The sequence below is a fragment of the Bartonella sp. TT121SHDZB genome (genome assembly GCF_042193415.1).
In the GTDB taxonomy this organism is placed as follows: domain Bacteria; phylum Pseudomonadota; class Alphaproteobacteria; order Rhizobiales; family Rhizobiaceae; genus Bartonella.
Window position 1 is genome coordinate 115,343 of the sequence record NZ_JBHILR010000004.1, and the last position, 83,133, is coordinate 198,475.

The 83,133-nt window shown below is 36.9% G+C and carries 59 protein-coding genes, 2 tRNA genes and 5 pseudogenes (1 of these 66 running past the window's edge); 32 read left to right on the forward strand and 34 right to left on the reverse strand.

All coding sequences use genetic code 11. From position 1 onward, the window contains the following. Positions 1 to 1,845, reverse strand: partial view of a DNA primase gene (gene dnaG, locus ACFIKI_RS03875; protein ID WP_375665755.1) — the 5' portion only. 93 nt of this gene lie to the left of the window's left edge; the window shows 1,845 of its 1,938 coding nt (coding positions 1–1,845); the start codon lies at positions 1,843 to 1,845; its stop codon lies beyond the left edge, outside the window. 134 nt (positions 1,846 to 1,979) lie between these two features. Between dnaG and ACFIKI_RS03880 the strand changes: the two genes are divergently transcribed. From ACFIKI_RS03880 to ubiC, 4 genes are all read left to right on the forward strand, one after another. Further along, positions 1,980 to 3,197, forward strand: coding sequence for a mechanosensitive ion channel family protein (locus ACFIKI_RS03880; RefSeq protein WP_375665756.1), 1,218 nt, complete (start codon positions 1,980 to 1,982; stop codon positions 3,195 to 3,197). Positions 3,198 to 3,266: 69 nt separating this feature from the next. After that, positions 3,267 to 4,958, forward strand: coding sequence for a Na/Pi cotransporter family protein (locus tag ACFIKI_RS03885; RefSeq protein WP_375665757.1), 1,692 nt, complete (start codon positions 3,267 to 3,269; stop codon positions 4,956 to 4,958). Between the two features lie 674 nt (positions 4,959 to 5,632). Then, positions 5,633 to 5,884: a GlsB/YeaQ/YmgE family stress response membrane protein gene (locus tag ACFIKI_RS03890; protein WP_375665758.1), complete on the forward strand. Its 252-nt coding sequence runs from the start codon at positions 5,633 to 5,635 to the stop codon at positions 5,882 to 5,884. Positions 5,885 to 6,829: 945 nt separating this feature from the next. Continuing rightward, a complete protein-coding gene (gene ubiC, locus ACFIKI_RS03895; protein ID WP_375665759.1) occupies positions 6,830 to 7,336 on the forward strand; it encodes a chorismate lyase in 507 nt (168 codons plus the stop codon). A 748-nt stretch (positions 7,337 to 8,084) separates the two neighbouring features. Here ubiC and ACFIKI_RS03900 read toward each other — a convergent pair. After that, complete coding sequence (locus ACFIKI_RS03900; protein ID WP_375665807.1) at positions 8,085 to 8,921, reverse strand: DUF1460 domain-containing protein; 837 nt, start codon at positions 8,919 to 8,921, stop codon at positions 8,085 to 8,087. Between the two features lie 746 nt (positions 8,922 to 9,667). Here ACFIKI_RS03900 and ACFIKI_RS03905 point away from each other — a divergent pair. After that, positions 9,668 to 10,883, forward strand: a pseudogene (locus ACFIKI_RS03905) (MFS transporter). A gap of 1,032 nt (positions 10,884 to 11,915) precedes the next feature. Here ACFIKI_RS03905 and carA read toward each other — a convergent pair. After that, entirely contained in the window at positions 11,916 to 13,112 is a 1,197-nt protein-coding gene (carA, locus tag ACFIKI_RS03910) for a glutamine-hydrolyzing carbamoyl-phosphate synthase small subunit (RefSeq protein WP_375665760.1), read from the reverse strand. A gap of 466 nt (positions 13,113 to 13,578) precedes the next feature. Between carA and ACFIKI_RS03915 the strand changes: the two genes are divergently transcribed. Then, positions 13,579 to 13,749: a GatB/YqeY domain-containing protein gene (locus ACFIKI_RS03915; RefSeq protein ID WP_375665761.1), complete on the forward strand. Its 171-nt coding sequence runs from the start codon at positions 13,579 to 13,581 to the stop codon at positions 13,747 to 13,749. A 312-nt stretch (positions 13,750 to 14,061) separates the two neighbouring features. On the opposite strand, the gene ACFIKI_RS03920 is transcribed toward ACFIKI_RS03915, so the two are convergent. Next, positions 14,062 to 14,970 carry a cation diffusion facilitator family transporter gene (locus ACFIKI_RS03920; RefSeq protein WP_375665762.1) on the reverse strand — a complete coding sequence of 303 codons (909 nt, stop codon included), beginning with the start codon at positions 14,968 to 14,970 and terminating at the stop codon, positions 14,062 to 14,064. Positions 14,971 to 15,718: 748 nt separating this feature from the next. Here ACFIKI_RS03920 and ACFIKI_RS03925 point away from each other — a divergent pair. Then, positions 15,719 to 16,505 (forward strand): annotated as a pseudogene (locus tag ACFIKI_RS03925) (TrmH family RNA methyltransferase). 277 nt (positions 16,506 to 16,782) lie between these two features. Here the strand turns inward: ACFIKI_RS03925 and mnmA are convergent. Continuing rightward, entirely contained in the window at positions 16,783 to 18,003 is a 1,221-nt protein-coding gene (gene mnmA, locus ACFIKI_RS03930; protein ID WP_375665763.1) for a tRNA 2-thiouridine(34) synthase MnmA, read from the reverse strand. A gap of 214 nt (positions 18,004 to 18,217) precedes the next feature. Further along, complete coding sequence (locus ACFIKI_RS03935) at positions 18,218 to 18,364, reverse strand: hypothetical protein (RefSeq protein ID WP_375665764.1); 147 nt, start codon at positions 18,362 to 18,364, stop codon at positions 18,218 to 18,220. Between the two features lie 45 nt (positions 18,365 to 18,409). On the opposite strand from ACFIKI_RS03935, the gene ACFIKI_RS03940 reads away from it, so the two are divergent. After that, the gene (locus ACFIKI_RS03940; protein ID WP_375665765.1) at positions 18,410 to 18,685 is read left to right on the forward strand and encodes a DUF1153 domain-containing protein; all 276 of its coding nucleotides are present in this window, start codon (positions 18,410 to 18,412) and stop codon (positions 18,683 to 18,685) included. Between the two features lie 129 nt (positions 18,686 to 18,814). On the opposite strand, the gene ACFIKI_RS03945 is transcribed toward ACFIKI_RS03940, so the two are convergent. Next, on the reverse strand, positions 18,815 to 19,201 hold the full coding sequence (locus tag ACFIKI_RS03945; RefSeq protein ID WP_375665766.1) for a flagellar export protein FliJ: 387 nt from the start codon (positions 19,199 to 19,201) through the stop codon (positions 18,815 to 18,817). Between the two features lie 569 nt (positions 19,202 to 19,770). On the opposite strand from ACFIKI_RS03945, the gene ctrA reads away from it, so the two are divergent. Continuing rightward, entirely contained in the window at positions 19,771 to 20,472 is a 702-nt protein-coding gene (gene ctrA / locus ACFIKI_RS03950) for a response regulator transcription factor CtrA (RefSeq protein WP_375665767.1), read from the forward strand. 218 nt (positions 20,473 to 20,690) lie between these two features. On the opposite strand, the gene chpT is transcribed toward ctrA, so the two are convergent. Then, positions 20,691 to 21,329 carry a histidine phosphotransferase ChpT gene (gene chpT / locus ACFIKI_RS03955; RefSeq protein WP_375665768.1) on the reverse strand — a complete coding sequence of 213 codons (639 nt, stop codon included), beginning with the start codon at positions 21,327 to 21,329 and terminating at the stop codon, positions 20,691 to 20,693. A 215-nt stretch (positions 21,330 to 21,544) separates the two neighbouring features. On the opposite strand from chpT, the gene ACFIKI_RS03960 reads away from it, so the two are divergent. From ACFIKI_RS03960 to ACFIKI_RS03970, 3 genes are read left to right on the forward strand one after another with little or no spacing between them, the layout of a single operon-like run. Next, positions 21,545 to 22,141, forward strand: a complete 597-nt coding sequence (locus ACFIKI_RS03960) for a DUF1134 domain-containing protein (RefSeq protein ID WP_375665769.1) — start codon at positions 21,545 to 21,547, stop codon at positions 22,139 to 22,141. Positions 22,142 to 22,168: 27 nt separating this feature from the next. Then, entirely contained in the window at positions 22,169 to 22,555 is a 387-nt protein-coding gene (locus tag ACFIKI_RS03965; RefSeq protein WP_375623452.1) for a hypothetical protein, read from the forward strand. Further along, entirely contained in the window at positions 22,545 to 22,811 is a 267-nt protein-coding gene (locus ACFIKI_RS03970) for a hypothetical protein (protein ID WP_375665770.1), read from the forward strand. Before ACFIKI_RS03965 ends, ACFIKI_RS03970 begins: the two co-directional genes overlap by 11 nt. A gap of 324 nt (positions 22,812 to 23,135) precedes the next feature. Here ACFIKI_RS03970 and ACFIKI_RS03975 read toward each other — a convergent pair whose 3' ends face one another. Continuing rightward, a complete protein-coding gene (locus ACFIKI_RS03975; RefSeq protein WP_375665771.1) occupies positions 23,136 to 24,254 on the reverse strand; it encodes a DegT/DnrJ/EryC1/StrS family aminotransferase in 1,119 nt (372 codons plus the stop codon). Positions 24,255 to 24,303: 49 nt separating this feature from the next. Next, positions 24,304 to 25,260: a Gfo/Idh/MocA family protein gene (locus ACFIKI_RS03980; RefSeq protein ID WP_375665808.1), complete on the reverse strand. Its 957-nt coding sequence runs from the start codon at positions 25,258 to 25,260 to the stop codon at positions 24,304 to 24,306. Positions 25,261 to 25,424: 164 nt separating this feature from the next. Here ACFIKI_RS03980 and ACFIKI_RS03985 point away from each other — a divergent pair. Then, positions 25,425 to 25,501, forward strand: a tRNA-Met gene (locus ACFIKI_RS03985). Between the two features lie 627 nt (positions 25,502 to 26,128). Here the strand turns inward: ACFIKI_RS03985 and ACFIKI_RS03990 are convergent. From ACFIKI_RS03990 to ACFIKI_RS04010, 5 genes and pseudogenes are all read right to left on the reverse strand, one after another. Next, complete coding sequence (locus tag ACFIKI_RS03990; RefSeq protein ID WP_375665809.1) at positions 26,129 to 27,118, reverse strand: phage late control D family protein; 990 nt, start codon at positions 27,116 to 27,118, stop codon at positions 26,129 to 26,131. Beyond that, the gene (locus ACFIKI_RS03995; RefSeq protein WP_375665772.1) at positions 27,118 to 27,372 is read right to left on the reverse strand and encodes a tail protein X; all 255 of its coding nucleotides are present in this window, start codon (positions 27,370 to 27,372) and stop codon (positions 27,118 to 27,120) included. Before ACFIKI_RS03995 ends, ACFIKI_RS03990 begins: the two co-directional genes overlap by 1 nt. 5 nt (positions 27,373 to 27,377) lie before the next feature. Next, positions 27,378 to 27,830, reverse strand: a pseudogene (locus ACFIKI_RS04000) (phage tail protein). A 13-nt stretch (positions 27,831 to 27,843) separates the two neighbouring features. Continuing rightward, positions 27,844 to 28,131: a hypothetical protein gene (locus ACFIKI_RS04005; RefSeq protein ID WP_375665773.1), complete on the reverse strand. Its 288-nt coding sequence runs from the start codon at positions 28,129 to 28,131 to the stop codon at positions 27,844 to 27,846. A gap of 841 nt (positions 28,132 to 28,972) precedes the next feature. Continuing rightward, a complete protein-coding gene (locus ACFIKI_RS04010; protein ID WP_375665774.1) occupies positions 28,973 to 30,103 on the reverse strand; it encodes a metallophosphoesterase in 1,131 nt (376 codons plus the stop codon). Between the two features lie 1,478 nt (positions 30,104 to 31,581). On the opposite strand from ACFIKI_RS04010, the gene ACFIKI_RS04015 reads away from it, so the two are divergent. Further along, positions 31,582 to 35,031 (forward strand): autotransporter outer membrane beta-barrel domain-containing protein, encoded by a 3,450-nt coding sequence (locus tag ACFIKI_RS04015; protein ID WP_375665810.1) that lies wholly within the window; start codon positions 31,582 to 31,584, stop codon positions 35,029 to 35,031. Positions 35,032 to 35,649: 618 nt separating this feature from the next. On the opposite strand, the gene ACFIKI_RS04020 is transcribed toward ACFIKI_RS04015, so the two are convergent. From ACFIKI_RS04020 to ACFIKI_RS04045, 6 genes are all read right to left on the reverse strand, one after another. Next, the gene (locus ACFIKI_RS04020) at positions 35,650 to 36,432 is read right to left on the reverse strand and encodes an ABC transporter ATP-binding protein (RefSeq protein WP_375665775.1); all 783 of its coding nucleotides are present in this window, start codon (positions 36,430 to 36,432) and stop codon (positions 35,650 to 35,652) included. Continuing rightward, positions 36,419 to 37,303 (reverse strand): ABC transporter ATP-binding protein, encoded by an 885-nt coding sequence (locus ACFIKI_RS04025; RefSeq protein ID WP_375665776.1) that lies wholly within the window; start codon positions 37,301 to 37,303, stop codon positions 36,419 to 36,421. The genes ACFIKI_RS04020 and ACFIKI_RS04025 overlap by 14 nt, the downstream gene beginning before the upstream one ends. Then, positions 37,296 to 38,225, reverse strand: coding sequence for an ABC transporter permease (locus tag ACFIKI_RS04030; protein WP_375665777.1), 930 nt, complete (start codon positions 38,223 to 38,225; stop codon positions 37,296 to 37,298). Before ACFIKI_RS04030 ends, ACFIKI_RS04025 begins: the two co-directional genes overlap by 8 nt. Before the next feature lie 2 nt (positions 38,226 to 38,227). After that, a complete protein-coding gene (locus tag ACFIKI_RS04035) occupies positions 38,228 to 39,301 on the reverse strand; it encodes an ABC transporter permease (protein ID WP_375665778.1) in 1,074 nt (357 codons plus the stop codon). A 112-nt stretch (positions 39,302 to 39,413) separates the two neighbouring features. Beyond that, positions 39,414 to 41,015 (reverse strand): ABC transporter substrate-binding protein, encoded by a 1,602-nt coding sequence (locus ACFIKI_RS04040; RefSeq protein ID WP_375665779.1) that lies wholly within the window; start codon positions 41,013 to 41,015, stop codon positions 39,414 to 39,416. Between the two features lie 375 nt (positions 41,016 to 41,390). Then, positions 41,391 to 43,016, reverse strand: a complete 1,626-nt coding sequence (locus ACFIKI_RS04045; protein ID WP_375665780.1) for an ABC transporter substrate-binding protein — start codon at positions 43,014 to 43,016, stop codon at positions 41,391 to 41,393. Positions 43,017 to 44,261: 1,245 nt separating this feature from the next. On the opposite strand from ACFIKI_RS04045, the gene ACFIKI_RS04050 reads away from it, so the two are divergent. After that, positions 44,262 to 44,426: a DUF4102 domain-containing protein gene (locus ACFIKI_RS04050; protein ID WP_375665781.1), complete on the forward strand. Its 165-nt coding sequence runs from the start codon at positions 44,262 to 44,264 to the stop codon at positions 44,424 to 44,426. A gap of 216 nt (positions 44,427 to 44,642) precedes the next feature. Here ACFIKI_RS04050 and ACFIKI_RS04055 read toward each other — a convergent pair whose 3' ends face one another. The 5 genes from ACFIKI_RS04055 to ACFIKI_RS04075 form a co-directional block, all read right to left on the reverse strand. Next, a complete protein-coding gene (locus ACFIKI_RS04055) occupies positions 44,643 to 45,269 on the reverse strand; it encodes a DNA-3-methyladenine glycosylase I (RefSeq protein ID WP_375665782.1) in 627 nt (208 codons plus the stop codon). Beyond that, entirely contained in the window at positions 45,247 to 46,677 is a 1,431-nt protein-coding gene (gene xseA / locus ACFIKI_RS04060; RefSeq protein ID WP_375665783.1) for an exodeoxyribonuclease VII large subunit, read from the reverse strand. Before xseA ends, ACFIKI_RS04055 begins: the two co-directional genes overlap by 23 nt. A 462-nt stretch (positions 46,678 to 47,139) precedes the next feature. Next, the gene (locus ACFIKI_RS04065) at positions 47,140 to 48,771 is read right to left on the reverse strand and encodes an ABC transporter substrate-binding protein (RefSeq protein ID WP_375665784.1); all 1,632 of its coding nucleotides are present in this window, start codon (positions 48,769 to 48,771) and stop codon (positions 47,140 to 47,142) included. Positions 48,772 to 49,133: 362 nt separating this feature from the next. After that, a complete protein-coding gene (locus ACFIKI_RS04070; protein WP_375665785.1) occupies positions 49,134 to 49,322 on the reverse strand; it encodes a hypothetical protein in 189 nt (62 codons plus the stop codon). Between the two features lie 372 nt (positions 49,323 to 49,694). Then, entirely contained in the window at positions 49,695 to 51,320 is a 1,626-nt protein-coding gene (locus ACFIKI_RS04075) for an ABC transporter substrate-binding protein (RefSeq protein ID WP_375665786.1), read from the reverse strand. Between the two features lie 1,079 nt (positions 51,321 to 52,399). Here ACFIKI_RS04075 and ACFIKI_RS04080 point away from each other — a divergent pair. Further along, entirely contained in the window at positions 52,400 to 52,681 is a 282-nt protein-coding gene (locus ACFIKI_RS04080; RefSeq protein WP_375665787.1) for a DUF6460 domain-containing protein, read from the forward strand. Between the two features lie 22 nt (positions 52,682 to 52,703). Here ACFIKI_RS04080 and ACFIKI_RS04085 read toward each other — a convergent pair whose 3' ends face one another. The 3 genes from ACFIKI_RS04085 to ACFIKI_RS04095 form a co-directional block, all read right to left on the reverse strand. Beyond that, a complete protein-coding gene (locus tag ACFIKI_RS04085; RefSeq protein WP_375665789.1) occupies positions 52,704 to 53,513 on the reverse strand; it encodes a TIGR02186 family protein in 810 nt (269 codons plus the stop codon). Between the two features lie 2 nt (positions 53,514 to 53,515). After that, positions 53,516 to 54,436, reverse strand: coding sequence for a sulfite exporter TauE/SafE family protein (locus tag ACFIKI_RS04090; RefSeq protein WP_375665790.1), 921 nt, complete (start codon positions 54,434 to 54,436; stop codon positions 53,516 to 53,518). Positions 54,437 to 54,618: 182 nt separating this feature from the next. Next, positions 54,619 to 55,434, reverse strand: a complete 816-nt coding sequence (locus ACFIKI_RS04095; RefSeq protein WP_375665791.1) for a hypothetical protein — start codon at positions 55,432 to 55,434, stop codon at positions 54,619 to 54,621. A gap of 512 nt (positions 55,435 to 55,946) precedes the next feature. Between ACFIKI_RS04095 and ACFIKI_RS04100 the strand changes: the two genes are divergently transcribed. From ACFIKI_RS04100 to ACFIKI_RS04130, 7 genes are all read left to right on the forward strand, one after another. Further along, entirely contained in the window at positions 55,947 to 56,693 is a 747-nt protein-coding gene (locus ACFIKI_RS04100; protein ID WP_375665792.1) for an electron transfer flavoprotein subunit beta/FixA family protein, read from the forward strand. A gap of 51 nt (positions 56,694 to 56,744) precedes the next feature. Beyond that, a complete protein-coding gene (locus ACFIKI_RS04105; RefSeq protein WP_375665793.1) occupies positions 56,745 to 57,665 on the forward strand; it encodes an electron transfer flavoprotein subunit alpha/FixB family protein in 921 nt (306 codons plus the stop codon). A 3-nt stretch (positions 57,666 to 57,668) separates the two neighbouring features. Continuing rightward, entirely contained in the window at positions 57,669 to 59,330 is a 1,662-nt protein-coding gene (locus ACFIKI_RS04110; protein WP_375623828.1) for a 4Fe-4S dicluster domain-containing protein, read from the forward strand. Positions 59,331 to 61,367: 2,037 nt separating this feature from the next. Next, positions 61,368 to 62,255 (forward strand): 16S rRNA (cytidine(1402)-2'-O)-methyltransferase, encoded by an 888-nt coding sequence (gene rsmI, locus ACFIKI_RS04115; protein WP_375623826.1) that lies wholly within the window; start codon positions 61,368 to 61,370, stop codon positions 62,253 to 62,255. Positions 62,256 to 62,265: 10 nt separating this feature from the next. Further along, a complete protein-coding gene (locus ACFIKI_RS04120) occupies positions 62,266 to 62,634 on the forward strand; it encodes a YraN family protein (protein WP_375623865.1) in 369 nt (122 codons plus the stop codon). 103 nt (positions 62,635 to 62,737) lie between these two features. Continuing rightward, the gene (locus ACFIKI_RS04125) at positions 62,738 to 62,983 is read left to right on the forward strand and encodes a hypothetical protein (RefSeq protein ID WP_375607294.1); all 246 of its coding nucleotides are present in this window, start codon (positions 62,738 to 62,740) and stop codon (positions 62,981 to 62,983) included. 55 nt (positions 62,984 to 63,038) lie between these two features. Beyond that, positions 63,039 to 63,830 carry a pyrroline-5-carboxylate reductase gene (locus tag ACFIKI_RS04130; RefSeq protein ID WP_375623824.1) on the forward strand — a complete coding sequence of 264 codons (792 nt, stop codon included), beginning with the start codon at positions 63,039 to 63,041 and terminating at the stop codon, positions 63,828 to 63,830. A gap of 486 nt (positions 63,831 to 64,316) precedes the next feature. Here the strand turns inward: ACFIKI_RS04130 and ACFIKI_RS04135 are convergent, their stop codons facing one another. Then, positions 64,317 to 65,378, reverse strand: a complete 1,062-nt coding sequence (locus ACFIKI_RS04135; RefSeq protein ID WP_375665794.1) for an Mrp/NBP35 family ATP-binding protein — start codon at positions 65,376 to 65,378, stop codon at positions 64,317 to 64,319. Positions 65,379 to 65,952: 574 nt separating this feature from the next. Between ACFIKI_RS04135 and rpmH the strand changes: the two genes are divergently transcribed. From rpmH to ACFIKI_RS04175, 8 genes are all read left to right on the forward strand, one after another. Continuing rightward, positions 65,953 to 66,087, forward strand: coding sequence for a 50S ribosomal protein L34 (rpmH, locus tag ACFIKI_RS04140; protein ID WP_005864709.1), 135 nt, complete (start codon positions 65,953 to 65,955; stop codon positions 66,085 to 66,087). Positions 66,088 to 66,203: 116 nt separating this feature from the next. After that, positions 66,204 to 66,593 carry a ribonuclease P protein component gene (gene rnpA / locus ACFIKI_RS04145; protein WP_375665795.1) on the forward strand — a complete coding sequence of 130 codons (390 nt, stop codon included), beginning with the start codon at positions 66,204 to 66,206 and terminating at the stop codon, positions 66,591 to 66,593. After that, entirely contained in the window at positions 66,583 to 68,421 is a 1,839-nt protein-coding gene (gene yidC / locus ACFIKI_RS04150; protein WP_375665797.1) for a membrane protein insertase YidC, read from the forward strand. The genes rnpA and yidC overlap by 11 nt, the downstream gene beginning before the upstream one ends. Beyond that, complete coding sequence (gene yihA, locus ACFIKI_RS04155; RefSeq protein WP_375608503.1) at positions 68,418 to 69,062, forward strand: ribosome biogenesis GTP-binding protein YihA/YsxC; 645 nt, start codon at positions 68,418 to 68,420, stop codon at positions 69,060 to 69,062. The genes yidC and yihA overlap by 4 nt, the downstream gene beginning before the upstream one ends. 139 nt (positions 69,063 to 69,201) lie before the next feature. Further along, positions 69,202 to 69,894, forward strand: coding sequence for a glutathione S-transferase family protein (locus ACFIKI_RS04160; RefSeq protein ID WP_375665798.1), 693 nt, complete (start codon positions 69,202 to 69,204; stop codon positions 69,892 to 69,894). A gap of 1,100 nt (positions 69,895 to 70,994) precedes the next feature. Then, entirely contained in the window at positions 70,995 to 71,807 is an 813-nt protein-coding gene (gene dapB, locus ACFIKI_RS04165; protein WP_375665800.1) for a 4-hydroxy-tetrahydrodipicolinate reductase, read from the forward strand. A 28-nt stretch (positions 71,808 to 71,835) separates the two neighbouring features. Next, positions 71,836 to 72,456 carry a 2,3-bisphosphoglycerate-dependent phosphoglycerate mutase gene (locus ACFIKI_RS04170; RefSeq protein WP_375665801.1) on the forward strand — a complete coding sequence of 207 codons (621 nt, stop codon included), beginning with the start codon at positions 71,836 to 71,838 and terminating at the stop codon, positions 72,454 to 72,456. A gap of 128 nt (positions 72,457 to 72,584) precedes the next feature. Further along, positions 72,585 to 72,669: transfer RNA gene (locus ACFIKI_RS04175), tRNA-Leu, on the forward strand. Between the two features lie 100 nt (positions 72,670 to 72,769). Here the strand turns inward: ACFIKI_RS04175 and ACFIKI_RS04180 are convergent. The 4 genes and pseudogenes from ACFIKI_RS04180 to ACFIKI_RS04195 all read right to left on the reverse strand — a co-directional run. Beyond that, positions 72,770 to 73,053 (reverse strand): annotated as a pseudogene (locus ACFIKI_RS04180) (XRE family transcriptional regulator); the annotation flags it as partial. A gap of 885 nt (positions 73,054 to 73,938) precedes the next feature. Then, the gene (locus ACFIKI_RS04185; RefSeq protein ID WP_375665802.1) at positions 73,939 to 74,409 is read right to left on the reverse strand and encodes a hypothetical protein; all 471 of its coding nucleotides are present in this window, start codon (positions 74,407 to 74,409) and stop codon (positions 73,939 to 73,941) included. A 190-nt stretch (positions 74,410 to 74,599) separates the two neighbouring features. After that, the gene (locus tag ACFIKI_RS04190; protein ID WP_375665803.1) at positions 74,600 to 75,097 is read right to left on the reverse strand and encodes a hypothetical protein; all 498 of its coding nucleotides are present in this window, start codon (positions 75,095 to 75,097) and stop codon (positions 74,600 to 74,602) included. A gap of 576 nt (positions 75,098 to 75,673) precedes the next feature. Continuing rightward, a pseudogene (locus ACFIKI_RS04195) lies at positions 75,674 to 79,000 on the reverse strand (hemagglutinin repeat-containing protein); the annotation flags it as partial. A gap of 915 nt (positions 79,001 to 79,915) precedes the next feature. Between ACFIKI_RS04195 and ACFIKI_RS04200 the strand changes: the two are divergent. Next, on the forward strand, positions 79,916 to 81,085 hold the full coding sequence (locus ACFIKI_RS04200; protein WP_375665804.1) for an MFS transporter: 1,170 nt from the start codon (positions 79,916 to 79,918) through the stop codon (positions 81,083 to 81,085). The last annotated feature ends 2,048 nt before the right edge of the window (positions 81,086 to 83,133 follow it).

An 83,133-nucleotide genomic window follows, 5' to 3' on the forward strand; every position in this document is an offset into this window, starting at 1 on the left:
CAACTCATTTTTTACCTCACGAAGCAGATCAAAAACCTCACTCTTAGGATTTTCTATAAGTTGCTCTTCAATATCCTGTAACCTCTTATGTAGGTGGTGTTCTTGAAGATGCAAGTAGACAGCTTGTTTTAATATAGCACGTGCATCTTCTATAGGGGCTCCACCAAAGATAATACGCATACCAATATTTTGCACAAGATGTTTCATACGCTCTAACAGAGCCTTTTGCCCTCTTTTTTCTAAGAACGCAACCATCGTCTCTTTATCATGAAGCTGCTGATTGCCAAGAATTTCCAACATAGCTTGATGAAAACTCATCAATTGAGTATTTTTTAATTCTAACTCAGAAAGAATCTCAAAATTTTCATACCATAACTCAGGATAGTAAGCTAAAGTGAGTAAAATCACTGCTTCACGCAAAGGAATAGATTGCGAAGAATTTCGTACTATTTCAGAATTTTCTAACAGAGAAAAGGATTGATCTTTAAAGATCCTATTTGGCGAAGATTGATCATATCGCCCTCCTCCTTTTTTTTTCGAAAAAGAGGGACGAAAAAAATCAAAAAGACGTTTTTTTACATCTTGTAAATAATAACGACGGACATCTTCATCTTTAATCATAAAAATTTGTTGTTTTAGTTGTTTTTCCAGCGCTGCTCGTGTCTCTGGAGTTTCAAAATGCTTTCCATAGGTAGCACGCCACCATAAAAGTTCAACCAAAGGAATTGCTTTTTGCAAAAAAGAAGAAAAAAGTTGTGCACCACCAGCACAAACAATTTCATCAGGATCTTTTCCTTGCGGCAACAAAACAAAGCGCACACAAACCCCAGCCTTTAAAAGAGGCAACACACGATCAGCAACACGAAAAGCAGCTTTTAAACCAGCCTCATCACCATCAAAACATAAAATGGGCTCCTTCCCCATCTGCCATAAAAGCTCAATTTGCGCTTCCGTTAATGCTGTCCCTAAGGGCGCTACGACTCCTTCAAAACCAGCTTTAGTCAATGCAATGACATCCATATACCCCTCAACAACAAGAAGTGAATGAATTTTTTCATCGCCAACAAAGCGACTATTTTTGCGAGCTGCTGCCGCGTTATAAAGTATATTTCCTTTATGAAACAGCACTGTTTCAGGACTATTGAGATATTTTGCACGTGTCTCTTTCTCTAATGTACGTCCTCCGAAAGCCACCACACGTCCGCGCAAATCTTCGATAGGAAACATAATACGATTTCTAAATCGATCATAAGAATCCATACTCTCTTCATGCGATGTGAGAAGTCCACATTCTTCCATTTGCTTTATTGAAATTCCCCGTGCACTCAAAGCTTCTTTCAAAGCTGTACGCCTTACCGGTGCAAAACCAATTCGGAAACGCTCTATAAGCTCTGATGTAACACCACGTGCATCCAGATAACAACGTGCTTGCACACCTCCTTTATCACGTAAATTATATTGAAAAAAATCTGTAGCAATTTTCATCACATCATAAAGATCAGCTTTTTCCATTTGACGTTGATGACTTTGTAGATCGCCAATAGGGATTTTCATTCCCGCAAAATCAGCCAAACGCTCTACACTTTCTGAAAAGTGCAATCCATCAAGCTCACACAAAAAGGTAAAAATATCTCCACTTACACCACAACCGAAACAATAATAGCGCCCTTTATGATCATCACAATGAAAACTTGGCGTTTTTTCACCGTGAAATGGACAACAACACCAAAAATCCCCCCGTGAAGGCTTACTTTTTCGAAGATCAAAATCCACCCGTTGTCCAATCACAGTTGAAATTGGAAGTCTGGTACGTAGTTCATTAAGGAAATCGGGCGGGAAACGCATTATCTCTCACAGAGTTTGAAAATTCTTTTTTGCATATTTAACGACTTTAGAGCATAATTCCAATACTTCCTCTTAAGCAGTTGTAAAATTTTAAATTCTCAACTGCATATATTTTTAGAAATGGAGAGTAAAAAGTGATCGAATTTATTGTTCAATATCCGTGGTTAGAGGCTATTTCTTGGCTTACTATTCTTACTATAGCTGCCCTTTTAATCAACTTTCTAGGACAAAAAACACTCATTCACGGAGCAAAAAAACTCTCTTCTCTCCTCCCCCAAAATACAACGACCGATATTAAAAATGCTACTCAATACATAGCAAATATCATTTCAGCTTTTATTCTTTCAATTGGCGTTAATTTTATAGAAACATTACCCGATGCATTCAGCACTGTCATCGGTAATGTTGCCAATGCCTTCATGATCTTTTTTGTTGTCCTGACAATTTCTGCTTGTCTCAATGTCATTAACATCCTTTACGAACAACGTCCAACAGCACGACTAAAACCAATAAAAGGTTATATTCAAATTGCTAAAATTGCACTTTTTACTGTTGCGGTAATTTTAATGGTCGCCACATTGATTGATCGCTCCCCTCTTATTCTTCTCTCCGGTCTTGGTGCAATGGCCGCAGTTCTCATGTTAATTTTTCAAGATACACTTCTTTCTCTCGTTGCCGGTATTCAAATTTCATCCACTGATATGGTTCGTGTTGGGGATTGGATTGAAATCCCCAATCTCGGTGCTGATGGTGATGTTATTGAAATTGCTTTGCATACTGTTAAAGTTCAAAATTTCGATAACACCATCACTTCAGTTCCTATCCGTAAACTTGTAACCGACCCTTTTAAAAATTGGCGTGGCATGCAAGAATCGGGTGGAAGACGCATCAAACGCTCCCTTTTTATTGATCAATCAAGTATCCATTTTCTCACAAAAGAAGAACAAAAATATCTTTCCCGATTTAATTTATTAGAAAATTATTTCACGCAAAAAGTAGCAGAAATTGATGAATGGAATGCTCAATTAGATAAAAATCATGATGTCTTAGCCAATACGCGCCGTTTAACCAACATTGGCACTTTTCGTGCTTATGTTTTTGCTTATCTGAAACAGCATCTAAACATCAATCCTAATATGACCCTCATGGCACGACAATTACCTCCTACAGAAAATGGTTTACCCTTAGAAATCTATTGCTTTACGAATACCACCGTTTGGATAGACTATGAACAAATTCAAGGCGATATCTTTGATCACCTTTATTCTATTCTGCCCTGTTTCGGTCTAAAGGTTTTTCAAAATCCAAGCGGTTATGATTTTAATCAAGTATTAAAAGAAAAAGTGAAATAAAAACAATAAACTTCAATTTATTAATTTGAGGCAACAACATTCACAACAACAAAGAAAGAATAAAGTATCATGAATGGTTCGTTGGTATTCCTTCATCTTGCCGGCGCTATTTCTTTACTTCTCTGGGCCACACGCATGGTGCGCACAGGAATTGAACGCGCCTATGGTGACAGACTTAAATATAAAATGTGCCACGTCATTTCAAAACCATTGTTTGCTGTAAGTTTTGGGCTTTTTACAGCGATGATTTTACAAAGCTCTACAGCAATAACACTCCTGGTTGGCTCTTTCGTTGAAGCTGGTTTTGTCTCTGGAGTAGCAGGACTTATGGCTGTACGCGGAGGAGAATTAGGATCAGCAATCGTTGTAAAAATTCTCACCTACGACCTCACTCTTGTTGTACCCCTGTGTCTTTTAATTGGCACTTGTATCTTCATGACAACAGAAAAACGTGAATGGCGTCAAATAGGACGTATTATCATCGGTATTGGTCTTTTAATTTTGTCTTTAGAAATGATAAGTACAGCGACAGAACCTTTACGTGAAAGCGAAATTTTGCCTAGCATCATTCGTTATCTTTCAACCGATCCTGTTTCCACTTTTTTGTTGGCTGCTGGCTTAACCTACCTCTTACATTCATCTATTGCAGGAATTATTTTGCTGGTCAATTTTGCCAATTACGACCTTATCCATACGCAACTCTGTGTTGTCATGGTTCTTGGTGTCAACTTTGGCTCTTCTCTTATAGCACCACTTTTAACGCGCAACGCCTCTCCCAATACTCGCCTCGTTCCCTTAGGAAATTTACTCATGCGTGGGGCCGGTTCAATCCTTATACTTATCTTATTTCTCTCCTTTCATCCTCCCATCACATGGCTTGGCAATAATGCCCCCACTCAAGTGATCAACGCCCATATCATTTTTAATGTTTTCATTCTCCTTGCTGGAATACCGCTTTCAAAATGGATTTTAAAATTAACCACTCAGATTGTGAATATAAGTGCAAAAAAAACGCAAGCCTATAAAATGCTCAATTTATCTGATCAAACAGCTCTTGATGATAGTGTTCTTGAACGCCCAACGCTCGCCCTCTCGAATGTCATGCGTGAAGTCATTCATATTTGTGATCTTGTAGACATCATGCTAGAAAAAATCATGGGACTTTATGAAAATCCTGATCCCAATATTATTCGTGAACTCAACCAACTCAACACCATATTGGACAAAAAACATATCGCCATCAAACTTTATCTTGCACGATTAGCGGGACAAAAATTATCTGACGAAGAAGCTTTTCAAACACAAGAACTTCTAGGCGCCTGTATAAAATTAGACCAAGCAGGCGATGTCATTATTCATAATATGCTGATGCTGGTTAAAAAGAAACAACAGAAAGGTTTACAGTTCAGCAGCGAGGGCTGGAGTGATCTCCTTCGTTTCCACGCCATTGTACTAGCCAACGCGCATATAGCATTTAACGTTCTCGTCTCACGTGATACACACACTGCACACCTATTGGTACAAAAAAAAGATCAACTACGAAACTTAGAAAAAGAGATGAGTTTAAAACATTTTAAACGTCTGCGTGAAGGGGATCTCAAAAATGTAGAATCATCCAGTCTTCATCTTGACACTGTGCGCGACCTCAAACAAATCAACTCTCTTTTGACCTCAATGATCTACCCCATTTTAGAAGAACAGGGACTTCTTCAAAGTTCTCGCTTACGCCCCCCTGCTGAAGAACAAACAGAAAGACTTTAAACTTTTAAAACAACTTGAACAAGAAAAGCATCACATCAATTATTCAATTTTGAATATGGTCAAGAGTATGACGGTTGCAGTCTAAATCCACCTTGTAAAAGGAAACCACTTCCCAGCAGCGCAAAATGCAAAAACAGAAATATTCTATTAAGAAATGCCACCACCCCCAAATTGCAACGCTTATATCAATAAGTGTTTATGTCAATATTGATAAAGATTCAACCTACACAGCATTTTATAACGCGTTAACAAAACAGTTTTAATCTCATTTCAAACGTTATTACTATCAATTGGCAAGCTCCCAAAATTTAAACACTCCTTTTATTTATTGCTTTAATCACAATTGTTTCTTTAACTTGTTTTATAAAAATGAGTAAACAGCCTTTTTATCAACACAATTTATATAATATTAATTAATAGATATTTTTCCTTTAAATATTCATATTTATTACTTTAATACTTTTTTATAAAGTAAATTGTGTTATATGTATTTACAGTTATATAACTATAATATTACATGTATAAAATATATAAATGAGTTAAAAAACAAAAAATAATAATTGTAATAGAACTTCCAACAATAACATCCTTCCTAATGAGAGAAAAAAGAATAAACCTTGATCTTTACAATACTAACCCTAGTTACAGTTTAAATTCAGGCAAAGGAGAGTATAATGGAAAATGCAAACATCGGTTGGATTGCAGCTATTATTATCGGCGGGATTGCAGGTTGGGCTGCACAGTATATTATGAAAAGCCAAACAGGAATATTGTTAAATACTATCTTAGGGATTATCGGCGCTGCACTAGCAAGCTTTCTTTTTAGTCTTCTAGGTGTAAGTTTTGCTGGTTGGCTTGGCTATCTTATCTCAGGTTTTATAGGAGCCTGCATTCTTATATGGATAGGACAAAAAATTCGATCATAGAATATTTATTTTTTTCATACCTTTTGGAGTTCAATAAAACAACTTGGCAGCAACGGGAATATCTTAAAATATTTCCACCGTAGTGCTTTACTACCAGTTTTTGTATGATGGTGAGATGCTTAAACGGCAATTTTTGCCATACATCGTCATTCGTATCTTAAAACGAAACGTAGAAAAAAACTTTATAACGCACCATTCCATACCTATATAAGCTTACGCATATCAGGAAGAATGTATGCGTTATTTTTATGAAATATGAACTTATTTTCGTACTGCGCGCACAAATCTGGCTCATCTCACGGTAATAACAATCCATAAGATTACAAAATCAATAACGATGATTAAAGATCCTACCCCGTAATACTTAACGCCTACACACTTCATCAACACTAGCATTTTTATCGAAAAAACAATGAAATGATATTAATCATATATTAGTATTATTATATAGATTTTATTTTTTTCTAAAATGCATCAAAATTCTGGATTATAAAGAATACGATCAACTTTACATCTAAATTCAAAAGTTTTGAGTATTCCTTTACTTTCTAAAGTGTAGAATAAATATTTAATATTCTTAAATTTCCTCTTTATATCGTCTTACATAGATGAATTTTTTATCTCTTTATTTATAGGTATTACAAACGAATTTTAAAGCACAGAGTATCTTATCCCATTCCCCTATAGGTTATCAAGAAAATTCTCTAACACATTGTGTGAAAACGCGTTAGATAAATCATAATACATTATTTTGCCTCTTCAAATGAAAATGACCCTATAATTACATTTTCGGTATATCTTCTTTTAAAGACCTTTGCTTTAGATTTTCTCTTTAATATCTTCCTGTTAAAATCTTGCTGCTTTTACACTCCTTGTATTACAATAGAGCGATCTATTTAACCCAACATAACATATGGAATAAGACTTTAGCTGTAGAGTAAACCGATGTCTGATCTTGAAGTTTCCATCTTACCACCTCTAAAGTGGTTCTCTGATCAAAATCCTCCAATACCAGAAAACGTTCGCGATTGGCTCATGGAATCGGGCTCAATGACGCTGCGATTAAAGAAATATTGTACCTGCATCCAAGTTCAACCACAACGCGAATGTTTTATTACACGAGATAAATTAAAAGAAGAAGCAGAACATCTACCCGAAAGTACACGTTATTGGCTACGCGAAGTCATATTGAGAGGAGATAATAAACCTTGGATCCTTGGGCGCACTGTAATCCCACAAGAAACCCTCCTACACAATCAAGCCTTGATGCATTTGGGAACTGTACCCCTAGGAAACTATTTATTTAACAATGAAAACTTAACCCGCGATTACATTCATATTGGTCAACAAGGTGCGTTATGGGCACGTCGTTCTCGTTTGCGGCTAACAGGTAAACCATTATTGCTAACCGAACTGTTTTTAGCAGATTCACCACTCTACCCTGATAAATAGAGGAGGCTCATTTAAGAATAAAAAACAAAAGTGTGAGATACTCATATCTCTGCTCTTAAGGATATCACTATGGTTGCTTTAGAAAAGCGCAAAGCTGAACTAAAAAATGATGGTAAAAATGAAAACCAGTTTTTGATTTATACCTTCATATTTTCATTCTATCTGGCATAAAAATTTTACCACCACTCGTACAGTGTTGGTGCATCTGAGTCTTAATCACAAATATGCCTGCAACGTGAGGACGATTTTAATTGATAGACAACAAGAAAAAGCAAAGACTTTATGAGGCATAACAACGCTATAAATCGAAAATTACACACAATAAATTGGAGAGATAAATCAAATTTTTATAAGAGACTTTGTAAGACAATACCCATAACATATCTGGTTTTACGTTTACTTATTTTTACAAACATTCGTATATGTCTTTTGAATTATATTTGTAAAGATCAGATTGGTGGTAATCTATAGATAAATCGTGGTTGAGAATATGAAAAAAAGCGTTATACTACAGTAAAGTTTTTTTGTTTTTATTTTTCAATCAGTAAAAGTGATTATAAATCCGTAATTTCTTTAAAAACAATTTCATTATACCGGTAAACAAAATTAGATTAAAATGATTTTTTTCTCTTAAAACTATAAACAAATATATTGTATCCGTATAGCTTAAACGAAGTTAAATGTTTATCTGAATAACTTCAATATAATTTTAAGAATAGAGAAGATATTTCATATTGCTATGATGGTATTATAGAGCTCTTAAAACGATGATTCCTGGTGTTTTTGCAACATAATCCATAAAGGGAGAATCAATAACTTTTTCATTTTCTTTTCGTGAAGAAGCATTTCGTAACATTGGCCCTTTATCTGTCATGATAAAGAAACCTACATGTGTTACATCTAATCCAGCAAGTTTCGTATAAATACCAATGAAATCACCTGATTGTAAACGACCTATAACCTCCTCATTAATAAAGTTACTTGGAATATACGTTATCGTGCGTTTCACAACTGGCAACCCAGGTAGATAGCTTCCACCATCAGCTTTTTTGTTGAGATATTTTTCTATTTTTACCGCATGGGGACTTATTTCAGCGGTAATATCAGTAGCGAGTTTATATTCTCTATAAGCCCAATCCGTAAAAAAATGTTTCCGATTTAAAAAATGAATATTACCATTAATATAACGCGTTTTTATGACGTTATTTATGAATTCTGTTTGGGATGTTGATTGGCGCAATGCTTCAACATAATCTAGGTAAGTGAAGCAATCTAAGCCTCTAAAATCAATAATCAGTTTTTCTGGTGTATTTTCTGAGCCATGTAACATATTTGCTTGGTAAGGTGTCCCTAAAAAAGCTTCAGAAAGAAAGTCAATTAGTACCCCTTTTTCCTGATAATTTGTTTCTGAACGTTTTTTGAGAAGAGTATTTAATTTATTTAGAGTATAGGTATCTAGGTTTAAGTTGTTTGTTTGTTGTATTTTTATTTTATTTTCTAAAATACTCTCTTGTGAATCAGAATCCTGAACATCACATCCTATAACCAATATTAAAATGAGAATTAATAGGGATCTTTTTCGCATTTTATACACCATTTTTGAACTCATAGTTTATGGACAACTTTTACTAAAATGCCCTTTTCTCATGTCATCAGATCGTTACTGGACTTAATAATATATATAATCATTAATAGCATCAATAGCTATGATCATGTATTTAAAGGGGATACAAAGTGCAAATTATATGAATATTTTTAAAGCTTACAGAATAAAAAATGTTTTTCTATAATATTATTCTATAATATATTTAGTTTTTAAATAAAAATTGATTATGAAATAAATATTTATGTATACAATTTCTAATTATATTTAAAATATGAGAAGTTTTTACTTTTTTAAGCCATTCTGGGGATGAGAAGAATTTTTAAGAACTTATTTTTTAAAAGGTTTCAATTATTATAGGGTATCTAATGTATCAAATAGAATTGAGATTTTTGAAAGCGGTAATATGGGAAAGGGAAATGATATCTGATAAATCAATTACAATAGCTTTAAAACTATTGGAAATATTCTCTATTCATTGAGATTTTGTTCATAATTTATTTGCATAGATATTTGTTCGTATAATGTAAAAAAATAATGTTTATGCTTTGACAAAAGCTATACCAAGTAAAATGGAATTTTATAGTGTTACCTTGACTATTTTTTTGGATTTTTACTTTATTACTCGTTTATATGTGAAAAGTATACGGTATAGAATACTTTTAAAAGGGAAATGGAATTAAAAGAGAGCAGGGGAATAATTGTATGTGTAAAACAATGTGTATGTTATGCAAAATTACATGCTCAATCCGAAATTTGTTCAGCGTGGGCTCATTTTAGTGCTCATCACTTTATTGTTAGATATTCTTGGCATTGTGATCATTTGTCCTGTTTTGCCTGAATATTTTTCTCAGTTAACTGGAAAAGATGTCAATACAGCTTTTGTAGAAAGAGGAAAATTACTTGCTGCTTATTCAGTGATGCAGTTTTTGTTTGCTCCTGTTATTGGCAATCTTTCTGATCGTTATAGACGTCGTCCTATTTTGCTTGTCTCTATTATCTGCTTTGCTTTTGATAATCTCATATGTGCTATAGCATGGAGCTATTCTTATTTATCGGACGTCTTTTGTCAGGGATATGTGGCGCTAGTTTTGCAACTTGTATAGCTTATCTTGCTGATCTATCCGATGATAAAACCCGTACACGCAATTTTGGTCTGTTAGGCGTAGCATCCGCATTAGGATTTATTTTAGGTTCGTTCATTGGTGGTTTTTTAGGTCAGTTTGGTTTGCATGTTCCGTTTTATTTTGCAACTGGTTTTTCACTCATTAACTTTATTTTTGCTTGGGTTATCCTCCCAGAAACTCTTTCTCTTTGGAATAGGCGCTTTTTGATATTAAGCGGGTAAATCCCTTAGACATTTTTGGGCAACTGAAGCAATATCCGATGGTTCTTTGGATACTGTTGGTTTTTTTCTTTATTGGTTTGCGGAATCTCTATGGTTAAGCATTTGGGCATTCATTGCAAAAGAACGCTATGATTGGAGTTCGTTTTCTATTGGGCTATCCTATAGTGTTTTTGGGATAGGCCAATTTATTGTCGTTGCTCTCATTTTATCTTATTTTTCTAAGCAATGGAGTGATTGGCATATTGTTATCGTGGGGCTTTTGTTTGCATCCATTGCTATGCTGGGCTATACATTCGCGACACAGGGGTGGATAGTTTATATGGTTTGTGCGTGTACAATGCTTGAATATCTTGTTCATGCACCTATACGTGCTATTGCTTCAGCGCAGGCGCCGATAAATATACAAGGAGAACTGCACGGAGCAATGACATCTGTTGTTTCGTTAGGTTTAATGTTTGGTTCTGTTTTTTTATGTGTTTCTCTTTGAATGTTTTGCAGATAAAAATGCACTGTTTTATTTTTCTGGCGCTCCTTTTATAGGAGGCTTTTTTCTTCTTGTCGTTGCAACAGTCATTTTTGCCTTACGGGTACATTAATTGGTTGGGAGGTGCTGATAAGAATATTTTACTAGAGAATGCATAAGATAAACAAAATTTATCATTATTATAGGCGGAAAGTTCTTTATGCTGTTTGTTTTGCAAAGTGTTGTATAAATTATTGATCTCTTTCTCATTCATTCTGAATAATTTTTTCGTTTTGTGATACTGTTTGTATAATAAAGTCTTTGCTTTTTCCTGTTGTCTATCAATTAAAATCGCCCTCATATCGTAGGCATATTGGTGATTAAGACTCAGATGCACCAACACTGTACGAGTGGTTGTAAAATTTTTATGCCAGATAGAATGAAAACATTGCATAATCTATTTGAATAATCTTCAAAATAATAAAACAGCCTAATTGAAAGAAAATAAAGGCATCAATTAAAAACTGATTTCCATCTTTACCATTATCTTTAGTTCAGCTTTGCGTTTTTCTAAAGCAACCACAGCAATATCCTTTAAAGAGTAGAGATATGAGAATTATCGCACACTTTTGTTTTTTTATTCTTTAATAAGGAATCCCCCCTTCAAGCAAAACAGAATGCTCAAAACAGAGCACATTGTATTATGAATCCAGCGTTTATTTTGAAGAGATAGTTTTCAATGTGTTCACACCAATTTTATGATAGTGTCGATGAAGAATATAAGGTAAAAATCACTGTAAATGGTATAAGATCCAGTGTACACTGCTATCTTTATTTCTATCAAAGATGCCCATTATTCACTTTGCCAGCTTCCAATGTTACAACAGCTCTTGGTCCTTAATATAGTGAGGCACTTTACTCTTTTTAAAAATAGTTTTTATCGACACACTCATCTTGCTGGGGTGGATATGCTAATGATTTTGATCCATATGAGCTTAAGAGGAGGGGAATGAGAAAAATTGATGCTATTCAGCACTCTCATTTAAGGGGTGAAATGAGGAATAATACTTATGATTAAATAAGCTGTAGGTATAAAAATAATATAGTTGCGCGTAGGAAGACGATATAATTTGAAGAAGAGAAATCAGAAGGTGAAACATTTATTTTAAGATATTTTTTTGTAATTCATAATGCGATCAGAGAAATGCTGAAAGAGGTAGTGACTATCTTGTGGTCCAGGAGAAGCTTCGGGGTGATATTGAACAGAAAAAACTGGCTTTCCAATGATTCGAATACCACAGTTTGAACCATCAAAGAGAGAAATGTGTGTTTCTTGAACATGTTGTGGTAAAGAGGCCGCATCTACAGCGAAACCATGATTCATCGATACAATCTCAACTTTTCCGGTATTAAGGTCTTTAACTGGATGGTTGGCACCATGATGTCCTTGGTGCATTTTTATGGTTTTGGCGCCAACCGTAAGAGCAAGAAGTTGATGACCAAGACATATTCCAAAAATCGGTAAATTATGATCAATTAATGTTTTGATTGTTGGAATGGCATATTGAGCCGTAGCGGCAGGATCGCCTGGTCCATTAGAAAGAAAAACGCCATCAGGCTTCATTGCCAGAATTTCTTTTGCAGTTGTGTGGGCTGGCACAACAGTAATGCGTGCTTTTTGTGTTGCCATAAGGCGAAGAATGTTGCGTTTAACACCATAGTCAATTGCAATAATATGAAGATTGTGCACATTGTTTGTACCGTATCCTTTATTCCATCTCCATGGTTTTTCATCCCATTGCATTGATGATTGAGATGTCACGTCTTTCGTAAGGTCAAGATTGACGAGACCGTGCCATTTTTGCGCACGCTTCTTTAAAGAAGGAATATCAAAATTTCCATTAGCATCATGTGCAATGACAGCATTTTGCGCACCTTTTTCACGAATAAGAATTGTGAGTGCACGTGTATCAATACCACAAAGTGCAATAATTTTACGCGTTTTAAGCCATTGATCAAGGTTTTCATGAGCACGATAATTTGAGGGATGTGTAATGTCTGCCTTAAAAATAGCACCAACAGCACCATGACAGTTGAGAGACGTGAGAGCCTCTATGTCTTCACTATTTGCTCCTACATTTCCTATATGAGGAAATGTGAAATTAATGATTTGTTGTGTGTATGATGGATCTGTAAGGATTTCTTCATAACCTGTGATGGCGGTGTTAAAACACACTTCAGCTTCAGCAATACCTGTAGCACCTGCTCCTTTGCCTTCAATAACAGTTCCATCAGCTAATACTAAGAGGGCTGTAGGTTTGTTGATACTCCAAGGACTGCTAGATGAAATCGTTTGTATCATAGTGTGTATCCACAAGTTATTCTCTAAAAGAGATAATGATCAACTTTACACAAAAATCATACCAAAAACATACTTCTAACAAATGTTGTATATATTATTCTGGTAATGTTTCGCTTGAAACGGAGAGTATAAGTACATTCCATGAAGAGGTAAAGTCTTGTTTTGTCTTTTCTAAGATCGAGTCCTTAATTATTTTTTTATCCTCCATTGCAAGATGGATAAAGATTGGTCAAAAGGCATTTTCTGTTTGAACAAAATTGAATCAATTTATGTTGCGTGACTAGATTGAAGCAGCTCCTAGGGTTACTTTGAAAGTGCGAGATCGTGCGCATTTTGCTGCCCTTCATTTAATGAATGCTGCAGTTAGGAAGCGTGATATTCTTTATTATGATGAAGGGAGGATTGAAGTGGATGATTAGCAGATGCAGTCTGGTTTCACTAGCATGTTTCTAAAGAGTTTGGTTGCTTGGAATCGGTAGAAAGAGAACACGCAGAAATAAAAATTATTCGTGAATTTCTCTCCTATCAGTTTGAGGAGATGGAAGGAGAACAGGCTATTTTTGAAGCTTTAGCACAAACAAAAGCTAAAAAATTGCGCGATATCGGTAAGGTGATGTCATGGTTTAAGGGAAGCTAAGCGGGGCAAATGAATTTTTATAAAGTGTGCAATAATCTTTGTAAAAGATTGAAATAAATCTTACCAATTTAAGGATATGAGAAAATATTTTTTATTATACGTAGCCTTTGTAAGTCAGTAGAATGTTGGTAAATGGCATTTATCTTATACATACATGGCTCTTATAAAAAATAATTCTTTGAAATGGATGAATATGTTTTTAGGACTCATGGAGCAATAAAATATCTTTTCTGCATTATATTTTTCTATTCTTCAAAGTCATTACATCATAAAAAAAACAGTCTAACATAACAGACAATTTGAAAAATCTTTTTATATAAAAGGTATCATCGTTGTACCGGGAGGTAATTTTGCCTCATCTTCAGGTTCAACATGAATAGAAATACGCACATTATCAAATTCTTTTTGAAGAACTCCTTCGATTTTATCACAAATTTTATGTGCTTCCCCTACCCGCATTACAGCTGGCACAACCAAATGAAACTCTATAAAAGTAACCCTCCCAGCAACACGCGTCCGCAAATCATGGATCTCAAGCGCACCCGATGCATTTGCAGAAATTAGCTCCCGAATCCGCATGCTTTCATTCAATTCAACGCCAACATCCATTAATCCCTGAACAGCATTTCTAATCACCTTCCAGCCCTGTAAGAGAATATTAACGGCAACGATTATCGCTAAAATTGGATCTAAAGCTCCCCATCCTCCGACAAAACCGGCAATCAAACCAATTAAAATTGCAAGCGACGTAAAAACATCTGTTATAAAATGCACTCCATCAGCTTTAAGAGCCGGTGAGCGATGGAGTTTTCCCTGCCAAATAAGAACCATTCCCCACATACAATTTATGACAGTTGCAACAAGATGAATAACAAGCCATATTCCAGGTTTCTGCAATAATTTAACAGTGGAAAGAGCTATCCATGCTTCTCTTAAAACAACAATTGCCGCAATAATAATGAGTACCCCTTCTAGAACTGCGGAAAAATATTCCGCTTTATGATGCCCAAAGGGATGATCATGATCCGCTGGCTTCATACTCACTTTAACAGCCCACCATGCTGCTAATGACGCAAGAATATTAACGATTGCTTCCAATGCATCAGAATAAAGTGCAACCGAACCTGTGATGTGATATGTCCAATATTTCAAAGCAAAAACAATACACGCAATAAAAATAGAGTATAAAGTTAAGCTTTGTATATTGATTTTTACATCCATGAACCTCATCCTTTTCTTCACGAAATAAGGAATTAATATTTTCAACCATATCATGATACTTTTGGCATAACGACGATCTTTCCTCAATATTACAGAAGCTTCATCATACAATAAATGACTCAATACACCATTGTTATTGCAAAACTACCCAGTTACATGAACTTCACCAACAAAAGCTGAAGAGTAAAAAAGAGCTCTCCAAGAGCAATCAAACACATCACCTTCATTATCAATAGTTTTCTGAATAACTTAAAGCCACCTATGTTTCATGAACGAAAAATTTTTTTCTCAAATGTATCATGATTATGCATTATTTTTCAGTCTTATGATATGCATCATAATCAATCTACAAGCATCCATGCACCTTAGAAAAAAAATGATTGAGCACTTTGCTGTAATCTTACAGCTCAGCTGGATTTTAAAATATGATTTGCTAAAAAAATTTAGAAACAAAAAAGAAGAGCAATGATTACCCCCAAAAAGAATCTGGGCATTGGGGACCCAGATTCTTTTGCCTTAAAAATAAGGGTATACAGGACTTGGGAAATAGCGGGGACCCAAGACACTGCAGCCGATACAAGAAAAATATATTATCCTGCATCGGTATTTTTACAATACACTTATTACTATATGCTGTCAATAAAAATTCTACTGTAAGTTTAAAATAATATTTTTTTATCTCCCTTTTTAAAAATAAAACAAATTCTAACAGCTAGAAATTGTAAGAAAAAAGCATTAAAAATCTCGCATGCGTTTGAATATCACAACAATCGAAAAAACGGATGCCCCACACCTTAAAAGCCTATCATAATATCTGTGAAAAAGATCTTGTCGTCCAACAAGATCAATTTATTGCTGAAGGTAAAATAACATTGTCCGCATTCCTGCATTCGAAAGAATTTTCTGTCCTCTCACTATTTATCATAGCAAAACATTTCCCTGGACTTCTATCGTTTTTGGAAAAAACACTACCTCTATGTCCCATTTATTACGTTCCACAAAAAGACACATGAATAATATCACCGATTTCATGTTCATCATGATATTCTCGGTATTGGTAAACACAAAACGCCACCATCATTACAGAATTTTTTACAAAATCTTCCAGAAAAAGCTTTGATTCTGGTTTTAGGGGATATCTCGAATCACGATAATATGGGATTAATTTTTCGGAATGCAGCGATCTTTGCCAGTAACAGCATTATTGTCGACAAAACCTTATGCGATACACTTTATCGCAAATCCGTCAGAATTTCTGCCGATAGCTCCCTATACACAAAACGCTGATATGAATGACATTATATCTATTCTAAACGATGAAAGCTTTCATCTTTATGCACGCTCACCTTCTGCCTCGTCATACTCTCAAGCAAACAAACAAAACCAAGAAAATGGCACTTATTTCTAAAACAAAAGGCAATAGCTTGCCGCCCTATATACGACAATCATCAAAAAACTTACGTATTTCTATGACTAACGGTGTTGCCACAAACTCAGATATTGCACGCACCCATTTTACTGCCTTTGACTACTAAATATGGTAACACTTTAAGGTAAAAAATATCTGATAATGTGTGTTATCCTACCCAGCCCCTAATGTTGCTGTCCCCTAACCTTTGAGAACATTGATAAGAAACATTTTACATTTTTCTTATCAATGCTTTCCCCCCTACAATACTTATGATGTGCAAAAGACATGATTTTTATGGATTCAATCATAAAGCAAATTTACAATGAAAAAAACTTACGAAAGTCTCTCATTCACGTTGAAGGATAGAAATTATCATTATAAATCAATTTACTATCTTTTTATCAAGCCGTTGTTTTAAATTCAGAGGAAACAGAAGCTTTTGTTTCAAAATCGCACAAAACGCGCTTCAACATCATTTCAGTATCGGCTGCACGTTCTGAATGCGTTACAAATCCTCCCCCCAGAATACGTGCCTCATGACTATTTCCATCATAAAGAACGCAAGCTTGCCCTGGTGCCACACCACTTTCACATTCCAACAGATCAACAGAAAAAATACCTTCTTTATAATGCAAGCGCGCAAGATGAGGAGGACGCGTTGAACGCACCTTTACAGCCACCTCAATACCTTGAGAAGGGAATTTATCCAACGGCTCATCACCAAGCCAATTCACATCACGTAAAAAAAGCTTATGCGTTTCGAGCATTTCACGCGGACCAACAATAACACGAGCATTTTCCACATCGAGATAAACCACATAAAGCGCTTCACCAGTTGACACTCCAATACCACGACGTTGCCCCACAGTATAATTAACAATTCCCGAATGTTTGCCTAAAATCTTTCCATCGATATGGACAATAACGCCAGGATTAGCTGCTTCTGGACGCAATTTTGCGATAACATCTGAATACTTTCCTTGTGGAACAAAACAAATATCCTGACTATCATGCTTATTGGCAACCACAAACCCCATTTCTGCTGCCATTTCACGAACGCGCGCTTTTGGAAGGTCACCAAGTGGAAAACGCAAATAATCAATCTGTTCTTGTGTCGTTGCAAAGAGAAAATAACTCTGATCACGATCGTTATCAAGAGGACGAAAGAGTGCTCGATGCGATCCATGGGAACGCGAACGAATATAATGTCCGGTAGCCAAAGCATCTGCCCCCAATTCACGTGCAGTTGCTAATAAATCAGCAAACTTGACCGTCTGATTGCACGCAATACATGGCACAGGTGTCTCTCCATGAGCATAGCTTTCTGCAAAAGGATCAATAACAGCTTCGCGAAAGCGCTTTTCATAATCAAGAACATAATGCGGTATTCCTAATGTTTCTGCAACACGGCGTGCATCTTCAATATCTTGTCCCGCACAACATGCCCCCACCCGATGCGTTGCAGCCCCATGATCATAAAGCTGCAACGTAATGCCAATAACATTATACCCTTCCTTTTTCAAAAGACCTGCAACAACCGATGAATCAACTCCTCCCGACATTGCAACAACAATGCGAGAATCCTTAGGTTGCCCTGGTAAATCAAGACTATTTAAAAGCATGTATTCATTCTCTATTTAATGCTCTGTTTAATAGATACCCATAATGTTATTAACATTTTGATGCGCGCTCTTCACCATTTTTACATTATTGATTATTCTTTATATTGTTTTTTTATTCTTTTCACAACTATAGCATCACTTTCTTAAAAGCTGCTGCAAACAAAAAAAGAGTGATAAAAATAAGGCACTGTAAAAATCATTTTGAAGAAATTCTTTATAGAAAGCCTTTTTTGCTCTTTTTAAAAATCTGGCAAAATGCTGCAAGCAGCTCTTCTACACACTTTACTTTAACTTCTTTTTTATGCTCAATCACTTTATTAATTTTTTCTTTCAGCGCGTTTAGCTCTTTTTTAAATTTCATGCTCTATAAACGAATCAAGTCCTTGACTAAAGGTAGAGGATACGAATGACCAATTTGACAAAAACACAAATGAAATATGTTATTGGACCAGATGGCAGTCCACTTACAATTGCCGACCTACCGCCGCAAACAACACGGCGCTGGGTGATTCGTCGCAAAGCTGAAGTTGTTGCGGCTGTCAGAGGTGGATTGTTAAGTCTTGACGAAGCGTGTCAACGTTATACTTTGACTGTAGAAGAATTTCTTTCATGGCAAAGTTTGATCGATGAACACGGTTTAGCAGGATTACGAACAACGAGGACTCAACACTACAGGCATTAAGTTGCCATTGTTCATGATTCGATAACAGCTTAAAAAGACTCCATAAAACAGCCAAACTTTTACCAAGTTTAGCTGTTTTATATTATTTTCAAAAAATAAATCTGAAAGAATGGATCTTAATTGCTTTTATTATCCGGCCAGTGAATTAGATTGCATTAAAATATCCTCATCACCAGCGGCAGTCTTCTTTTCTCGTGCTTCCAAAAGCTGTGCGCGTTGTAGCTCTGTATCGGCTTCATGGAGCGCAATTTCAGCATTTGTTTTTTGAAGTTCTAAATCACGAATTGAATTGACCAGATTATCACGTCTTTGCCGCGCTGCACGCGCAAAAGCAGAATAAGCAAAATGGTGAACATCATTGTTTCCAGATTTACGTTCTTCATGAGTAATCTGTGCTTCCAACTCTAACACCATTCGTTCAAATTCTGCGATCATCATCCCAAGCTGTGCAATTTCACGGCGCTTTCCACGCACTTGAAACATCCTCAATCGCACCATATTTTCTCGTGGCTTCATACTCACTACTCCTTGATTGCGCAACTCAAAACTCGCATTCACACCCAATAAATATCTTTTAGTTATATGTCTATCCGACAAAAACAGTCTATTAACTTGAAACTATAATAATTTTGCCTTTCCTTAAAGCATCTGCAAACACACCTTGCTTTAAAGAGCAATAACTATTTTTTTACTTTTTCCCTCCACTATAAAACGAAGAGGTTTAAAGCTCAGTAAACAAACACTGAAATGGTAAAAAAGTAATTTACAGTGCGTTCTTACAAGATTTTTTTTAGATTTTAGATTAAAATTTATAGAAAAAGCCCTTTATTTTTTTATGTTAAAAAATATACGATTTTTCTAAAATAATTTTGTAGCCTCTTTTAAAAATAAAAATATTTTGTTAACCACTATCATGGATAGTGGGGAATTTAGTAGTGATTGTTACGCGTACTACTGAAATATTCATTAACGCTTTATTATAAGTGTTTGATTTCATGAATTTTTTTATAACAGTGTTTTTACTAACTGTTATAAAATAGAGATGCTCCTTGTGATTCGTGAAGGAGCGAAATGAGGGATTAAAAATGCGCGTATTATTAATTGAAGATGATAGAGCCGTTACTCAAAGTATTGAGTTAATGCTAAAATCAGCCAATTTTAATGTTTATATCACTGATCTAGGTGAAGAAGGTGTCGATTTAGGCAAACTCTATGATTATGATATCATTTTACTTGATCTAAATCTCCCTGACATGTCAGGGTACGATGTTTTGCGAACCCTAAGGTTGGCAAAAATAAAAACTCCTGTTCTTATCCTTTCCGGTATGAATGCTATTGAAGACAAAGTCCGTGGTTTTGGCTTTGGAGCAGACGATTATATGACAAAGCCTTTTCATAAGGATGAGCTCATTGCACGTATCCATGCAGTTGTTCGTCGTTCTAAAGGACATGCACAATCGGTTATTGTTACCGGTGATCTCACCGTTAACCTTGACGCGAAAACCGTTGAAGTTGCAGGACGCCCCGTTCATTTAACCGGTAAAGAGTACCAAATGCTAGAGCTTCTCTCTTTACGCAAAGGTACAACACTTACCAAGGAAATGTTTCTCAATCATCTCTATGGTGGAATGGATGAACCAGAACTAAAAATTATTGATGTTTTTATCTGTAAATTGCGGAAAAAATTGGAAGCGGTCTCTGCTAGTGTAAATTACATTGATACAGTTTGGGGACGTGGTTATGTATTGCGTGATCCAGTTGAAGAAAATGTACGAAAAACCGCTTAAGCAGTGAAAATGCACATTGTAAAATCTCGGAGTGTAGCGGGCCGAGATTTTGTCTTTGTCAAAAATAAAAAAACTCGCATACAAAAATCTCATATAGATAGGAAGCGTTTAAAGCTTAAGAAGTAACCACACCCTATTTACAAATATGATCTTATCGCTCGTAAGTTCAATCGAAGTCGCTTTTCCCCCCTAACGCGGCTTAAGCGCTTCTCTCTTATTCAAAGCTTTTTTAAACTTTCTAAAACAATACAACAATCTTTTTCATCAATATTTATTTTCATCTCAGTCATCTGGGCAAGTAACATTGTGTAATAAAATTGGATGACATGTGCATCAATAAGCTCTTTTTGAACTTCTCCATGATATAACGCAAGAAAATGAGGAGGAATACGGAGAGTTTTACCGAAAATCTCAAAACGAAAAGAACGTTTATTTTCCTCTTGCAGAATCATAACAACAATTTCACCGCCACGAGAAACTGTTGCATTTGCAATCAATAACAAATTAAGCAAAAGTTTAATTTCATCTTTTTGTAACAAAAAAGAAGGAGCCTGCCATTTTAAAGTTGCTTTTTCTTGCCGCATATATTGTTGAGCAACCTGCTCTGCAGCCCGTGTATCTATCTGTCCTCCACTTGCACCAGCAAAACCAAAAGCCAATCGCGCAAATTGTAGACGTGCAGAAGCACTCGCAACGGATAAACGCACTAATTGTAAAGCATCTTCTTCAGCTCCTCCTTCATCATAAAGCTCCATTGCATTTTGAATAGCCCCCACAGGTGAAATCAAATCATGGCAAATACGACTACAAAGCAAAGCAGCAAGATCCGTAGACTTCAAAGAGATATTTAATATCATAATGATTGAAAACTCCTAGATTCAAAAAAACAAACTTTATTTTAAAGAAAAACTCTTAACATCTGATGCATAATAGGAAACATTAACAATTATGCTAAAAAATTTTCAGAAATAAATTCAAGAATTTAAATAAGCTTACATCTTATTTTTTATTTGAATAGAATGAAAATTCTAATATTATCCTTTGTTGATCACTAATAAAAGGAGAAAACTCCATGGCTCACTCTCTTCTAAGATACTGGTACAAAAATATTATATCTTTAATCTTCCTTTTATTCGTCACTATAAACACTGCACATGCTCAACTAAAACCAATAAGGCAAAATGAACCTCATTATTCACTCCAAGAAATTATTGATTCCGGTCATATTTTTTTTGGAAAAACAGCGAGTGGTCTGGCTGTTGCAATTCAAAATATTTTTTCACAATACGGTTATCCCAATGCCTATATTTTAGGAGAAGAAGCTTCTGGAGCCTTTTTTGCTGGATTAACCTATGGCGAAGGAATGGTTTTTACCAAAAGCTATGGTCAACATAAAGTTTTTTGGCAAGGCCCCTCAGTAGGATGGGATTTTGGCGGCCAAGGCTCCCGTTTAATGATCTTAGTTTACAATCTTAATGGCATAAATAATTTATGGAAACGCTATGGTGGTATTTCAGGTTCGGCCTATTTAATTGCAGGTGTTGGTTTTCATGTCCTCAAATACCATGATACCTTATTGATCCCAATACGTACAGGAATCGGTGCACGCCTTGGTATAAATATAGGATATTTAAAATTAACACCTAGACCAACTTGGAATCCGTTTTAAACGGTTTCTTATTTGAAAAGGGGTATTATGCTTATTCAATCATTTCTTTTTTTTATACTTGGTGTTGCTTTCACTTCCTGGTTACTGGTGCTTTTATCTCCTTTTATTTGGCGTAAAGCCGTTCATTTTGCGTATAAAGATGTTTGTGCGCAAATGCCATTATCACTCGCGGAAATAGAAGCAAACCAGGATTTTCTTCGTGCACAACATGCTGTAGAATTAGCAAACAACCAACAAAAGTACGAATTTTTGCAAAAAAAATATGCCCAACAAAAAATACAACTGAGCCAAGTAACAGAACAATTTTATCGGCTATGCCTCCCTACAAAAGATACTCTCACCAAAGAAGCAATAGCAATCAAACAAAATATCGCCACACTATACACTTCCAAAGGAAAGACAAATGATTCGTGAAAAAATTGCACACTATCAGCAACGTTTACGAAAAATCCAAACTCATGAGCTTGACACGACTACTAACCACCAATTGCTGGAAGAACTCCGTGAAGAAACAAAAGAACTTGCAGCAATATTAGCAGCTCAAATAGCGCTACAAGAGGAGGATACATCACCCATCAACACATTGATTCAAAAATCCAAAAGCAAAAATGACCTAGCATCACGTATTCGCAAAAAAATAACGTTTCTCTCCAAAAGCCCCGTTAAATAAGTTATCTTTTAAAACACCTTAAATGGAGAGTAAAATCAACAAAGGTTCATTGTAACTTTCATAACCCAAATCCTTTTTATTAAACGTGACTTTCTAGCTAAGCTAAAGGACAATGTTTTTTAACCCATAGCGTTCTGTAAAAAAACATCTTCTTGTCTAACAGATTCACTTTCTAATCATATCACCGCCCTAAAGGATAACATTTCATAGTCCCTAGAAAGGAAATAACACCAAAATATTGGTCACACACTCTAACAAAAAATACCATCTAAGATGGATCACCAATAGAGCTTTGACCATAATTTAAAGGATAAAAACATGCTCTCAAGAGTGATAAAAATCTCTTATTTTTTTGATAATCATATCCTGATCCGTTTGTGTCAAGTAAGGATGCATTGGTAAACTTAAAACACACTCTCCCAAAGACTCTGAAACAGCAAGGGAATCTTTTACATAAGGGAAGTGTTTATAAGCAGGCTGTTGATGTAAAGGAATTTTATAATAAATCATTGTAGGGATAGAATTTTTTTGTAAAAAATCTTTTAATTTATCCCGTTCTTTTACCTTAATCGTATATTGTGCATAAGCAGAACGAATATTTTCTCCTATTTCTGGAACTGTAACAATATCTCTTAAGCCATTGGAATAACGTTGAGCAATTTCTACACGCTTTTCCATTTCATCTTCAAAGATCACAAACTTTTCTAGTAAAATTGCAGCCTGAATACTATCTAGGCGCGAATTCATACCAATACGTACATTGTCATATTGCGTTTCACCTTTACCATGAAACAAAATAGAACGTAAAAGTTCTGCCAAATGATCATCATTGGTCATCATAGCGCCTCCATCGCCATAACATCCTAATGGTTTTGCAGGATAAAAACTTGTGGCAGCCACATCACCAAAAGCACCGCACATAATATTACCGCTTCTTCCGCCCATAGATTGAGCAGCATCTTCAATCACAAAAAGGTTTTCCTTTACTGCCACTTGAGCAATTTGCACATAATCAGCAGGCAGCCCAAACAAATCAACAGCAATAATAGCCTTTGGCTTTAAACGTCCCTCTTTTTTTACCATTTTGATTGCGTGAGAAAGTTTTTCAACATCAATATTGAAGGTATCAGGTAAAACATCAACAAAAACAGGTTCAGCCCCCACCAAAGCAACCACTTCAGCCGTTGCTGAAAATGTAAAACTAGGACAAAAAACAGCATCTCCTGGACCAATATTTTTAGCCATAAGAGGCATCTTCAAAGCATCTGTTCCATTAGCACATGCAATCACATGTTTAACGCCAAGATATTCTGCCAATTTCTCTTCAAATTCTGTTACTTTTGGCCCCAAAATATACTTACCACTAGCGACTACATGCGCAATTGCAGAATTAATTTTATCTTCAATACGCGCACGCTGCGCCCCAAGGTCTATGAATTGCATATTAACTCCATTGATCATCACAAGAATGCAAAAGCGCTACCTATCTCTTTTATCTATTATAATTGACATCAGCAGCTGTTAAAATCCGTAAAACCGCAATAGCATCATCACCATTTGTACGAGGTGATTGACGCGTTTCAATACATTGAAGGAAATGCCGTAATTCGCAAGTAAGCGGCAAATCTTCACAAACATCAATGTAATTCAGCTCATCCATGCTAAAAGCCCACTCTTGATTTTCTTTCCAAACAGCAAAATGGTGTATTGCCAATTTACGACTCCACGGTTCCATATCATTAAAAACGAGCATAGCCTTTGTTCCAACAACAGTTAAACGCCTCTCACGATAAGAACTCAAGCGTGAAGTAAAAAGATGACTACGCACACCATTTGGAAAAATCATATGAATATGAGAAAAATCAGAAATCTGATCAACGACAGCAGCCCCCTCACCGCGAATTTCGGAAGGTTCACATCCTGTCAAGGCCAAAATCATTGAAAGATCATGAGGGGCAAGATCCCATAAAGCATCACTGTGTGTGTGAAATTTTCCAAAGCCTAATCTATGAGAATAAATATATCGCACATCTCCCACATCTCCATTTTTCACCAATTCACACATTTTTTCAAAAGCCGGATGAAAACGCAAAATATGGCCCACCATAAAAACTCGCTCATAGGCCTCAGCCTCCTGAACTTGGCGTTTAGCATCAGAAACATTTAGAGCTATTGGTTTTTCCACCAAAACATCTTTACCGCTTTTAACAGCACGAAGCACATTTTGCGTATGAAATTGTGGAGGCAGCGCTAACACCAGTGCATCAATATCTCGCTGAGTAAAAAGATCATCTGGTTTAACAACCTCTACACCATACAGTGTTGCAAAACTGGCAGCACGATCACTATCAATATCAGAAACTGCTGCTAAAGCCCCAAGAGAGTGAAGTGTCCGTATATGATTTCCACCCCAATGACCGCATCCTAAAACCGCTACACGTGGCACCATTTTCATGCCTTACCTTACTTTATCATATGAAAATTACACTTTTACATATCGAGGATAAAATAGAATGACAAGAGAAAAGCTTAAAAACGATGCTTGACATCTTACTATTCTACCCCTTATATCCGCAAAAGATGTAATTATTGACAATTATGATTGCTTATTTTGGCGGAGTAGCTCAGTAGGTTAGAGCAGAGGAATCATAATCCTTGTGTCGGGGGTTCAAATCCCTCCTCCGCTACCATTACTTTTTGTTGTGTATGTAGCTTGCCAGTGTAGCTGTTGTAGCTTTGTAGCTGTAGCTTGCCAGCAGATTTTGTATATTTTGCCACTAGGTTTTGTACCAATTTATTTTTTTTCAAAGAGTTTTAAAGGTGTTCTCAAAGGGTCTTCAAAGACCTTTCAAAGATCATTTAAAGCCTCTTTTTCTTTTCTGCTCAAAATCGCAATTTGAGATGATCAATCATTGAGTTGGAATCGTATTATTTGAAAAGCAGTGTGCATAAAATGGTATGACTTCTTTTAGCATAAATTGACTGATGATTTTTCTGTATCCTAAGCACATTATTCAGGACATTATTAAAAAGGGAAGCGTTTAAGGAATTCGGTCAACTTGACCAAATTGCTCTTCAGTATGCAATTGTGCAATGTTTGCACCATTGCTCCTTTTAGGAATTGGGTAAACAATACCTTATTGCTGTACTCATGCAATTGGATCAACTTGATCCTATTTCTCGTTTTAGCAATTGGTGCAAGTTGCACCTATTCCTTACCTCCACACCAAAATGCGAACTTTTGATTTTGGTCTCAATACTCTTCAACACCGATCAAAGGGTCAAGTTGTCCCTTTGATTTTCTGTCTCTCCAAGGTTTATTTTTCTCCTGCCTCTTTTCCCTTGTTTGGTGCCTCGAGTGTGATTTCTGTGGTGTATCCGCTTTGTTTTTCATAGCGGTGGGTGACGGTTGCAGCTTTCCATGGCCCATTGATTTGCCCACGAAACCCTTGCAATAAAAGAGGTTGATCCGCCATGATTTCGGGACGCCCCTCAAGGGTCAAAGAACCACTGCCTACAGCACGACACAACCTGTCCGACTCGGAAGCAGCAGCAGCTCGTGCTTCCTCCTCACAAGTGTAACAAGTGCGAAGACGCCGCACGGGACCGCTAAACCCTGTCTGATGCTTGACTTGGCATTGCTGCCCTTTTGAGCGATCAAAATAAGAAGCTTCAATAGTGCCATATTGCGTACGTGGCTCTAACGTGAATTCCCAGTTAGAACAGTCATGCTTATGAAGTTCGAGTGCTGGTAAATTGTCCCCGCTTAAAAATAAAAACTTATTGTCCTTGATCAAAAAACGTGCCCGCATGCGATCGGCAAGGCGGGTTAAAAAATCAACAGCCGATTGATCTGTGCGAATCACATAAGGCAAAGGTTTTTTAGTGAACTGGGGACTGACCTTTGCTTGATAGCCATGGCGTTTGGCGAGTGTCTCAACAATCTCACCAACAGTTTTGTGATCAAAATGCTCACTCACCTGTTCTTTGAGCTCTTTACGCATCGAGGCACTTTTGCCACAAAGGCGCAAGATCTCTCCATCACTGCCCCCACAACTTACAACCGATTCGACAACAAAACATCCCATAAATGCACTGATGCTGTTCTCATAACCAAAGATCACCTGTAGCGCACTGTTGCTTGAGGGAACCTCTAAATCATTGCCACTATCGTCAAACTCTGCTTCAAATGTATCGGCTTCATTCCCGGCATGGTCCGTAATGGTTGCGGTTAAAAGACGCTGGTAAAAAACCTCATGAACAGGTTTGTCTCCCACCTTGACCATAATAAAAGGGTGTGTACGCATTAATCCCATAACCGCTTCACCATGCTTTGGGGATTAGACAACACAAATTCAGGCAGAATGACCTTTAAGCCCCGTGGTAAAAACACACCATATTTGGCAATCTCTGGATTAGCTTCCAGTGTGGCTTCTAAATAGCCTTTGAGTAAACCAGCTTTCCTCCGGTCTCTGAACACTGCCATGGCATGGTGAAAGCAGAGGAGATCGAGGCTCATATCCTCTAGCTCTACAACAACATGCTTTTCTGATATCTTCATAGAGTTTATCCCACTTGGTATTGTCCCACCTGGTATTGTCCTTGTGGTTTTCCGCCATTAAAAAAGGGCAAGAGCGTAATGGAATAGCGGATGCGTTGGGATTGACCAGAGCGACTGATATAGTCATGGTCTTTATTGATCGTGGTGATTACTACGGGTCCATGGAGAAGGACACTATAGGTCGTATCATTGATCCAACGAAGCATCTGCACCGGCTTTGCTCTTCGGATAGTTGTAGTGATGGCATCTATCGCTACCCGGTCCCCAAATTCTTCTGGAAACCAAACCCCATGAATGGTTTTTGCATCATTGCCATAGCCGGTAAATTGCAAACTGGGTGCCTTTCCAAAACGCTCCATACAAACCCATGAGGCAGAAAACTCTTCTTCAAAAGATTAGAAATTTAGCCAGTCCACATAAAATTGATGCGGACCTAACATCATCAAAGGATCTCTCATAGGCTCCCTCCCCTCATTCTGTCCCGCCATGCAGGGCATTAGCGCGTGCCCGTTGCAAAGCATGGGCAACCGCACGACCAGTGGCCATGGGTTCACGCGCCCCATTAACATGCACCGTGACATTTTGATTGTGGGTGATGGTGGAACGCTCTTTGCCTCTTTGCTCTCTCGCAGATGAATTTACAGGAGAAGCTCCCGCAAATTGCACGATGGGTTGAATGGCTGTTTTGCCTCCCAAAAAACTTGGCAAAAACTCTCTTACATCAATGGACCCAATCCACCCCTTAATGCGGCTGGGCAAAGATTTACAATAATCCATCAATTATGAGATGGTGCCATAAAACCATCAACAATCCAATTGGCTAAATCTTCGCCGGCTTGTTCCATACCAGCCTTGGCACCCTCCGAGAGCTTTTCGCGGGCAAAAAAGCTCTTTCTAAACTGAAACTTCTTAAAATTCCCTTTTTACACTTCTCTCAAAGCAAAGATAAAACTGCCAAAACATGTGAAAGTCATCTAAGGATAATTGCATGAGACCATAACCGCTATAAACAAACTCCAATATTTGTATCGTATTATTGTAACGATTTACTTACGTATAAAAGAAGAAGATAAAATTGTAATACAACTAAAAGTTTATACGGTTAATCAAGAGAAATTATACAGCATCACAAAACATCAATTGTTTGAAGATTATAAGTAAAAAATTGATCAAAATAAAAAGCTTTTCTTATGAAAAAGAAAAGAGTTGCCCATGAGTAGATATTATAAGCTCTAACAAAGGACATAACTTGATAATTATACCGCAACAAACTAATAGAAACAGCCTTCTTGATAATTCTGGACACCATGTGCTAGCAAATTATGAACATACCCTTGACAACCTCTCCTTTTCTTCAAAGATAAAAGCCTAAAAAGAAAAAATAGAATAACAAACCATTATTCTACTTTGTATTAAAGCTCAGTTCACATTAAACCATTGCACTTATAGCGTATAACCTGAAATCTTAGCAGCTTTGAAAAAAATATGTCTGATTTTTCATTCTATTTCTAAGCAACATTTAGACACTCCTACCGCTCTTCAAGTCCGTACATATAATACATTTTTTCCCTCATGCTTTAAAACAAAGAAACAAATCCTATTATAACTTACTGCAACTTGCCGAAAATTGGGTGTCTTTCCCTATAACACCAAGATCTTTAATTAAAAGCGGTTTTCCTATTTCTCCATTATAGGCTTTAACGTGAATGGTCTTGCCTTTCACATCTATGAGGTAATAATCTCCATTAAAAAGCGCACCAGCTGTATAGATAGGGATATTTCCAAAAACCTTATCATTTTTCGCACGGCAATAAGACTGATAATGCGTGTGACCCACGAAGATTGCTTTAACATTATGAGAGGTAATAATTGACTTAAAAACCGACAAATCTTTAGCATTCTTTTTACGAATAAAAAAGGATTCACCATCAATAGAAGCAGCACGCGCATCATGAAAATTAATGATTGTCACTTTACCTCTTGCATCAGCAGCAGCTAAATCGTTCCTAAGCCAATCTAAAGATTTATTGATTTGCACTTCTGTAGACTGCCCCTTCAAACGAACCGTATAGCTTGGATAATTGTGAAGCTGCACATAGTGAACATCTCCATAATCCCAAGAATAACTCAAACTCCCCCTTATCGAGCGAATATTTTCACCCGAAATAGGAATCAAACTTTCAGTAACATCTGCATTGAAATGCGATAATTGACTACGGTATTTTTTGATTTCCGATACCATTCTTGAAACTGCACTTATAGCACAAGCATCTTTGTAAAAACTGAATTCTTGAGGATTTGTACAATTACCAACATTATTGGCATAATCGTGATTCCCTAGCCCCTCATAGACAGGTGCTCCAAGAGTTTTATAAACATGTTCATAATCATCATAGTTTTTTTGTTGTCCAAACTCCGTCAGATCACCATTGACAATATGGAATGCAGCCTTGTGCGCTTTTATCACACCAGCAACTTGCTCATTTATCTTTAACCATGGCTCTCTGTTTGATATTCCATTGGCATCACCAGAATTTAAACGCCACGGTTGCGGATCAGCCATAATAATAGCAGTATAATTTTTTGTAAGAGACTTTTCTTTCATCGACCAATCCATGAATGCATCATGATGAAGCCTCTTGTCTCTTTTTATTCTTTCAGAATCAAGATTAAAACAACCAGAGAGAGTAAAAGCAATCACGGTGATTACTAATTCAACTTTATATCTCATCAACCTATCACCATAAAAACGTTACATATTTTTATATTAAAAAAAATTCCTCAGAAGCAATTTTTTAGATTTTCTTGTCAAGAATGTGTCAAAAATTCGAAATAACGAAAGCAATAATCCTTCAATGAAGGTGCACTTTGATGATATAAAAGCACTGTTGATTTCAAGCCTTCAACTTCAAGAACTTTAATTGATTGAGATTTATAAGCTTGGGCTCGAGCTCTTTCAAATGTCATCGATACATCAACAGCTTATAAAAACTTAGTCATATACTATTAAAATATCCCCAACAGGAGAAAAAATGTATTCTTATACTAGAGCAGCCAACTCCTTTGGATATCAAGATCAAATATATTAGAATATTATGATAAATAAGGTATAAATAATCAAACGTGCTAGCAATAGTGTTTAAGTATTACCGTCATCACTCACTTTGACAAGCTATAAAAATGCAGAAGTATTACAGAAAATACTATCATTACTTTATAAAAAATAATATAAATTATGTAAGTATTATAATAATATTTATTATTTCTATAATATAGATTTACAATAAATTTAATTATATAATATAAATAATTACAAACACATTGTGTGTTAAATATAAATTCATACAAATTTAATATCAATTATTTTTTAAATTTGACAAAAAAACAAAAATATCTTACAAAATAAAAACAATTATTGAAATTAATAACAGCTATCCATTTTCACTTCTTCTTATAAAGTAAAGTTTGCGGGGAAATGAATATTGGGGGACTCTCATAAGGAGAATACTGGTGTATAAAACATCCCTTTTATCATGCACGGCTGCGGCTGCTATCATCCTATTCAACATCCAGTTCACTGCACATGCTGAAACTCTTAACGTTACCAACGAAGAAAAAGATATATCCGGAAAAACGTACGAGACTATTTATGTAAAAAACAAAGGAAAAATCACCGGCAATACTGTAACTGTAACTGGAAATAAAAACATAAATACAGAAACAGGTAGCGATAAATATGTTGTAACAGTTAAAGATGCTAACAGTGCGCTTAAATTAAATAACTTAAATATTCAAGGCACTGATTCTAATGTCCGCTTTGGTATTTCTGTAAAAGACGGCGCTAACATCAACCTGACTGGGGGGAATATTACAGCTTCTCAAACTGGCGTTTATATCGATGGTAGTAAGGATAATAGAAATATACTGCACAATGTAGTGATATCAGATAATAAAAATGAAGCATCATCACTTCTTGGAATAAAAATAAACAAGAAAAGTTTTATCACTTTAGAAAATGTAACAGTTAAGCAAGCACAAACTGCCATAGATGCATATGATTCCACAGTAAAAGTTTTAGGAGGATCATTTGATGCAGAAAAGACCGCAATATTTGCTCAAAAAGGCAGCAACATCACTTTAACTGGCGATGCAAACATTACATCTGATAACGTTGGACTCTATGCGGACGGTTCAAAGGCCATCATCAAAATGACAGGAGGGAGCATCACAGCGAAAGAGCAAGCAATAAAGACAACATTCCGTGGCCATATTATTGCTACAGATGTCACCCTAAAAACAAAAGATATTTATGGAATTGGTGTAGCTTGTGAAGACCTTAGCATAGTTGAATTACTTGGAAAGACAACGATTAATAATGCTTTCATCGGGATTCAAGTAATAGATGAGGCCACAATCAAGATGACTGGGGGAACCATTACAGCTTCTGCAGCTGGTGCTACATTCTTAAACAGTCACAGTTATCAATATGAAAACAAACTAGAAAATGTGACAATATCGAGTATTAAAAAGGATGTGCCACTGTTCTTTGGAATAAAAGCAGATGCAAGTTATATCTCTTTAAATAATGTAACAGTGACGCAAGCACAAACTGCCATAGAGGCATATGATTCCATAATGAACGTTTTAGGAGGATCATTTGATGCAGAAAGAACAGCAATATTTGCTCAAAACGGCAGCACCATCGCTTTAACTGGCGATGCAAACATTACATCTGATAACGTTGGACTCTATGCGGCAGGTTCAAACTCCACCATCGAAATGACAGGAGGGAGCATCACAGCGAAAGAGCAAGCAGTAAAGACAACATCCGGTGGCCATATTACTGTTACAGATGTCACCCTAAAAACAAAAGATGGTTATGGAACTGGTGTAGTTTCTAGTGACCTTGGTAGCATGATTGAATTACTTGGAAAGACAACGATTAATGATACTTTCTTCGGGCTTCAAGCACAAAACGGTGGCGCAATCAAGATGACTGGGGGAACCATTACAACTACTTCAACTAGTGCTATATTCTCAAACAGTAACAGTAGTGAAAACAAACTAGAAAATGTGACAATATCGGGTGTTGAAAAGGATGGGGCACTGTACTATGCAATAAACACAAATAAAAGTACCGTCACTTTAAAAGATGTAACAGTGGCTCAAACAGCCACCGGTGTATTTGAAAAAGGTGTATTAGCAGAGAATGATTCGACAATAACAATCTCGGGAGGATCATTTCATGCAAAAAATACAACAATATCTGCTAAAAGCGGCAGTGCCATCACTTTAACCAACAATGCAAACATTACATCTGATAACGTTGGACTCTATGCGGAAGGTTCAAACTCCACCATCAGCATGACGGAAGGAACCGTCACGGGGAAAGGTAATGCATTGGTTGCTGAAAATGGTGGACATATTACTGTTGCAGATGTGACCCTAAAAACAAATGATAGCGATAAGTCATCTGGTGTATTTTCTAATGGCGCAAACAGTGTAATTTTTCTTGAAAAAACAACGATTAGTAATAGTGAAACTGGGCTTGCAGCAATCGATGGTGGTGCAGTCAACATGACGGGAGGATCCGTAGCAGCGAACGAAACGGCGTTATTTGCAATCAACGGTGGGCATATTGATTTGACAAATGTTTCTGCAACAGCAGAAGTTTCTGGTTTGCAATTCGTAACTCACCCTACTACCAAACAAGATGAGCTAAATGATCCACAAAAACATCATAGCAATGAAATCAATCTGACCAATGCAGAGCTTCATGCTGAAAATGGCACAGGAATTTTCATTAGAGCTTTCACTAACGCTAACATTAAAAATAGTGCTGATCTGTCAATTGGTACAGTTAATCTCACAAATTCAGAAATCCATGCCGACGTGTTATTAAGGGACGGCCTCTTTACAAAAAAAGAAAGCTTTTGGGAAGAGAAAGATATTGAAGAGAAATATATTAATGAGATCTCCAATGGCACCTTCACATTAAGCGCTGATCATTCAAATTTAGAAGGCAGAGCGAATATTGCTAAAGACAGAAATGTACGTTTTGATCTAAAAAACAAGACAACATGGACACTAAAGACCAGTACAAAAGAAAAAGATGCTGATGGCAATCTGCTTGATATTGCTCAAAGATCACGTTCTGATATTTCCACGCTTAATTTCGATAACAGCTCTATTATCTTTAATGGACCAACAGAAGATCATTATCACACATTGCATATAGGTTCTGGTAAACCAGATACGCAAGCCGTCTACAACGCCTCTGGTGATGCAAAGATTTACTTCAACATTGCTTGGAGTGATGGCGTAGCAAGTGCCGATCAAAAAACCGATAGACTTCTGATCCACGGTGATGTCTCAGGCTCCACAACAGTTTATATCAAAAGCGATTCAGGAGATGAAAGTAGTGTAATAAATGCCTCTGATCCTTCCAATATAGGTGGCCTCTCGCTCATTCAAGTTTCTGGAAAAGCACAAGAAGACTCTTTCAAACTCGTAAATGGCTATACCACAAGAAATCGTTTGCCTTATAAATATACGCTAACGGCCTATGGACCAGAGTCAAGCCACGGACAAGCCGATGTTGCACAAAGCCTCTTTGATGAGAAGAATGAAAATTTCTGGGATTTCCGCTTACATAAAGAAATTCTTGAAACGGGTTCTGGTTCTGGTCCAAGTGTGATCGTCCCTGTAGCACAAACGGCCAGTTACTTAGTCATGCCAAATGCTCTCTTCTACAGTGGATTAACCGATATAGCTAAACAAAACGCACTCTTAGCCAATATCAGAACATCTGTCTTAGGAAAAGAAGAAGAAAAACAAACCGGTTTCTTCCTCTATACTTACGGAAACACAGGAACCTTATCTTCTGAGCGTGGACCTCTCAAATATGGTTATGGTGCTAATATCCGCTATGCTGCTCTCCAAGCCGGAGTCACATTCGCGACATTAGAAGGACAAAATACCACAACACATTTCGGTCTTGTAGGCACCTATGGGCGGCTGTCTTTCACTCCAAAGGATATGAATGATGTAAGTAAGAGCACATGGGATAAATGGTCACTAACAGCTTATGGCAGCGTGCAGCATGACAATGGTTTCTATATGGATACACTGTTATCCTATGGAATTCTAAAAGGAGATATCGGCAATGCTATCATTGGCAAAACCGCAAAATTGAAAAATGCCAAAATGTTGAGTATCTCCACCACTGTTGGCAAAGAGTTTGCAACTAGAATGGAAGGTTTAACATTTGAGCCACAAGCACAAATTGCCTATCAACATTTGATGTTTAATACCATTGAAGATGCTGATAATTTTACCGTTGATATGAAAAATCCTTCTCAATGGTTGATCCGTGTTGGTGGACGTTTGACAAAAACCATTTCCACTGAAAGCAACCGTCCAATGTCTTTCTATGGAAAAGTAAACTTGATCAAAACCTTTGGTGATAATGGTACCATTCATATTGGTAGAAACTTTGACCTTGATCCTATGGGACCTGCAATTGAAGGCGGCGTTGGCATCAATGCACAACTCTCCCACAATTTCTCGCTTCATGGTGATGTCAGCTATCAGCAAAAGCTTCAGAAAACTGGTATAAGTGGTGCAAGCTTTTCAGGTGGCATACGCTATCAGTTTTAAAACAAAACTGTCAAAACAGCGTATTTCTTTTCTATGCATTAACAAAAAAGGCAGCCACAATATGCTGCCTTTTTTATTTATAAAATCTGTTTTTCTTTCAAAGAACCTCTTCTTAAAAAGCAAAAACAACAAAAATAGTTGAATCATTCTCGTGTACCATTGAAAATGGTTTATCATAGCTTTTTCTTTTTTTAAGAATAAAATTTTAGCATTTTTTGATAAATAAGAGCTAATACTGTAAAAAATAAACAAATCAAAAACAATAAAAAATTAAACTATACCCTAAAGAATAAATTTTCCTAGAACACATAGCATTATTAATCACCTATTATTTTTTACAAGCTTAATGCTCTTCTACAATGAAAACTTCTAAACATAAATTTATAATCAACAAACTGTACAACAAATACATAATGCGTGTTATGAGTCATCTGTATGATTCATAATATTGTATGCCTGATAAAGTAAAAAATATAAGAGTTAAAATTTCTCTCAATAAATTATATCGATAAAGATTTCACACTATAAAAAATACAAAAACTCTCTATTACAACAAAGATACTAAATACTTCTCAAAATCTAAAATAGAAAAATGTATTTTCTCTTTTGGAAAATCGATCATACTCTTTGCTCTCTATGGACAATAGGCTCTATACTTGCTTCAAAGAACTCCTTTGTATAATCATGTTGCGCATGTAGATTACGCAATTCATCATTGCTAAGCTCTTCAAGAATAATCCCTTTATGCATAATCCCAACACGTTCACAAATATGTGCAACAACAGCAAGATCATGGGATACCATCAAATAAGTAAGTTTTTTTCTTTCTCGCAACGATTTCAACAAGTTTAAAATTTCAGCCTGTACCGACACATCCAATGCAGATGTTGGCTCATCAAGCAATAAAACCTCTGGCTCAATAATCAAAGCACGTGCAAGAGCAATACGCTGACGCTGCCCCCCAGACAACTCATGAGGATAACGATAAAGAAATGAAGAATCTAAACCAACAGAATCTAAAGCATCCTCTACCCGCTCCTTTTGATTATCCATACCATAGATTTTGAGAGATTCAGAAAGAACCTTATGAACCATTTTTCTTGGATGAAGCGAAGCATAAGGATCTTGAAAAACCATTTGAATACAGCGTAAAAAATCTTTACTTCGTTTTTTTTCGACTTCTTGTCCAGCAAAAAGGAACTCTCCACTATAATCTGGAATAAGCCCCACCAATGTATTCAAAATAGTTGATTTTCCACATCCGGATTCACCAATTAAACCATAAGCTTCACCACGCTTAATATGAAAATTAACATTTTTAACAACTGTTACTGCCTTATGCCTACGGCCAAAAGTTACAGATAAATTAGAAACATCAATAATATTCTCACAATTTGTCATGGGGAACCTCCTCAACACCATTAACAATCGTAGGATTATACAACCAATCAGGATCACGCTCAGGAACAGCCAAAACATCAACAGGATTATCAAGCCGTGGCAAACTCGCGAGCAAAGCCTTGGTATAAGGATGACAAGCGTGAGACAAATCAGAAGCTGGCAACTCTTCTAACACGCGGCCTGCATACATTACCAAAATACGATCACAAAAATCAGCAATCATATTCAAATCATGACTAATGAAAATAAGTCCCGTTCCAGACTTTGTCACCAGTTCATCTAATACGGATAAAACTTGTCGTCTTACTGTAATATCAAGCGCAGATGTTGGCTCATCGGCAATAATTAAATCAGGTTTTGGAATGAGCATCATTGCAATCATCACGCGCTGCCCCATTCCCCCAGATATTTCATGAGGAAAGAGACGCATCACATGTTCAGGATTACGAATATGAACAGATTCTAACATAGATATAGTCTGCTCCCGCGCTTCTCCTTTTGAAACGCGGTAATGAATACGGTAAGCCTCCATAATCTGCTCACCAATCCGTATTAAAGGATTAAGTGAATATTTGGGGTCCTGTAAAATCATTGAAATACGCTTACCTCGGATTTTTCGCATCTGAGGTTCACTTGCAGTCAATAAATCAACATCATCGAAACGCATTTTCTTAGCTTTAACAATTGCTGATTTTGGGCTCAACCTTAGTATTGCGCGCCCAGTCATCGATTTTCCAGATCCGGATTCACCAACAATTCCAATTTTTTCTTTTCCGACAGAAAAACTAACACCGCGTACAACTTCTGAAATGCCGCGCGCTGTAGGAAAAGAAATACGTAAATCTTTTACTTCTAATAATTTATTACCCATTGCGTGGATCCAATACATCACGAAGACCATCACCTAAAAGGTTGAAAGCAAGACTTGCAAATAATATTGCACAGCCTGGTATTGCTGCTAACCACCAATTTGTCATCATAAACTCCCGCCCTGAAGAAAGCATCGCCCCCCATTCAGGACTTGGAAGTTGGGCTCCTAACCCTAAAAATCCAAGACCAGCAGCCGTTAAAATAATTCCAGACATATCTAAAGTTAATCGTACAATTACTGAAGGAATACACATAGGTGCAATATGAAACAAAATAATCCGCCAAGCAGAAGCTCCCTGCAAGCGAACAACAGAAACATAATCAGAAGAACGTATCGTCAAAGTCTCAGCACGTGCTAAACGTGCGATTGGCGGCCATGCTGCAATTGAAATTGCAATAGAAGCATTTTCGATCCCAGGGCCCAATGCAGCGGAAAAGGCAAGAGCTAAAATCAAACCTGGAAAAGCAAGAAAAATATCGACAACGCGCATGAGTACGGTATCAACCCATCCCCCCATATAACCAGATACAGTTCCAACGATAAGTCCTATTGGACCTACAATAACTGTTGTGAGAAAAACAACATAAAGAGTAATACGGGAACCAAAAACAAGGCGACTAAAAATGTCACGTCCTAATTCATCTGTCCCAAAATAATGTGCCATAGAGGGTGGCTGCAACCGATTTCCCAGATCATTGCTAAGAAAATCATGCGTAGCAATCCAAGGAGCAAAAAGTGCACATATGATAATAATACAAATAATAAGCAGACCAAATACAGCCGAAAAGTTATGAAAAAACTTAACCAGTGCGTGATAAATTCTTTGTATGTTCGCTTGAATTATGGACCCTGGAACAGGGGCGTTTAACCAACAGCCCAAAGAAGATGATGATTGCGATTTATGATGATTACTGACTGTCATATTCAACGTGTCCTTGGATCAAAAATGCGATAAAGCAAATCAGAAAATAAATTAATGGCGACAAAGATAAGTCCTACAAGTAAAGTACACCCTACAACTGCATTCATATCTCCGGCTAAAAGAGCATTTGTCAAGTAATGTCCAAAACCAGGCCAAGCAAAAACTGTCTCCGTCAAAACAGCCCCTTCTAATAAAAAAGCATAAGAAAGCGCTACAACGGTAATAACCTGAACAGCAGCATTCCTAAAAGCATGCCCCCAAACCGTTCGCGCCCACGATAACCCTTTTACACGTGCAGTAATGATATATTCCTGATTGAGCTGCTCAATCATAAACCCACGAGTCATACGGCTAATATAAGCCATAGCACCGAACGCTAAGATCAAAGCTGGCATAATAATGTGACTAAAGACATTACCAAAAGCCTCCCATTGTCCTTGGCTCGCCGTATCCCAAAGGAAAAATCCTGTTTTTGGTTCAAAAGAATATTCATAAAGAAAATCAAGTCGTCCTGGACCACCAACCCAGCCAAGCTTGGCGTAAAATATTAATAATGCCATGAGCCCAAGCCAAAATGTCGGGGTAGAATAACTCAAAAGTGTAAAAATACGGACGACATAATCAATAAATGAATCGCGATACATGGCTGCAAAAACACCAAATGGAATCCCAAGACATGTGCCAATAACAATAGCAACGGTTGCAAGCTCTAATGTTGCAGGAAATACGCGCATAATATCAGTTAAAACAGGACGCCCAGAAGTTAAAGCATCTCCAAAGTCAAATAAAAATACACTATGAAGATACTTCCAATATTGGACAATCAACGGCTTATCAAGACCCAGTTTATAATACATTGCATCATAAGCTTCCTGACTGATATTATCACCAAGAATAGACAAAACAGGATCTAGAGGAAGAAGATGTCCAAGAAAAAAAGTAATCGTCACCAACCCAAACAATGTGCTAACAACTGAAATAAGAAGTTTCAAACCCTTGAACAAAAAATCCCATAAAAATAATTTCTTCTGCTTTTCTGATACAGCTCTTTCAGTCTCTGAAAGTGGCAAAACCATTATAAAAATCCCCTCTGTAGCGACAAAATATAAAGCGAATACTTTTTTTCATATAACGAAACAATCTCTTATTAGGCATGTTCTACAATTCTTTTCTATAATGTGCCCCTTTTTATTTTTCTGCTTCATTGTAGTAAAGTCTGTAACTATTCCATACCCATTTTTTGACGTCAGATCCCATACCAACAGTATAATATGTCTGAAATAAATATACCATAGGACCATGCTCTAGCACATAATGCTGTAAAGTACGATATTGCACAATACGCTTATTGGGATCTCGCTCAAATAAAGCATGCATCACCATTTTATTAATATTTTCATCATAATATCCAGCGCGCCAAGCTAAATACATATTGTGCTTTTTTGTAAATGTTGGATCAGGATTAAATACATGATTTAATGAAGCAGGATGTCCATCAGGATCAGCACTTCCCCACCCCATAAGTGCAGTATCATAATTTCCACCCCGTACACGGCTCAACAATTGATTTTGTGCCATTTTTTCAATTGTAAGCTCAACACCAATTTTGCGTGCATTGGCTTGAATAGACTGCGCAACAGATGACATATAACTAAGGCTTCCAACTAAAAGATTAGCTTTAAAACCGTTAGGATAGCCAGCCTCAGTAATCAACTGTTTTGCTTTTTTCAAATCCAACTTAAAAGGCAACCCTTCTTTTTCATCCAACGCACCTGGAACACCCAAGGACATATAAGTTGCTCGGGGAATAGCAATCCCCTTCAAAACAGTTTTCCCAAGACCCTCATAATCGACCAAATAACGAAGTGCCAATCTGACCTTTTCATTCGCAAAAATTGCATTCTTATTATTTAATGATAGATAAATAATCTGCGGGCGTAAAACACGACTAATTTTGACTGGGCCTCCCTTCTTTTCAAGATCTAAAATATCCTCTGCAGAAAGATCACGGACGATATCCACATCACCTTTTTCCAAAAGAAGTCTTTGACTTGATGAATCCGCTACATGCTGCACAACAATCTGCTTAATTTTAGGCACATCACCCCAATAATGCTGTGTAGCCTCTAACACAACTTTATCCCCTGGAGACCAGCTCACCAATTTATAAGGTCCAACACAAGCAGAATGTGTCGCCAAATATTTATTCCCCATATCACCGTTAATACTCTGCACTTCAATTGTTTTCCGATCAAGTAAGGCAGAAGCATAAGATTGTCCAATAACAGTCAATATAAGTTGAATCGGATAAGGTTTATCGAATTTTAATTGTAGAGTCTTATCATCAAGAGCCTGAATATTTGTTTCAACATTGTTTTTGGTAAACCCATAATCCATTAAAGATTGAGCATAGCTCAATCCTAATTTAATAATCCTCTGCATCGACCATACCAGATCTTGCGCTGTCGCCGTCCTCCCATCATCAAACTTCAAATCATCACGAAGATGAAAAACTATTCTTTTACCATTATCTAAAACGTCCCAAGATTGTGCCATAGCAGGGCGAATTTTTGTGGGATCATGCTCATCATATTGCACTAACGCGCTGCAAATATTCGTCAATAACTCACTCGTCACAACCTCAACAGTTTGCGCTGGATCAAAACTACTAATTGAATCAATATTCCAAGCCATCACCAATATATCTTTAGATGAGGCACTAAATGCTGATGTTACAACCCCATTCAAAAAAACGATTGTACTTAATAAAATAGAAAAACTTTTCAACATTCTTTTTTTCCCATTTTATCTCTTCCTATTGTATTCCTGTACCTTGTCACACAAAGTGATTATGATTTTGCTCTTTTAAATAGCATGGCATCAAACATCAACTTCATTTAATCGCACCAAGCATCTATAAAGTAATTCTCTTATATATCAATCTATATTCGGAATGCAGAGAATCTGTAACGATAAACAAAAAAACCTCCCCAATATAAACTTCCCATATTCATCCCCCCTATAAACGACCTTAATCATATACTGCACAAAGATCCCTCACAGTTTCATCCTTAAAAAACTGAAGAGCTTTTATATGGGAGAATATTTTCATCATGCAATTATGATTAAGCTCTTTTTAGCTTTGATAACATCAAAAAGACACGCTTATTTTTCAATTGCACTATAAAAAATACGCGGTGCACTATTCCAAACCCATTTTTTGACATCAGGAGTCATCGCGACAACGCTATACTGTTGAAAGATAAACGCATAAGGTCCTTTTTGCATCAATTCACGTTGTAAATCAGCATAGAGTTGTGCCCGTTTTTGCGGATCTTTTTGAAATAACGCCTCTTCAACTTTTTGATTCATCTGGGCATCAAAATACCCATGCTGCCAACTAGGATAGGCTGTATTTCTAGCCTCAAAACGATTATCTGGATTATAAACAAGACGTGAAGCCATGGTATGAGGATCCGCAGAATCGTTATTCCATCCGATAAAAGCCGTATCAAAAGCCCGTGCATTCACTTTTGAAAACAACTGTGTACCTGCTACACGTTCAATTTTAAGACGCACGCCCGCCTGTGCAGCACTATCTTGAAGTGACTGAGCAAGTAACAAAGTATAAGGAGTGTTTGACACGAGAAAATTTGCCTCAAATCCATTCGGATAACCAGCTTCTGCTAAAATCTGCTTGGCTTTTGCAATATCAAGTTTAAAGGGTTGCCCTTCTTTTTCATCTAAAGCCCCAAAGTTGCCAAGAGGAATAAAACTGGCCCGTGGGATACCAATCCCTTTGAGAAGCTTCTTGCCAAGACCTTCATAATCTATGAGATAACGCATCGCCAAGCGCACTTTTTCTTTAGCAAAAATAGGATTCGTCGTATTGAATCCCCAGTACATCATAGTTGGCACTAACACTCTTTCAACTTTAACATCTGTTGTTTTTTGCAGATCTGCAAGATCTTCAGGTGTCAAATTACGAGCAACATCAATATCATGTTTTTGCAACAACAAACGTTGTGTTCCGGGCTCTGCAACATGGCGAATTAAAATCTGCTTCAGTTTAGGCGCTTGTCCCCAATAGTGAGAGCTTGCACGCAACAAAAGAGCTTCTCCAGGGCGCCAACTTTTTAACTGATAAGGACCAACACAAGCAGCATGACTCTTCAAATACTGATTTCCAAAATCGCCATCTTTTTCGTGTTTCATAATCGTCTTACGATCAAGCAAAGCTGTTGCACGACTCGCAACAATATTATTAAGAATAAGTTCTGCTGGATAAGGTTTATCAAATTTCATCACAACTGTTTTCTTATCAGGAGCTTGCAAAGCATCATCAACATTTTGTTCTACAATTCCATATTCATTAAAAATTGCCGCATTACCCATCTTCAATTTGACAACCCGCTTCATACTCCAAACAAGATCATTGGCATTGGCTGATCTGCCATTATTAAACTTCAAACCATCACGCAAATGAAAAGTAATCACCGTACTGTGATCATCACCTGAAACATCCCAATGCGTTGCTAAAGCAGGAACAATTTTAGTAGGATCATCTGTCGCAGTACTCACCAAGTTATCACAAATATTGTAAATAATTTCACTTCCATAAACATCATTAAGTTGTGCGGGATCAAACGTACTGATTGCATCAAGATTCCAAGCCATCACAAGGGTATTAGCCGGTATTTTTGCTGAAACTTGTTGTGCAACCATCGCCAATGCCATAAGAGCAGAAACAAGAGAGCTGCTACTTTTCAATATTGTTTTCTTCAAGTTCATAAACTTTTCCCTTTATTTATTTTTATCAATTAATGACGCTGAAATAATATAGCAAATTTATAATTATAACATTGAATAAATACGTTCTAATCGCCTATATTTTTAATCATCTACACAGAGTCATCTACTTGATAAATTCATTGACTTACGTCTCAATAAACCATAGCGAACATGCAATATGTGTTTTACTAACCAGTATTACATTCTTTTCATAACCTCTTTGCATATGATATATGCACTATATCAGTTCCCTATTAATCATCAATAAGCCTTGTCGCCCCAAAAAATAGTGAGCTTTAAAAAAATCATTACGCAAAAATTTATGAATTCATTATTCTATTCCTTTAGGCGACATTTAAAATAAAATATGCAAACTTTAAAAATAGTCATCCCCCTCAAACACTCAGTTTCAAGATGCGGCGCATCTTTACTACATGACCAAAACGGCACTGAAACAGCAGAAAGACATAAGAAAATATCTTTTCTAAAACGCTACCCCCTACAAAAATCTGCTTAATCTTTTGAAAACTAAGTGTCAAAAGTTTTACGTTTTTACCAACAAAACCAAACGCGTTAACAAAGATAAAGGAAAAATGAGAAGAATCATTCCTTCCACGCTTTATCTTTTGAAAAATAAAGCTTACAATAAAGGAATACACACTAAAATGCATTCTCTCATTGAGAAAAATAAAATTCATTAGACGTTTCCCCCCTAAAGACATAACGAATATAAACCCTTCTAAACTTTAGTGTGCATCATTGCTTTACCACTATAAAAATAGAGCAGAAAACAACATACAGCAACAGAACTCTCGTTTCCAGCGGAAACATACAGAGATTCAACGAAGCGATGTAGCGGATACAAGCCTGCATGAGCTTAATTATCTTCCAAAAAATTGGAGCTCATACACCGTAAAATTATTCTCTAATGGAAAAAAGTTATCAGATAATAAAATCTAACACAAGCAGCTTGAGTCATTTAATTTCAATTTTTCCTAACTGCATTTTGTTTTATACTGCTTAAGCAAATATTGAGCAAGAAATCATCACACAAATAAACTAACAGTCACACAACCCAAGAAAAATGTAACAATAACACCACATCTAAAGATGATTTTGCATTCATCAACAAACATGATAAAATATTCATTAATTATAACGGTCATATCATTAACGGAAATAAAAAAACCTCTTCTAAACCATTACAAATGCCAAAGACTGTTTCCCAACATTGAGAGCTAGTAAATGTGTGATGGTGCCGATTTGCTCCTTTATAAACCTAAAGATGGAGTACACTATGGACTTATCTGTCATACCATTCACGGGCTGCGTCGCGAAATGGGCTTTGGTGTACTAAATATTTCTTTAAAACATACAAGACATCACCATGATCTAACTTCAGATACATAACAGTTAAGATATCGCTCCTTTTTGCGTCTGTCTTTTCATCCTCAAAATTATACCTTTATCGTTTTTAGTGCCAACAACAGTAGAAAATCATTAATATTGTATAGTTTGTATATTTCAATTATCTTATGTAGTGGAATTGTATAATTCTATACATTGATTAAATAATTCAATTATTAGCCTATTGATCACTGCCCTTACGAAAGAAACTTTACCAATTTATCGGCAAAAACATCCTTCAAGATGATCATTGACAATTCCTACGGACTGCATAAAAGCATAACAAATCGTAGGACCAATAAATGTCCAGCCACGTTTCTTCAAATCTTGAGAAAGACGAAGAGAAGCAGGAGTTATGGGATGAGCCGACAGTGTTTGAAAGTCTATCTTTTCATAATGTTCTGATTGTGGTGGCTGAAAACACCAAAAATAGTGGGATAAACTCCCCCACTCCATTATAATTTCTTGTGCTCTCAATGCATTATTAAGCACTGATCGAATTTTTCCTTGGTGGCGAACAATATCTTTGTTCTGCATCAACATTTGCACCTTTAACTCATCATAATGAGCAATTTTTTCAAAGTCAAAATGATCAAATGCAATGCGAAAAGAAGAGCGTTTTTTTAAAATTGTCAACCAAGAAAGCCCCGCTTGGAAACCTTCAAGACAAATTTTTTCAAACAAATGGATATCCTCAAAAACAGGCTTTCCCCATTCATTATCATGATAAGCACAATAAAGTGGATCAGTTCCGGCCCATGCACAACGAATTTTTCCATCCACTCCCTTAAGAAGACCTTCCGCAAGCATGGCATTCACCGTATTAAAAGAGCATTCCTTGATCATCGCTAGGCGACTTTATTTGCCTATGTTTTGAACGTTTAGCGGAAACAGGCTCTTGTGTTGCAACACGGACATCACCATCAAAAAAACGCAAATTTACGTGCCCGGTTTCAGGAAACTGAACCAAGCGTTTAATCGGCTTATTCTCTTTTCCCAAAGCCAAAACAAAACCGCGCTCCAAAATATTCTGATATGAAGTGCTTCTTAAAAGCCTAGATACTACCTCTAACCCAGCACGTTGTTTTTCCACACTACGTACAAAAGCACGCTGAAGACGTGCCGTATATTCCTTTGTATTGCGTTGTGCTTTTTCAGTATTAAGCAAACGCGGTGAAAGACGCACACCAAGTGCATGAAAAGAAAAACGTTTTTTATCGTAGCTCACACAAAGAGCACGCTGTAATCGACTTGAAATTTCATCAAAACCACGCCGTGGTAGAGCAAAAAGTTGATCGGCAGTCGGAAGAGCTCGTAGAGCAGCCCGCAGTTTTTGTCGATAAAAATCAAAATAACGCGCAAGTCCCGTGCGCAAACGTGCACCAAGCGATGCCACCAGCACCTCGAGATCAAGCTTAACAGGAACAGCCCGTTCTGCTGCAGCGGTGGGAGTTGGAGCGCGCCAATCAGCCACATAATCAATCAAGGTCCAGTCCGTTTCATGCCCAACAGCAGAAATAACAGGAAGAGAAGATTCATAAACAGCACGAACAACAGCTTCGTCATTAAATCCCCACAAATCTTCTAAACTTCCCCCTCCCCGTGCAACAATAAGAAGATCAGGCTTAGGAACAACGCCTCCTAAAGGCAACGCATTAAACCCTTCAACAGCAGCAGCAACTTCCCTTCCACTTGTTTCCCCCTGAACACGTACAGGCCAAACTAAAATATGCAACGGAAAACGATCAGATATACGGTGAATAATATCACGAATAACAGCACCTGTTGGTGATGTTACAACGCCTATAATTCGAGGCATATAAGGCAAAGTTTTTTTCTTAGCTTCATCAAATAAACCTTCTTCTAAAAACTTTTTCTTACGATTTTCAAGAAGTGTCATCAAAGCACCAACCCCTGTTGGTTCAAGAGCCTCAATGACAATTTGATATTTTGATGATCCTGGATACGTCGTAAGTCTACCAACAGCAACCACTTCCATCCCTTCTTCAGGAGGAAATTTGAGCTTTTCCATCACTCCACGCCAAATAACAGCTTCCAACCGCGCCTTATCATCTTTTAAAGCAAAATAAGCATGTCCTGAAGCATGAGCACCACGGTAACCTGATATCTCCCCACGCACCCGTACATAACCAAACTTTTCCTCAACAACACGCTTTAAAGCCCCTGCTATTTCGGAAACAGTAAATTCCGCAACATTCGTTGCACTTATTTTTTCATCAAACAAATTTGCCATTTTTCAATTCACGGAAATTGAAATATTCAGTCTTAACATTCACACAAACACATTTTTAATTTTAACGAAATTGATTTCCTCCCAACATCTCAAAGGATGGAGATTACTATCAGTCCACCGGACTAGCTTCTCTCGGTGGGGTTACACCTGCTGACCACTCCATGCGGTTTACTTCATAGGCGCGACAGCCAAGCCCTACCCTGAATACTGATCACGATATCTAAAAACACTTAATATGTAAAGCTTTTCATGCCTTATATCACCGCTCTAAACAACAGTATTTTATGGCGTAATAAGATAAAAGAGCTCTTTAAATAGCGTATCTTGAAATTACATTCTATACACAACATATCAATGCGCTACCGATAAGCTTCAACGTATTGCAAAGTTCTTAACCCCCATACAAAACGCTGAAGTTATCATGATTTCATTCTTGTTGTATTTTACAGCATTAAAATCCACTTATTTTTCAATTGCACTATAAAAAATACGTGGAGCACTATTCCAAACCCATTTTTTGACATCAGGTGTCATCGCTATCGTGTGATACGTCTGATAAATAAAAGCATAAGGTCCTTTCTGCATAAATTCACGTTGCAAATCAACATACATTTGCGCCCGTTTTTTGGGATCTTTTTGAAACAACGCATCTTGAACCTTTTGATTCATCGTTTCATCCAAATACCCATGGCACCAACTCGCATAGCCTGTATTTTTAGCCTCAAGCCGATTATCTGGATTATAAATAAGGCGTGAAGCCATTGTATGAGGATCCGCAGAATCATTATTCCATCCGAAAAAAATTGTATCAAAAGTACGTGCAGATAGTTTTGAAAATAACTGCGTGCCTACGAAGCGTTCAATTTTAAAACGCACCCCCACCTTTTTTGCATTGTCTTGGAGAGACTGAGCAATAGGCAAAGCAAAAGGATAAGGAGAGGCTCCGGCAAAAATACTGGCCTCAAAACCATCCGGATAACCCGCCTCTGTTAAAAGTTGCTTTGCTTTTTGGAGATCAAGTTTAAAGGGTTGTCCTTCTTTTTCATCCAAAGCTCCAAGATTACCAAGAGGAATAAAACTTGCACGTGGAATACCAACATCTTTGAGAAGCGTCTTACCGAGACCTTCATAGTCAATAAGATAGCGCATCGCTAAACGCACTTTTTCATTGGCAAAAATTGGATTTGTCACATTGAACCCCCATATGATCACGGATGGCTCTAACACTCTTTCAACTTTAATATCCGTTGTTGCTTGGAGATCTGCCAAATCCTCTGGCATCAAATTACGTGCAACATCGATATCGTGTTTTTGCAACAATAAACGTTGTGTTCCAGGTTCCGCGACATGGCGAATTAAAATCTTCTTCAATTTAGGCATCTCACCCCAATAATTGGAGCTTGCACGCAACAAAATCCCTTCTCCAGGACGCCAACTCTCTAGCTGATAAGGACCAACACAAGCAGAATGGCTTGCCAAATACCGGTTTCCCATATCACCATTTTTTTCGTATTTCATGAGTGTCTCACGATCAAGCAAAGCAAGGGTACGACTAGTGGCAAAATGGCTAAGAATGAGCTCTGCTGGATAAGGTTTATCAAATTTCATCACCACCGTTTTGTCATCCGGTGATTGAAAAGCCTCATCAACGTTTTGTTCTGTGATACCATATTCATTAAATGTCGCCGCCGCAGCCATCTTCAATTTAACAACCCGCTTCATGCTCCAAATCAGATCATTGGCATTCGCAGGACGACCATCGTTGAACTTCAAACCATCACGCAAATGAAAAGTAATCACCGTACTGTGATCATCACTTAAAACATCCCAACTCTTCGCTAACGAGGGAACCATTTTAGCAGCATCATCTGTAGCTGAAACAACTAAATTATCACAAACATTGACAAGAACTTCATTACCATAACGATCATTGATTTGTGCGGGATCAAATGTACTTATTGGATCGAGATTCCAAGCCATCACAAGCGTATCAGCAGGTGTTTTCGCTGAAACTTGTTGCACAAACATCCCCATTGCAAAAACAGCAGAAACAAAAGAACTGCCTTTTTTCAATATTCTTCTTTTCACGTTCACAGAATTTTCCTTTTAAGATTTAAGGTTATTGTATAAATTCCCCATGCAGAAAAACGTGCTTAATAATTAAGTTTAGACGAACGATAGGCTCCTAAAGATCAAACTTTAAAATCTTCAAGAATAAGCACCTCTTGCCAATGACTCCTCCTGTCTACACTTATAAGCCAAACTAAAACATACAAAGGAAAACACTCTGATATACAATGAACGCTCACCAACAACAGAGCTTATTCACGATATCATAACGCCTACTATCGAAGACTATAAAACCAGTATTTTTTATCTTGTTAAGCAAGCTTGTCTCGTATTTCTTCCGGCGTATTCTATACCATCAAAGCACTACCCCTTTTGGCTCAAGTACCTTAATAACAAAGAGCCTTCATAACAATTTGACTATTTGATAAAACAGAAAAATTCGTTAGTTTGCCAAATGCAACGACTTTTATTTCTTCTTCAAAAGAAAATTTAATTTTTTCATCACTCCCCGTAAAATAGCACCCTTCAATTGGCATCTCATCATCTTTCAAAGCAAAAGAAAATATGAACACCATAAAAAACTGATATCCCTTGTATACCCCTCATAACAAAACTTTCCTTCAACATCGCAAAACCTTTGCACCTTTAGCACGACTAAATTCCGCGACATTTGTTACACTTCGTTCTTTATGTTATACTCAGTTTTTTAACAAATAAATTGACCTCTTTCTAATTCAGAGAAATTGAAATATCGATCTTAACATCCACTTCAATACACCTATAATGAGAATGAAAAATCTCTTTAAACGAATGTCTTGAAAAGATATTCAACAATATATCACGCATTACTTATGATCTTCGACGCATTGCAAAGCTTAAAATTTATACAATACGCCGAATATATCATGACAATGCCCTTTATCTATTGAACAGCATTGAAGACACTCTTATTTTTCAATTTTACTATAAAAAATATGTGGCGCACTATTCCAAACCCACTTTTTGATATCAGGCGTCATCGCGATAACGGTATATTTCTGAAAGATAAACGCATAAGGTCCTTTTTGCATCAATTCACGTTGTAAATCAGCATAGAGTTGCGCTCGTTTTTGCGGATCTTTTTGAAACAACGCTTCTTCAACTTTTTGATTCATCGTTTCATCCAAATACCCATGCTGCCAACTAGGATAGGCTGTATTTTTAGCCTCAAGCCGATTATCTGGATTATAAACAAGACGTGAAGCCATTGTATGCGGATCCGCAGAATCGTTATTCCATCCGACAAAAATCGTATCAAAAGCCCGTGCATAAAGTTTAGAAAACAACTGTGTACCGGCCATCCGTTCAATTTTAAGACGCACCCCTGCCTTTGCGGCACTATCTTGGAGTGACTGAGCAACTAACACCCTATAAGGAGCATTTGATACGAGAAAATTTGCCTCAAATCCATTCGGATAACCAGCTTCTGCTAAAAGCTGCTTGGCTTTTGCAATATTAAATGTAAAGGGTTGCCCTTCTTTTTCATCTAAAGCCCCAAAGTTGCCAAGAGGAATAAAACTGGCCCGTGGAACACCAACACCTTTGAGAAGCTTCTTGCCAAGACCTTCATAATCTATGAGATAACGCATCGCCAAACGTACTTTTTCCTTAGCAAAAATAGGATTTGTCATGTTAAATCCCCAGTACATCATGGATGGCTCTAACACTTCTTCGATTTTAACATCTGTTGTTTTTTGCAGATCTGCAAGATCTTCAGGGGTCAAATCACGAGCAACATCAATATCGTGCTTTTGCAACAACAAACGTTGTGTTCCGGGCTCTGCAACATGGCGAATTAAAATCTGCTTCAATTTAGGCGCTTGTCCCCAATAGTGAGAGCTTGCACGCAACAAAAGAGCTTCTCCAGGGCGCCAACTTTTTAACTGATAAGGACCAACACAAGCAGCATGACTCTTCAAATACTGATTTCCAAAATCGCCATCTTTTTCGTGTTTCATAATCGTCTTACGATCAAGCAAAGCTGTTGCACGACTCGCAACAATATTATTAAGAATAAGTTCTGCTGGATAAGGTTTATCAAATTTCATCACAACTGTTTTCTTATCAGGAGCTTGCAAAGCATCATCAACATTTTGTTCTACAATTCCATATTCATTAAAAATTGCCGCATTACCCATCTTCAATTTGACAACCCGCTTCATACTCCAAACAAGATCATTGGCATTGGCTGATCTGCCATTATTAAACTTCAAACCATCACGCAAATGAAAAGTAATCACCGTACTGTGATCATCACCTGAAACATCCCAATGCGTTGCTAAAGCAGGAACCATTTTAGCAGGATCATCTGTCGCAGCACTGATCAAGTTATCACAAACATTGCGAACAATTTCACTTCCATAAACATCATTGAGCTGCGCAGGATCAAATGTACTGATTGCATCAAGATTCCAAGCCATCACAAGGGTATCAGCGGGTGTTTTTGCTGAAACTTGTTGTGCAACCATCGCCAAAGCTATAAAAGCAGAAACAAGAGAGCTGCTATTTTGTAATATTTTTTTCTTCAAGTTCATAGACTTTTCCTTTTAAAGTTTACTATATAAATTTCCCACACAACAAGCACATGCTTTAATAATAAGGTTAGATGATCCATAAGCGCCTCAAACAAAGTATTAAAACCTTCAAACAACACCACTTACCAACCACGGACTTCTACCCATCCCTATACCAAAACATGCAACAACAAACACTCTGACATACAATGAATACTCCCCCATAACAGAGCCTATTCATGATGCCATAACGCCTACGATTGAAGACTATAAAACCACTATTTTCTCTCTTTTGTCGGGTAAGCTTGCTCTTCTTTCCTCTCGCCTTTTTATGCCATCAAAAGACTCTTCCTTGTTAGCTTAAGCGCCTTAATAACAAAGAGCTCTACTAACAATTTGACATTTAAAAAAAACAGGAAAATTCACCCATCAACCGACATGACCTCCTCCCCCTACAAGAGGAATTTTGAATTTTTCCATAATCCTCTGCCAAATAACAGCTTTTAAATTATATTTTATTTCTAAATAAAAGGAGCATGGGCTCCTCCTGATATTCCTTTACGCACCCACACATAACAAAACTTTTTTCCACATCGTATTTTAAATACCTCTGCTCCTTTAACAACACTCAATTCATTGCTTACATTTTTTCAGTAAAAAATATCTTTTCAATGCACTAAGGTTGAAATACCTAAATATAATACCTATATAAGCATACCCTTATCAGAATAGATAGTCTTTTTTTAAGTAAAATGCCTTGAAATATTATTTCTATACACAACAATAATAAATCCGTTATAAAATCTTCAATAGACTAGAACTCTCACCCTAATACGAAATATCGAAACGCTATAAAACTCCCTTACAAATTCTCAGAAACAAAAGGATATCCCTTCATTTAATGAAAAAAGCCGCCATGAAAATATCGCAAAAAATGCAAGAGAACACGCGTATATTTTAAAAACCAGCACTGTTAACCAGAATAAGGTGATAAACTACAAAAAGTAAGAAAAAATAAAAAAATGTTTTTTCTTTATGATATTAACATCGCTGTACTATGATAATACAATAAAAAACACGATCTTCGAAAGTATCTTAGAATGAAGCGAAAAAAAAATTTATTAAATTCTTTTCATGCGTTTCTTAGAGAAAAATTAAGCCGCATTAGTTTAAAATTGCTTATTCTTTCATTCTTCATTGGCATCGTAATGAATTTTTTGGGATGGACATCTCGAAACCTCATACAAAAAATAGTAGATTTTTTTCAATCACTATGGGAAGCAGGATTTATAACGCTTACAAATTTCTTCCATATAACTATGACGGGAGCTATTGTTGTTGTGCCTATTTTTCTTATCTTACGAATTTTTCATAAAAAATAAAAGCCTTAACATTTTCCTTGCGTTAATCTTTTCGAAAAATCAAACGACATAAAAATCCTGTAGTAATAGCAATAATCACTGCAACAATACCATATAAAAAACGATACTTGTGCGCTGCATAAAAAATTGTATAAGCAATATGTGCTTTAACAATTTCAAGAGTCGTTGTTGCACTATCAATAAACTGTCCATCACGAAAAAGATAAGCACGGACCTTATAATGTCCAACAGGAATATTGGTTGGCAAACGAAAATGTGCAGTAAAAAGCGTGTCAGAACCAAAACGAACACCCCCTACTTCCTCATAATAAAGGTTTTTAGCTTTTTGCAATTTTATAAGTTCATCGCGAAAGATCTGTATTTTTTTCTGATCTTGTTCATCCGTCTGCAATGGCAAATAGAGTAACCCTAACCCTAAGCGTTTATAATCTTCAATGCTCGTAATATCGTCAATTTCACGCGTTGTAACCATAGAGTAAAAAAGAGGAACCTTTTTAAAAATAAGAGAATCTGTATTAACCCATACACCAGCATTACGTTTTTTTTCTCGCATCACCATTGTTCGGTCTTGTCCCTCCAAGCTTACAACAACATCATAACGGTTCTGTCGAGAATATAATGGATCAATATTTTCTAAAACACCAGCAATATAAAGATCACGGCCAGCAAAATTTGTATCCACAGTAATCGTATTCGTTGTTACGATAATTTGGACAGTTTCGTGATCAACTTGATCAATGAATGTCGCTGTCGTCCCAACATGTGACCATGAGGAAAAAGAAACAAAACAAAAGCAACTTGTAATAATGCATAAAGAAAATAATCTACCCATTTTTATCTCATAAGAACATCCAGAGAGAAAAGATTATCAGGGCGTATAAATAATTGAAAAGCAAGACGCATACACACAATCAACACCAAAAATGCAAGTGCCATACGCAATTGTTCGGCCTTTAACTTCCGTCCAGCTCGTGTTCCATATTGCGCACCAATACTGCCTCCCAGCATTAATAAAAAAGCTAGGACAATATCAACGGACTGATGAGTCATACTTTGCAAGACTGTCGTGAAAGAAGACACAAATGTGATCTGAAAAAGTGAAGTTCCAATCACCACATTGGTTGGAACACGCAGAAGGTAAATCAATGCTGGTACCATAAAGAACCCCCCACCAATTCCCATAATAGAAGACAACAACCCCACAATGAGACCAATCCCTAAAACTGGAATAATGCTGACATATATCATAGATGTCCGAAAACGCATTTTTAACGGTAAGCGATGAATCCAGTTATGTCGACCAGCAAGACGAATATTGGCTTTTCCTGCCTTACGCTTGCGCATTATATCATACCAACTTTCAACAATCATCAAGCTTCCTACACTTCCAAGAAGAATTACATAAAGAAGGGAAATCATTAAGTCTAATTGACCTAATTTTTTTAAAACAGAAAAAATTTGAATCCCGATTAAAGCCCCCCCCCCTCCTCCAATCGCCAAAAGAATACCAAGTTTGATATCGAGCGTACGTCTTCTAAAATGTGTAATCGCCCCTGTTACAGATGACGCAATCATCTGGTTTGCACCTGTTCCAACAGCAATAGCAGGAGGGATATTATAAAAAATCAATAAAGGTGTGATGAGAAAACCACCCCCAATTCCAAAAAGACCTGAAAAAAAGCCAGCAACGACTCCCATACCAATCAAAATCAGCATATTGAGTGACATTTCAGCAATTGGTAAATAAATACTCACTTACAGAACCTTCAAGATAATCTGAGGCTTTTTAACAATTGGGAAAATCTTTCTCCAATTATCCTCTTTTCTAATAATCTTTGTTGCGTGTTTAAAAGGATAATTTTAGTTGCTATACAATTTTCGCATAATCCACGAATGCGCAATACATTTCACATCTATTAACATCAACATCATAAAAACTAAAAAAAATGAGCTCCTTTTAAAAAGCTGTAAAGACATAACGTTATCGCTACCATAAATGCAACGATTAAAAAACAAAGAACACTTTTTTTTACCAAATGAGATAAAAACGAGACACTCCCCCGTGACTGCCCCTTTAAAGAAGAAAAATCATTTTCAATGCAATGATTAGGTGCCTGAACACCCATATCCTTTTCTTCTATCACAGCACACTCTACGGCTCCCTCAACCTTTTGAAAAGAAGGTTTCAGAGTATTATTTAGCAAAGAGCTTTTATTTTCTTTCTGCACCGCATTTTCAACATTTGTTTGGAGTGGAATTATACCGTTTTGTCTCGAAAAATTTTGAACTTTTTGAAGTGATAAAGGTTCTTTATTTCCCTCACTTTCCATATGAGCAAGTTTTTGTACAACAGAATCAGGTGATTTTGAACGAGGACCACGTCGTGTTAGTGCTGCTTCTTCTAAGCTCTTTTTTTCACTCTGCAAACTTTGAACAATTGTTTTAATCTGCTCTAAAGACTGGAAAAGCTTTTTTTCCCTTTGACGACGGATATAATATTCAGCCAAAATGGCCCGACTAATATCATCTAAGTAAGATTTAAAATGCTCTTCTAAAGACCCTTGCTGTATCAAAGAACGGGAAGAATGCTTCATTTGCATTTGTGCATGAACAGTGCGTAATTTTTGAGCAATATCAGACATCGTTACGTCCATAGGCGCATCCCTTCTCTCTTTCTGCTCAACAAAAGAAGAGAATTTATCGTTCCTAACCTGATTGATCGGCTGGTTGATCGTATGACCCTTCGTATTCACAAACGCTTACCCCTCATTAACTTTCTGAAAAGAATCGCACAAATGATGAGTAAAGTGTGCTCTATTTTAGTAAATAGAGCTTTAAGAACGCTAAAAAACTTTTTTCCAGAAATATTTTTGCCCTATCTTCACCCCAAATATTTGAAAGAAGGCTTTTTAATTTTTCTTCCTTCAAGATTTGAAAAGCAAAATCATTCTCTCATTTTTATTTTTTTCACTTATTTTTCATTGCATAAAGCCCCTATTGCACCATCATAAACAGAGCATATAAAATGAAAAAAGAATATTCTCACAAAACAAATTGATTTTTTTACTTTTTATTCAAGCAAATAAGGCAATTATGGCAATGCAAAAGATATGAAAATTGAAAATGACGAAAAGAAAGTACAAGTAAACGTAAAAAAAGCTTATATGAAAGAAAACACAAGTTATAAATGAGACTCCATTCTAAACAATTTTGTTTCTTATGAGTATTGCTATAGACTTGTATTCATACAAATAAGAGGATCATCATGAAAATAATTGTCGCTGTCAAACGTGTTGTTGATTATAACATCAAGATACGTGTCAAACCCGATAGCACAGGCGTTGATCTGTCTCACGTAAAAATGTCTATGAATCCTTTTGATGAGATAGCCGTAGAGGAAGCAATTCGCCAGAAAGAATCCGGTAAAATTTCAGAAGTTGTTCTTGTTTCAATTGGACCAGAAGCAGCCCAAGAAACTCTACGAACAGGACTTGCAATGGGGGCTGATCGCGCACTTCTTGTCACCACGGATCAAACACTTGAACCCTTAGCAATTGCTAAGGTTCTCAAAGCCATTGTTGATGAAGAAAAACCTGATATGGTCTTTTTAGGAAAACAAGCGATTGATGACGATAGCAACCAAACAGGACAAATGCTCGCCGCTCTTCTTGGGTGGGGACAGGCAACTTTTGCCTCACATCTTAACATAGAAAATGGGCATGCGACAGTTATTCGTGAAGTTGATAATGGAACACAAACCCTTTGTCTTCCCCTTCCCATGGTTATGACCGCCGATCTACGGCTCAATGAACCGCGCTACACCTCTCTCCCTAATATCATGAAAGCAAAAAAGAAAATCATTGAACAAAAAGCGCTGACTGATCTTGGCATCGATACGAAAGCACGCTTAACAATTTTAAGCGTTGAAGAACCCAACCCCCGTCAATCTGGTATTAAAGTAGCGAATGTAGAAGAGCTTGTCAGTGCGCTAAAACAAAAAAACTGCATTTAATATTCTCACCACTAGCGTAAAAGCAACACTCACATAAAAAGGCAAAAATTTATGGCAACTCTTTTATTGGCCGATCATAATACAGAAGAAACCGCAAAAGCACTCACCGCAGCGCGCGCACTCAGTAACGATATCGATATTTTGCTTTGCGGAGAAAAAATTCAAACGATAGCGGAAAACAGTGCTAAACTTAATGGTGTGCGGCAAATTCTTATTGCCGAAGCAGACTATTTAGCCCATCAACTCGCCGAACCTATAGCAGACACAATTCTCACATTAGCAAATGATTACGATGTGATCATGGCTGCATCCAGCAGCACTGGGAAAAATGTGATGCCACGCGTAGCAGCTCTTCTTGATCTTATGCAAATTTCAGATATTACCGCCGTTCTTTCTCCCGATACTTTCAAACGACCAATTTATGCAGGCAATGCATTTGAAACTGTACGCACCAATGATCACAAAAAGATTATAACAGTTCGCACCGCTTCTTTCACACCAACACCTTCCCAAAATAATTCTGCTCCCATTAAAACAATAACGCCAGCTGCCAATCCAAATCTTTCTTCTTTCGTAAAAGAAGAAACCAACAAAAGTGATCGTCCTGATCTTACCTCAGCCCGTGTTATTATATCAGGCGGACGCGGTCTTGGTTCTCAAGAGCAATTTATGGCACTTCTTCTTCCCCTTGCAAACAAATTAAATGCCGCTTTGGGTGCCAGTCGCGCAGCAGTGGACGCAGGCTATGCGCCCAATGATTGGCAAATTGGACAAACAGGAAAAGTCGTTGCCCCTGAACTCTATATTGCCGTTGGCATTTCCGGTGCAATCCAACATTTAGCCGGTATAATGGATGCACAAATTATTGTTGCCATTAATAAAGATGAAGAAGCTCCCATCATGCAAATTGCCGATTATGCTCTTGTAGGTGACCTCCATCAAATTATTCCAGAATTGGAGAAAGCTTTATAAACCATGAAAGCACCTCTGCATGACCAGCGTGAAAGTATGGAGTTTGACATAGTCATTGTCGGAGCAGGACCTGCAGGGCTTTCTGCCGCAATTCGTTTGAAACAAATTAACCCTGAGCTTTCTATCGCAATTATTGAAAAAAGTACCGAAGTTGGTGCACATATCCTCTCTGGCGCAGTTGTTGACCCCATTGGTATCAATACACTCTTACCAGAATGGCGAAATGACAATGACCATCCCTTCACGACCCTTGTTACCCGTGACCAGTTTTTTTTTCTAAAACCTCAAAAGGCTACAATATTTCCCAATATTTTGCATCCCAAAATCTTATCAAATGACGGGTGTTATATCGTTTCGCTTGGAAACGTCTGCCGCTGGCTAAGCAAAAAAGCTGAAGCATTGGGTGTTGAAATCTATCCTGGTTTTGCCGTAACAGAGACCATTCAAAACGATAACAGAGCGATCATTGGTGTTCTCACCGGTGATATGGGGCTTAACAAAGATGGAAGCCACGGAAAAAATTATATGCCTGGTATGGCTTTATTGGCAAAATATACTTTAATTGCGGAAGGAGCACGCGGCTCAATTGCAAAACAACTGATACAACATTTTAATCTTAGCAAAAACCGTGAACCACAAAAATTCGGTCTTGGTCTCAAAGAGCTCTGGGAAATTGATCCCCACAAACACCAACGCGGTTTAGTGCAACATTTCACCGGTTGGCCCTTAGACAATAATACCGGGGGTGGTGGCTTTATTTATCACCAAGAAAACAATATCATTTCTGTCGGTTTTGTTGTACACTTAGATTACAAAAACCCTTATCTTTCTCCCTTTGAAGAATTTCAACGTTTTAAAACACATCCAAAACTCTATGAAATCTTCAAAGGTGCAAAACGTCTTTCCTATGGTGCACGTGTTATCAGCGAGGGAGGTTGGCAATCTGTACCAAAACTCACCTTTCCTGGTGGAGCACTTATTGGCTGCTCTGCTGGATTTGTTAATGTTCCGCGTATCAAAGGATCACATAATGCCATCTTATCTGGCATATTAGCTGCCGATAAAATCGCTACCGCTCTTGCACAAGGGCGTGCCCATGATGAGGTGAAAGAAATCGAAGAACAGTGGCGAAAAGGGCTCATTGGCAAAGATCTTTATAAAGTGCGAAATGCCAAACCACTCTGGGCAAAATATGGGACAAAATATGGAATTAAACTTGCCGGTTTTGATATGTGGTGGCAACAACTGTTCGGATTTTCCTTATTTAAAACACTCTCCCATGGAAAAGAAGATTATGCATGCCTTGAACCAGCAAAAAAATTTCAACCCATTGCTTACCCAAAACCAGATGGTGTTGTAACCTTTGATCGCCTTTCAAGTGTTGCCCTTTCCAATACACACCATGAAGAAAATCAACCTTGCCATTTAAAAATAGCCTCATTAAAAAAACAAAAGGACTCTGAATATGCAATCTACGGAGGACCTTCCACAAACTATTGCCCCGCCGCTGTCTACGAATGGCTAGAGGATAATGACCATCTGACTTATATGATCAACGCTTCAAATTGCATACATTGTAAAACATGCGACATCAAAGATCCGAACCAAAATATCACTTGGACCTGTCCGCAAGGCAATGAGGGCCCCTTCTATCCTAATATGTAACCCCCACTATATGATTATTGTTCTTTCTCCTAAATTGAAATATTTCCCTCAGATCAGAAATCTATCAATCATCTTCCTATATAGGTTCTTTCATAGTGTAAAATGGACTCTATTCTCATATAAAATACTCTCCTCACTGCATGATTTTTTTCAATAAAAAAACAAGAATGAAGATATCTTGACCATTCTGCTATAAAAATACAGACACTGCTCTCAACAGTCTGTACAAAGGCAAAGCTGTGGCTCTACTTTGCTCCCTCCCCTATGATCCAAAATGGATTTAGCCCCCTCAAAGAAAACTCAATCGTTTCAAAAAGCCAAGAATAAAACCCATGGAGATATGCTTCGAGTTTGTTTTATCTCCTATCCTTTGCCAAGCAATTTTCACTAAAGGAGACCACGATGAATGTAGAAAAAAGAAAATATTGCATGACACAGAGCATGCTTATTTAATCACTCTCAATGTTTCTACTGATAAAGATATCCCCAAATCTAAGTATCACATCAACTTTTTACGCTCAAATCAAGGGTAGTCTATACATTGTCTTGCATCTAACCTTTACAGATGGAATGCAAAAAATGTGTAAAAACACCATAAGAATAAAAAGCCATAAGCGCTATCATTATTGGAAATAATATCTGACAAAACCTAAATGTCTTTCCAATTCATGACCATTCTATTACGCGTTTTATAGCGTATTTTCTTTATAAAGCTTGTACTTTCTCTGTAGCTTGTAAATCAACATCCAAATCGAACACAAGCGGCATATATGAAAGAAAGATAAAGGTGAACGAAAGCGAGGCATTCCAGCTTTTGTATCCTGAGCAAAAATCTTGCATATTCTATTTAAATTTTTCCTGAAATGAAAATACAGCTTCACTGAGTAAGAATATGAGGTCTGAAAGGAAGAAATCTGTTTCACATCTTTATCATCATCTTTTCATGCGGTTTTACGACTTTCAAAAACATCACACTATCTTTTAAAAAAGAGAGATTACGTATTATCCCTGCTTTTATGACTTGCATTTTTTATGGGAGCATATCCTTCAAAAAAATAAAACGCCCAAAATTAAAACAAACTTGTATTGCTTATCTATGGATTTATTTTTAAAAGATAGCTCTCAATATATATCGAACAATTCTTTCGCGATAAATCTTGAGAAAAATATCTCGTATTCTCGTAAATGAATAGTTCCATATTTACGCAATAAAAAGTATAAACCGGCAGCATCACTTTCTTTGCTAACTCCAATGTTGCGATAGCCTTTGCTTTAAGAGAGCTCAAAAAGGCATTTTACTCCTTTTTTACTCATCTTCAACGACACACCAATCCTCCTTGTGATGCATACAAATGATTTTAATTCATTGATGATAAGAGGCGTTAAAATGAGATAATTTTACGATATTTAAGGCGCCTACTCTATAGGCAAAAAATAACAAATTATCCATTATAAATCAAATAATTAAGATAAAAATGAACCTTGAAAGTTTTTAAGATATTCTTTATATCTGTTAAGGGGGAAGAGAATAGGACAAAATGAAATATTTTGCTAAGAAGGGCTTATATTTGATCAATAACGATATAGCGAGTTGTTTGTGTTTTAAAAGGATCTGCTGACGTTTACTCAGAAGAACAGTTTGAATATCAATAGAGCATTTGAAAGATGGGCGTTATGGAAATAATTGAGAAAGTTTAGCTTGTAAAAGAGCACAACCAAGCGTGAAATATAGGCACAGGTAAAATTGTTTTTGGTTCTCGAAGGAAAAACTTTATAGAAAATTATAGAGCTGATAGGATATTGGATACATCTGGAGTCTGTTTTTTTGAAAAAGATCATGCTGACCAAAACAGATGATAATGTTAGTGAATATGAAGGTAAAACTATTGTATTGTGGGAGTATCAACTATTCGAGCAAAGTAAGCCTTTGTAATGATAAAAAATGTACTGGTAAAAAATGAACAAAAATGGCTTATAAAGCTTATGAGTATGAATAAAAATCTTGTGGTGAGGGGAATTTGATGAAAAGAAAAGAGCATGTGTGAAAAAGCATATTTTATAGGTGCGCATGCTTATTCTGCCCCCGTTATAGAACCAGGGCTTTATCTTGTAGCAACGCCTATTGGAAATCTTGCAGATATTACGCTTCGTGCTTTGCAAGTGCTTGCAGGAATTGATATTTTAGCGTGTGAAGATACGCGGGTAACACGTGTTTTGTTGCAACGTTATGGTATTCAGAAAAAAACTTTTCTTTATCATGAATATAATGCGCAAAAAGCGGGGCCGAAGCTCTTAGCCGCTTTGGCAGAAAATAAAACGGTAGCGCTTGTTTCCGATGCGGGAACGCCACTTATTTCTGATCCCGGATTTCGATTGGTAGAAAAGGCACGTAAAGCTGGTCATAAAATTATTCCGATCCCTGGAGCATCAGCTCTTTTAACCGCTCTTATACCAACAGGGCTTCCTACGGATAGCTTTTTCTTTGCAGGTTTTTTGAGTGCACGCAAGCGACAGCGTCAAAAACGATTGGAACAATTAAAAGAGATTCCAGCGACTTTGATTTTTTATGAATCACCGCATCGTCTTGTTGAAACTTTACAGGATATGGTCACGCTTTTTTCGGCTGATCGACCTGCCGCAATTTGTCGTGAATTAACAAAAAAGTTTGAAACAGTGGATGCTTCCAATTTGGGGAATTTGTTGGAATCTTACAAAAAACAATCACATATTCGTGGAGAAATTGTTGTACTTGTTGGAGAATCATCTTCTTCTTTAAACGTGATGAGTGATCAAGAAGTTGATGAAATGTTATTAAAACTCTCGCGGACACATTCTGCTGCTCAGGCAGCAGCTTTGGTTGCAAAAAAGACCGGTTTTAAAAAACAGGAACTTTTTCAGCGGTTAAATTTTTTAAAAAATGCATAAAATTAAGACTATACAAAAAAAACGGAGGCAAAAGTCTTTTTATCGAGGGGTTCGTGCAGAAAAATTGGCAGCTTGGTGGCTACGTTGCAAAGGGTTTCACATTGCCGAAAGGCGTTTTAAAACAAAATGTGGGGAAATTGATTTAATTGCACGACGTGGAAATTTGATTTTAATCGTTGAAGTCAAAGCACGTTCAACATTAGCTGAAGCAATGGAAGCGGTTTCCCGAATGAATGAAAGGCGAATTGAAGCAGCTGCCGATATTTGGCTTGCACGGCAAAAAGATTATGCCCTTTTGTCTGTACGCTTTGATTTAATTGCAATTTTACCTTGGCGTTGGCCACAGCATATCCCTGCATTTTTTACATCTGATCAATAAAAGGCCCCTTCCGTTTTAACCATACTCTATAAAAAACGTTTCGTTTTTATATGCATATGCGTTAAAAAGTGTATAATAATTTGAGCGCTATAAGGAGCGAAATATGGATGATTATGAAAAGTTTGCAACAGGTTTGCTCATTGTTTTTGGAGCGCTGATTATTGGTGGTTTAATGGCAATGCATATTGTACTTATGAATAAACCAGGTTTTTTATTTGCATTAGCCGCAGCTATTGTTGGTTGGTTTTCTGCTTTTGCCGTTCTGTTTGACAAACCAAAAGTCTATTTGGGCTTGATTATTCTTGCTATTTTATGTGTTGCTTCCTCAATTAGCATTTATGTTAGTTAAAACACATAAACTGTTAATTGAGATTCCTTTTAAAATATAAAACTGAGGAAGAGAAATGAAACTTGGCTTTTTGGGAACGGGCACAATCAGTGCTTCAATGGTCAATGGCCTCATGACAAGCACCTTTGACATTTCTTCCATTATTGTTTCACCGCGCAATGCACAAACAGCAGAGCATCTTTCACACACGTATGATAAGGTTATGATTGCTGAAAATAACCAAGCGTTGCTCGATGTGAGTGATTGTGTTTTTCTTTGCTTGCCTAACCAAATTGCAGAAAGCGTTTTGCGTTCTCTTCGCTTTCGTCCAGAACAGCTGGTTATTTCCGTACTTGCTATGGCAAAAGCAGCAGAAGTGGAAGAATGGATCAACCATAAAGTTTATCGTGCTGTTCCTCTACCTTTTGTCGCAGAGTGTAAAAATTTGACACCAATTTATCCCGATCATCCCTTTTTACGTGCTCTATTTGATGCATTGGGGGGTACATTGGTACTAGATAAGGAAGAGCAGTTTAATCTTTTTATGACTGCTGGTTCACTTATGGGCGTATATTTTAATTTTTTAGAGACAGCCCATCAATGGTTTATAACACAGGGGTTAAAGCAACAGCAATCAGCAGAATTTCTTACCATGATGTTTGGCAATCTTACAGATGAAATGCGTAAAATTATAGCAACAGATTGTTCTACATCTCTCGATTTTGCACGACTTGAAAAAGAGTTTTCAACAAAGGGGGGAACAAATGAATTTTTGTCAAATTGTTTTTCTCATCAAGGGGGAAGAAGTGCTTTAACAACGGCTATTGAAGCTACTTTTCAAAAAATAAATGCTTCTAAAAAGGCTTGACCAGCATTTTTTATCCTCTCAATAAGAGAAAGTTATTGGTATTTTTATTGAGTTTTTCTTGAATATGGATTGATAACATTATCTGCTATACACATTTCAAGAGCAAGATAAACGAGCTTTTTAAACGCCCATCCCTTGTAATTTAAATGAATAGGGATCAATCTTCCGATTGATCTTCAAGCTGTTTTTATCGTAAAAAAGTGATTGTTAAATATTTTTTATAACCTTTTACAATTTTCCTCAATTATTTTCATTTTCTGTCTTCTTCTTTTCGCATCAATGCCAACATCTTTTTCACCTCACTGCTCCAACCGCCCCGATTAAGTCCCCGTTCTTCAGATTACCCAAGTGCATGACTAACTTTTTGTTTGTCACCTCTATACTCCACTCAAACATTAAGGCTTCCCTTTACCCTTACAAAGGTTACACCTATTTTTATGTCTTTTATGATTATATTTTAGCAAATTCTCTTAAACAAACATATCTTCAAAAGAATTTATTTTTTATTTGATCAACAATTTTACGATACAGTTTAGCAAGCTCTTCAGTAGGCTTAGCAACAAAAATAGGGACCCCCTCATCTGAAGAAAATCTTAAAGCTGCATCAAGCGGTATTTCCGCTAAGAAAGGGACTTCTCGACGTTCCGCTTCTGCCCGTGCACCACCATAGCCAAAAATATCATAGCGTTTTCCCGTATCAGGAGCGATAAAATAACTCATATTCTCAATGAGTCCTAGAATAGGAACATTAACTTTCATGAACATTTCTATTGCTTTACGCGCATCCACTAAAGCAAGATCTTGGGGCGTAGAAACAACCAACGCACCTGTTAATTGTACCTGTTGGGCAAGCGTTAATTGTGCATCCCCTGTACCGGGCGGCATATCAACGACTAAAACGTCCAAAGGGCCCCATACAACATCTCGTAACAATTGCGTTACAGCTGCCATAACCATAGGACCGCGCCAGACCACCGGCTTTTCTTCCTCCACCAAAAATCCCATCGACATCAATTTCAGTCCGAATTTTTCAAGAGGTTGAAGCTTTTTTTCTCCAATAAGCTGTGGTTTTTGATTAACAAGTCCTGTCAAACGTGGCAACGAAGGACCATAAATATCAGCATCCATCACCCCCGTCTTGAAACCAGAATCTTGTAAAGCTAAGGCGATATTTATTGCCATCGTAGATTTTCCTACCCCTCCTTTTCCAGAAGCAACAGCAATCACATGCCGCACACCTTCTATGGGCATTTTGATCGGTAAGAGATTTGCTCTCCGTCTAGATGCAGCCTTTGTTGTTTTTTCAGCTGTAAGTGTGACAACAACAGATTCCACGCCCTCCAAGGCACATACCATCTTTTCAGCAGAACGACGCAATGATTCCCATTCTTGCACACCTCTCTCAGGAACTGTAATGGAAAAAAAAACCTTTCCATCAGCAATCAATATTTCTGAAAGAAGCCCCAACGACACAATATCGCTTTCAAGATCTGGTCCTTTGATTGTACGTAACACATTGCGGACAGCCTCACTTGTGATAGGATTCACGTTCTTTCCTCTCTATAAAAATACCAGCAAATACAAGCATAAGAACGAAAACACTTACAGGCTTATCACCTGATAATTTTCTACTTTACTCAGCATTATAAAGTGTACATTACTTATATCTTATCTCTTTAAAAATATGAAACTATCCTTAAATAAAGAAGCTCAAACATAAAATCTGATATAAAATCCTATCAATCATGTTTATGCTACAATCACTTTAATGAATATTCTGATAAAAATTTTGTAAAAAACTTTTAATATTAAAGGATATTTTAAATTGGCATACAGTAATCAGTCACACTTTCTTTAATTCTTTAATGCCCTAGTCATTTGTTTTTTGTAGATTCAATCGTTATTTTCTGAAACCCTTACAGTATTTTACAAAAAGTGTCACAGACAGTTATTAAGGTATTTTGTATTCTTTCAAGGGAGAGAAAAACATTCTAAGATTGACTTTTTTTATATTTTTCCTTATGGGTTAACAGCCGTATGATAGAATAAAATTGTTCATCTCGTGCATAACTGCTCATAAAACGAAGATTAAGAAGGGCCGCACTCCGCGGTATTTAAATAAATGAAACGTACTTACCAACCCTCTAAACTTGTCCGTAAACGCCGCCATGGGTTTCGTGCACGCATGGCCACAGCTGGAGGACGTAAAGTTATTGCTGCAAGACGTGCTCGTGGACGTAAGCGGCTCTCTGCTTAACCGTTTAATTTTCACAACTGTTGAGTATTGCTCACGATGTCCTTGTTGTGGAATTTTTGTTATAAACCTTTAATGCCTGGAAATAGGCATGTAGTGAAATTGCGAAATGTTCTTTTATGAAGAAAAAACATCCCTGCCGTATTCGTAAAAGAGCAGATTTTTTGGCTGTCCGTACAGGAGAAAAGCGACGTGGTCCTTTATTTTTACTTGAAGTTAAATCTCGTGAACAAACAGCAGAAAGAAAATCTTCTCTTGTTGCGCGTGTAGGCTTCACTGTTACCCGTAAAAACGGTAATGCTGTTAAACGTAATCGTATCAAAAGGCGCTTGCGTGAAGCTGTAAGAGTTGGTGTAGACCACATGGAAGCAGGAACGGACTATGTCATTGTAGCATATCGTGATGTGTTACATGCGCCTTTTACATCTCTGATCAGTGAATTAAATCGGCGAATAAAACCAAAAATAAAACAGCAGCAACGACAACAAGGGTGTGCGAATGGAATATAACCGCAATTTCTTCATCGCTATTGGCTTATCTTTCGTAGTGCTTATCGCATGGCAATTTCTTCATATTGCTCCCAAACAAGCAAAGTTACAAAAACAACAAGTTATCACACAGCAATTATCAAAACAGCAATCAGCCCTTTCTACTGACACGACGAATTTTTCTAACGATACCTCAACACACGAAGCAACATCGATCATTGAACCGCCAATGACTCCTGAAATCCGGAAGGCTGTATTGTCCACAACAAAACGTATTGCGATCAAAACCAATGAACTTGAAGGCTCTATTAATCTTGTTGGTGCACAATTTGATGACCTTCACCTCAAAAAATATCGTTTAACAGTCGATAAAAAGTCACCGGAAATCAATTTACTGAATCCCAAAGGCTTTAAAACAACCTATCTTGCTGAGTTTGGTTTTACCAGCGCATCTTTGCCAACAAAGGCTTTGCCACAATCTGATACACAATGGCAAATAGAAGGAAACAACACAACCCTGACCCCTTCAACACCCATCACTTTAATTTATAATAATGGGCAGGGACAAATCTTCCGCCGCACCCTTTCTGTTGATGATCATTACATGTTTACCATTGAGGATTCGATCAGCAATGAAAGCGATCAACCAATATATCTCTCGTCCTATGCCCGCGTTGCACGTGCAGCGCCACCAACAAATACAAATGCAACCTATTTGCTGCATGAGGGGATGATAGGAATTGCGGGAGATTCACTCAAAACTGAAAAATATAAAACCTTAGCAGAACTTGATCCAAATCCTGATAATGGGCAAAAGAGCATGACCTTTTCCAAAGTAACAGGAGGTTGGATTGGTATTACCGATAAATATTGGGCTGTTGCGGTTATTCCCCCGCAAGATAAAGAATATACGAGCCGCTTTATTTATTTTGATCGTTTGCAGACGCATTATCAGTCTGACTTGCTAGGAGCGCTTTTAACAATTGCTCCAAATGAAACAAAAACTGTTACAAATCGTCTTTTTGCTGGTGCAAAACAAGTTGAAATCATTAATGACTATCAAAATAACCTAAAAATCAAAAAGTTTGCTCTTTTAATTGATTGGGGCTGGTTTGATTTCATCACCAAACCAATGTTTGCCCTCATTGATATTCTTTATAAGCAAACAGGAAATTTTGGTATCGCCATCCTTCTTGTCACAGTGCTCTTAAAAACACTTCTTTTCCCTCTAGCCAATAAATCTTATAAATCTATGGCGCGTATGAAACTTATACAACCGCGGTTGCTAGAAATAAAAGAAAAATATCCCGATGACCGAACCAAACAGCAACAGGCAATAATAGATCTGTATAAAACTGAAAAAATTAATCCCCTTGCCGGTTGTTGGCCGATGTTGGTTCAATTTCCAATATTCTTTGCTCTTTATAAAGTTCTCTATATCACCATTGAAATGCGCCATGCACCTTTCTTTGGCTGGATTCAAGATTTAGCGGCACCTGATCCAACATCTCTTTTTAACTTGTTTGGTCTCTTGCCATACACAACACCAACATTTCTTATGATTGGTGCATGGCCTTTGATTATGGGAATAACGATGTTTTTACAAATGCGTATGAATCCCGCTCCTCAAGACCAAACTCAAGCGATAATCTTCACATGGATGCCTGTCATCTTTACTTTTATGCTCGCCTCTTTTCCTGTTGGTCTTGTCATCTATTGGGCATGGAACAATATACTATCAATAATCCAGCAAAGTATCATGATGACACGCCAAGGCATCAAAATTGAACTTTTTGATAATCTGAAATCCATGTGGAGAAAATCCCCAAAAAAAGAAGTGCATGAATGACGAGAGACTCTTCCCTTTCTGGAATTTTTTCTCGCAATTGGATTTTTATTCGTGGTGTACCAGCAATACACTTTCTTCCCCCTGAAGGACCACCAGAAATTGCATTTGCAGGACGTTCCAATGTTGGAAAATCATCTTTAATCAACGCGCTCGTCCAACAAAAAAGCTTAGCACGTACCTCAAACACACCAGGACGGACTCAAGAGCTTAATTATTTTGTACCCGACGGCTTCAGTGGGCAGCTAGGAGACCTTCCCCCTCTAGCATTAGTAGATATGCCTGGTTATGGTTTCGCTGCTGCTCCTAAAAATCTGGTTGATGCGTGGACAAATTTGATTTTTAGCTATTTACGGGGACGCACAACGCTAAAACGTGTGTATATCCTGATTGATTCACGCCACGGAATTAAAAATAATGATGAAGAGGTTCTTGCTCTTCTTGATAAAGCCGCTGTTTCTTATCAAATTGTTTTGACAAAAAGCGATAAAATCAAATCAAAAGCCTTAGAAAAATTAATTATGATCACACAAACAAAGCTTCTCAAGCGCCCAGCAGCTTACCCTGAGCTTCTTGTAACCTCTTCAGAAAAAGCTCTCGGTTTGGAAGAATTACGTGCTGCCATTTTGCAAACCATCGCATAAGAGAACAATTCCTAGTTATTAATAATTTATTAATTATAATTGCTAGCAGCTGCTAATAATCTTGTACTTCTAGTCAAGCATCTTTATAAAAATGATTACTTGAAAGAATTTTCTTCAACTCTATTTGATAATGTAAATTATGCTAACACTTTTTCACTCTCCCCTATCCACTGGTTCGCGCTTCATACGCCTCATTCTTGGAGAATATGGTGTAACGACTCAACTGATTGAAGAATATGAATGGGCTAGAAGACACGAATTTCTTGCCTTAAATCCTGCTGGTCATGTTCCTGTTTTTCTTGATGAACACGAAGTTCCATTATCAGGCCCCCTTGTTATCTGCGAATATTTAGACGAAACACATGGAAATTTACGACAAGACAATAAACTCTTTCCGGAAAATCCTTTAGATCGTGCGGAAGTACGCCGTCTCAACGACTGGTTCTTAAATAAATTTGAAAATGAAGCAACACGCCATATTGTACGAGAACGAATCCATAAACGTGAAATGCCACTCTCCATTGGCGGAGGTGCTCCCAATTCACAAATTTTACGCAATGCGCGTGCCAATATTTTACCCCATATGAACTATCTCAATTGGCTTTGTGCCTCTCGCGATAGCTTAGTCGGTTCTACCTTGTCCTATGCAGACCTAGCAGCCGCAGCTTCTATTTCTGTACTTGACTTTCTAGGAGAAATTGACTGGGAACAATCGCCTGCTGCCAAAGGCTGGTACATGCGGATTAAATCACGACCTTCTTTTCGTTCTCTTCTAACAGATCGCGTCCGCGGAATTGTTGCAAGTGCTCACTATGCTGATCTTGATTTTTAGTCTCCTTTCACAAACAAAAGTAAAAGCGACATTTGATCTAAAAGATACTTCTAGGTTTATGAATTTTTATGCAATGCATATAATATAATATAATACAATACAACAACGCATTGATAATCATATTGAACAGAAGATAAGACCCTACCATAACATTTTCTCATTTCAAGACCCTTATAATGCATCTAATGCATCAAAAAATCTCTTTCTTGTCATGTTCACAAAAAAGATCAGCCCAGGGATAAAAAATATTAAGAAAGGATTTTTAAATATAAACACTCTCGTAAAAAACAAGAACTGTAGCGCCATTGGAAGCAAAAATACTATGTCCATTCTCCCTAATATATGAAAAAATGCATATTATTTTCTCTATAATAAAAAAGCTCCATCATGCATTTTTACAAAATAACAATTTTTTCAACTAATTTCCCTAAAAGATAAAGAATGCGGTCAACTCCCGTATGTAAACAATCCAACTTCTTATTGATGCGCTGTTTCTTCCCTCTTTTATATAATTTATTTGTAAATAACATATTGATTTACAATGATAAATAATCTATTTTCTCGTTTGAAGCATGAACTTTAAATACTTTTCTCTCATCACTCTCCTTACATCTGAATCAATCAAAATCCTTTTTGTGCATCACAAATGGAATTAGCGTGCAAAAAAACATTAAAGAATAAGAATAAAAATGCCTATGAATCGTTTCAAACGCTAAGAGCTGTTGCAACATTGAAGGACAGCAAAGCATATGATGATGCTGATTTGCTCTTTTATGAAGCATACAGATCGTGGTGCAAAATAGATTTTATATTATTCATGAAGATTCTCTTATTATATCATTTACGAACACTATCATGAAATGAGTTCAGGAACATTGAGACATATCTCCTCAAGACAAACGCATAAATTGACAACATCAGCATATTTTGTTTAGGGAATTTTGTTTTACATGAAAAAGCCACCCCATTAAAGAAAGAACGAGAAAAACAACAGCATAAATTAAAGTGGGAAATTTTTTCCTAGAAAGATAAAGAACTGTTGGAAAGAAGATAAGAATTTGCCTATACTAGGCGCAATACAAGATCATAAGGAGACAAAAATGCGCCTTACAGTTGTTGGTGCAAATGGAAGAATGGGGCGTGAACTCATTACAGCAATCCGACATAGGAAAGATGTAGAGCTTTGTGCTGTTCTTGTACGCAAAGGCTCACCGTTTGTAGGAAAAGATGCCAGTGTATTAATTGATTCAGATCCTCTTGGGATTCGCATCACTGATGATCCCCAAAAGGCCTTTTCTAACACAGAAGGTATTTTAGATTTTTCACAACCACAAGCCAGTATACTTTATGCGAACTATGCTGCTCAAAAAAGTCTTGTCCATATTATTGGCACCACAGGATTTAGCAAAACAGAAGAAGAAAAAATTGCAGATTTTGCGAAATATACAACAATTGTCAAATCCGGAAATATGAGCCTTGGAATAAATCTTTTAGCCAACTTTGTAAAGAAAGCCGCTAAAGCATTAGAAGCCGATGATTTTGATATCGAAATTTATGAAATGCATCACGCTAACAAAATTGATGCTCCTTCTGGAACAGCTCTTCTTCTTGGGCAAGCCGCTGCTGAAGGTCGCAATGTTATGCTTAAAGATGTGTGTGTCAACGAACGCAATAGCTATACAGGGAAACGTGAAAAAGGCACCATTGGCTTTTCCTGTTCACGTGGTGGAACAGTTGTTGGCGAACACAGTGTCATTTTTGCGGGTTTTAATGAGCGCATTGTTCTTTCACATATAGCACAAGAACGCTCTATCTTTGCCAATGGCGCATTAAAAGCAGCCTTGTGGGCAAAAAATCATGAAAACGGTCTTTATTCAATGCTCGATGTTTTAGGATTGAACGATGAATTTTAAACAATCAATGTAACGTAGGAAAATCATAATGGGACGCATTCTTGTACTCATCCGTCATGGACAAAGCGAATGGAATCTCAAAAATCTTTTTACCGGTTGGAAAAACCCTGATTTAACAGAAAAAGGTCACGCAGAAGCGATTGCAGCAGGAAAAAAACTGAAAGAATCTGGTTTGAAGTTTGATATCGCTTATACGTCAGCCTTACAGCGTGCTCAAAAAACGGCTCAGCATATTTTAGAACAAATGGACCAATCAGATTTAGAAGTGATAAAAACCACCGCATTGAATGAACGTAATTATGGTGATCTTTCTGGTTTAAATAAAGATGAAGTGCGTCAACAATGGGGGCAAGAGCAAGTGCAAATGTGGCGTCGCTCCTATACGATTGCCCCCCCTAATGGAGAAAGCCTACGTGATACCGGTGCACGCATTTGGCCTTATTATCTTTATCATATCCAGCCTCATATTTTGCGCTCTCAAACTGTTTTGATCGCAGCGCATGGAAACTCTCTTCGTGCTCTTATTATGGTGCTTGAAGGTCTAACTGGTGAGGAAATTATATCTCAAGAATTAGCTACCGGCATTCCTATTATTTACACATTTAATCCTGATTCAACAATTTCATCAAAGACAATCATCACACCTTAAACTTTCAAAACCATGATATTTCCCGCACAAAAATTCAATTCTGTAATTTTATTAAAAAATAAATTCTATAATTTCATTGACAGAACTGCTTCACAAGCTTAATTCACAAACTTAGATGAATTATATGAGCCCAGATGGCGGAATTGGTAGACGCGCAGGTTTCAGGTACCTGTGCCGCAAGGCGTGGAGGTTCGAGTCCTCTTTTGGGCACCATGCTCTTTTTTATCCAAAATAAATTATTGATTTTCCATATGTTTTTTACTATGAGGGATACCTTAATAAAGTTAAGGGAATAGGATTTTTCAACCTATCTCTATAGGACGCCTCTTTTTTTGCAAACTTTCTCAAGAAGGTCTTTTAATTCTGCTAAGTTTTGTTGTGAAAAATTCTCTAAATTTCTAACAAGCATCCCAATGATAATGCATCTGAAGATTTTATTGTAAAACTCTTTCGACATGCATAGGCTTCTTTTCTTAACAATGAAGCCTTCTCTTGATCTAAAGCGTACAGCTCTATAACTTTATCTTCCAAGCCTACTGGAACAAATTTTTTGCTAATCTCTATAAAAGATAAAAGAGCTACAGACGCCTCTAATTTTAGCAATACCAGAGATGCTCAGAAAGAACTCTACGTTTTTTTAAAGATCTCTCTCATTACAATCATTCGACTTCAAAATAGATATTTCTTAAATATTAAAAAAACAATATCCTTTAAGATCATAGAAAAAATTTAATCTCCTAGCAAATATGGTTGAATCAAGAGAAATGCATCACAAGCATAAAATCTGATTATCATTATCTCTCCTCTTTCAACAAAGAGACTCTCCTTCAATGTGCTAATGTATTATATTCGACAGCCAACGTAATGATCTATTAGAGAAAAGATGTTCTTACACTCTATTATTTGTAATTCAACAAAATCTCCCATCACGGATTAAACTTCCAATCCCATTGGAAAATGGACATGAAACGGTGAAGCATAAAAGTTAAAAGAACATGAATCATACAGACTTTAACGAATAAAAAATTTCTTCCCTGAAATCACTTTTCAAAAAATTGGTTTGATAGGAAAATGAAAAATAATAGAGTGAAAATACATTCTATAAAAAATACCCCTACGCATTCTCTCTCGTAAAGAAAAGGCCCTTTAGTATAGACTCAAAATAGCCTACTATCAATGATAGATTGGAAAAGTTGGGTCTTTTTACAGCACCGTGAAGCGAAAAAACAAAAAAAACACAATGCTTTCTCACTCGTCAAAAGTTCGAAGCATTGTGCGGCTTTTACCGTTCTTTCTCGAATAATCCCTCGAGTGCTGCATCTCGTTCTTTAATCACTTTTTCTAACTCTGCAACAATCTTTTTATACAATTTCAAATGCTTCGAAAATGAATAAAAAAGCATAATGATTGCTATCTGAAAAAAACAACTAATAATTGTATTTATGAAAACAAACAGTATCATAAGAGCCATCATTTTTCTCTCTATTTTTGTGCTGAAAGAGCTTTATCTCGCTGCTGAAGAGTATCTTCTAATTGCCAAAGTGTTTTTTTCAATTTCTTCGTCAATCGTATGTGTAAAATTAAAACAATCGGAACAGCCATAAAACAACAGATCAAAATAAATAGGCTTAAAATACATATAAGCGTAAGAATATCGAACTCTCTGACCCCATCCAATACTTGAATAATGGCTTCATCGAATATCTGGATAACAGAGTCCACTGCCAAAGTGATAACAAACATGCAGAGGATTATTTTATAGTCCTTCGATGAAAACGCCATAGCTTCTTTAAACGCTAAAACTTTAGATTCTTTGTCAAAGGTTGAAGAGACTCCCGAAACTTTATTATCTGGATTTTGAAGTGTCTCATGCAGGAGATGTGTGTCTTGTATTGTCATATTAATCTCATTTTTTTCCTTCATTTTCGGAACCTGTTTCTCGTGCTTTTTCATACCTTTTCCATCTATCTCTTTCCGCTTTTTCACAGTTTCTGTTACACAAAAAACAAAGAGTCCCTATAACGATTGTAACGGATATGATAAGTATTATTGCAAATCCCACAATTCATTCCTTTTTCAATGAAAATCGTCGAAACGTCTCATGCATTTTTCTCCATTGCATCAATGAACAACTTTCTATTTTTTATCGAGATATTTTCCTCAAGTCCTGAAGCCTATTGTTTAAATCATCAATTTTATGATCAAGACTTTCAAGCTCTTTATTTAATTTATTAACATGTCCATGAAGGTTAGAAATCTCTTTTGAATAATATAATATTTGAGACTGATCTTTAAGCTTATTTGCTTTACCTAACCCTCGAAAGGCTTCTGTCCTTTTCTCAACATGCTCAAATATAGTAAAAGCCTTCTCGAGCCGCTCCCAAACTGCAACATTGCGTTCTAGAGTTGTTTGATATTTATAAGAAAGTTGTTTGTTATTCGGTACATTTTTTAGCAATACCAAATACACTCCCTGCAGTTCAAGAGCCATTCTATTCAAGTCTTCTATCGTCACCTTCAATATTTTCATTGTATCGTTCCATCCACGTTCCGCATTTGCTTTTTCAAACTGGACTGAATCCAAATTCTGAACAGCATCATCGCGTTCCTTAACGACTTGGGAACAAAATAATTTATCCATACCAGTATAGCCATGCGAGGTAGACAAAAGATATGGTAGCAAAAATATGATAAGCAATAAGCCTTCTCTAAACAGAACTTTTTTTGTAAACATTTTTCGATATTTCTCAGACACAATAACTTAAATAGACACATAAATTCATATCAAAAGATTCGTAATGAATTTTATTAAATATATTTTGAATAATCTACGATAAAAATAAAAAAGGAATAAATTGTACAACAATTAAACACAATACAAATAGAATAAAGCTATAAAAACTAATTTATTCAACAAAGTAGTCACGAAATTTTCTGTCTAGCTTTTATCTCTATAGGAGAAATTTATTCACTTTATCTATAACTTTAAAAGATTTTAATATGATATTATAAATACTTCAAAAAGTATATTTTGATTAATATCATACTAACAATGCTGACATAATGAATATACAAAACAGATATATACAATTAATAGTATATAAACTACTTTATAATATAGATTTGTTTATTTTATCAGTAGCATCAATAAAAAAGTTTGTGTTTTTACATAAATTCAAATTTATTAATTTTTTTATATTATATTTTATGCTGTATCTTTTGAATGATCTAAGACATTTTTGGCAATGTTTTTCCTGACACCATATTTGCCTTGATACATCGGACCACCCGCAGAAATGCTTAAACCTTGGCTGCTAGCTTGAGCATGCGCACTGTTGCTGATATCACTGGTGCTAATGCTTCCTGTGGTCAGGCTGTTTTTTCTGCCGGCGCAGTGCTAGCAATGATGCCTCCGGTCAGCGTTGTTTAATTTTTAACAATGATATTAAAGCCGCCATCACCAGCTTTGATGCCTGATTGCTCCACAACATTATGATAATCACTAGAGGATTTATCCTTGTTCAAGGAAATATTGGTTGTGGCTGTACCCTCCTTTTCTCGGCTATTATAACCAATGGCAACAGAGTTTTGCTTGCTGGAAGTTTGTCCCGTATCACTGCGGCTGGTAATGGCGAAATCACCACCAACCTCTATTTCTACACGCTCTCCAGTAACCACGGCGCCTGCCAGTGTGGTATTTCCCTGACTTATGGTGTGAACTGTGCCGGTGCCTATAATATGGCTGTTTTTGTGATGCACTTCCTCACTGGAACCTTTCCCTTGACTAAAAGCAGCACTGCCCGTTACCCGTGCCATAACCGGTGCCAACTCTCATTGAAGAACTTTTACTGCTGTTTTGTGTGCTTTGCGTGTTTTGCGCACTTTCAAAGGTGATATCACCACCTGCTTCCATGGTGATATTCCCGCTCTGTTCATCATTGCTTTGCATCGGTTTTGTGCCGGCAATAATATCGGCTCCAACACCATGGATACTGCCTTTGTGGGCTTGCATGTTGACAGCGCGTCCTGCTTCTATGCTATCTGTTACCGCTGTAGAGGTCTGAACAGAGGCTTCTGCCTTCTCTGTCTTAAAGCCCACGGTCACACTAGCAGAAACATCAGCAATATCACGAACAGATTGTTTAAGGTTTCCACCCTTCATCCCATTATAAAGACCTTTGCCTTTCTTATAAAGATCATAGCCTTTTAGACCAGCAATAAGACCATTGCCGATTTTGTGTTTTGTATCCCCATGACCAAAACGTTTGGCTGCATCCCTTACATCTTGTACACTCCAAGAATGCCCACATTGACAGAGCCTGTCACACCAGCAAAAGACTTTTCATGTGTCTCTTTGCCGTTAGAGGTATCATAGCTTTCCGATAGGGTGATATTATTGCCAGCATCAATGTTGACATCACTATCCGCCGAAACATTTGTCGCTTGTAAATTCACATCAAACTGCACATCTTTGCCCGCCTTAAAATTGGATGGCATATTGGTATTTTCCCATTGATCGCCCATATCTCTGGCGCTTGCAATTCCAACACCTACAGAAACACCGGTGCGATTCTTTTCAAACTGAAAGCCAAAGCCTGTACGTTCTTCCTTTGAGCTTGCCCTATGACTATTGCAACCAGGTGAAACATTGATATCATGGGCTGCCGAAACATCAATATTTTCCCCTGCAGTAAAATCAGAGCCAACCACGTTCACATCTTTTTTGGTGGCGGTTATGCTGATATTTTTCCCATTGAGAGAAGATCCTTGATATTCAAAACTTTCTTTATTTTGCACCCTTCCCTCACTCCCGTATATCGACACAAAGCCCTTGCCTGATCCCACACCAAAACCTGTTTCATGCTCCTCTGAATGGCTGCTATGGTGATCTGTCATGCCATCAATCGTCACACTTTCTCCGGTCACATGAATATCTTCATTTGCAAACATATGAGAAGCAGTGATTGTGGTCTCTTTGTCCGATTGTGTGATAATGTTGCCCGTTGCACCCAGAACAGAGGAGACCGTTGGTATGCGATTGAGAACTATCGGAAGATTCCTCATGTAAAAAGCCACTTGAAGACGATTGTGCTTGCTGATCCAAGTGTTCTTGGGCGCCTTTTATGACAATCTCTCCCCCAGAGTGAATGGTAATATCCGCTTGTTTCTGATCTCCTGGTGCTTTCTCTCCTGACGTTTCCTCTGCCTTACTGGCTATGAGCGTCGAGGCTACAACTTCCGTGTTGTTTCCTGAGTCAATGGCAATGCCTTTTTCTCCTGCTATACTTGAACCTACCACTTGGGTAGCTCCAAAAGTTTCATGATAGGATGAGCTTCCCTCAAAAAAAACCGCCATCTGTGTAGCTAGATATCTCACGGTGTGAGCTATCCTCTGCATTGTTGATGAGGATATCGTTGCTGGCTTTCAGCCCTACCTTGCCATCAGCCGCAACGGAACTGCCTATGATGCTAAGGTCATGCGGTTTCCCATCCTGCCCAGCAACAACAGTGGTATCACCCCCAGATTTTATCGAAGAATCCCGAGAAATAGACTCTTGCCTATCAACACTAAAGTCGCTGCTCTGAAAATGATAATCTCTTTCATCTTTTCTCACTCCTATTGTAATATCCCCTTGAACACCAAGTCCAATATTGCCCTTCGCATCTATATCGGAAGCAGAGACATGGATATCTTTCCCAGATATAACAGTGGTCTCTTTTCCAGAACTTAAATGAGAACCATTGTGTAAGGCAACATGAGAGGTTCGATCCCCGCAATGGTTATTGGCACTGTTGCATGTGGCATCAATCGAAACATTTTCTTTTGCTTGTAAGAGAAGTTTATCCGTTGCTTGCTCATCAGAGCCTAAAATATTCAAATCTTTTCCAGAAAAAAGTGTCGTTGAACCTCCAGAGTTGACCTCTGATTTATGATGCATGGTGGCATCACTGTGCTCGCTGTGGTAATGGGTTTCTGCTGAACTGATCGTCAAGTTGCCTTCTTCTGTAGCCATAGCAAGATCGCCCCCTGTGGTGATCCCCACCCCTGAAGCTGTGATATTTTGATTAGCAATCACGCTCGCATTGTCCCCAGCAGAAAGCGCCTCGGTATTTAAACGGTCTCCACGCTGTCAACCGTTGTGCACCCTGCATCCAAACGAATGTTGTTCTGTGCAAGTAAAACAGCATCGTTACCTGCCGCAAAATGCCCTCCTTGACTAAAAATATCCTCACCATGCACATGCAATTGGTGGTTTGCCGCAATGCGCCCTGAATTGATAATCATTGAATTGCTTGTATTTTGGCTGGTGATATTGACATAATCGCCCATGATCAAAGCCCCGGCAAAAACAAAGGAGGCTCTGTCTTTTTCGGGAATGTAAAGCACCAGTGCATAAACATCCATGCCCTTGACCTGTTGGCGCACATAAATCACCATCGGCGCTTCTAGGGACGCCAATTGTTCTTCACTTAAAGCCTCACCAAAGGGGAGATTATGGGCTTTTGCATATTCCGCCCCTACATCCAGCAAGGTTTTGACTTGAAACAGACACTTAGGCGACAAGTGTCAACAAAATCTTCGCCCTGTTGGGATATAAAATTCCAAATGCCTATACAATCAACATCTATAAAAACAAGACTTGTTTAAGAAAAATCCTTTCCCAAAAAGGTCTCACAAAAGGACAAGTGACTATTATTAAGCGTGAAGCTTTTCAAACACGGAACAAGCTCAAAAAACGTATAGTTTGTAGAAAACATGACTGAATTTACCATAATAATGGAATTTACAAAAAACAACACCCCCTTAACAGTATTCTTATTGAAACTGTTGTTCGGATACGCTCTACAGCATCGCCCCCTTAGTGATGGAGTAAAAAAGCCTCTACCCCTTTCAAGTAAAATAATATCAAATATATCAATACTTTAAAGAACTTGCCATAGCTCTTGCCTTTAGATAAAAATATTCAGGAATTACAGAATGTTGAAGAATGAATTAAAAATATCCTTGCCACTGTCTCCTATCATGACAGTTTTGCACATACGGCATTTATCATTATCGAAGATAGCTTTGCAATTGTCCCAATAAATGCCCAACAAGGAGGAAAACAAATCGATGAAGCACCCCGCCAAATTTTTAATACCAATATCTACAAAGGCTTTATAGAATAAACTTTAGGATAAATAACCTAAATTATTTCGAAGAAAATTAATTCCCCCACTTGCATCGATCAAACACTTATCTATGCAAAAGTAACAGGAAAATTTAAGAAAATGGGCTTTAAATATGCAGTGCGCAAACAAAAATTCCTCTCCTCCCTTGTGCCTTACAGAGAAAAGAAATTCTTGACTTAAGAGACAAAACTGCACGTGTTAGCATGTTACCACCGACACAAATTTAGAAACGGCTCTGTTAAATACACTCTCTCAAACAACGTGAATCTTGTGGTGAAAAAATAAAATGCTTCGTAAAATCATCACTTTCAATGCAAGTATACAGCTTATTCTAACAACAACTTTACTAAGTAATGTTGGAATATTTATGGTAGTTCCTTTTCTTGCAATTTACTTAAGTAAGTTTGATTCTCTTAGCACAACAGAAATTGGAATCATCATTGGTGTAGCTTTTTGGTGCCAAAGAGCTGGCTCTCTCTTAGGGGGAATACTCTCTGATTATTTCCATACAAAAAAAACTATGCTTTTAGGCTTAGTAATACGAATCCCAGTCTATCCGATTGTTGGTCTTACACATAATTTTTATCTCCTCCTTCTCTCTTGCGCCCTCATTGGCTTAGGAAACAGTATATATCTTCCTGCTGCAAAATCTTTTTTAGTAAAAAATGTCTCGATAGCTGAAAAAGTTGATGCTTTAGCAATAAGAACAATTTTTGCTAATATAGGCGTTGCCATAGGACCATTGATTGGGCTGCTGATTTTTAAAATTCTTCCTTCTTTGTTATTTAGTCTCGTTGGATTGATCTTTTTTTTGTTATTCCTCCTTAACTGTACTTTAAAAGAACGCGCTCATAACAACACATTGAATAAAATAAATTTTTCTGACTTTAAAAAATTGCTCACAAACAAAGCTATGCTTAACATTGCTTTTTTTATGTTTTTATTTACCTTTTTTTACATACAACTTGAAATCACCATACCCTTGTTCAGTGATCAAATTTTTGGAGGAAATACAGCTTCTTACGTTTTTGTCTTGAATGCCTTCATCGTGATCTTTTTTCAAATATCTATCTCAAGATGGTCCTGTAAAGAAAACTCTAAAATGCCTATACCGCTAGGCTTTGTTTTGTTTGGACTATCATTCACAATCTTCCACGCTCTTGATCATTCTTATTTTTATCTCTTCTTAGCGATAACCACTTTCTCCTTTGCCGAGATCATGATACAAATACGCCTTGACTATGATGCAACCAATATAAATGAACGCTTAATCGCTAGTTCATTTGGAATCATGAGCCTTTTTAGTGCTTTCGGAGGCATAGCAGGAAGTTACTTAGGCTCTTTATTATATAATCAAAAAGTTCTTGGATTTTCAATTTGGCAGATCCTGACTATTATCTCTATCAGTACAGCCTTTATTTCTTTACTCTTCCTCCAAAATCCAAGGAAAAAATAAATTGATGAAAAAGCATCTTGTATTCTTAGGTCCTCATCATGCTCATGATTGACTGAGTATATCTCAACGGCATCGAAATGACCATTTTAGACAAACCTGAAAATGGCTACTTTACCGCTTCTATGAATCTAGAATCCGTCTTTCTTTTTGATTATCATAACTGACCTTTTACAAAAAAGATCATCAGTACCATCCATAGTCACCATAAAATCGATGCAATCACAACCCTGACAGAAAAAACTCTTCTACTTACATCAGAGCTATCCAGATTTTAAAAGTTTAAAGTATGATCATAGGAAACAATGGAACGAATACAAAATAAATATGCAATGCATTTGTTGCTTTCTGATTAATGCAGAGTATTCCTTCAAATTTTCAAACATGCAAAATGAGTTGACGGCGAATATACTCATTGATAAACTCATCGAAATCAGCTTAACTGATGGCTTCATTTTGGAGGAAGAGGGGTTATACGCAAGGGGACCATCAGCGCTCTCAATCACATTTATCCCAATATCGCAGCTATCACAAATGCGTGTTCATTCTTAGAGCTCTGTAATTTATGGGCGAAATCAATGTTTTAAAGAATATCTGTAGAGAGCATGATCATGCAAAAGGTAGATTCCTATACAAACAGAATTCGGTATCATATCAAAAAACACAATAAAGTCAATAGGTTGATTGTAATTATTTTATATGAATCCACTTAGGAATCCACATTTTTATACGTGATTCATTTGACCATTTTTGATATAAGATTGCCATGTATGAATAGACCATAAAAAGCAAATCATGATGTAAATATTATAACGTATGTAAACGTTCAAATGAAATGAAAAGCAGTTATCATTCATAATAGTTCATAAATTTTATGATACGTTTTTATCACAGCACAAATCACATTGTTTAAAAATTTAGTCGTTTGGAATTATCGATTATACGTTTAAAGAATGGTATGAGTTTTGCTCTTTTTTGAGCGAAACCTTAAAAAGGAATAATCGTTTGAAACTGTCATAAGCTTATAGGTTTAATTTATAAAGATTGCATAAAAGGATTAAGGATAAGATCGCTTTTAAAACGCTTACTAAAAGTTAAAAAAACGATAAAGAGGTATTTTATATCTTATGAAATGAAAAGCCTTTTAATGAATAGATTGCAGACTAGTTTTTAAGAACGGAATTATTCGCTTCCACAAAAAAATGGAGGCGGCTAATACCACAGTAGTAAAATACTATTTTACCTTAGATATGCTACTAAAAAACGTTTTAAAAGTTACCATTTAAAAGTACAGAGCACAAATATAGAGCGATTAATTTGCAAAAAAGTTATGTTTAAAAGAAACTTATGAAAGCCTTTCTAAATACTGTTTAAACGTTTGAAACAGATGTTTATAACAGTTTCTAAAGCCTTGCGTTTGATAAAGGCGGTTGTTTATTGTCTTTATGAGAGCTTGTTTTAAAAGCCAACGTTTGCAACTGTAAAAAACGGATTTTGTTAAAGCTACCAAGTATTTTGATTTGTTTGATAGGTTTTGATTTTAGAATGTAAGTTATTTCAATTTACTCAACTCAATTTTAAAGTCAGTATATTGAAACGTTTTAAAAGAAGCATTTTGATCATGTGCTTTATTTCAAATGACCACCTCACAAAGGAGGAGTTATGATTAATACGTTTGATAGCCATAACAAGCGTTTTATAGGCGCTCTCATTCAAATGAGTGATTAAAGATCATATGCATCATTTACGTTTCTTTTGATAAGTTTTCATATCTCTCATAGAGCGCTTGCAATATGATACGTTTTGGATATATGCACTCATTACTCTATTTGGAATGATTCATAAGGATAGACATTTGAAAGCCGCGTCATATCACTTGGCACGGCTTTCTTTTATGGAACGCTTTCTTTTATGATATGTATATTAAGCATTATCTTATAATGCGTTTATAGCCATCAAGAAGGCACCCCTATGTCTATTTTTATTCTGTTTCCTCAACAATCTTGACAAGGTTATCGCTTTCATAAACCTCATAATTTATAGGAACTTCC

What these genes read in the sequence shown, in the direction of transcription:
- ACFIKI_RS03885 (WP_375665757.1), top strand. Translation starts at nt 3,267, where the DNA reads ATGAATGGTTCGTTGGTATTCCTTCATCTTGCCGGCGCTATTTCTTTA.
- ACFIKI_RS03890 (WP_375665758.1), top strand. Translation starts at nt 5,633, where the DNA reads ATGGAAAATGCAAACATCGGTTGGATTGCAGCTATTATTATCGGCGGG.
- ubiC (WP_375665759.1), top strand. Translation starts at nt 6,830, where the DNA reads ATGTCTGATCTTGAAGTTTCCATCTTACCACCTCTAAAGTGGTTCTCT.
- ACFIKI_RS03900 (WP_375665807.1), bottom strand. Translation starts at nt 8,921, where the DNA reads ATGCGAAAAAGATCCCTATTAATTCTCATTTTAATATTGGTTATAGGA.
- carA (WP_375665760.1), bottom strand. Translation starts at nt 13,112, where the DNA reads ATGATACAAACGATTTCATCTAGCAGTCCTTGGAGTATCAACAAACCT.
- ACFIKI_RS03920 (WP_375665762.1), bottom strand. Translation starts at nt 14,970, where the DNA reads ATGGATGTAAAAATCAATATACAAAGCTTAACTTTATACTCTATTTTT.
- mnmA (WP_375665763.1), bottom strand. Translation starts at nt 18,003, where the DNA reads ATGCTTTTAAATAGTCTTGATTTACCAGGGCAACCTAAGGATTCTCGC.
- ACFIKI_RS03935 (WP_375665764.1), bottom strand. Translation starts at nt 18,364, where the DNA reads ATGAAATTTAAAAAAGAGCTAAACGCGCTGAAAGAAAAAATTAATAAA.
- ACFIKI_RS03940 (WP_375665765.1), top strand. Translation starts at nt 18,410, where the DNA reads ATGACCAATTTGACAAAAACACAAATGAAATATGTTATTGGACCAGAT.
- ACFIKI_RS03945 (WP_375665766.1), bottom strand. Translation starts at nt 19,201, where the DNA reads ATGAAGCCACGAGAAAATATGGTGCGATTGAGGATGTTTCAAGTGCGT.
- ctrA (WP_375665767.1), top strand. Translation starts at nt 19,771, where the DNA reads ATGCGCGTATTATTAATTGAAGATGATAGAGCCGTTACTCAAAGTATT.
- chpT (WP_375665768.1), bottom strand. Translation starts at nt 21,329, where the DNA reads ATGATATTAAATATCTCTTTGAAGTCTACGGATCTTGCTGCTTTGCTT.
- ACFIKI_RS03960 (WP_375665769.1), top strand. Translation starts at nt 21,545, where the DNA reads ATGGCTCACTCTCTTCTAAGATACTGGTACAAAAATATTATATCTTTA.
- ACFIKI_RS03965 (WP_375623452.1), top strand. Translation starts at nt 22,169, where the DNA reads ATGCTTATTCAATCATTTCTTTTTTTTATACTTGGTGTTGCTTTCACT.
- ACFIKI_RS03970 (WP_375665770.1), top strand. Translation starts at nt 22,545, where the DNA reads ATGATTCGTGAAAAAATTGCACACTATCAGCAACGTTTACGAAAAATC.
- ACFIKI_RS03975 (WP_375665771.1), bottom strand. Translation starts at nt 24,254, where the DNA reads ATGCAATTCATAGACCTTGGGGCGCAGCGTGCGCGTATTGAAGATAAA.
- ACFIKI_RS03980 (WP_375665808.1), bottom strand. Translation starts at nt 25,260, where the DNA reads ATGGTGCCACGTGTAGCGGTTTTAGGATGCGGTCATTGGGGTGGAAAT.
- ACFIKI_RS03990 (WP_375665809.1), bottom strand. Translation starts at nt 27,118, where the DNA reads ATGCGTACACACCCTTTTATTATGGTCAAGGTGGGAGACAAACCTGTT.
- ACFIKI_RS03995 (WP_375665772.1), bottom strand. Translation starts at nt 27,372, where the DNA reads ATGAAGATATCAGAAAAGCATGTTGTTGTAGAGCTAGAGGATATGAGC.
- ACFIKI_RS04010 (WP_375665774.1), bottom strand. Translation starts at nt 30,103, where the DNA reads ATGAGATATAAAGTTGAATTAGTAATCACCGTGATTGCTTTTACTCTC.
- ACFIKI_RS04015 (WP_375665810.1), top strand. Translation starts at nt 31,582, where the DNA reads ATGACAGGAGGGAGCATCACAGCGAAAGAGCAAGCAATAAAGACAACA.
- ACFIKI_RS04020 (WP_375665775.1), bottom strand. Translation starts at nt 36,432, where the DNA reads ATGACAAATTGTGAGAATATTATTGATGTTTCTAATTTATCTGTAACT.
- ACFIKI_RS04025 (WP_375665776.1), bottom strand. Translation starts at nt 37,303, where the DNA reads ATGGGTAATAAATTATTAGAAGTAAAAGATTTACGTATTTCTTTTCCT.
- ACFIKI_RS04030 (WP_375665777.1), bottom strand. Translation starts at nt 38,225, where the DNA reads ATGACAGTCAGTAATCATCATAAATCGCAATCATCATCTTCTTTGGGC.
- ACFIKI_RS04035 (WP_375665778.1), bottom strand. Translation starts at nt 39,301, where the DNA reads ATGGTTTTGCCACTTTCAGAGACTGAAAGAGCTGTATCAGAAAAGCAG.
- ACFIKI_RS04040 (WP_375665779.1), bottom strand. Translation starts at nt 41,015, where the DNA reads ATGTTGAAAAGTTTTTCTATTTTATTAAGTACAATCGTTTTTTTGAAT.
- ACFIKI_RS04045 (WP_375665780.1), bottom strand. Translation starts at nt 43,016, where the DNA reads ATGAACTTGAAGAAAACAATATTGAAAAGTAGCAGCTCTCTTGTTTCT.
- ACFIKI_RS04050 (WP_375665781.1), top strand. Translation starts at nt 44,262, where the DNA reads ATGTGTGATGGTGCCGATTTGCTCCTTTATAAACCTAAAGATGGAGTA.
- ACFIKI_RS04055 (WP_375665782.1), bottom strand. Translation starts at nt 45,269, where the DNA reads ATGATCAAGGAATGCTCTTTTAATACGGTGAATGCCATGCTTGCGGAA.
- xseA (WP_375665783.1), bottom strand. Translation starts at nt 46,677, where the DNA reads ATGGCAAATTTGTTTGATGAAAAAATAAGTGCAACGAATGTTGCGGAA.
- ACFIKI_RS04070 (WP_375665785.1), bottom strand. Translation starts at nt 49,322, where the DNA reads ATGGTGTTCATATTTTCTTTTGCTTTGAAAGATGATGAGATGCCAATT.
- ACFIKI_RS04075 (WP_375665786.1), bottom strand. Translation starts at nt 51,320, where the DNA reads ATGAACTTGAAGAAAAAAATATTACAAAATAGCAGCTCTCTTGTTTCT.
- ACFIKI_RS04080 (WP_375665787.1), top strand. Translation starts at nt 52,400, where the DNA reads ATGAAGCGAAAAAAAAATTTATTAAATTCTTTTCATGCGTTTCTTAGA.
- ACFIKI_RS04085 (WP_375665789.1), bottom strand. Translation starts at nt 53,513, where the DNA reads ATGGGTAGATTATTTTCTTTATGCATTATTACAAGTTGCTTTTGTTTT.
- ACFIKI_RS04100 (WP_375665792.1), top strand. Translation starts at nt 55,947, where the DNA reads ATGAAAATAATTGTCGCTGTCAAACGTGTTGTTGATTATAACATCAAG.
- ACFIKI_RS04105 (WP_375665793.1), top strand. Translation starts at nt 56,745, where the DNA reads ATGGCAACTCTTTTATTGGCCGATCATAATACAGAAGAAACCGCAAAA.
- ACFIKI_RS04110 (WP_375623828.1), top strand. Translation starts at nt 57,669, where the DNA reads ATGAAAGCACCTCTGCATGACCAGCGTGAAAGTATGGAGTTTGACATA.
- rsmI (WP_375623826.1), top strand. Translation starts at nt 61,368, where the DNA reads ATGTGTGAAAAAGCATATTTTATAGGTGCGCATGCTTATTCTGCCCCC.
- ACFIKI_RS04125 (WP_375607294.1), top strand. Translation starts at nt 62,738, where the DNA reads ATGGATGATTATGAAAAGTTTGCAACAGGTTTGCTCATTGTTTTTGGA.
- ACFIKI_RS04130 (WP_375623824.1), top strand. Translation starts at nt 63,039, where the DNA reads ATGAAACTTGGCTTTTTGGGAACGGGCACAATCAGTGCTTCAATGGTC.
- rpmH (WP_005864709.1), top strand. Translation starts at nt 65,953, where the DNA reads ATGAAACGTACTTACCAACCCTCTAAACTTGTCCGTAAACGCCGCCAT.
- rnpA (WP_375665795.1), top strand. Translation starts at nt 66,204, where the DNA reads ATGAAGAAAAAACATCCCTGCCGTATTCGTAAAAGAGCAGATTTTTTG.
- yidC (WP_375665797.1), top strand. Translation starts at nt 66,583, where the DNA reads ATGGAATATAACCGCAATTTCTTCATCGCTATTGGCTTATCTTTCGTA.
- yihA (WP_375608503.1), top strand. Translation starts at nt 68,418, where the DNA reads ATGACGAGAGACTCTTCCCTTTCTGGAATTTTTTCTCGCAATTGGATT.
- ACFIKI_RS04160 (WP_375665798.1), top strand. Translation starts at nt 69,202, where the DNA reads ATGCTAACACTTTTTCACTCTCCCCTATCCACTGGTTCGCGCTTCATA.
- dapB (WP_375665800.1), top strand. Translation starts at nt 70,995, where the DNA reads ATGCGCCTTACAGTTGTTGGTGCAAATGGAAGAATGGGGCGTGAACTC.
- ACFIKI_RS04170 (WP_375665801.1), top strand. Translation starts at nt 71,836, where the DNA reads ATGGGACGCATTCTTGTACTCATCCGTCATGGACAAAGCGAATGGAAT.
- ACFIKI_RS04185 (WP_375665802.1), bottom strand. Translation starts at nt 74,409, where the DNA reads ATGAAAAAGCACGAGAAACAGGTTCCGAAAATGAAGGAAAAAAATGAG.
- ACFIKI_RS04190 (WP_375665803.1), bottom strand. Translation starts at nt 75,097, where the DNA reads ATGGATAAATTATTTTGTTCCCAAGTCGTTAAGGAACGCGATGATGCT.
- ACFIKI_RS04200 (WP_375665804.1), top strand. Translation starts at nt 79,916, where the DNA reads ATGCTTCGTAAAATCATCACTTTCAATGCAAGTATACAGCTTATTCTA.